The organism is Novosphingobium sp., from assembly GCF_031417815.1.
In the GTDB taxonomy this organism is placed as follows: domain Bacteria; phylum Pseudomonadota; class Alphaproteobacteria; order Sphingomonadales; family Sphingomonadaceae; genus Novosphingobium.
The window spans coordinates 1-85,073 of sequence record NZ_JANOWI010000022.1 but is presented as its reverse complement, the minus strand read 5'-3'; the positions used below and the strand labels follow the sequence as shown (position 1 = coordinate 85,073).

Annotated in this window: 81 protein-coding genes; 34 read left to right on the top strand and 47 right to left on the bottom strand. The window is 64.3% G+C overall.

Annotation, left to right across the window (positions count from 1 at the left end; genetic code table 11):
* From RMN99_RS05930 to RMN99_RS05870, 13 genes are all read right to left on the bottom strand, one after another.
* On the bottom strand, positions 1–711 hold a 711-nt coding region (locus RMN99_RS05930), incomplete at its 3' end, for an FtsW/RodA/SpoVE family cell cycle protein (protein WP_309622379.1).
* Positions 711–2,060, bottom strand: coding sequence for a UDP-N-acetylmuramoyl-L-alanine--D-glutamate ligase (gene murD, locus RMN99_RS05925; RefSeq protein WP_309622378.1), 1,350 nt, complete (start codon positions 2,058–2,060; stop codon positions 711–713). The genes murD and RMN99_RS05930, both read right to left, overlap by 1 nt.
* On the bottom strand, positions 2,057–3,127 hold the full coding sequence (gene mraY, locus RMN99_RS05920) for a phospho-N-acetylmuramoyl-pentapeptide-transferase (protein WP_309622377.1): 1,071 nt from the start codon (positions 3,125–3,127) through the stop codon (positions 2,057–2,059). The genes murD and mraY overlap by 4 nt, the downstream gene beginning before the upstream one ends.
* A gap of 9 nt (positions 3,128–3,136) precedes the next feature.
* Positions 3,137–4,606: a UDP-N-acetylmuramoyl-tripeptide--D-alanyl-D-alanine ligase gene (gene murF, locus RMN99_RS05915; protein ID WP_309622376.1), complete on the bottom strand. Its 1,470-nt coding sequence runs from the start codon at positions 4,604–4,606 to the stop codon at positions 3,137–3,139.
* Positions 4,603–6,060, bottom strand: a complete 1,458-nt coding sequence (locus tag RMN99_RS05910; protein WP_309622375.1) for a UDP-N-acetylmuramoyl-L-alanyl-D-glutamate--2,6-diaminopimelate ligase — start codon at positions 6,058–6,060, stop codon at positions 4,603–4,605. The genes murF and RMN99_RS05910 overlap by 4 nt, the downstream gene beginning before the upstream one ends.
* Positions 6,057–7,781: a penicillin-binding protein 2 gene (locus RMN99_RS05905; RefSeq protein ID WP_309622374.1), complete on the bottom strand. Its 1,725-nt coding sequence runs from the start codon at positions 7,779–7,781 to the stop codon at positions 6,057–6,059. The genes RMN99_RS05910 and RMN99_RS05905 overlap by 4 nt, the downstream gene beginning before the upstream one ends.
* A complete protein-coding gene (locus tag RMN99_RS05900) occupies positions 7,778–8,284 on the bottom strand; it encodes a hypothetical protein (RefSeq protein WP_309622373.1) in 507 nt (168 codons plus the stop codon). Before RMN99_RS05900 ends, RMN99_RS05905 begins: the two co-directional genes overlap by 4 nt.
* Positions 8,281–9,234: a 16S rRNA (cytosine(1402)-N(4))-methyltransferase RsmH gene (rsmH, locus tag RMN99_RS05895; protein WP_309622372.1), complete on the bottom strand. Its 954-nt coding sequence runs from the start codon at positions 9,232–9,234 to the stop codon at positions 8,281–8,283. Before rsmH ends, RMN99_RS05900 begins: the two co-directional genes overlap by 4 nt.
* The gene (locus RMN99_RS05890) at positions 9,231–9,686 is read right to left on the bottom strand and encodes a division/cell wall cluster transcriptional repressor MraZ (protein WP_309622371.1); all 456 of its coding nucleotides are present in this window, start codon (positions 9,684–9,686) and stop codon (positions 9,231–9,233) included. Before RMN99_RS05890 ends, rsmH begins: the two co-directional genes overlap by 4 nt.
* A 410-nt stretch (positions 9,687–10,096) precedes the next feature.
* The gene (locus tag RMN99_RS05885) at positions 10,097–10,765 is read right to left on the bottom strand and encodes an ABC transporter (protein WP_309622370.1); all 669 of its coding nucleotides are present in this window, start codon (positions 10,763–10,765) and stop codon (positions 10,097–10,099) included.
* A gap of 55 nt (positions 10,766–10,820) precedes the next feature.
* Positions 10,821–11,189 carry a hypothetical protein gene (locus tag RMN99_RS05880; RefSeq protein ID WP_309622369.1) on the bottom strand — a complete coding sequence of 123 codons (369 nt, stop codon included), beginning with the start codon at positions 11,187–11,189 and terminating at the stop codon, positions 10,821–10,823.
* Positions 11,190–11,208: 19 nt separating this feature from the next.
* Positions 11,209–12,216 (bottom strand): cysteine synthase A, encoded by a 1,008-nt coding sequence (locus RMN99_RS05875; RefSeq protein WP_309622368.1) that lies wholly within the window; start codon positions 12,214–12,216, stop codon positions 11,209–11,211.
* A 221-nt stretch (positions 12,217–12,437) separates the two neighbouring features.
* The gene (locus tag RMN99_RS05870; RefSeq protein ID WP_309622367.1) at positions 12,438–12,755 is read right to left on the bottom strand and encodes a 2Fe-2S iron-sulfur cluster-binding protein; all 318 of its coding nucleotides are present in this window, start codon (positions 12,753–12,755) and stop codon (positions 12,438–12,440) included.
* A gap of 85 nt (positions 12,756–12,840) precedes the next feature.
* Here RMN99_RS05870 and RMN99_RS05865 point away from each other — a divergent pair, with 85 nt between their 5' ends.
* On the top strand, positions 12,841–13,458 hold the full coding sequence (locus tag RMN99_RS05865; protein WP_309622366.1) for a DNA-3-methyladenine glycosylase 2 family protein: 618 nt from the start codon (positions 12,841–12,843) through the stop codon (positions 13,456–13,458).
* A gap of 114 nt (positions 13,459–13,572) precedes the next feature.
* Positions 13,573–14,379 carry an SDR family oxidoreductase gene (locus RMN99_RS05860; RefSeq protein ID WP_309622365.1) on the top strand — a complete coding sequence of 269 codons (807 nt, stop codon included), beginning with the start codon at positions 13,573–13,575 and terminating at the stop codon, positions 14,377–14,379.
* 35 nt (positions 14,380–14,414) lie between these two features.
* Here the strand turns inward: RMN99_RS05860 and RMN99_RS05855 are convergent, their stop codons facing one another.
* Positions 14,415–14,921, bottom strand: a complete 507-nt coding sequence (locus RMN99_RS05855; RefSeq protein ID WP_309622364.1) for a DUF1697 domain-containing protein — start codon at positions 14,919–14,921, stop codon at positions 14,415–14,417.
* The gene (locus tag RMN99_RS05850; protein WP_309622363.1) at positions 14,918–15,208 is read right to left on the bottom strand and encodes a 4a-hydroxytetrahydrobiopterin dehydratase; all 291 of its coding nucleotides are present in this window, start codon (positions 15,206–15,208) and stop codon (positions 14,918–14,920) included. Before RMN99_RS05850 ends, RMN99_RS05855 begins: the two co-directional genes overlap by 4 nt.
* Positions 15,209–15,255: 47 nt before the next feature.
* On the opposite strand from RMN99_RS05850, the gene ccmA reads away from it, so the two are divergent.
* Positions 15,256–15,921, top strand: a complete 666-nt coding sequence (gene ccmA / locus RMN99_RS05845; protein WP_309622362.1) for a heme ABC exporter ATP-binding protein CcmA — start codon at positions 15,256–15,258, stop codon at positions 15,919–15,921.
* Positions 15,918–16,574, top strand: a complete 657-nt coding sequence (locus tag RMN99_RS05840) for a heme exporter protein CcmB (RefSeq protein WP_309622361.1) — start codon at positions 15,918–15,920, stop codon at positions 16,572–16,574. The genes ccmA and RMN99_RS05840 overlap by 4 nt, the downstream gene beginning before the upstream one ends.
* Before the next feature lie 15 nt (positions 16,575–16,589).
* On the opposite strand, the gene RMN99_RS05835 is transcribed toward RMN99_RS05840, so the two are convergent.
* The 3 genes from RMN99_RS05835 to RMN99_RS05825 are packed head-to-tail and all read right to left on the bottom strand — an operon-like array spanning position 16,590 to position 18,479.
* Positions 16,590–16,775: a hypothetical protein gene (locus RMN99_RS05835; RefSeq protein WP_309622360.1), complete on the bottom strand. Its 186-nt coding sequence runs from the start codon at positions 16,773–16,775 to the stop codon at positions 16,590–16,592.
* An 11-nt stretch (positions 16,776–16,786) separates the two neighbouring features.
* The gene (gene map / locus RMN99_RS05830; RefSeq protein WP_309622359.1) at positions 16,787–17,611 is read right to left on the bottom strand and encodes a type I methionyl aminopeptidase; all 825 of its coding nucleotides are present in this window, start codon (positions 17,609–17,611) and stop codon (positions 16,787–16,789) included.
* Between the two features lie 40 nt (positions 17,612–17,651).
* Complete coding sequence (locus RMN99_RS05825) at positions 17,652–18,479, bottom strand: DUF4163 domain-containing protein (RefSeq protein WP_309622358.1); 828 nt, start codon at positions 18,477–18,479, stop codon at positions 17,652–17,654.
* Positions 18,480–18,532: 53 nt separating this feature from the next.
* Here RMN99_RS05825 and RMN99_RS05820 point away from each other — a divergent pair, with 53 nt between their 5' ends.
* From RMN99_RS05820 to RMN99_RS05795, 6 genes are all read left to right on the top strand, one after another.
* Complete coding sequence (locus tag RMN99_RS05820; RefSeq protein WP_309622357.1) at positions 18,533–19,915, top strand: leucyl aminopeptidase family protein; 1,383 nt, start codon at positions 18,533–18,535, stop codon at positions 19,913–19,915.
* A gap of 61 nt (positions 19,916–19,976) precedes the next feature.
* Positions 19,977–20,312: an SH3 domain-containing protein gene (locus RMN99_RS05815; RefSeq protein WP_309622356.1), complete on the top strand. Its 336-nt coding sequence runs from the start codon at positions 19,977–19,979 to the stop codon at positions 20,310–20,312.
* The gene (argC, locus tag RMN99_RS05810; RefSeq protein ID WP_309622355.1) at positions 20,309–21,232 is read left to right on the top strand and encodes an N-acetyl-gamma-glutamyl-phosphate reductase; all 924 of its coding nucleotides are present in this window, start codon (positions 20,309–20,311) and stop codon (positions 21,230–21,232) included. The genes RMN99_RS05815 and argC overlap by 4 nt, the downstream gene beginning before the upstream one ends.
* Before the next feature lie 339 nt (positions 21,233–21,571).
* On the top strand, positions 21,572–21,910 hold the full coding sequence (locus RMN99_RS05805; RefSeq protein WP_309622354.1) for a P-II family nitrogen regulator: 339 nt from the start codon (positions 21,572–21,574) through the stop codon (positions 21,908–21,910).
* A 129-nt stretch (positions 21,911–22,039) separates the two neighbouring features.
* Entirely contained in the window at positions 22,040–23,449 is a 1,410-nt protein-coding gene (gene glnA / locus RMN99_RS05800; protein WP_309622353.1) for a type I glutamate--ammonia ligase, read from the top strand.
* A 145-nt stretch (positions 23,450–23,594) separates the two neighbouring features.
* Positions 23,595–24,167, top strand: a complete 573-nt coding sequence (locus RMN99_RS05795) for a lysozyme (RefSeq protein ID WP_309622352.1) — start codon at positions 23,595–23,597, stop codon at positions 24,165–24,167.
* 43 nt (positions 24,168–24,210) lie between these two features.
* On the opposite strand, the gene RMN99_RS05790 is transcribed toward RMN99_RS05795, so the two are convergent.
* Positions 24,211–24,807: a LuxR C-terminal-related transcriptional regulator gene (locus RMN99_RS05790; RefSeq protein ID WP_309622351.1), complete on the bottom strand. Its 597-nt coding sequence runs from the start codon at positions 24,805–24,807 to the stop codon at positions 24,211–24,213.
* 201 nt (positions 24,808–25,008) lie between these two features.
* Between RMN99_RS05790 and RMN99_RS05785 the strand changes: the two genes are divergently transcribed.
* The 5 genes from RMN99_RS05785 to RMN99_RS05765 all read left to right on the top strand — a co-directional run bounded on the left by RMN99_RS05785 (position 25,009) and on the right by RMN99_RS05765 (position 30,263).
* On the top strand, positions 25,009–25,770 hold the full coding sequence (locus RMN99_RS05785; protein WP_309622350.1) for a bacteriorhodopsin-like: 762 nt from the start codon (positions 25,009–25,011) through the stop codon (positions 25,768–25,770).
* A gap of 42 nt (positions 25,771–25,812) precedes the next feature.
* Complete coding sequence (locus RMN99_RS05780) at positions 25,813–26,724, top strand: Brp/Blh family beta-carotene 15,15'-dioxygenase (protein WP_309622349.1); 912 nt, start codon at positions 25,813–25,815, stop codon at positions 26,722–26,724.
* 128 nt (positions 26,725–26,852) lie between these two features.
* On the top strand, positions 26,853–27,791 hold the full coding sequence (locus RMN99_RS05775) for a tetratricopeptide repeat protein (protein WP_309622348.1): 939 nt from the start codon (positions 26,853–26,855) through the stop codon (positions 27,789–27,791).
* Positions 27,788–28,741: a hypothetical protein gene (locus RMN99_RS05770; RefSeq protein ID WP_309622347.1), complete on the top strand. Its 954-nt coding sequence runs from the start codon at positions 27,788–27,790 to the stop codon at positions 28,739–28,741. Before RMN99_RS05775 ends, RMN99_RS05770 begins: the two co-directional genes overlap by 4 nt.
* Positions 28,742–28,838: 97 nt before the next feature.
* Complete coding sequence (locus RMN99_RS05765; protein WP_309622346.1) at positions 28,839–30,263, top strand: aldehyde dehydrogenase family protein; 1,425 nt, start codon at positions 28,839–28,841, stop codon at positions 30,261–30,263.
* A 130-nt stretch (positions 30,264–30,393) separates the two neighbouring features.
* On the opposite strand, the gene RMN99_RS05760 is transcribed toward RMN99_RS05765, so the two are convergent.
* Positions 30,394–31,245: an arginyltransferase gene (locus RMN99_RS05760; RefSeq protein ID WP_309622345.1), complete on the bottom strand. Its 852-nt coding sequence runs from the start codon at positions 31,243–31,245 to the stop codon at positions 30,394–30,396.
* Between the two features lie 296 nt (positions 31,246–31,541).
* On the opposite strand from RMN99_RS05760, the gene RMN99_RS05755 reads away from it, so the two are divergent.
* From RMN99_RS05755 to RMN99_RS05745, 3 genes are read left to right on the top strand one after another with little or no spacing between them, the layout of a single operon-like run.
* Positions 31,542–33,215, top strand: coding sequence for a TIR domain-containing protein (locus RMN99_RS05755; protein ID WP_309622344.1), 1,674 nt, complete (start codon positions 31,542–31,544; stop codon positions 33,213–33,215).
* Entirely contained in the window at positions 33,212–34,882 is a 1,671-nt protein-coding gene (locus RMN99_RS05750) for a TIR domain-containing protein (RefSeq protein ID WP_309622343.1), read from the top strand. The genes RMN99_RS05755 and RMN99_RS05750 overlap by 4 nt, the downstream gene beginning before the upstream one ends.
* Positions 34,879–36,567: a TIR domain-containing protein gene (locus RMN99_RS05745; RefSeq protein ID WP_309622342.1), complete on the top strand. Its 1,689-nt coding sequence runs from the start codon at positions 34,879–34,881 to the stop codon at positions 36,565–36,567. The genes RMN99_RS05750 and RMN99_RS05745 overlap by 4 nt, the downstream gene beginning before the upstream one ends.
* A gap of 3 nt (positions 36,568–36,570) precedes the next feature.
* Here RMN99_RS05745 and RMN99_RS05740 read toward each other — a convergent pair whose 3' ends face one another.
* The 4 genes from RMN99_RS05740 to RMN99_RS05725 form a co-directional block, all read right to left on the bottom strand.
* Positions 36,571–36,720, bottom strand: a complete 150-nt coding sequence (locus RMN99_RS05740) for a hypothetical protein (RefSeq protein WP_309622341.1) — start codon at positions 36,718–36,720, stop codon at positions 36,571–36,573.
* 11 nt (positions 36,721–36,731) lie between these two features.
* Complete coding sequence (locus tag RMN99_RS05735; protein WP_309622340.1) at positions 36,732–38,570, bottom strand: GMC family oxidoreductase N-terminal domain-containing protein; 1,839 nt, start codon at positions 38,568–38,570, stop codon at positions 36,732–36,734.
* Positions 38,571–38,747: 177 nt separating this feature from the next.
* Positions 38,748–39,986 (bottom strand): threonine ammonia-lyase, encoded by a 1,239-nt coding sequence (locus RMN99_RS05730; protein WP_309622339.1) that lies wholly within the window; start codon positions 39,984–39,986, stop codon positions 38,748–38,750.
* Between the two features lie 41 nt (positions 39,987–40,027).
* Positions 40,028–40,402: a hypothetical protein gene (locus RMN99_RS05725; RefSeq protein WP_309622338.1), complete on the bottom strand. Its 375-nt coding sequence runs from the start codon at positions 40,400–40,402 to the stop codon at positions 40,028–40,030.
* Positions 40,403–40,502: 100 nt separating this feature from the next.
* On the opposite strand from RMN99_RS05725, the gene RMN99_RS05720 reads away from it, so the two are divergent.
* Positions 40,503–41,399, top strand: a complete 897-nt coding sequence (locus RMN99_RS05720; protein WP_309622337.1) for an NAD(P)-dependent oxidoreductase — start codon at positions 40,503–40,505, stop codon at positions 41,397–41,399.
* The gene (locus tag RMN99_RS05715; protein WP_309622336.1) at positions 41,396–43,066 is read left to right on the top strand and encodes an amidohydrolase family protein; all 1,671 of its coding nucleotides are present in this window, start codon (positions 41,396–41,398) and stop codon (positions 43,064–43,066) included. Before RMN99_RS05720 ends, RMN99_RS05715 begins: the two co-directional genes overlap by 4 nt.
* Before the next feature lie 105 nt (positions 43,067–43,171).
* Here RMN99_RS05715 and tatC read toward each other — a convergent pair whose 3' ends face one another.
* From tatC to RMN99_RS05670, 9 genes are all read right to left on the bottom strand, one after another.
* Positions 43,172–43,981: a twin-arginine translocase subunit TatC gene (gene tatC / locus RMN99_RS05710; protein ID WP_309622335.1), complete on the bottom strand. Its 810-nt coding sequence runs from the start codon at positions 43,979–43,981 to the stop codon at positions 43,172–43,174.
* A complete protein-coding gene (gene tatB / locus RMN99_RS05705; RefSeq protein WP_309622334.1) occupies positions 43,981–44,370 on the bottom strand; it encodes a Sec-independent protein translocase protein TatB in 390 nt (129 codons plus the stop codon). The genes tatC and tatB overlap by 1 nt, the downstream gene beginning before the upstream one ends.
* Before the next feature lie 27 nt (positions 44,371–44,397).
* Positions 44,398–44,649 carry a twin-arginine translocase TatA/TatE family subunit gene (gene tatA, locus RMN99_RS05700; RefSeq protein WP_309622333.1) on the bottom strand — a complete coding sequence of 84 codons (252 nt, stop codon included), beginning with the start codon at positions 44,647–44,649 and terminating at the stop codon, positions 44,398–44,400.
* Between the two features lie 92 nt (positions 44,650–44,741).
* Positions 44,742–45,344, bottom strand: coding sequence for an SMC-Scp complex subunit ScpB (gene scpB / locus RMN99_RS05695; RefSeq protein ID WP_309622332.1), 603 nt, complete (start codon positions 45,342–45,344; stop codon positions 44,742–44,744).
* Positions 45,341–46,147 (bottom strand): ScpA family protein, encoded by an 807-nt coding sequence (locus tag RMN99_RS05690; RefSeq protein ID WP_309622331.1) that lies wholly within the window; start codon positions 46,145–46,147, stop codon positions 45,341–45,343. Before RMN99_RS05690 ends, scpB begins: the two co-directional genes overlap by 4 nt.
* Complete coding sequence (gene nagZ, locus RMN99_RS05685) at positions 46,144–47,157, bottom strand: beta-N-acetylhexosaminidase (protein WP_309622330.1); 1,014 nt, start codon at positions 47,155–47,157, stop codon at positions 46,144–46,146. The genes RMN99_RS05690 and nagZ overlap by 4 nt, the downstream gene beginning before the upstream one ends.
* A gap of 72 nt (positions 47,158–47,229) precedes the next feature.
* Positions 47,230–47,928 carry an SPOR domain-containing protein gene (locus tag RMN99_RS05680; protein ID WP_309622329.1) on the bottom strand — a complete coding sequence of 233 codons (699 nt, stop codon included), beginning with the start codon at positions 47,926–47,928 and terminating at the stop codon, positions 47,230–47,232.
* A gap of 2 nt (positions 47,929–47,930) precedes the next feature.
* Positions 47,931–49,673, bottom strand: a complete 1,743-nt coding sequence (argS, locus tag RMN99_RS05675) for an arginine--tRNA ligase (protein WP_309622328.1) — start codon at positions 49,671–49,673, stop codon at positions 47,931–47,933.
* Between the two features lie 205 nt (positions 49,674–49,878).
* Positions 49,879–50,529, bottom strand: coding sequence for a hypothetical protein (locus RMN99_RS05670; RefSeq protein ID WP_309622327.1), 651 nt, complete (start codon positions 50,527–50,529; stop codon positions 49,879–49,881).
* Between the two features lie 80 nt (positions 50,530–50,609).
* On the opposite strand from RMN99_RS05670, the gene ispH reads away from it, so the two are divergent.
* From ispH to rnhA, 3 genes are read left to right on the top strand one after another with little or no spacing between them, the layout of a single operon-like run.
* Positions 50,610–51,572, top strand: coding sequence for a 4-hydroxy-3-methylbut-2-enyl diphosphate reductase (ispH, locus tag RMN99_RS05665; protein ID WP_309622326.1), 963 nt, complete (start codon positions 50,610–50,612; stop codon positions 51,570–51,572).
* A 5-nt stretch (positions 51,573–51,577) separates the two neighbouring features.
* On the top strand, positions 51,578–52,585 hold the full coding sequence (gene thrB / locus RMN99_RS05660) for a homoserine kinase (RefSeq protein WP_309622325.1): 1,008 nt from the start codon (positions 51,578–51,580) through the stop codon (positions 52,583–52,585).
* Positions 52,582–53,022, top strand: a complete 441-nt coding sequence (gene rnhA / locus RMN99_RS05655) for a ribonuclease HI (protein ID WP_309622324.1) — start codon at positions 52,582–52,584, stop codon at positions 53,020–53,022. The genes thrB and rnhA overlap by 4 nt, the downstream gene beginning before the upstream one ends.
* Here rnhA and RMN99_RS05650 read toward each other — a convergent pair.
* Together RMN99_RS05650 and RMN99_RS05645 are read right to left on the bottom strand one after the other, a co-directional pair.
* Positions 53,019–54,104: an FAD-dependent oxidoreductase gene (locus RMN99_RS05650; RefSeq protein WP_309622323.1), complete on the bottom strand. Its 1,086-nt coding sequence runs from the start codon at positions 54,102–54,104 to the stop codon at positions 53,019–53,021. The genes rnhA and RMN99_RS05650 overlap by 4 nt on opposite strands.
* Positions 54,101–55,063 carry an alpha/beta hydrolase gene (locus tag RMN99_RS05645; RefSeq protein ID WP_309622322.1) on the bottom strand — a complete coding sequence of 321 codons (963 nt, stop codon included), beginning with the start codon at positions 55,061–55,063 and terminating at the stop codon, positions 54,101–54,103. Before RMN99_RS05645 ends, RMN99_RS05650 begins: the two co-directional genes overlap by 4 nt.
* A gap of 85 nt (positions 55,064–55,148) precedes the next feature.
* Between RMN99_RS05645 and RMN99_RS05640 the strand changes: the two genes are divergently transcribed.
* The 7 genes from RMN99_RS05640 to RMN99_RS05610 all read left to right on the top strand — a co-directional run bounded on the left by RMN99_RS05640 (position 55,149) and on the right by RMN99_RS05610 (position 62,480).
* On the top strand, positions 55,149–55,649 hold the full coding sequence (locus RMN99_RS05640; RefSeq protein WP_309622321.1) for a prepilin peptidase: 501 nt from the start codon (positions 55,149–55,151) through the stop codon (positions 55,647–55,649).
* Between the two features lie 72 nt (positions 55,650–55,721).
* A complete protein-coding gene (cpaB, locus tag RMN99_RS05635; RefSeq protein ID WP_309622320.1) occupies positions 55,722–56,765 on the top strand; it encodes a Flp pilus assembly protein CpaB in 1,044 nt (347 codons plus the stop codon).
* Between the two features lie 25 nt (positions 56,766–56,790).
* Positions 56,791–58,443: a type II and III secretion system protein family protein gene (locus tag RMN99_RS05630; protein WP_309622319.1), complete on the top strand. Its 1,653-nt coding sequence runs from the start codon at positions 56,791–56,793 to the stop codon at positions 58,441–58,443.
* Between the two features lie 14 nt (positions 58,444–58,457).
* Entirely contained in the window at positions 58,458–59,105 is a 648-nt protein-coding gene (locus RMN99_RS05625; protein ID WP_309622318.1) for a CpaD family pilus assembly protein, read from the top strand.
* A 5-nt stretch (positions 59,106–59,110) separates the two neighbouring features.
* The gene (locus tag RMN99_RS05620) at positions 59,111–60,406 is read left to right on the top strand and encodes a pilus assembly protein CpaE (protein WP_309622317.1); all 1,296 of its coding nucleotides are present in this window, start codon (positions 59,111–59,113) and stop codon (positions 60,404–60,406) included.
* 74 nt (positions 60,407–60,480) lie between these two features.
* The gene (locus RMN99_RS05615; protein ID WP_309622316.1) at positions 60,481–61,452 is read left to right on the top strand and encodes a type II secretion system F family protein; all 972 of its coding nucleotides are present in this window, start codon (positions 60,481–60,483) and stop codon (positions 61,450–61,452) included.
* A gap of 20 nt (positions 61,453–61,472) precedes the next feature.
* A complete protein-coding gene (locus RMN99_RS05610) occupies positions 61,473–62,480 on the top strand; it encodes a type II secretion system F family protein (protein WP_309622315.1) in 1,008 nt (335 codons plus the stop codon).
* 128 nt (positions 62,481–62,608) lie between these two features.
* Here RMN99_RS05610 and RMN99_RS05605 read toward each other — a convergent pair whose 3' ends face one another.
* The 8 genes from RMN99_RS05605 to RMN99_RS05570 all read right to left on the bottom strand — a co-directional run bounded on the left by RMN99_RS05605 (position 62,609) and on the right by RMN99_RS05570 (position 69,170).
* Positions 62,609–63,619: a fumarylacetoacetate hydrolase family protein gene (locus tag RMN99_RS05605; RefSeq protein WP_309622314.1), complete on the bottom strand. Its 1,011-nt coding sequence runs from the start codon at positions 63,617–63,619 to the stop codon at positions 62,609–62,611.
* 5 nt (positions 63,620–63,624) lie between these two features.
* Positions 63,625–64,071 carry a MarR family transcriptional regulator gene (locus RMN99_RS05600; RefSeq protein WP_309622313.1) on the bottom strand — a complete coding sequence of 149 codons (447 nt, stop codon included), beginning with the start codon at positions 64,069–64,071 and terminating at the stop codon, positions 63,625–63,627.
* Positions 64,072–64,139: 68 nt separating this feature from the next.
* Complete coding sequence (maiA, locus tag RMN99_RS05595) at positions 64,140–64,769, bottom strand: maleylacetoacetate isomerase (RefSeq protein WP_309622312.1); 630 nt, start codon at positions 64,767–64,769, stop codon at positions 64,140–64,142.
* Positions 64,766–65,647 (bottom strand): S-methyl-5'-thioadenosine phosphorylase, encoded by an 882-nt coding sequence (gene mtnP / locus RMN99_RS05590; protein WP_309622311.1) that lies wholly within the window; start codon positions 65,645–65,647, stop codon positions 64,766–64,768. Before mtnP ends, maiA begins: the two co-directional genes overlap by 4 nt.
* Positions 65,644–66,282, bottom strand: coding sequence for a TetR family transcriptional regulator (locus RMN99_RS05585; protein ID WP_309622310.1), 639 nt, complete (start codon positions 66,280–66,282; stop codon positions 65,644–65,646). The genes mtnP and RMN99_RS05585 overlap by 4 nt, the downstream gene beginning before the upstream one ends.
* Complete coding sequence (locus RMN99_RS05580; RefSeq protein WP_309622309.1) at positions 66,279–67,151, bottom strand: crotonase/enoyl-CoA hydratase family protein; 873 nt, start codon at positions 67,149–67,151, stop codon at positions 66,279–66,281. The genes RMN99_RS05585 and RMN99_RS05580 overlap by 4 nt, the downstream gene beginning before the upstream one ends.
* A gap of 44 nt (positions 67,152–67,195) precedes the next feature.
* Positions 67,196–67,978 (bottom strand): SDR family NAD(P)-dependent oxidoreductase, encoded by a 783-nt coding sequence (locus RMN99_RS05575; RefSeq protein WP_309622308.1) that lies wholly within the window; start codon positions 67,976–67,978, stop codon positions 67,196–67,198.
* A gap of 19 nt (positions 67,979–67,997) precedes the next feature.
* Positions 67,998–69,170: an acetyl-CoA C-acetyltransferase gene (locus tag RMN99_RS05570; RefSeq protein ID WP_309622307.1), complete on the bottom strand. Its 1,173-nt coding sequence runs from the start codon at positions 69,168–69,170 to the stop codon at positions 67,998–68,000.
* Between the two features lie 286 nt (positions 69,171–69,456).
* Between RMN99_RS05570 and RMN99_RS05565 the strand changes: the two genes are divergently transcribed.
* The gene (locus RMN99_RS05565) at positions 69,457–72,786 is read left to right on the top strand and encodes a TonB-dependent receptor domain-containing protein (RefSeq protein ID WP_309622306.1); all 3,330 of its coding nucleotides are present in this window, start codon (positions 69,457–69,459) and stop codon (positions 72,784–72,786) included.
* 84 nt (positions 72,787–72,870) lie between these two features.
* Here the strand turns inward: RMN99_RS05565 and clpB are convergent, their stop codons facing one another.
* Positions 72,871–75,450, bottom strand: a complete 2,580-nt coding sequence (gene clpB / locus RMN99_RS05560; protein WP_309622305.1) for an ATP-dependent chaperone ClpB — start codon at positions 75,448–75,450, stop codon at positions 72,871–72,873.
* 117 nt (positions 75,451–75,567) lie between these two features.
* Between clpB and RMN99_RS05555 the strand changes: the two genes are divergently transcribed.
* From RMN99_RS05555 to RMN99_RS05545, 3 genes are all read left to right on the top strand, one after another.
* Positions 75,568–77,832 (top strand): penicillin acylase family protein, encoded by a 2,265-nt coding sequence (locus RMN99_RS05555; protein ID WP_309622304.1) that lies wholly within the window; start codon positions 75,568–75,570, stop codon positions 77,830–77,832.
* Between the two features lie 240 nt (positions 77,833–78,072).
* A complete protein-coding gene (locus RMN99_RS05550; protein ID WP_309622303.1) occupies positions 78,073–80,952 on the top strand; it encodes a pitrilysin family protein in 2,880 nt (959 codons plus the stop codon).
* Positions 80,953–81,043: 91 nt separating this feature from the next.
* Complete coding sequence (locus RMN99_RS05545; RefSeq protein ID WP_309622302.1) at positions 81,044–81,343, top strand: hypothetical protein; 300 nt, start codon at positions 81,044–81,046, stop codon at positions 81,341–81,343.
* A 246-nt stretch (positions 81,344–81,589) separates the two neighbouring features.
* On the opposite strand, the gene gatB is transcribed toward RMN99_RS05545, so the two are convergent.
* Genes gatB through gatA form a run of 3 tightly spaced genes read right to left on the bottom strand, consistent with a single transcriptional unit; the run spans position 81,590 to position 84,916 of the window.
* Positions 81,590–83,080 carry an Asp-tRNA(Asn)/Glu-tRNA(Gln) amidotransferase subunit GatB gene (gene gatB / locus RMN99_RS05540; protein ID WP_309622301.1) on the bottom strand — a complete coding sequence of 497 codons (1,491 nt, stop codon included), beginning with the start codon at positions 83,078–83,080 and terminating at the stop codon, positions 81,590–81,592.
* Positions 83,077–83,430, bottom strand: coding sequence for a hypothetical protein (locus RMN99_RS05535; protein ID WP_309622300.1), 354 nt, complete (start codon positions 83,428–83,430; stop codon positions 83,077–83,079). The genes gatB and RMN99_RS05535 overlap by 4 nt, the downstream gene beginning before the upstream one ends.
* A gap of 1 nt (position 83,431) precedes the next feature.
* Positions 83,432–84,916, bottom strand: coding sequence for an Asp-tRNA(Asn)/Glu-tRNA(Gln) amidotransferase subunit GatA (gene gatA, locus RMN99_RS05530; RefSeq protein ID WP_309622299.1), 1,485 nt, complete (start codon positions 84,914–84,916; stop codon positions 83,432–83,434).
* Positions 84,917–85,073 lie beyond the last annotated feature (157 nt).

Here is an 85,073-nt window from a genome sequence, read left to right as displayed (position 1 = left end):
TTCATAGAAGACGTAGGTCAGCGTCACCAGCATGACCCCGGCCCCGATCACGCCACCGATCCGCTTGAGCGATATGCCCGACAGCAGCACCATCACGAACCACACCCCGCTGAACAGGATGGTCGATCCGAAATCGGGTTGAGTCATCAGCAGGATGGCAATTCCGCCCATCAGCCCGGTACACAGTTCGATCACCGGCAAGTGTGGATCGCGCACCCGCCATGAGAGGATCCACGCCATCATGATCGCGAAAGCTGGCTTCAGAAATTCGCTGGGCTGAAGCGAGATGCCAAGGTTGATCCAGCGCCGCGCGCCGTTGACCGAAAAGCCGATCGCCGGAACCAGCAGTAGCCCCGCCAGCATCGCAAAGCCCAGCACGATGCCGACCCGCCGCGCCATCTCGCGGCTCAGCATGCTGGCCCCGAACAGCGCGATCAGGCCCAGAAACTGCCAGCGCAAGTGGATGTAGAAAAAGTGCAGGTCATCCAGCTTGATCCGCGCGGTTGACAGGCGCCGCGCGCTGGCCGGGCTTGATGCAGCGACCGCGGCAGTGCCGATTGCCATCAGCACCAGCACCAGCACCAGCAGCGTCCGGTCGATCTCGCGCCACCAGATAGCAAATTCATTGCGGCGGTTGCGGCGCTGGCGCAGCGGCGTCACCTCGATCGCAGAGCGCGTGCCGCGCGGGGCAAGCGGCGGGTTCGAAGCCATCAGCGCGGCCCTCCCGCTGCGGCGGCAGCCAGTTCATCGGCGCCAAGCGCCAGCACGATCTGGCGGAAGGCATCGCCGCGCGCTTCATAGTCGCGGAACTGGTCAAAGCTGGCGCAGGCCGGGGATAGCAGCACGACATCGCCGGGCCTGGCCTCGTTCATCGCCTGGCGGATCGCCTCGCACATCATTTCGCTGCGCCGCACCGGCATGACCTCTTCAAGCAGCAGGGCAAACATCGGACCGGCCTCGCCAATGGTATAGGCGGCGGCGATATTGCCAAAAAACGGTGCGCATTCATCCAGGTTGTCGCCCTTGGGCAGGCCGCCGACGATCCAGTGCACGCGGCGCTCCGGGTTGGGCGGAAAAGCAGCCAGCGCCGGCGCGGTCGAGGCGGGATTGGTCGCCTTGCTGTCGTTGATGAACATCACCCCGCCCAGATCGGCGACCCGCTCCATCCGGTGCGGCAGCCCGCGGAAGCTGGCCAGTGCCGGGCCCCACTGCGCCGCCGTAAGCCCCAGTGCTTCGGCCACGGCCACGGCCACGCCAGCGTTCTGAAGATTGTGCGGACCCTGCAGCGAAGGCCAATCGGCCTGCATCGCCGCCAGGTCCCTGCCATCGACACTGCGGACCTTGCCGGGTGCACGCATCTGGCTTTCGCGCGCGGCGATGGCCTGGGTCTTGGCATCGGACATGCCGAAAACGGCCACCTGATCAGCCCGCTGCATCGCAAACAACCGCGCCTTGGCGGCGGCATAGCCGGTAAACCCGTCGTAGCGATCGAGGTGATCGGGGGTGATGTTGAGCAACACCGCGACATCGCATTCAAGGCGGTGGGTGAGATCGATCTGGTAGCTCGACAATTCGAGCACATAGACCCCGCCCGCATCGAGCGGGTTCTGCCCCAGGATCGGCAGGCCGATATTGCCGCCCATCTTGGCCGGCAGCGCCGCGCTTTGCACGATGTGGTGCAGCAGCGCGGTGGTGGTGGATTTGCCGTTGGTGCCGGTAATTCCGACCACGCGGTGCGCTGGAAGTTCGGGCCGACAAAGCGCGAACAGTTCGATATCACCGATCACCGGAACGCCAAAGCTGGCGGCATGGCCGGCAATCGGATGCCGGTTGAGCGGCACGCCGGGTGAAACAACCACGCCTTCAAACCCGGTCAGGTCGAGGCCGACAGGATCGGCCAGCGTGCAGCGCCCTTCGAGTGTGCGGCGCGGCTCCTCGCGGCTGTCCCACGCGGTCACTTCAGCGCCGCCAGCCAGCAGACTTTCCACCGCCGACATGCCCGAGCGGGCCAGCCCGAGCACCGCGTATTTCTTTCCGGAAAAGGCGGTTGCGGTGATCATCTGAGTTTGAGCGTCGAAAGTCCGATTAGCGCCAGCACGATCGAGACGATCCAGAAACGGATCACCACGGTCGATTCCTGCCAGCCCAATTGTTCGAAATGGTGGTGGATCGGGGCCATCTTGAACACCCGCTTGCCAGTGCGCTTGTACCAGAACACCTGAACGATCACCGACACAGCTTCCATCACGAATAGCCCGCCGACGATCGCCAGCACGATCTCATGCTGCGCCGCCACCGAAATCGCGCCCAGCGCGCCGCCCAGCGCGAGGCTGCCGGTATCGCCCATGAACACGGCCGCCGGCGGGGCGTTGAACCACAGAAAGGCCAGCCCCGCGCCCATGATCCCGGCGCACAGGATTGCCAGTTCGCCCGCGCGCGGCACGTGCGGGATCCCCAGATAGGCGGAAAAGTCAGCCCGGCCGGCCAGGTAGGCGATGATCGCAAAGGTGCCTGCGGCGATGATCACCGGCATCGTTGCCAGCCCGTCAAGCCCGTCGGTCAGGTTGACCGCATTGCCCGCGCCGACGATCACGAAGGCCGCAAACACATAGTAGAACGGCCCGAGCGGGATGAAACGATCGGAAAAGAACGGGACGTAGAGGTTGGTATCAACCTGGCTGACGAGGATCCACGAGGCCACCCCGGCGACGAGAAATTCCGCCGCCAGCCGCACCCGCCCCGGAACCCCGGCCACTGTGCTTTTCCTGACTTTGTCGTAATCGTCGAGGAACCCGATCAGGCCAAAGCCGATGGTCACCGCCAGGCAGGCCCAGACCAGCGGGCTGGAAAGATCCATCCACAGCAGCATCGAAGTGATCAGCGAAACCAGGATCATCAGCCCGCCCATGGTCGGCGTGCCGCGCTTGGCGAAGTGGCTTTGCGGTCCGTCTTCGCGGATCGGCTGGCCCTTGCCCTGGCGCATGCGCAGCATGACGATAAAGCGCGGGCCGATCAGCAGCCCGATCACCAGCGCCGTCATCAGCGCCGCGCCGGCGCGGAACGTCTGGTAGCGGATCAGGTTCGCAATCCCCTCAAACTCAAAATAGTGCGCGATCAGGTAGAGCATCGCCTGCTCTTAATCCTTTTGCTGTGCGAGCGCGGCGACCACGGCGCCAAGCCCGACCGAATTCGACCCCTTGACCAGGATCGCGTCGCCGCCTTCCAGGCCAAACTCCAACAGCGCCGCTTGCGCTTCGGTAGCCGTCCGGCAATGCGCGATGGAGGGCCGCTTGCCAAGCAGTGCCGCGCCAGCCTTCCCCAGTTCATCGGCCAAGGGCTGCATCTCGTCGCCCACCAGCACCACATGGTCGATCTGCGCCGCCAGGACCGGATCGGCCAGCGCCGCGTGAAACGCCGGGCCGTGCTGGCCCAGCTCCTTCATTGTGCCCAGCACCGCGATGCGGCGGCGCGCCGGGGTGATCCCGAGCTGCGCCAGCGTAGCCCGCATCGAGGCGGGATTGGCATTGTAGCTTTCATCGATCAGCAGCGCCCGGCCAGAACTATCGCCGCCGGGCACCGCGATGGTCGTACGCTGCCCGCGACCTTTCAGACCCTGCATCTCGGCCAGCGCCAGTCCCGCCGCGCCCAGATCGCCGCCGGCGGCGCGCACCGCAGCCATGACGGCCAGCGAATTGCTGATCCAGTGTTCACCCGGTTCCGCCACGGTATAGCAGACGCGGCGGTCCCCCAGATCGGCGGTGACCAGCGATCCGCCGCCGGACGCAGGTACGGCATCGAGCAGGCGGACATCGGAATGGGCTGCCCGGCCGAAGGAAACGACGGCGATCCGTTGTTGTTCTGCCGCCTCCTTCAACCGGGCAAATTGGGGACTGTCTGCCGGAATGATCGCGATCCCGCCGGGCTCCAGTCCCTCGAATATCTCGGCCTTGGCGTCCGCGATCGCTTCGATCGAGCCAAGGTTTTCAATGTGCGCCGGGGCGATCGTAGTGATCACCGCCACGTGCGGACGGACCTGCGCGGTCAGCGCGGAAATCTCGCCCTTGTGGTTCATCCCCATTTCGAACACGGCATAGCGGCAGCGCGCGTCCATCCGCGTCAGGCTGAGCGGCACACCGACATGATTGTTGTAGCTTTTGACCGAACGGTGCGCCTTGCCCCGGCTCGAGCGGTCAAGCGCGGCAAAAATCGCCTCTTTCACTCCGGTCTTGCCGACCGATCCGGTCACCCCGATAATCCGCGCAAAAGTTCGGCACCGTGCCGCTTTTGCGAGGAGTTCAAGTGCGCTTGAGGTATTACTGACGAGGATGTGTGGGCCATCGACCGGGCGATCGACCACCACCGCCGCCGCACCTCTGGCAAAGGCCGAGGCCACGAATTTGTGGCCATCCATGGCCTCGCCCTTGAGCGCGAAAAACAGGTCACCCGGCACCACGTCGCGGCTGTCGATCTCGACGCCGGACACCTGGAACTGGCCCATCGCCACACCGCCTACTGCGCGCGCGATCTCGACCGCGTCCCACAGCGCGAGACCGAGCTGGTCCTCGATGAGGTCTGGCCAGGCAATGATCGGGGCCAAAGCATTCATGCAGCGCACTCCCTGGCAACGGTTACATCGTCGAACGGCAAGACGCGGGTTGCCTCGCCGCTACCCACGATCTGGCCTTGTTCGTGGCCCTTGCCGGCCAACAGCACGACATCGCGGCTACCCGCTTCGGTAACGCCCAGGCAGATCGCCGCGCGCCGCTCGCCGCCATCGCGCAATTTCCCGGCTCCGCCAGCCAGCACCGCAGCGCGGATCGCGGCGGGATCTTCGCCGCGCGGATTGTCGTCGGTGACAATGCCCAGATCAGCGCCGCCTGCAACCGCCGCGCCCATCGGTCCGCGCTTGCCCGGATCGCGGTCGCCGCCCGCGCCAAAGACCACGATCAGGCGGCCGGCGGTGTGCGGGCGGAGCGCGGAAATTGCGGCTTCCAGCGCATCGGGGGTATGGGCATAGTCAACATAGACCGGCGCACCGGCGCGGGTGATCGCGGCGCGTTCCAGCCGCCCGCGGACCGGTTGCAGCCGCGCCAGCGCATCGAACACCTGCGCTGCCGAACCGCCGGTGGCCAGCACCAGTCCGGCCGCTACCAAGGCATTAGCAGCCTGATAAGCCCCGATCAGCGGCAGCTTGATCGTCCGCGTTTCGCCCGCCCATGCGATCTGCAGTTCCTGCCCCAGTTGCCCCGGCGTGCGGGCGAGGAGGCGGATGCCGCTTTCATCGGCCCCCGCACCCACGCCCAGCAATTTCAGCCTGCGCGCGCGGACGTGATCCACCGCGCGCGCCGACCACGGATCGTCCAACCACACCACGGCGCTGCCAGCGGGATCGACCACCTCGTCAAACAGCCGCATCTTGGCGGCGAAGTAATCGTCCATGTCCTTGTGGTAATCGAGGTGATCGCGCGACAGGTTGGTGAAAGCGGCCGCCAGCACCCGCGGCCCTTCGCTGCGGAACTGCGACAGGCCGTGGCTTGAGGCTTCGAAGGCGACGTGAGTCACCCCTTCGCGCGCCAACCCGCTCATGTTGGCCAGAAACGTGACGACATCGGGCGTGGTCAGCCCGGTCGAGATGCTTTCGTCAGCAGTTGTAACCCCCAGCGTGCCGATCGAGGCCGCGCGCTCACCCCCCATGCGCCAGATCTGGCGGGTCATTTCGGCGATCGAGGTCTTGCCGTTGGTCCCGGTGACCGCGACAACCGTTTCGGGCATCGGCGTGAAAAACTGCGCAGCCAGCCGGGCAAAGACGCGGCGCGGCTCCGCATCGGCGATGTGCACCGCGCCCGCAACCTGCGCTTGCGGGCTTGCGACGACCGCTACCGCGCCAGCTGCGACCGCCGCCGGGATAAAGTCCTCGCCATTGAATTGGGTGCCACGGAACGCGCCGAACACGGTGCCAGGCGCAACCTTGCGGTTGTCGATCGCAAAGCCGGTAACTGTGGCTTGGCCGCCAGCCGCCAGCGCGATCCCTGCGCTCTCAGCCAGCGTGCCCAGCTTCATTCGCCATCTCCGCTGCCGACCAACGGGGCCAGGTCGCTGATGTCCACATCGCGGGTCGCATCGGGCATCACCCCCAGCAACGGACCGATCCGCGGCACCAGCCGCCCCACCATCGGCGCGGCGTTCCACGCAGCGGTGCGTTGGCCCGATGTGGCAGCGGTGCCCTGCGGCGCATCAAGCATCGCGATGATCACGTAACGCGGGTGGTCCATTGGGAAAGCGGCGGCGAAAGTGGCGATGATATTGGTGCGCTGATAGCCGTGCGTGCCGGGCTTTTCGGCTGAACCGGTCTTGCCGCCGACCCGGTAGCCCAGCGCATTGGCCTTGCGCCCGGTGCCCAGGTCCACGATCAGACGCAGCAACTGGCGCATCCGCGCGCTGGTCGATGCCTTGAACACGCGCAGGCCCGGTACTTCGGTGCCCGGCGCGATCCGGATCAGGGTCGATGGCCGCCAGATGCCGCCGTTGACCATTGCGGCATAGGCCTGCGCCAGATGCAGCGGGGTCATCGCCAGGCCATGCCCGAACGAGACGGTCATGGTGGTGATCCGCGACCATTTGCCTTTGGGATAGATCGGAAAACCGCGCGCCGGCAGTTCGATCGCCGCGCGCTGGTCCATTCCCAGCGACCGCAGCGTGGCGTTGAGCCGTTCGCCGCCCAGTTCATCGCCAACTTGCGCAGTGACGATGTTGGACGAATGGATCAGCGCTTCGGGGATGTTAAGCGAACCGCCAAAGCCGTGGCTGTCACGGATCTGGAAGCCGCCGATCTGGATCGGACGGTTCGACTGGTAGCGCCGCGAAAGGTCGGTCACCGTCCCGGCATCGATCGCTGCGGCGACCGTCACCGGCTTTAGCACACTGCCCAGTTCGAACACCTGGTTAGTCACGCGGTTGAAGATGTTGGCTTCGCCCGCGCGGTCGATCAGGTTGGGATTGAACGAAGGCAGCGAAGCCAGTGCGACCACTTCGCCGGTATCGACATCAAGCACCACCCCGGCTGCGCCCTGCGCATTGCTGTCGGTCATCGCCTTGAACAGCTCATCCTCGAGCGCGCCCTGCACGCGGGCATCGATCGACAGCATGGCCGGCTGGCCGCCGGTCGCGGGATCGGTCAGGCGCTTGTTGAAAACCTGCTCCATCCCGACATGCCCGCCGCCATCAGCGCCGACAAAGCCCAGCACGTGCGCGGCCATCGAACCTTGCGGGTAAAACCGTTCGGTTTCGCGCGGGAATTCCAGCGCCGGTTCGCCCAGCAGGTGGATCTTGTTGGCATCTTCGGGCAGGATCCGGCGGCGCAGATAGCCCGGCTTGCCATCGGCCAGCCGCTTGGTCAGTTCGCCGGCGTTCATGTCGGGGAAAATCTGCACCAGCGCCTGCGCCACATCGTGCGGGCTGCGCACCAGCGGCGCACCGTCATCGCCCAGCGCTGCCGGATTGTACCACAGCGCATAGGCCGGGAAAGCGCGGGCCAGTGGCACCCCGTTGCGATCGACAATATCGCCGCGCGGCGCGCTGAGCATAAGCGCCCCGTCGTTTGCCGCACCGGCATCGAACAGGCCCAGGAAGGCAATCCGCAGCAGCGCCAGCGCAGCAACCAGCGCAAAGCCCAGCACCACCCACAGCACCCGCCACTTGGCCACCAGCAGACTGCGCGTGCGCACATCGACCAGCTCGCGCCGGCCCGTGGTGATCGCAGTGCTGATGGCCATGGTGTTCATTCGCTGCGCGGTTCCGGTTCGCTGACGCGGCTCAGCCGTTCGCCAAGGTTTGCGGCGGTCGTGGGCCTTTTCCTGGTGCCGTCGCGGTCAGGTTCTGCGGCCATCGCCTTGCCGGTCAGCGGGCTGACCATGCCCGGCAGGTTGCTGTCCTGGGTCAGCGATGCCGCACTGGCCACGCGGATCGGATCGGGGGCATCGGGGCCGCGCGCCTTGCCCAGCGAAGCCAGCTGACGCTCGTTTTCCAGGTACTGCCCGGCGGTCGGCGCCTGATAGCCGAATTCGACATCGTTGAGCGATTTCAACTGCTGCTGGTTGGCGCGCGCTTCGAATTCGGTTTCAAGGAACAGCGCCTGCTGCCGGGCCACGGCAATCTTGCGCTCGGTCAGCCGCACCTGGCTTTTGACCGCATTGACCCTGAAGGTCAGCGCCACGGTGAACGCCAGGCAGAACAGCAGGACCGCAGCCCAGCCCATCGAATGCAAACGATCACGGGTCAGGTTCATGCCGCTCTCCTGTGCTGGGGCGGGGCCGAAGTGCGCGTGGCGGCGCGCAGCGTGGCGCTGCGGGCGCGGGGATTGCGGTCAAGTTCCGCTGCGCCGGCGCGGATCGCGCGGCTGACATCGGCAAAAGTCGGGGCGGTCTGTGCAGCGATGACCGGGAGATGGCGCGAACCGCCGGCAACCGCGCCGCTGGCATCGCGCAGGAACTGCTTGACGATCCGGTCTTCAAGACTGTGGAAGCTGACCACCGCCAGCTTGCCGCCGGGCCGCAGCAGCGTTTCAGCTGCGGCAAGGCCAGCGTTCAGCTCATCCAGCTCTGCGTTCACGTGGATGCGGATCGCCTGAAAGCTGCGGGTGGCGGGATCCTTGGGTGCGCCGGGGCGATGGCCCAGCGCCTTGCGTACGATGTGCGCGAGTTGCCCGGTGGTTTCAAGCGGACGCGCAGCAACGATCGCGCGGGCGACGCGGCGCGATTGGCGCTCTTCGCCGTACTGGTACAGCACGTCGGCGATTGTGCTTTCGGCGGCGGTGTTGAGGAAATCGGCAGCGCTTTCCCCCGCCTGGCTCATCCGCATGTCGAGCGGGCCATCGGCGGAAAAAGCAAACCCGCGCACCGCCTGATCGAGCTGCATCGAGGAAACGCCGATATCCATCACCACGCCATCGACGTGGGCCACCCCGGCAAGCGCCAGGGCATCGACCATTTCGGAGAAACGACGCGGGTGAAGCACCAGGCGCGGCCGGTGTTCCGCAGCTTCGCTCCACCCGCTGGCGCTTTCGATCGCATCGGGATCGCGATCGAAAGCGTGGACCGATGCCCCCAGGTCGAGCAGGCGGCGGGTGTATCCGCCGGCCCCGAAGGTGGCATCGACAATCACCGCGCCGGTTTCGGGCGAAAGCGCGGTAATCACTTCATCAAGCAGGACGGGAACGTGTGGGGGCGGCGGCGTCATTTGCGCCCCTTGCCCGCCTCGGCCTGGGCCAGAAGATCGGCGCAGGCTTCGATCGCGTCTTCCCAGCCCGCGCCCATCTGGGCAAGCTCGGCCGGGTTCCAGATCGTGAACATCTTGCCGCCGCCCTGAAAGAACGCGGCGCCATCCAGCCCAACCTGCTTGGCATAACGTTCGGGCAGCACAAACCGCCCGCTATCGTCAAACGGCACGCGGCCAAAGCCATACATCTGCTGCGAACGGAAATCGCGATCAAAATCGGTGCCGCGTTCCAGCGCGATGCTTTCTTCGCGGTTGAGTTCGGCTTCGAATTCATCGACCCGGCCAAGCCCGAAGGCGGTCAGGCATTTCCAGCGCGGGTGCTTGGCCAGGCACAGCACGCGCTCGCCATTTCCCGAATCGCGCACCGCTTTCCTGAAATCGGGGGGCAGCACGAAGCGGCCCTTTTCGCCCAACAGCGAAAAGCCCTGACCGCTAAATACAATTGGCCTGCCAGCCTCCACGTGCCCCGCCCCACCTCATGCCGGAATTGCTCCCGGACGCGAAAAATAGTCCTCCCGCCCCGGACGCGCGCCCTCGCGTCCAGACCACCTTTTCAAGGTGCGGCGGCAGTAGTTGCTGTCGATGAAAAGGAGCATTAGCCCGCTATCAACGGGGATGGAAGGGAAAATTGCGGGAAATCACGGGATTAGACGGTAAATTATTGATTTACTTTAGATTCATTGTTGTGATTTGCGCCGCACAGTCTTCAAGTTTCTCATTTGTTCTCACGTGAAATCAAGCCCTTGCAGCGCGTTTTGCAGCCAAGGGGAGAGCCGTCCCGCGATTTCCCCGAATCTGTGGATCGATTGGCGCGCAGAGCCGGTCAGCGCACTGCGAAAGCGGCGTCAAGCAGGCCCGAAAGCCCCGTTTCGTGCGCCGCGTCGCCCGCACCGGGATCAAGCACGCTGGCATCTGCCAGGGCGTAGACGCGGCCTTTGCCGATAGCGCAGGTGGCCACCAGCCCCTCGTCCCACAGCCGGCAATCGGTGCCGCGCACAATCGCGAAACGGCCCGGCAAGTCTACCGGTACGGCCAGCCCCATCGCCGAGGCGCTGCGCAGTCCGGCCGGCTGGGCGTCATCGAAATCAAGCCGCAGCCCCCAGTGGTCCAGCACAGGCGAGAGCATCGCGATCACCTGCGGCCGCCGCGGATCGCCAAGCGCAAACGCGGTATCACCGGTATACATCGGATCGGCCAGCAGCAGCAGCCTGCCTCCGCGCCGCACCCAGGCATCGAGCGCGACGTTTTCCGCAGCGCTCAAGGCGCGTGGCTGGGCCAGCACAAGGCGGCTGATCCCGGCCAGCGGATCGCGCCCGCCCTCGCCCACCAGCGCATCGAGCGCAACTGGCTGGCCGTGTCGTTCGATCACCGCGCGCGGCCACGGCGGCGGGGCATCAAGCGTCAGCCCGGCGCTTTCGGCAAAGATCAGCGGGATCGATCCGAACAGGCCGATCGGTGCCTGGCTGCGCGGATGGTTGGCGCGTCCGAACATGACGGCACCCGCCAGCAATACCGCTGCCAGGCCTGCCCAGAGTATGATTTTGTGCTTAATTGTTCTGCCCGGCCGGAGCAGTCCGCGCGGGCTGCGCTGCGCCCGCGGGGGCCAGTTGCGCCGCCGGGACCTGATCCGGCGAACTTGACGGCACCACGCCCGCTTCGGCCAAAGGATCGGAATCAACCACCGCGGCGGGGCTGACGCTGCCCGATACCCGCGGCTGGGTGGCGGCATCGGCCTGGCGGGCGCGCTCGTTGATAATGCTGGCCAGGCCGACAATCAGGATAATCGCGGCGATCCCGAACAGACCGGCCTGCAACCGCTGCACCGCCTGGGCGCGCAATTCGCGCGCGCCGGGCGGCATGTAATGCTGCGGCGCAGTCAAAGGATCGAGGACCCGGCGTGGCGGTTGGCTTGCCATCGCGGCGCAGACTAGCCGATCAGGCCAGCCAAGGGAAGACCGGCAGACTTTTGCTGCGCAGCCACGCGGCATTGTAGAGGCTGGAGAGGTAGCGGAAGCCGGTGTCGCACAGGATCGTTGCCACACGCGCGCCGGGTTTTCCTTGCGCGACCAGCTGCTGGCCCAGCGCGATCGCGCCCGCCACGTTGATGCCCGAGGACAGACCCAGGCACAGCCCCTCTTCGGCCAGCAGGCGGCGCACCCATTCAAGGCCTTCCTCGTCCGAAATCCGGAACTGGGTATCGATCGGCGCGCCTTCGAGATTGGCGGTGATCCGCCCCTGCCCGATCCCTTCGGCGACCGAGCTGCCTTCGGCCTTGAGTTCGCCATTGGCGTAGTAATTGTAAAGCGCTGCGCCGTGCGGGTCGGTCAGCGCGATCGTCACCTTCTCGTCAAACGCCTTGAGGCCCAGCCCGACCCCGGCGATCGTTCCGCCGGTGCCAGCCGCGCAAGTGAATCCATCGATCCGCCCGTCCATCTGCTCCCAGATTTCGACCGCAGTGCTTTCGATGTGGGCCTTGCGGTTGGCGACATTGTCGAACTGGTTGGCCCAGACCGCGCCGGGGGTCTCTTCAGCCAGGCGGCGCGAGGTGTGGACGAAATGGCCGGGGTTGGAAAACGGCGCCGGCGGGACCAGCACCAGCTCGGCCCCAAGGGCGCGCAAGGTGTCCATTTTTTCCTTGGACTGGTTTTCGGGCATGACGATCACCGTCTTGTAACCCAGCGCATTGGCCACCAGCGCCAGGCCGATCCCGGTGTTGCCAGCGGTGCCTTCGACGATCGTGCCGCCGGGCTTCAGCAAGCCCTTCGCTTCGGCATCGCGGACGATCCACAACGCCGCGCGGTCTTTCACCGAAGCGCCGGGATTGGTATATTCGCACTTGCCCCAGATCTCGCAGCCCGCCGCTGCGCTGGGCCCCTTGAGGAGCACCAGCGGGGTGTTGCCGATCAGATCAAGGGTGGATTTTTGAGCGGTAGGACTGGTCATGCAGCGAAAGTTAGGTTGGCGGTGCGGCAAGCGCAACGCAATTGCTCTTTCACCCTATGAAGATCCTCTCCATTTTTGGCGAATGCCACAAATGGCGAGGTGGCATTTGCGCCAGCAAATGACGGAGGGGTTTCTACCCTTGCGCCATTACCCCTCCGTCAGCGCTGCGCGCTGCCACCGCCCCAGATGTGCTGCGCAAATCTGGGGAGGATCGAGATAGCTCAATCCTCCGGTGCGATCGTCACCTTCAGGCCGTCGACAGCATCACTCATATGCAGCTGGCACGACAGGCGCGAATTGTCCGCACGGTGGTCGGTCGAATCGAGCAGGTCGTTCTCATCCTCGCTCAGCGCGTCGACCTTGTCGGCAAAGGCTGCGTCGACATAGACGTGGCACGTAGCGCACGAGCAACAACCGCCGCATAGAGCGAGCAGCTCGTCAAAGCCCGCGTCGCGGATCGCTTCCATCACCGAAACGCCGTTCGCCGCTTCAACTTCCTGTTCAACACCGGCACGGTTGACCACCACAAGCTTGGGCATCTTTGCGTCCTTCTAGAATTGCGCCTGTTCGCGCGTTGGCCGGGCTGCTAATCGCTTGGCCATTCTTTGGCAAGTGGGACCGGACATGGGCTTAAGTGCAGGACAATTGAAGGCCGGCATCGACGCCGTGGCAGTGCTGGAGCCCGGCTTTGCCCGCGCAGTGAAAGCGGCGGGCTATCCCGAACCGCGGATCCGCCCGCGCGGCTATGGCACCTTGATGCGCACCATCGTTGGCCAGCAGGTCAGTGTCGCAGCCGCCGCGTCGATGTGGCGCAAGTTCGAGGCGCACGCCGGGGAGGAACTTGATCCGCAGCGCGTGCTCGATGCCGATTTCGACACCTTGCGCGCCTGCGGCCTTTCGCGGCAGAAACAAGGCTATATGCGCAGCTTGTGCGAACTGGTGGTAACCGGACAGCTCGATTTCGAAGCGCTCCCCGCCGATGACGAGGAGGCGATTGCCCAGCTGACCCTGATCAAGGGGATCGGCCGCTGGTCCGCCGAAATCTACCTGCTGTTCGCCGAAGGGCGGCAGGACGTGTGGCCGGCTGGCGATCTTGCGGTGCAAGCAGGCCTCCATAAGCTGCTCGATCTTGAAGCCCGCCCGTCGGAAAAGCTGACCCGCGAAATGGCCGAAAAATGGCGCCCGCACCGCGGCGCGGCGGCGATCTTCACCTGGCATTGCTATAACAACCCGGCGCTGTGATTTCCCCCCTCCCGCTTGCGGGAGGGGGACGGCAGCAAGTGATGCCACATTGCGCAGACTGCTGACAACGCTGTAAGCGGGATCGAAGTTAGAGATTCGCGGGAGGAGCCAGCCATGGCGCACAAGACCATTTTCATTACCGGCGGGGCCAGCGGGATTGGCCGCGCGGTGGCGGTGAAGTTCGGATCGCAGGGCTGGTTCGTCGGGCTGGCCGATGTCAACGAAGCCGGGATGCGCGAAACGGCGGCAATGATCCCGGCGGGCATGAGCTCCACCCACAAGCTCGACGTGCGGGACCGGGCGGCGTGGGATGTGGCACTGGCAGACTGCGCCAAGGTCAGCGGCGGGCGGATCGACGTGGTGTTCAACAACGCCGGAATCCCGCTCGGCGGCAACCTTACCGATAATAACACTGCCGAAATCGAGCGCTGCCTCGATATCAACCTCAAAGGCGTGCTGTTTGGCGCGCAGGCGGCGCATCCCTGGCTCAAAGCGAGCGCGCCGGGATCGTGCCTGCTGAGCACCGCCAGCGCGGCCGGGATCTATGGCTCGCCTGGGGCCTCGGTCTATTCCGCCACCAAGTTCGGGGTGCGCGCGCTGACCGAATGCCTCGATGGTGAATGGGCGGCTGATCAAATCAAGGTGGCTGATCTGATGCCGGCCTTCATCGACACACCGCTGATCGACATGACCCCCAACCAGCAAACCAACGAGCACATTCGTGGCCGAGTGCAGAATGCCGGGCTGGAGATTACCCCGGTTGCAGACGTGGCCGAAGCCGCGTGGAACGCAGTCCATGGCACCGCGCTCCACACCCGCGTCGGCAAAACCGCCCACCGCCTCGCCTTCGCCGCGCGCTGGATGCCGGGTCGGCTGCGCAAGATGGGCAAGGCCAGCGGAAAGCCGCTGGGCGGGCGGTGATCGGGTCTCCCCATCGCAAGCCGATGGGGAGGATCCTAGGCCAGCGCCCCCGCCAGTTCCGCCAGTTTCCGTACCGAATTCATATTCCGCGCCGTGCCAATCTTGGCTGCCGGGACCACCAGCCTGGAATCAGCCATACCCCCACCATAGTCGATGAAGATCTCGCGTCGCCCCAGCGCCAGCACTTCGTCCGCCTGATGCCGCACGCCATCAAGGCTTAACGCCGCATCGCTGAACACCGCCACCACCCGGTTGCCGGGCCGATCCGGCCAGGGGCAACGTGCGGTGACATCGGCCAGTTCCTCCGCGCTACGCACCAGCACGCCAATCGGCTTGCCCCACTCGGCCGCGATCGCTTGTTCCAGCACAGCACGCAGCACGTTCTCGCCAAGCTCGCTGGCGAAAATCAGGTTGCCACTGGCGATATAGGTCCGCGCCTGTTCCAGCCCCAGTCGCGTCGCCAACGCCGTCAGATCGGCCATCGGAATCTTGTTGTTGCCGCCCACGTTGACAGCGCGCAGCAGGGCGACCCAGCCGGTCAAAGATAGCCCGCAATCGCCCGCACCATCGCCGCATCGCGCGCGCTGAGCCCATCGGCATCGTGCGTGGTCAGCGTCATGTCAACGCGGCTGTAGACGTTGAACCATTCGGGGTGGTGATCGTGCTTGTCGGCATAAAGCGCGACGCGCGCCATGAAGCCGAAGGCCGCGTTGAAATCCTTGAACTTGAAGCTGCGGGTGAGCGCCTTGCCATCTTCGCGCAGCGTCCAGGCGGGCACCTCGGCGATCAGGGCGGCAGTTTCGGCTTCGGTCAGGCGGGGGATCGGCATCGGGCTCTCCTTGGCAGGTGCGCAGCTTTCCCCTATCGCGCAGCCCCATGCAAGAGTGCCGCCTCGCTGCGAACGAATTGGCCTGCCGCCGCGGCGACCGCTTGCTGTTTGCCGGGCTCTCGTTCGCACTGGAAAGCGGCGCTGCGCTGCAACTGGCGGGATCGAACGGGATCGGTAAAAGCAGCCTGATCCGTATTCTTGCGGGGCTACTGCCGGCATGGTCGGGCATGGTCGAGTGTATCGGCACGCTGGCTTTGGTCGACGAACGCCCCGCGCTCGATCCGCACCTGTCGCTGAGCGAGGCGCTGGCTTTCTGGCAACGGATCGATGGCCCGCACGACAACCAGGCCGCGCGGCTGGGGCTGGCGGAACTGGAGGAGGTGCCGGTGCGCTATCTTTCAACCGGCCAGAAAAAGCGCGCCGCGCTGGCCCGGCTGATGGCCCAGGCCGCGCCGATCTGGCTGCTGGACGAGCCGCTCAACGGGCTCGACGCCAAAGGTGCGGCGCTGGTCGAAGCGATCGTTGCCGATCATTGCGCCGAAGGCGGGATTGCGGTGATTGCATCGCATCAGCCGTTCAGACTGGAACGGCTCCAAAGGCTCGAGCTGGCAGACTTCCTCCCTTCCCCGTCGGGGAAGGGTCGGGGATGGGGGCTCGACGGTGGCGCAGAACCCCCACTCCAAGCCCTCCCCGCTGGGGAGGGGCTTTCATGAGCGTACTCCTCACTTTGCTGCGGCGTGACCTATCGCAATTGCTGCGCGGCGGGCGGCGCGGCGGGGCTTCGTTGCCGGTGCTGTTTTTCCTCGCGGTGGCGATGCTCTATCCCTTTGCGGTCGGGCCCGATGCGCCCTTGCTGTCCAAGACCGGCGGCGGGATGCTGTGGGTCGCGGCGCTGCTGGCTGCGGTGTTGCCGCTTGACCGGTTGATCGAGCCTGATCTTGAGCTTGGCATGTTCGACCAGTGGGCAATGCGCGGGATTTCCGAGGAACTGGTGGTGGCGGTGCGAATGCTGGCCCATTGGCTCAGCTTTGGCCCGCCCTTGATGCTAGCCGCCCTGCCCGCCTCGGCGCTGGTCGGGATCGACGGAAAGACGCTGCGGCTGGTTGAGCTTGGCTTGCTCGCCGGAACTCCCGGCCTTGCCGCGCTGGGTGTGCTGATCGCCAGCATCACCGCCACCCTGCGCGGCGGTGCGGCCTTGGGGGGCATGCTGCTGATCCCGCTGGCGGTGCCGCTGCTGGTGTTCGGCGCAGGCAGTCTGGCGACCGGCGGCGAAGCGGGGCTGGCGCTGTGCGGCGCGGTTAGTCTGGTTTACCTCGCGCTGACGCCCTTTGCCGCAGGCGCTGCGATCCGGGCTGGGCGGGGTTAGGCCAGCAAAGTATCGCTACAGTCGATAAAGTACGAACAGGCTGCGCAGACCCAATAGGGCCATCGGAACGCTCATCAGTATGATCGACAGGTTGAGATAGCTGCCGTGCCAGAGCATCTGCCAGATACTGAATCCCAGCGCAGCCACGAGCCAGACAATCATGACCAACCAATTGGTCCTATCGAGTAAGAATTCTTTCATCATCGAATTCCTTAATAAGGCGGCTTATCCAAACCCTTCGGACTGGCCGTAAAGATCTCACACCCGTCCTCGGTGATCCCGATCGAGTGTTCGAACTGCGCCGACAAGGACCGGTCCCGCGTTACCGCCGTCCAGCCATCCTCAAGCAACTTCACGCCTGGCTTGCCGAGGTTGATCATCGGTTCGATCGTGAAGAACATCCCCGGCTTCAGCTCCGGCCCGGTCCCGGCGCGTGCGGCGTGGACCACTTCGGGGGCATCGTGGAATATCCGGCCGAGGCCATGCCCGCAAAATTCGCGGACCACGCCATAACGCTGGCGTTCGGCATGGGCCTGGATCGCTGCGCCGATATCACCCAGCCGCGCGCCGGGCCGGGCCTGTTCGATCCCCAGCATCAGGCATTCATAGGTCACCTCGACCAGCCGTTTGGCTTTCAATGGCACATCGCCGACCAGATACATCCGGCTGCTGTCGCCGTGCCAGCCATCAAGCAGCGGGGTGACGTCGATATTGACGATATCGCCGTCTTTCAGGGTCTTGTCCGAAGGAATCCCATGGCAGACCACGTGATTGATCGAGATGCAGCAACTGTGCGCATAGCCGCGGTAGCCCAGCGTCGCCGGCACCGCGCCATTATCAAGGTTGAACTGGCGCACGAAATCATCGAGCGCGCCGGTGGTCACGCCCGGCTGCACCAGCGGTGCCAGCGCATCGAGCGTTTCGGCCGCCAGCCGCCCGGCCGCGCGCATGCCCGCAAAGCCGGCCGGCCCGTGCAGCTTGATCGTGCCATCGCGCAGCTGCGTGTCGGCGTCGGTAACTGTCTGGTATTGCGTCATGGCTGCTAGATAGCGCGAAACACGTCAAATTGCGAGGGGGTCAGCGGCCCGGTGCAAAGAGGCTGCGGTATTCGGGCTTGACCGCCCTGATCAGCGCCGGGGTCACCGGCAGTGTCACCTCATAGCTGCCCTCGGCATAGGAACCCGCCATATAGGGATCGCCGATCAGCCCGATGCGGGTGAAATGCGCCCTGTCGCCCGATCCGAGCAGCACGGTGACCTCGCTGGGGGCAAGGCATTTGTCGAACTCAGCGCCGCTGGCCGGATCGACCTTTCGTTCGCGGCGCTTGCTGCGTTCGGCATTGAGCGCGGCGCAATAGGGCTGGCCGAACGCCGCATCGAACGCGGCTTTGGAGACAAACAGCGAAAGGGGTTCGCGGCGGCGGCCCGCCACCTTGTCCCAGACCAGCGCATAGCTGCCCGAATTGCCGTGCGCTCCGCCGGTGAACGCATAGCTTTCAGCCTTGAGGCTGAGCCAGCCGGGCAGGTCGGTAACCACCGACCATTCGATGCTGCGGTCGTAAGGATTGAAATCATAGCCACCGCCTTGCGCGTCGGTACGGCCCTGCTTGGCCGCGTCGACCAGCGCGCTGCGGGCCTTGTCCTTTTCGCCATCGAGTTCGGCCTTCAGCGCCGGGATGCCTGCTGCTGCGGCCGGGTAGGCAAAGGCGAAATGGAACAGCTTGCCGTCCTCGTCGATCTTCACCGCACCCGGTGCGGCGGCGGCGGTGGCGGCAGCGGAATCAGGCGCAGCGGTCACCGCGGCCACAGCGCCGCTGCTGGCCTGCGCGGCGGGCTCTGCCTGATCGGGCGCTTTGGAGCATGCCGCCAGCAGCAGCAGCGGGATCACGGCAGCCTTGCGGGTCATCGGCACATTTCCTCTCGCGCTTGCCGCGCATGTGCGGCTATCAGGCGCGCATTATGACCGACAAGAACGCCTTGATCCAGCCCGATAAGGGTCAGCCCGCCTTAGCAATCCACCTGATCGACAAGACCGGGCTGGATGATTTTGTCCGCTCGCTCTCCGCCCCGCAGCGCGCCGCGCTGGCGGCGCAGAAGTTTGTCGCCGATGGCTATGGCTATGCCATCGTGCCCGATGGTGACGGCTGGTTCGTGGTTTCGGGCGTGGCCAATGTGGCCAGCCTGTCCAGCTGGTGCCTGTCAAAACTGGCCGAAGTGCTGCCCGCTGGCACCTATCGCCTCGTAGCAGCGGAGCCTGGCCCTGCCCTGTTCGGCTGGGTCACCGGGCAATACCGCTTCGAACGCTACCTCTCCGCGCCCAGCGAGGAAGGCGCGCGCGTGCTGCTGACCAAGGATGTCGCGGGAATCGCCCCGGCGCTGGCCGAAGCCGCCGCCACCGCGCTGGTCCGCGATATGGTCAACACCCCGGCGGAGGACATGGGCCCGGCCGAGCTCGAAGGCCTCGCATCACAGGTCGCAAAGGCGCACGGCGCAGAGCTCAAGGTGACCAAGGGCGACGCCCTCGAACAGGGTTTCCCGATGGTCCACATGGTCGGCCGCGCCGCCGCGCGCGAGGCTGCTCCGCGGCTGATCGAACTGACTTGGGGCAATCCCGCGCATCCCAAGGTGGCGCTGGTCGGCAAGGGGGTTTGCTTCGATTCGGGCGGGCTCGATATCAAGCCCTCGTCCGGCATGCTGCTGATGAAGAAGGACATGGGCGGCGCGGCGCATGCCCTGGCGCTGGCCCAGCTGGTGATGCAGGCCAAGCTCAAGGTGCGGCTGCATTTGCTGATCCCGGCGGTCGAAAACGCGATTTCGGGCAACGCCTTTCGCCCCGGTGACGTGCTGAGAAGCCGCGCCGGGCTGTCGGTCGAGATCGGCAACACCGATGCCGAAGGGCGGCTGGTGCTGGGTGATGCCTTGACCCGTGCGGGCGAGGAAACGCCCGAGCTGGTGATCGATTTCGCCACGCTGACCGGCGCGGCGCGGGTCGCGCTGGGGCCGGATCTCCCCGCGATGTTCGCGCGCCGCGATGAAACCGCCGATGAATTGCTCAAGGCAGGCGAGGCGGCTGACGATCGCTGCTGGCGCCTGCCGCTGTTCGATGGCTACCGCGAATACCTCAAAAGCGACATCGCCGATCTCAACAACGCCGGCGGCAATGGCTTTGCCGGGGCCTCGGTGGCGGCACTGTTCCTCGACAAGTTCGTGCCCGAGGGCGTGGACTGGGCCCACTTCGACACCTTCGCCTGGCGCCCCGCCGCCAAGCCCGGCCGCCCCAAAGGCGGTGACGCGCTGGGTCTGAGGGCGGCCTGGGGGCTGTTAAAGGGGCGGTATGGATAGCTTGCTAGAAGGGCCAACCGGCGCTAATCGCCCGCTCTTCCAGTTTGGGAAACCTGAGACCTTGACCGCCACCACCATCCCGACCGGGCAATTAACCCTTTCCGGCCCGGCTGAAAAGCTGGATGCGGCGCATTGGCCAGTGCGCGGGGATCTGGCGCACATCCGCCTGGCGGGCAAATGCTTCGTGCCGCACTATGCCGTGCCGATGGAATTCAAGGTGGTGCCAAGCGGTGCCAAGCTGTTCGCGCTGAACAGCAAGGACAGCGAAGTTCGCGCCACGCTGGGCGGCAACAGCGCGTTCAACGTGCTCGACATGTCCGGTGACTGGGCCTGGGGCCAGGTCGGAGATGACGGGTTTGTCGGGTATCTGCCGCTGGTCGCGCTCGCTGCGGTATGACCCACACCCTGTTCATTGACGGTGCCGCCGGCACCACTGGGCTCGAAATCGCCCAGCGGATGGCCGCGCGGCCTGAATTCGAATTGCTGATCCTTGACGATACTCAGCGCAAAAGCGCTGCGGCGCGCCGCGATGCCTATCACGCCGCCGATTTCGCCGTGCTGTGCCTGCCTGATGAGGCGGCGGTTGAGGCGGTTGCCTTGGCCGAAGGCAGCAAGGTGCGGATCATCGATGCTTCCAGCGCGCACCGCACTGCGCCAGGCTGGACCTATGGCTTTCCCGAACTGATCGGGCGCGACCGGGTAGCCGCAGCGGCCCGCGTTTCGAACCCCGGCTGTTATCCCACTGGCTTCCTCGCGCTGCTTGCGCCGCTGATCCGGCAGGGCCTGCTGCCGGGCGACTGGCCCTACACCTGCCACGCCGTTTCGGGTTTCTCGGGCGGCGGCAAGGCACTGATCGAACGGTTCGAGGCCGATGGCGACATCGCTTACCGCGATTACGGCCTGGCGATGGGGCACAAGCACGTACCGGAAATGCAGGAGTATGCAGGCCTCGCCCATGCCCCGCTGTTCGCCCCCGCCGTGGTCCCGGCGCACCGCGGCATGGTCGTCGAAGTGCCGCTGCACCTTGGCATGATGAAGCGCGCCGCGCCAACCGACGGACTGCGCGATCATCTGCGCCATTTCTACGCCGATAGCCTGGTGGTCCGCCTCAACGAGGAAACCCCCGACGAGTTGCTGCTGCGCGGCTCTGCCCGCCCGAATGACCGGCTTGAACTCTATGTCTTTGGCAGCAAGGACGGCAACCAGGCGCGGCTCGTCGCGATGCTCGACAATCTTGGCAAAGGCGCCAGCGGTGCTGCGGTGCAAAGCCTCAACCTGATGGCCGGGCTGGAGGAGACCGCAGGATTGATGCTGTAACGTCGTCCCGGACTTGATCCGGGACCGCTGGCATCACCACTCCAGCTCAGCTTCGTGACGCCAGCGGTCCCGGATCAAGTCCGGGGCGACGGATGCCTTCTTTTTGTGCACCACCTGCTGAATATTCAGGCAAAACTTCACGCCCCGCCACGTTTCAATAATTGCGCAAGCTACGCATCAGCGATTCAAATCTTGCGAATACGCCCTTTTCGGCTGCCTTCACTTGGCTTAGGGCTTCGCGCAGGCTGCTGGCACGATTCTTGATAGGTGGGTGCCCGCAGCAACGTAAAATCCCGGGCCGCAATTGCGGCACCGGCTTGCTGCGCAGGGGAATGCAACGTGAAAAAGATCGAAGCGATCATCAAGCCGTTCAAGCTGGACGAGGTCAAGGAAGCGCTCCACGAAGTGGGCGTTTCGGGCATCACGGTCACCGAGGCCAAGGGCTTTGGCCGTCAGAAAGGTCACACCGAACTCTACCGCGGCGCCGAATACGTGGTCGATTTTCTGCCCAAGGTGAAGCTTGAAGTGGTGGTCCCCGATGCCTTGGCCGAACGCGTGGTCGAAGCGATCGCTGCGGCGGCGCAGACCGGCCGGATCGGCGACGGCAAGATCTTCGTGATCCCGGTGGAAAGCGCGCTGCGCATCCGCACCGGCGAGCGCGATAACGACGCGATTTGATTTCCCCCCTCCCGCCTGCGGGAGGGGATGGGGGTGGGCCGGTCATCCGGCCGGCACCAGCCCTCGAACCTGACACACCCACCCCTAGCCCCTCCCGCAAGCGGGAGGGGGACTAAAAAGGAAAAAGTAATGGCCAACGCGAAGGACATCATCAAGCGGATCAAGGACGAAGAGATCGAATGGGTCGATCTGCGTTTCACCGATCCCAAGGGCAAGTGGCAGCACCTGACCATGGTTGCCGCAATCCTCGGCGAGGACGAGCTCGAAGACGGACTGATGTTCGACGGCTCCTCGATCGAGGGCTGGAAGGCGATCAACGAAAGCGACATGATCCTCAAGCCCGATCTTGATGCGGTCTATATCGATCCGTTCAGCGCGACACCGATGATGATCATTTGCTGCGATATCGTCGAGCCTTCGACCGGCGACCTTTACAGCCGTGATCCGCGCTCCACCGCCAAGCGCGCCGAAGCCTATGTCAAGGCCACCGGCGTGGGCGACACCGTCTATGTCGGGCCGGAGGCCGAATTCTTCCTGTTCGACGATGTGCGTTACTACGATGGCTATGACGGCAGCGGCTTCAAGATCGACGATATCGAACTGCCGACCAACACCGACACCAAGTACGAAGCCGGCAACCTGGCGCACCGTCCGGGCGTCAAGGGCGGCTATTTCCCGGTCGCGCCAATCGACAGCTGCGTCGATATCCGCGGCGAAATGGTTTCGACCATGCTCGAAATGGGCCTGCCGTGCGACAAGCACCACCACGAAGTGGCCGCCGCGCAGCACGAACTGGGGCTGACTTTCGGCACGCTGGTGCAGACCGCTGACCGGATGCAGGTGTACAAGTACGTCGTCCATCAGGTCGCCCATGCCTATGGCAAGACCGCAACCTTCATGCCCAAGCCGATCAAAGGCGATAACGGCAGCGGGATGCACACCCACATTTCGATCTGGGATGGCGGCAAGCCACTGTTTGCCGGCAACGGCTATGCGGGCCTCTCGGACATGTGCCTGTACTTCATCGGCGGTGTGATCAAGCACGCCAAGGCGCTGAACGCCTTCACCAACCCTACCACCAACAGCTACAAGCGGCTGGTGCCGGGTTACGAAGCACCGGTGTTGCTGGCCTATTCGGCCCGCAACCGTTCTGCCTCGTGCCGCATTCCCTATGGCAGCGGCGACAAGGCCAAGCGCGTCGAATTCCGCTTCCCCGATGCGATGGCCAACCCGTACCTGTGCTATTCGGCGCTGCTGATGGCCGGGCTCGACGGGATCAAGAACAAGATCCATCCGGGCGAAGCGATGGACAAGAACCTCTATGATCTGCCCCCGGCCGAACTCGAGCTGGTGCCGACCGTTTGCGGATCCTTGCGCGAAGCACTCGAATGCCTCGAAGCCGATCAGGACTTCCTGGTTCAGGGCGGGGTCTTCACCAAGGACCAGATCGAAGCCTACATCGAACTCAAGTGGCCCGAAGTGCTGCGCTGGGAAACCACGCCCTCGGCGGTCGAATTCGACATGTATTACAGCGCCTGATCGCGCTGCGGCAAGTCACCGAGAGAAGGGCGTTGCGGGCAACTGCAGCGTCCTTTTTCGTTGGCGAGCCAAAAATCCGTTTTCCTACTCGGACCGATCCTGCCTAATTACCGGGCCTCCGGCGAATCTTGAGGCTCACCCCAGCATGACCTTCCCACTCGATTTCTTCGATGCCCTGCGCCGGATGAAAGCGCGCGTGCAGCCCGCGCCAGCTCCGCTAACGCCAGAGCCCCAACCGGCTGCAACCAGCAGCGGCCGTGGTGCGGTTGGCCCGTCTGGCCTCGCCCTGATCCAGCGCTTCGAAGGTTGCGCCAAAAAGCGCAAGGACGGGCGCTTCGAAGCCTATCCCGACCCGGGCACCGGCGGTGATCCGTGGACCATCGGCTGGGGCGCGACCGGCCCGGGGATCACCCCCGGCGCGGTCTGGACCGAGGCCGAATGCGACGCCCGGCTGGAACGCGATCTGGCCCGTTTTGCCCGCGATGTGTCCCGCGCGATTGGCGATGCCCCCACCAGCGCGGCGCAGTTCGATGCGCTGGTCAGCTTTCATTACAACACCGGCGCTATTGCCAAGGCAACGTTGACCAAACTGCACAAGGCCGGGCGGTTTGACGAAGCCGCGCAGGAATTTGGCAAATGGGTCAATGCCGGGGGAAAGCCGCTGACCGGGCTGATCCGTCGGCGCGCGGCTGAGGCTGCATTGTACCGGTCGGAATAACGGCGGCCATGGGCTTGATCGGGCGTTTGCGCGATATCAGAGGCTAAAGCCCGGCTTCGACGGCGATCCGGATGGCATCGGCGGTGGTGGCAGCGCCCAGCCGTGCCATCAGCGCGGCGCGGTGCATCTTGACGGTCTGTTCGCTGAGGCCCAGCCGATGGGCGATCTGCTTGTTGAGATAGCCAGCCGCCATTTCGGTCAGCACTTCGTGTTGCCGCGGCGAAAGCGCTTTGACGGCCACAGATGCCGCCATCCGGCGATTGGCATTTGTGGTGGGGGCATCGGGTTCCAGTTCAACCTGGGATCCCAGGAAGAATTCAAGCGCGCCGTCATCATCGAAAATCGGCGCCACCAGAACAGCATTGCGGAACGGGGTTCCGTCACGCTTGTAATTGAGGATTTCGACCAGCACCGGGGCGTGGCGGCGCACACCGCTGCGGATCGTCTCGGTCAGCCACGGTTCAGTGGCCGGCCCCGCCAGGAACCGGCAATTGCGGCCGATGATCTCCGCCTCGCTGTATCCGGTCAGGGCGACAAATGCGGCATTGCAGCACACGATCGGATTGTCCTTTACCCGGGGGTTGCTGATCACCGACGCGATCGGACTACCCGCAATCAGCGATTCCAGGCGCTGTTCCACAAGGTGCGTATCCGCCAATTGTGCTCCCCTTCACCGCAAGGTGGCGACTGGGCCGGATGAGCCGCTCTGCGGTGTCAGAGCATCAACCGGGATGCCGCGCTGTTCTGCCCGACATGGTATTTCGTATAGGTTGAAGCCCGTCAACCGCGGCGTATCACCCCGCTGCTGCGCAGTCTGCGCATGTTAAAGGGGACAGACGCAATGGAATCCTTATCCTTCGGCCAATACTCGCTGGTTTATAACGCTTTTTCGTTCACCTTCGCGACCATGGCCGCCGCTACCGTGTTTCTTTGGCTGGGTCGTTCGCAGGTTGGCCCCGCTTACAAGACGGCGCTGACCATTTCGGGGTTGGTCTGCGCGATCGCGGCCTATCACTATCTGCGTATCTTCGAGAGCTGGGAAGGTGCCTACGCCGTCAAGGACGGAGTCGTGGCGGGTACGGGCTATGCCTTCAACGATGCCTACCGCTATGTCGACTGGCTCCTGACCGTGCCGCTGCTGCTGATCGAGCTGATCCTGGTGATGCGCCTTTCAGCCGATGAAACGATATCGAAGTCGACCAAGCTTGGTGCAGCGGCCGCGCTGATGATTGCGCTTGGCTATCCCGGCGAAATCGCAACCGACATCCCGACCCGCGCGCTGTGGGGCACGCTGTCGGCCATTCCGTTCGTGTACATCATGTATCAGCTGTTCGTCGGTCTTGGTGCCTCGGTCTCGAACCAGCCGGACAGCGTGCGCGAACTGGTCAAGAAGGCTCGCCTGCTGACCTTTGCATCGTGGGGATTTTACCCGATCGTCAACATGATCCCCTACACCAACCTGAGCGGAACCAACGTCATCGTGGGCGTCCAGGTTGGCTATACGATCGCCGATCTGATCGCCAAGGCCGGCGTTGGTGTGCTCATCTACCTGATCGCCACGCGCAAGTCGCAGGCGGAATACGGTCAAGCTGCTGTTGCCTAGACCATTCGAAGCGGTGACGCTGAAGAGCGATCGCTGAAATCAATGATGGCGGCAACGCCTTTCTTGCCCACAGGCGCATTCGGCTCAGGCCGTTTGCGTCTGTGGGCGCTTCCATTTCTGACCGTCAGCCTGATCATCGTCAATTTGCAATTCGGCCAGCTTGACAGTCCGGCGTGGGTATCGGTTGCTGCGCTTTGCATTGCCGTTTTCGGGATTCCGCACGGGACTCTGGATGTCGAAATTGCTGCAGCAAGGCTGGGTCGGTCCAGTCCGTCGATCAAACTGAAAATCGTCGGCGCATACCTGTTGTGTGCCGGATTGATGACAAGCCTGTGGTTTCAGGTTCCTGAGCTGGCCCTAAGTCTCTTCCTGATCGTGTCGATCGTGCACTTCAGCCAGGACTGGCAAGGCAAAGCCGATCCGTTTCTGGCGCTGATGGTGGCCTGGGCATTGGTTGCCCTGCCCGCATTGACCAAACCGGTCGAGGTCGCCGAGATCTTTGATATGCTGGTTGGCAACCGGAATGGCGCTGTCATTGCTGCATTGCTCGCCTGCGCCTCAGCCCCGGCGTTGTTGGGTTGTTTCGTTTACGCCAAGGGTTCCTATCACAGTGCTGATCCGCAAGTTACCGTTGAGGTGATTAGTTGTTTGATTGCGGCAATATTTCTGCCGCCTCTGATTGCTTTTTCCATTTTCTTCTGCGGGCTGCATTCTCCGCGCCACATGCGCGATGCGATGCGGGAAACTGGCGCAATCTCTGCCCGTCAAAAGGGCGGCATTATTGCAGCTGTCTTTATGCTTTCTGCCGGGTTCGGGATTGTATTGCTGATCGGCCAGGATCAGGCCAAAATCGACGTTGGGATTATCCGCTCGGTATTCATGCTCATCTCAATACTGACGATGCCGCATTTCATCCTCGAACATGTCCGCCCCGTAAGCCCGCGAGCCGGTTGAAGCAGTTGCACAGCGCAGATTGCGCGGCGTCCATTGCCGCGCGAGGCCAGGCTCTGCTGACAGGGCAAGCCGGTTGCCCGGTCCCCCGGCAAGTGGTAATTGTACGACACTGAAAATGGAGTTCAGCCATGGCTTACGCATTCCGGATCGCTGCCCTGCTTGGCACTGCTGCACTGGCAATTGCTGCTCCAAACCCGCCGCTGTGGGCCGCCGGCGGCGGCGGCGGTGGCGGCGGGGGATCGATGCCCAGCGACAGCGCCCCGCAATATGATCCGGCGGTGGAATACCGCAGCGGCATCGCGGCGCTGCAGGAACAACGCTGGAAAGACGCCGAACGCGCATTCGGCCGGGTGCTTGAAGCAGCGCCAAAGGATGCCAGCACCAACCTGCTGATGGCGCTGGCCAAGCTGGGCCGCGGTGATGCCAAGGGCGCGCGTGGCTTTCTGGAAAAAGCCGTCAAATACGATCCCGATCTGATCGCCGCGCATATCAAGCTGGGCGTCACTTATGCCAAGTTGGGCGATCCGGCCAAGGCGCAGTTGCAGCTCGATTGGCTGCAAGCCCGCACCGCCGCCTGCGCCGGAACCTGCGCCGATGCAGCCGCGATCGAACAAGGCCTGACCGAAGTTCAGGCGGCGATGGCAGCAGGCAAACAAGCCCGGATCGAGCGCCCTGACCTGACCACCTTTGCCTCCAGCGCGGATGGCGACCAGGCCTATATCGCCGCGGTATCGCTGATCAACGAGCACCGCTACGAACCCGCGATCACCGCGCTCAAAGCCGCGCAACTGGCGTTCGGGCCGCACCCTGATGTGCTGACTTACCTGGGCTTCGCCAACCGCAAGCTGGGCCGCTTCGATCTGGCCGAAGGCTATTACCGGGCGGCGCTGGCGATTGCTCCGAACCACCTCGGCGCGCTGGAATACTATGGCGAGATGATGCTGGAACGCGGTGATCTGGCCGGGGCCAGGCGAATGCTGACCCGGCTTGATGCGATCTGCACTTTCGGCTGCGCACAGGCTGACGAACTGCGCGGCTGGATTGTGCGCGGCCCCGCCCAGGGATGATCCGCCCGGCCCGGCTGGCACTTGTCGCCGCGGTTGCCGCAGCTGGCCTGGCCGCCGCTGCCGGAACCCCGCGAACCGGCCCGCGCGCCTTGCAGTGGACCACCCCGGATGCGCAGCTTGCCGTGCTGAGCGCAGAGCCGGGTTCCTGCCTTGCCCCGGCTGCCGATCCGCAGCGGGCGCGCTCAATCGCAATCGGCGCGGTGGCATTCCGCGCACCGTTGCTGCTGGGCGGGCAGGCCGCGCGCGCGGGCCTGTCTTGCAGTGCCTGCCACCGCGGCGGGCATGACAATCCGGGCTTTGCCTATCCCGGGCTCAGCGGCGCGCCGGGCACCGCCGATGTCACCTCGTCGTTGTTCAGTTCGCACCGCGGTGATGGTGCGTTCAACCCCCGCCCGATCCCCAACCTGAGCGGCGACAAGGCCTTGCTCACGGTCGATCAAAGCCCGGCCAGCAGCGCGCTTGAAAGCTTTATCAACGGCTTGATCCGCGAGGAGTTCGACGGGCCGCCTGTTGCTGCTGCGGTGCTCACCGGGCTGGCCGACTATGTCCGCGCGCTTTCGCCCGGCGCATGCACCGCCCAGCGCGTCATCGACCTTGCCGGAGCGCTGGCCGACGTCGACGCCGCGCTGGACAATGCCGAATGGCTGGCCCGTATGGGCGATGGTCCTGCCGCGCGGCTGCTGGTTTCGGCAGCGCGATCGGAATTGGGGCTGATCGACGAACGCTTTGCCTTGCCGGGTCTGGCGCGCGCGGCTGCCCCCTTGCGGCGCGCCGGGGCCGCGCTGGGCGCGATCGAGCGGCAGATGGCCACCGATCCGGCGCGCGCCTTGCCCGCACTGCAGCGCTGGCGCGCCGGTGCGGGCGGCTGGCAGCGCCCGTTGCGCAGCGCCGAACCGCGTTCGCTTTTCAATCCCGCCGTGCTGGCGCGCTGGCTTGGCCCGGGTTCATAGCGCGGCCCAGCCCCGCACTACCGATTGCATCTTGCAATCTGTTCCGCACGCTCCGACATAGGGCAAAATTAATCGTCCAGTTAAAGGAGATTCGAGGATGCGCGAGCGGCTGCAACAATACATCGACGGCAAGTGGGTGGACAGCGAAGGCGGCGCACGCCGCGAAGTGATCAACCCGGCCACGGAAGAGGCCTGTGCGGTGATCAGCATCGGCTCTGTCGCCGATGTCAACAAGGCCGTGGCGGCGGCCCGCCGCGCCTTTGCCAGCTACAGCCAGACCACCCGCGAAGAGCGCGTGGCGCTGCTTGAACGGATCGTCGAGGAATACAAGAAGCGGGCACAGGACCTGGCCCAGTCGATGGCCGAGGAAATGGGCGCGCCGCTGTCGTTCGCGATCACCGCGCAAGTCGGTGCCGGGATCGGCGCCTTCATGAGCACAATCGCCGCGCTGAAGGACTTCTCCTTCATGGAAGACGGCCCGGGCTTCAAGGTGGCTTACGAGCCGATCGGCGTGGTCGGCATGATTACGCCGTGGAACTGGCCGCTCAACCAGATCGCGCTCAAGGTTGCCCCGGCGCTGGCCGCGGGCGACACCATGGTGCTCAAGCCTTCGGAAGAATGCCCCACCAACGCGGCGATCTTCGCCGAAATCCTGGATGCAGCAGGCGTGCCCGCAGGCGTGTTCAACCTGGTTCAGGGTGATGGGCCGACCACCGGCAACGCGATCTCTTCGCATCCCGACGTGGAAATGGTCAGCTTCACCGGCTCGACCCGCGCGGGCATTCAGGTGGCGATCGCCGCCGCTCCAACGGTCAAGCGCGTGCATCAGGAACTGGGCGGCAAGAGCCCCAACCTGGTCCTGCCCGATGCTGACCTTGCGGCGCACCTCACCGCCGTGGCGATGGGTCCGCTGATCAACACCGGGCAAAGCTGCATCAGCCCGACCAAGGTGCTGGTTGCCAAGGACCGCGAGGCCGAAGTGGTTGGCTTCTACAAGGCGATGTATTCGGCCACCCCGGTCGGCGATCCGATGGCCGAGGGCAATCACCTGGGTCCGCTCGTCAACAAGGCGCAGTATGACAAGGTCAAGGACCTGATCCAGTCGGCGATCGACCAGGGTGCCACGCTGGAAACCGGCGGGCCCGATCTGCCTGCCAACGTCAACCGCGGCTACTATATCCAGCCGACGGTGTTTTCGGGCGTAACCGCTGACATGCGGATCGCGCAGGAGGAAATCTTTGGTCCGGTCGCCACGATCCTGACCTATGACAGCCTTGAAGACGGGATCGAAATGGCCAACGCCACCGAATACGGCCTGTCCGCCGCGATCACCGGCGATCCGGCCAAGGCTGCCGGCGTAGCTGGCAAGCTGCGCGCCGGCATGGTCGCGATCAACAACTGGGGCCCCACCCCGGGCGCCCCGTTCGGCGGCTACAAGCAGTCCGGAAACGGCCGCGAAGGCGGCCTTGCGGGGCTGAAAGACTTCATGGAAACGAAAGCGATCTCGGGCCTGCCGGCCTGATCGCTTTCAGCCAAAGCTAATCCAGCCCCCTTCCCGCAGTCGCGGGGAGGGGGTTTGCTTTTGGACTCTAGAATGGCATTGCTGACCGACGGTTTGGAACAGGCCGCAACCCTGATGATCGTATCGATCCTTACCCGGTCACCTTGTACTGATCTTTTGCGCCGTGCGCGCCGTCCTTGGTGCTGCCATCAAGCGGCTGGGCGCTGCGGCGCATCTGCGCGGCTTTGGTGATCAGGGTATCCTGTTCCATATCGCCGATCCGGGTCCAGCCGCTGCGGCTCAGCCGTTCCATCGGGCGATAGCGGATCTTGTATTGCATCCGCGGCGAACCATCGACCCAATAGCCCAGATAGACAAACGGCAGCCCCAGCGAGCGCGCGCGCTGAATGTGATCGAGGATGATGTAGTTGCCCAGCCCTTCGCGGGCCGCGTGATCGGGATCGTAGAACGAATAGATCATCGACAGGCCATCGCCCTGCCGGTCGGTCAGGCAGGCGCCCACCAGCTTGCCCGCGCTGCCATCGACGGTCGGTTCGCGGTATTCGACGATCCAGCTATCGACGGGGGTATGTTCGACCATGTCGGCGAAATCGATTTCGTCCATGTTGGTCATGCCGCCGCCGGGGTGCCGGTCGCCCAGGTAGTGTTGCAGCAATTCGAACTGTTCGGCCGTCGACCACGGGCGGCAGACCGTGGCGATCAGATCGCCGTTGCGCTTCAGATTGCGCTTCTGGCTGGTCGAGGGGCGGAATTCACTCGCCACCACCCGCACCGAGACGCAGGCCTGGCAATCGATGCAGCTGGGGCGGTAGGCCACTGTCTGGCTGCGGCGAAAACCGATCCGGCCCAGCGCATCGTTGAGTTCGTCGGCATGCGGGCCTTTGAGCTCGGTAAACACCTTGCGCTCGCTTTTGCCGGGCAGATAGGGGCACGGTGCCGGACTGGTCACGAAGAACCGGGGAAAGCGAACGGGTGCCGTCACGACGCGCCAGAATCCTTGAACAGCGAAAATGCTGCCACTTTATGCATGGCGCGGCGCGGGGTTGAAAGAACTTTAACCACGAATCAGGGTAAACGCTTCGTTAATTTGCACAGCAATGCCGCGCGGCCGCGCTGGAGCAGCGAAAACGGGACAGTGCGGAGTCCAAGCGTTAACCCGGCCCCGCACCCAGAAACGGCTTGCCCGCCGCGCGGCTTCGCCCATAGTGCCAACGCGATAGGTCGTAACAACATGGCGGCGCAGGTGGCATTCTGGCCGCCGCGCGGGGAGAAATCTGGTTGACGGCAAACCCCGACATCTTCCTGTCCTACAACCGCGAGGATCAGGCGGTGGCGCGGCTTTACGCCGATGCGTTTGCGGCGGAGGGCCTGAACGTCTGGTGGGACACGGCGCTGCGTTCGGGCGAGGCTTATGACGAGGTGACTGAGGCGGCCTTGCGCGCCGCCAAAGCGGTGGTGGTGCTGTGGAGCCCCCGCTCGGTCGTGAGCCGCTGGGTCCGCGCCGAGGCGACGATTGCGGATCGCTGCAAGACTCTGGTCCCAGTGATGATCGAGCCCTGCGAACGCCCGATCATGTTCGAACTGACTCAGACGGCGGATTTGTGCCACTGGTCGGGGGATGCGGGGGACCGGGCTTGGCTGGCGTTCGTCAGCGATGTCCGGCGGTTTGTTGGGCGCGAGGCTGAGCCTGACGCCGTTGCCGTGACGCCGACAGTGGATGTTCCCGCTCCAGTCAGCGAACGCGGTTCGGCTCCTTCGCTTGCGGTACTGCCCTTCACCAACCGCTCCGGGCTATCGGAAGACGACGTGTTCGCCTTCGGTATGGTCGAAGATCTGATCGACGCTCTATCACTAGGGGTGCACGCCCGGGTGCTTTCCAGCTCTTCAACCGCCCGCTTTCGCAACGGTTCCTCGCCTGATGTCGGTGCCATGGGCCGCGAACTCGGGGTACGTTACCTGCTGGAAGGCAATGTCAGGCGTTCGGGCAACGACTTGCGGGTGACGGCGCAACTGATCGAGGCTGCAGGCGGGGCGATTTTGTGGACCCAGAAGTTCGATCGCCCATTGACCGAACTGGCGGCATTACAGGAGCAGTTGATCGAAGAGGTCGCTGCGCACCTTGGCACCCAGTTATTGCGCCGCGAAATGGAGCAGGCACTCAAAAAGCCAAGTGACGTAACGGCTTGGGAATGTGTCATGCGCGCCTTGTCGGCGCTTCGCACAACCAACGACAAAGCGATTCTCCGCGCGGTCGAGGAGAGCGCACGTGCCGTTTCAATTGCGCCCGACTATGGCCTGGCCCATGCGATGCTCGCGGATGCCTTGGGATTGGCCTATATGTTTCGCAGTCCCGACGATGCCGACGAGGTGCGCCGGATCAGGCATCACATCGATCGCGCTTTGTCATGCGATGGTGAGAATGCGGCCGTCCTCGGTTATGTGGCGAGTGCATTGCACTGCATCGGCCAGTCTCCGGAAGGACTTCGCCGCGCCAAGCGTGCAATCGAGATCAACCCCGGTTATGGATATGTGCACCTTACAGCTGGCACGACCAGTGTGATGCTCGGCTTGCCCGAAGCCGCGCTTGCGCACTTCGCCGACTTCCACAGACTTGAACCCAACTCGCCGCATCAACACTATGCGTGGGCATTTGCGAGCTACTCCCACTTGCTGATGGGTGACCTGGCAGCGGCAGAAGCCGCTGTGGATCGCAGCATCGCGTTCGTTCCTGAGAATGGCGTCTTTTACGTTCACAAGGCTCTTATCGTCAGCCAACTTGGCCGAACCAGCGAGGCGCAGGAATTGATGCGCGAGGCCCGACACCGCCAACCGACCGATACAAGAGAACTATGGGAGCTCCGCTTTCCGCGATGGCTTCCCGTTGGCCCGGCGCTCGATGCAATGCTTGCCGCCCTCCGCAAGTTGTGGCCGGCGACGGAAGGCAGCGCATGACCCAGCCCGACATCTTCCTCTCCTACAACCGCGAGGATGCGGCCACGGCGAAGCGCTATGCCGATGCGTTTGCGGCGGAGGGGCTAAACGTCTGGTGGGACACCGCGCTGCGTTCGGGCGAGACTTATGACGAGGTGACCGAGGCGGCGTTGCGCGGGGCCAAGGCGGTGGTGGTGCTGTGGTCGCCGCGCTCGGTGGTCTCACGCTGGGTGCGGGCCGAGGCGACAATTGCGGATCGGTGCAAGACGCTGGTTCCGGTGACGATCGAGGGTTGCGAGCGCCCGATCATGTTCGAGCTGACCCAGACAGCGGACCTCTCGCACTGGACGGGGGATGCGGGGGACAAGGCTTGGCTGGCGTTTCTAAGCGACGTGCGACGGTTTGTGGAAAAAGAGGCTGCAATCGAAGCTCTGACTTCGGTTCCGGACACCCCTTCCGTTGAAGAAACGCTGAAGCCGGGTCAAGCCGGATCGGCTCCGTCGATGGCAGTGCTGCCATTCACCAACCGCTCGCAACTGCCCGAAGACGAGGTGTTCGCCGAGGGCATGGTCGAGGATGTGATCTCCGCCCTTACCCAGGGGGTCAATGTCCGCGTGCTGGGTTCGATGTCGACGGTGCATTTGCGCAAGAGCGCCACCGCCGATCTCTCTACCGTCGGCCGTCAGTTGGGTGTGCGTTATCTGCTTGAGGGCAATGTGCGGCGTGTGGGCGCCAATCTACGAGTCACCACCCAGCTTCTTGAAGCAGAGACTGGCACCGCCGTGTGGTCTGGCAAGTTCGATCGCCCCCTGGTGGAGCTTGCCGAGCTTCAGGAAGAGCTGGTCACGGAGATCGCCGGCGTTCTTGAAACACAAGTCTACAGCATTGAAATCGAGCGTGCACTCAAGAAACCCGGCGACATAACCGCTTGGGAGGCAATGGCGCGAGCCTGGTCAGCCTATCGCAAGTGGGACGTCACCGCGCGGGTGGAGTACATAGAGGAGGCCCGGAGAGCTGTCGCGATTGCACCCGACTACGCGCCGGGACATGCTTTGCTCGCCAACGGTCTCGCTAACGATTATTTGGTCAGACCTGACGATCCGGCTGAGGTCCAGCGCATTCGCGCCATCGCGGAGCGAGCGCTTTTCCTTGCGCCAGACGATGCCACAGTCCTTGGCTCAGTGGGCGTTGCTTTCTCTTTTATCGGCATTCCTGATGAAGGAGCGCGCTATTCCGTTCGCGCTGCGCGCAAGGCACCCGGTAGCGGCATATTGCGCTGGCAGCATGGCATCACTTGCGTGATGGTCAACCGCCATGAGGACGCGCTCTCGCACCTAAAGACGGCGGAGCGCCTGATGCCGGGCTCGCAACTTATCTGGTTGGTGAAGCATTGGCAGTCACGGGCGCTCGCGGAACTGGGGCGCTGGGCGGAGGCGGACGCAACCAACAATGAATGCGTTAGCCACAATCCGACAGACGGTTTGAGCTACGTCTTCAAAGCTCTCATTGCTATGCAGCTTGGACAAGACGCCGACGCGCGCAGGTGTATCCGGACTGCGCAACGCTTTGGATGCGATCTGGTGCAGGCAAAACGTTTCTGGCACCGCACCGGCCTAAGCAGTCCGACACTGGCAGCTGACATCGCCACTATTCACGAGCTCTATGCGGCAACGGAGCCGGAAGCATGACCGCCGCGCCTGACATCTTCCTGTCCTACAACCGAGAGGATCAGGCGATAGCCAAGCGCTACGCCGATGCTTTCGCGGCGGAGGGGCTAAACGTCTGGTGGGACACCGCGCTGCGTTCGGGCGAGGCTTATGACGAGGTGACCGAGGCGGCGTTGCGCGGGGCCAAGGCGGTGGTGGTGCTGTGGTCGCCGCGCTCGGTGGTCTCACGCTGGGTGCGGGCCGAGGCGACGCTGGCAGACCGCGCCAAGACGCTGGTGCCGGTGATGATCGAGCGGTGCGAACGCCCGATCATGTTCGAGCTGACCCAGACGGCGGACTTGGCGCACTGGACCGGGGACGGTGCCGACCGGGTCTGGCGCGTCCTGGTTTCAGACCTGCGGCTGATGATCGGCCGCGAGCCCGAGGTCAACGAACCTGCACCCGCTTTGTCCGATGATCCCGCCGCCGCAGCCCCAACCAGCAAGCGGGGCGAACGCGGCGCTGCACCTTCGCTGGCGGTGCTACCGTTCACCAATCGATCGGGATTACCCGAAGACGATGTGTTCGCTTTTGGCATGGTCGAAGACCTGACCGAGGCGTTGTCGCACGGGGTCAACCTGCGGGTGTTGTCGAGCATGTCGACCGCGCGGTTTCGCACCGGGCCGCTGCCCGATCTGGAAGCGATGGGGCGCGAGCTGGGGGTGCGCTATTTGCTGGAAGGCAATGTCCGCCGGGCCGGTGATCAACTGCGCGTCACCGCCCAGCTGGTCGAGGCGAAAAGCGGTGAGATCCTGTGGACCCAGCGGTTTGACCGGCCCCTGGCCGATCTCGCCGCATTGCAGGAAGCGCTGATCGAAGAGGTGGCAGCGCAGCTTGGCACGCAGGTCTACCGGATCGCGATGGAACAGGCGCTCAAGAAGCCGGGCGATCTGACCGCCTGGGAAAGCTGCATGCGCGGGATCGCTGCGATGCGGCGGCTCAGCGGGGAAAACCTCGCCCAGGCGATCGGCGATGCTGCGCGGGCGGTTGAAATTGCGCCGGATTATGGCCTGGCCCACGCCCTGATCGCGCATTGGTCAGCACTGGCTTATCAATTCATGTGCACCAACGATGCCGACGAAGCACGGCGGATCAGGTTCCACATCGACCGGGCGCTGGCCTGCGACGGCGATAGCGCCGTGGTGCTGGGGCACGTCGCCTTTGCGCTGATGTATACGGATCAGCCCGCCGACGCGGTGCGCTGTGCCGAGCGGGCGATCGAAACCAACCCTGGGTTCGGTTTTGCCCAACTGGCCGCGGGGATCGCTTGTCCGATGCTGGGCAAGCCGGAAAAGGGGTTGAGCCACATGGCCCAATTCCGCCGGATCGAGCCGCAATCGCCTTACCTGCATTATGCGCTTAACTGGGAAGCGGTATCGCTGCTGGCGCTGGGCGAGTGGGAAACCGCCGCAGCGAAATTCGATGCCAGCCTGATCCTAAACCCGCAGGCCAGTTACAGCCATTGGTACAAGGCGGTGCTGGCCGAACAGCTTGGGAATAACGCGGCCGCGATGCAGGCGATGATCGAAGCCCGCCGGCTGGAACCGGACGCCACGGCAGAATTGTGGGAATTGCGGATCGCGCGGTGGGGGGCAAACAATCCCTCAACCCCGCAGATTGTTGAACATCACCGCGCGCTGTGGGCCGCAACCGAGGGCCGGGTCTGATCCCTAACCCAGTTCCACCAGTTCCACCGAATAGCCGCTTTCGCGCAGCGCACCGGGGCGGTCCTGCAAGGTCAGCCGCAATCGCGCCAGGCTTTTGACGAGGTGACCAAGACAGGCGTGTCCTATCGCATTGAAACGTGATGCTGTGGCCAAAACCTGGCGCGTCAGTTGCCTTGGCAAGCCAGTTTGATGCCGTGATCGACTGCGATCAGATCAGCCGCCCGTTCGCCAATCATGATCGAAGGCGCGTTGATATTGCCGCTGGGGATCTCCGGCATGATGCTGGCATCGGCCACGCGCAGGTTCTTCACGCCGAACACGCGCAAGTTCGGATCGACAACACTGCCGATCCGGCAGGTGCAGGACAGATGGTAGATTGTCTGGGCGAAATGCAGTGCAAAATTCTCCAGCAGTGCGTCGCTGGGTTCCTGACCTTCGACATAGCCGTGCATCTCGGCAAGCATCGGCGGGACGAGCCAGTTTCCAAGCTTCTTTTCACCCGGCCAGGCTGCGGCAATTTCAAGCACGCGGCGCATGATCGCAACGATCACCTTCAGATCATGGGGATCGCTTAAGTAGTTGAATTTGATGTCCGGCGGCACGGACGGATCGGCGCTGGTAACGACCAGTTCGCCTTCACTGTGCGGCACGCAATTGCTGGCCAGAAACAGAACGTGCTCTGAATCGGGCGCAAGGGTCGTGGATGCGTCGGCCATCAACATGTCGAGATCGATGTTGATCCGGGTGCCGATGACATCCTCGTTATAGGCGTGAGGGATGAAGCCAATCTGGGCGTCGTGGGTGAAGTCGTCACCAAGTCCGGTCGAAAAGAAGCAGACCCCATCGTAGAGCGAGGACGACACGAGGCTGCTGCCGGTTTCATGCCATTCGATGAGCCTGCGTTCCGCTTCGGCCTTCAATTCGGCGAGTTCCCCGGTAAGATGGACGTCATCCGCCGGATCGGCTGGCAGCGGGCCGGCTGGTGCGCGCAGTGCATCGGGGCCCATCGACACACCAACCTCCATTCCGGTGAGCGCGATGCCGGAAGCAGGAAAATGCATGGGCGCCAGCAGATGGTCTTTAAGGTGTTTGCCAACGTCGGGAAGATCGAGCCGGCAGGCAATCCCCGCAGCCTCCAGTTCGCGGCGGGGGCCAATGCCAGAGAGCATCAGGATATGCGGCGAGCCGACAGCGCCCGCGCTGAGAATGACCTCCCTGTTTGCGTGGACCGACTGGATCGTTCCGCCGCCATCGCGGTATTCGACACCCGTCGCAGTCAGGCCATCGCCTTCGCCCTCAAGGATCAGCCTTTGCACCAGGGCCTGGGTGATGATTGTCAGGTTCGGCCGACGTTCGGCCTGGTCCTCAAGATAGGCATGAAAAGTGCTCGAGCGTTTGCCGCGCCGGGTGTTGGTCTGCACCAGTGAGGCAACACCGCCAGGGTTTTGACGACCGGAACCGTTATAATCGCCTTCGGGAATACCAGCCGCCCCGGCTGCCTTGACGAAGTCCCGCGAGGCCGGAATGACCGGCGAGCGAATGCCCACACCGACCGGCCCGGCATCGCCCCGCACCTCACGGCTGATGACTGCCTCATTGGTTTCGGACACTTCTTCCATCCGCTTGAAGCAGGGCAGGACGTCATCGTAGCTCCAGCCATCGGCGCCCAGCCGTTCCCAATTGTCGAAATCGCCGGGATGGCCGCGCACGAAGACCATGTAATTGATGCCCGAAGACCCGCCGAGCATCTTGCCGCGGGGCACCGGCATACGCCGGTTCTTGAAGCCAAGCCCGCCCTTGCCAGGATCGCCAGTGAACATCCAATCGGTTTCGGGATCCAGCTGCAGGCTGGCGCAGGCAACAGGCATTTGCTCGCGTTCAGGCGGGCGATCCCCGGCTTCGACCAGCGCGATACTGACGGCAGGATCTTCGGACAACCGCGCTGCGAGGGCTGCACCGGCTGATCCTCCACCGACAATCACGAAATCGAACGCGTTTTGCATGACGGTGCCTCCCACAAAGCTTCACCGCTCGGTGTTTCACGTTCTTGGCTAAGAGTCACGGGGAAGCGCATCAGATCAAGGACCGGAAGCTGATCCGATGGCGCGGGCAGCCTGCTTTTAAAGTCCGCACCGAATGCGAGACGGACCGCGATTTTCAATTCGCGACCTCGTGCTGAGTTAACCCAGCTCGACCAGTTCCACCGAATAGCCGTTTTCACGCAAAGCTCCGACCAGACCATCGAGCTGCTCGCGGTCGCGGGCTTCGCATTCGATGTCGGTGATCAGGCCTTTGGCGGGCAGGTGGGTGAAGATCCGTTGGTGGTAGATCTCGATGATGTTGACGTTGTGCCGGTCAAATTCACCCATCACCTTATAGAGCGCGCCGGGGCGATCCTGCAGGGTCAGCCGTAGCCGCGCGAGGCGGCCTGAACGCGCCAGATCGCGCAGCAGCACGTTGGCCAGCAGCCGGGTATCGATATTGCCGCCGCAGATCGGGATGCCGATCTTGCGGCCCTTGAACCGTGCCGGATGCGCCAGCACGGCGGCGAGGCCGGCGGCACCAGCGCCTTCGGCCACGGTCTTTTCGATCTGCAGCAGCAGCGATACAGCGCGTTCCAGCGCGGCTTCGCTGACCAGCACGATATCGTCGAGCAACCGGCGCAGCACTTGCGAGGTAAATGCGCCGGGCTCCTTCACGGCGATGCCCTCGGCCAGGGTATCCCCGCCGCACGGCAGATCGTTGTGCTTGAGCCGGTTGTACATCGAGGGGAACAGTTCAGCCTCGACCCCGATCAGCGCGATATCGGGTTTGATCGCGCGCGCCGCCACGCTCATCCCGCTGGCCAGGCCGCCCCCGCCGATCGGGATCACCAGCATATCCAGATCGGGCACTTGCTCGAGCATTTCGAGCGCCACGGTGCCCTGCCCGGCCGCAACATGCGGATCATCGAACGGGTGGACAAAGGTCAAGCCCAGCTCACTCTCCAGTTCGCGCGCATGGGCATAAGCTTCGTCGAACGTCTCACCATGCAGCACCACCGTGCCGCCGACCGCTTCGGTCTGCTGGATCTTCACCATTGGCGTGCTGCGCGGCATCACGATGGTGACCGGGATGCCTAGCCGCTTGCCATGGTACGACAGCCCTTGCGCATGATTGCCTGCCGATGCCGCAATCACGCCGCGGCTGGACTTTTCCGGATCCAGCAGCAGCATCGCGTTGAGTGCGCCGCGTTCCTTGTAGGCCGCAGTGAATTGCAGGTTTTCAAACTTGAGCCAGATTTCCGCCCCGGTAATCGCCGAAAGCGTACGCGAATGGTCCATCGCGGTGTTGATTACCGCGCCCTCAATCCGGGCGGCAGCCGCGCGAACGTCGTCGATAGTCAAAAGCGGAGCGGAAGTATCTGCGGGCATATTCATGGCCGCGCCGCCCTAGGGCAAAGCCAATGGCCCCGCAAATGTTAAGTCGTATCGCGATTGGCGCGAAAGTAGATCAAAAGTTGCGCGATCAGGGCGCCCAGCGCAATGGCCACGCTATCAGCCAGCCAATCGCGCAGATCGGCGTCGCGGTGCAGCGCCGGGATCGTCTGCAGCAGCTCGATCAGCGCGCCATAAAGCGAGAGCAGCAGCACCGGAATCCAGATCCGCGTTCCGGGCCAGGCCAGCCGCGCCACCAAAGTAAGCACCGAAAACGCCAGCATGTGCTCAAACTTGTCGCCCAGATTGTAGGTCGTCAGGCTGGGCGGCGCGGGCAGCAGCGCCATGACCAGCGAGAACGCGGCGAACAGCCAGAACAGCGGGCGCAGCAGACGGGGGGCGAGCAAGGCTTCGAACATCACCGCACCGATAGGGCCCGCGCGGTTCAAGGCAAATGGATTTGCGGTGCGCAAAATATGCATCTGGCACCGCGCGGCAAAGCGGTTACAAGCCCAAAGCATGAGCCAACCTTTGAACGTATCCTTCCTGGGCCTGGGCGTGATGGGCGGCGCGATTGCGCGGCATATCGGCCAGGCCGGGCACACGCTGTCGATCTACAACCGCACCCCGGCCCGCGCGGCGCGCTGGCAGGAGGCCAACCCTGGCCTGGCCGTGCGGGTGGCGCACAGCCCGGCCGAAGCCGCCGAGGGCGCCGATGTGGTGCTGACCTGTGTGGGCAACGACGATGATCTGGCCGATGTGGTGCTGGGCCCGACCGGGGCTTTCTCCAGCATCCGCAAAGGCGCAACCTTTATCGATCACACCACCGTATCGGCGCGGATCGCCCGGCAGATCGCAGTCGAAGCGCGCGATCTGATGGTCCACTGCGTCGATGCCCCCGTTACCGGCGGACAGGCGGGCGCGGAAAACGGCACGCTGACGGTGATGTGCGGCGGCCGCGCCGAAGCGATCGAGGCGGGACGCAGCGTGATGAGCGCCTATACCAAGCGCATCGTCCACGTTGGCAAGGCCGGCGCCGGGCAGACCACCAAGATGGTCAACCAGATCGCCTTTTCGGGTATCCTGGCGACATTATCCGAAGCGATGCGCTTTGCCGAAGCGGCGCATCTCGATCTCGACAAGGTGTTCGAAGCGATCTCGGGCGGTGCGGCGCAAAGCTGGCAGATGGACAACCGCTGGAAGACCATGTGCGAAGACAGCTTCGATTTCGGCTTCGCGATCGACTGGATGCGCAAGGACATGGGCCTCGCCATGGACGAAGGCCGTTCGTTGGGCGTCTCGCTGCCCGTGGCGGCCTTGATCGACCAATTCTATGCCGAAGTGCAGGCGATGGGTGGCGGCCGTCAGGATACATCGGCACTGGTGCGGCGCCTGCCGCGAAAGGGAACAACATGATCCGCAAATTCGCCGCCTTCAGCATCTCGCTTTCGCTGGTTGCCACCCCGGCGATGGCCGATACACTGGTCGACAATGTCATCGGCGTTACGGTGGACGGGACCGGCGGGATCGACACTTTCACCGGACTGGTGATCGCCGACGATGGCCGGATCAAGACCGTGCTGCACCGCGGTGACAAGAAACCCAAAACCAGTTTCCGGATCGACGGCAAGGGCCGCTTCGTGATGCCCGGGCTGATCGACAGCCACAGCCACGTGATGAGCGTGGGGATGGCAGCGATGACGCTCGATCTGTCAAACACCCGCTCACTGGCCGAAGCACTGGCCGCGATCGGTGCCTATGCCAGGGCCCACCCGGATCGGCCGTGGATCCTGGGGCGCGGCTGGAACCAGGAACTGTGGAGCGAAAAACGCTTTCCCACCGCGACCGAGCTCGATGGTGTGGTCGGCGATCGGCCGGTCTGGCTGGAACGGGTCGATGGCCATGCCGGCTGGGCCAACAGCCGCGCGCTGGCGCTGTCCGGGGTGACCGCGGTTACCAGGGACCCGGCGGGCGGCAAGATCGAACGGATCGCAGGCGGCAAGCCCAGCGGCGTGTTCATCGATACCGCGCAAGATCTGGTTGCAAAGGTCATCCCCGCACCGCGCCCCGAAGATCTGGACTATGCCTTCGATCTCGCGCAGCGGATTTTCCTGTCCTACGGGGTGACGGCAACCGCCGATATGGGCACTTCGATCGAGGACTGGCAGGCGTTCCGCCGCGCCGGAGACGCCGGCACACTGAAGATCCGTATCATGTCGTACGGCGCGGGGATTGAGAACATGGCGCTGATCGGCGGCCCCGGCCCGTCGCGCTGGCTCTATGATGACAAGCTGCGGCTCAACGGCGTGAAGCTCTACATGGACGGCGCGCTGGGATCGCGCGGGGCCAGCCTCAAGCTGCCCTATTCCGACGCGCCGGGCGTCAAGGGCCTGCGCATCACCAGCGACACGCAGCTGCGCAACCTGATGAGCCGCGCCGCGCTCGACCACTTCCAGATTGCAGTCCACGCAATTGGCGATGAAGCCAACGCCGCGCTGCTCTCCGCGATCGAGGAAATGGCGCCGACCTATAACGGCGACCGGCGCTGGCGGATCGAACACGCGCAGATTGTCGATCCGGCGGATATTACCCGCTTCAGCAAATACGGCATCATCGCTTCGATGCAGCCGGTCCACCAGACCAGTGACCGGCTGATGGCGGAGGCGCGGCTCGGCCCGAACCGGCTGGGCGGCGCCTATGCCTGGCATTCGATCCTGGCGGCGGGCGGCAAGCTGGCGTTCGGTTCGGATGCGCCGGTCGAACTGCCCGATCCCTTTGCCGGCCTCGCCGCCGCGATCAGCCGGGTCGGCCCGGATGGTGAGCCGGCCGGCGGCTGGATGCCCCAGGAACGCGTCACCCGCGAACAAGCGCTGGCCGGTTATACCGCCTGGGGTGCCTATGCCGGGTTTGCCGATGGCCGCTTTGGCCGGCTGGTGGTGGGCGAGCGCGCAGACTTCCTGTTCGTTGACCGCGATGTGATGCTGGCCAGCCCATCGCAGCTGGCCAAAACGGTGGTGCTGCAAGTCTACGTTGGCGGACAACTGGTGTGGGATACGGCCAAGGACAAGCGGCCGACGCCGTAGCCTCGGCGCTATTTCCCCCTTCCTCTTCAGTGGAGGGGTTGGGGGTGGTGCAGCAACGGTGCGGAAGTAAGAGAAGGCCAGCGCTGCTGCGCATCGCCGCTACCCCTACCGCTCCTCTGACGCGGAGGGGGAGATAACCTCAGGAACGCCCGCCACTTTCGCGGCTTTGCGTTCACCAAACCACATGATCACCAGCGAACCTTCGAACAGCATCCACAGCGGCACCAGCAGCATCAGCTGTGAAACGACATCGGGCGGGGTGATCACCGCTGCAATTGCCGTGATTGCCACGATCACATAACGCCGCATCCCGATCAGCTGCGTGCGCGAAACAAGTCCGGCGCGGTTGAGCAGCAAGAGCAGCACCGGCAGCAGGAAGCTGAACCCGAAAGCCAGGATGAACTGCATCACCAGCCCAAGGTAATCGCCCGCTGACGGCAGCGCTTCCACCTCTAGCCCGCCCTTCTGGCCCTGAAAGCCCAGCATCCAGGTGAAAGCGGTGGGCATCACTACGTAATAGGCCAGCGCCCCGCCCGCGATGAACAGCACCGGGGTCATGATCAGAAAGGGCAGGAAAGCGCGCTTTTCCTTGGCATAAAGCCCCGGCGCGATGAACGCCCACAGCTGGTTGGCGATCACCGGAAACGAGACGAAAAAGCCCGCAAACAGCGCCACTTTGATTTCCACGAAAAAGGCTTCGTAGAGCTTGGTATAAATTAGCCTGCCCTGTCCCGGCGGAAACGCCGCGGTCAGCGGGCGGATCAGGAAGCCCAGAATATCGCTGGCAAAATAGAGACAAATGCCGAACGCCAGCAGCAGCGCCAGGATCGCACGGATCAGGCGGGTGCGCAGTTCGATCAGGTGATCCATCAACGGCGCCTGGCTCTCGTCGATATCGTTGACCTCGAAAGCCATCAGGCATCCGCCGCTGGTTTAGGTGATTGGGGCTTGCGCGCGCGGGGCTTGCGCACGGGCTTGGCCAGCGGTTGCATCACCGGGGCTTCGCTGACCGGCGGGATCGGTTCGGCCCCGGCGTGGGCCCCGTCCAGCGCCATTTCAGCCGATGCGATCGGATGCTCGCGCATGATCGCCGCGTTCTGCTCGCGCCACTTCGTTTCCATTTCCTCGATCTCGGCCTCGCGGATCATGTTTTCCACGCCAGCGCGGAAATGGCCCGAGACGCGGCGGACCTTGCCAATCCACTGCCCGGCCAGGCGCAGCGCGCGCGGCAGATCCTTGGGCCCGATCACCACGATCGCAATGATCGCGGTGAACAGCATTTCATCCCAGCCGATATCAAACATGGCAGCGCCTTGCCCTGGCCCGGCGGCCTATTGCGGCTTGTTCGGCGAGGAATCGATCACCGCATCGCCGTTCAGCACGGCCTTGCCCGGTTCGGCTGGCGGCGGGATCTGGCTGGCGGGGGGCTGCGGCTTGACTTCGTCCCCTTCGGCCAGACCTTTCTTGAAGCTGTTAACGCCCTTGCCGAAATCACCCATCATTTCGGAAATGCGGCCACGGCCAAACAGGACCAGGACCACGATGGCCAGAATGAGCAGATGAGCCACTGACAGACCGAACATTGCATGTCTCCTGATTTCACGGGCGGTGGATCGGTCAACTGACCGGCACCCGCGTCTCGCCCTAGTTAGGGGATGTCAGACCAAGTTGCCAGTCAGTCCGCCGATTCTTCGTCACGTTCTTCTGATTCTGCCGCTCCAGCGGTCTCCATTGCCGCTTCGAAGGCATCTTCGACCGGATCGAGCAGGCCTGCCGCGCGCAATTCGTCGATCCCGGGCAGATCCTTGCGGCTTTCCAGCCCGAAATGGGTCAGGAAATCGGGTGTGGTGGCAAAGATCACCGGACGCCCCGGAACCTCGCGGCGGCCCACGATCCGCACCCAGCCAGCTTCCATCAGCACGTCCAGCGTACCCTTGGCGGTCTGCACCCCGCGGATCGCCTCGATCTCGGCCCGGCTGACCGGCTCGTGATAGGCAACGATGGCCAGCACTTCGGTGGCAGCGCGCGACAGGCGCCGCACTTCCTCACGCTCGCGCCGCAGCAGGTGCGCCAGATCGGGCGCGGTCTGGAAATGCCAGCGCTTGCCGCGTTCAACCAGCTCAACCCCGCGCGCCGCATAGGTCTCGGCCAGTTCGGCCAGCGCCGCCTTCACATCCGCCCCGCCAAGGTGAACCGAGATTGCCTCAGCGCTCATCGGCGCTTCGGCGGCGAACAGCGTGGCTTCAACCGCGCGGACCAATTCATCGGGCCGAGTCACGTCTTGATCCCGCGCAAGTGGAGCGGGCCAAACACCGCGTCCTGGCGCAGTTCCGCCTTGCCCAGCCGCGCCAGTTCGAGCGCGGCAACAAAGCTGGAGGCCAAGGCCGATTTGCGCAGCCGCGGTTCGGCATGGGGTGGCAGAAAGTCCCGCAGTTCCATCCAGTCGATATTGACGCCGAGCATCGCCGAAACGCGGCCAAGCGCGGAATCGAGCGTCATCACCATCCGGTCGCGGACCATATGGACCACCGGCTGGGTGCGCGCCTTGACCTGGCCGTAAGCCTGAACCAGCGCGAACCAATCGCATTGCCACAGGTTCTTGCGATCGATCCGCAGGCCTTCGGGCGCGCCGCGCCGGAAGGTGTCGCGGCCGATCCGGTCGCGGGCAAACAGCCGCGCCGAAGCATCGCGCATCGCCGCCAGCCGCTGCAGCCGCAGTTGCAGCCGCAGCGCCAGTTCTTCGGGGCTGGGATCGACCTGTTCTTCGCGCGGCAACAGCAGCGCCGATTTGAGATAGGCCAGCCACGCCGCCATCACGAGATAGTCAGCCGCCAGTTCCAGCCGCAGCGCTTCGGCCTGATCGATATAGGTCAGGTATTGATCGACCAGTTCGAGGATCGAAATCCGGCGCAGATCCACCTTCTGACGCCGCGCCAGATCGAGCAGCAGATCAAGCGGCCCTTCCCAGCCATCCAGCGCGAGGTACAGCGCGGTATCATCGCCGCTCGCCGTGTCCACGCCTTGCCACTCGTCTTCGGCAAAGCTGACCGCCGGGCTGTCGATCAGGCCGTCCTCGTTCATGCTGTCACCAAGGCCAGTAAAGCGTCGCGCTTGGCGATCAGCGCGGCTTGCTCGGCAACATCACCCTTCGGCCCGATCCCGGCCAGCGCACGGTCCAGCCGCGCCGTGGCCTTTTCGCCCATCACCGGCAGACGCTGGCAGATGCCCACCATGTCGTCCATTTTCGCCCAGCAGTTGAGCGCCAGATCGCACCCCGCCGCAACCGCGCGTTCGGCGCGCTGCGGCACGGTGCCGCTAAGCGCTGCCATATCGAGGTCGTCGGTGAACAGCAGGCCATCGAACCCGATCCGTTTGCGGATGATCTGTTCGATGATGAACGGCGATTGCGTGGCCGGGTTGTGCTTGTCCCAGGCGGTGAACAGCAAGTGGCCGGTCATCCCCGTCAGCGCGTGATTAAGTGCCTTGAACGGCGCAAGATCGCGTTCGAGCTCGTCCTCGCTCTCGGTCACGGTTGGCATTGCCTTGTGGGTATCGCAGTGGGTCCGGCCGTGGCCCGGCATGTGCTTGATCGTGCCGACAACCCCGGCGCGCGCCAGCCCATCCAGCACCGCACGGCCGAGCGCCGCCACGCGCAGCGGTTCATGGCCATAGGCGCGGTCGCCGATCACGTCGTGCGCGCCTTGCTGCCGCACATCGAGCACCGGAGCGTGCGTGCAGGTGATCCCCGCTTCGGCCAGATCGAGCCCCAGCGCATGGGCATTGGCGCGCGCCGCCGCGATCGCGCTGACCGGGGCAACGTCATAAAGCGCATCGAAGGCGCCGCCCGATGGATAGGCCGGCCAGACCGGCGGCTTCATCCGCTGGACCCGCCCGCCTTCCTGGTCGATCGTGATCAGCAAGCGTTCGCGTCCGTGAACGGCGCGCAGCTGATCGGTCAGCCTGCGCAGCTGGTCGCGGCTTTCGACATTGCGCCCGAACACGATGTAGCCCGCCGGATCGGCATCGGCGAAGAACGCGCGTTCGTCCGCGCTCAGTTCAAGTCCGGAAATGCCAAAGATTGCGGGCGTCATGATGGCTGCAAAGTCGCAGCAAGCCGCGCGCCATGCAAGCGCGCAGTCTGCCAAATCGTGTGGATTACCGGCCTATTTGACCTGGCAGGAAATCCCCGCGGCTTTCAGCTTGCCGCACAGCGCCTGGGCGGCATCGGCATTGGGCGCAACCGCCTGCAGGCGGAACACCGTGCCGTTATCGGCCTTGCCTTCGATCACCCGGTGCGAAACACCCGAAAGCGCGCTGCCCGCGCTGCCGGTCAGCTTGGCCCAGCCTGCTTCGGCCGCGGCTTTCGACGAGAACGCACCGACTTGTACGCCAACCCCGCCAGCCGCCGCGGCAGCCGCAGTGCTGGGCCTGGCTTCGGGGGCCGGCGCTGCGGTCTGGCCAGCAGCCATCTGCGCGGGCTTGCTCTGCCCTTCGGAGACGGCAAAGCTGGTATCGCCGGTGCCGTCAAAGGTCTTGCCGCCCGGATCCTTGGGCGCTTCCTTGTAAGGCTGCGGTTCCGCCGCCACCAGGCTGCCGTCGGGGGTCAGCGCGGGATCGGGGTTGCGGTGCGTAATCCAGTAGATGCCGAGCACGATCGCAGCGAGCGCCGCCAGCGCGAGCAGGCCAAGGCGCAGCGTGTGGCCGGTTTCCGATCCTTCGTCACCGTCATCCGCGTCATCGCCGCTTTCGAGCCAGGGCAGGCGTTCGTCGGCGTCATCCAGCGCGAGGCGCTCGGTTTCGATGGGCTCAACCTCTGCATCTTCCCAGGTTTCGTCGTCGCGCTCGCCGCCCATTCCCGTCATGACTACATTTCCTCAACCGCTTCCACGCCCAGAATGGCGAGACCGTTCTTCACAAGCTGCCCGATTTGGGTCGCAAGATAAAGCCTTGCTGCGCTGAGCTCGGCATTCTGTGCCACGATGAACCGCTTTTCGGGCTGATCGTTGCCAAGGTTGTAATAGGAATGAAAAGCCGAAGCGAGATCATAGAGATAAAACGCCACCCGGTGCGGTTCGCGCGCGGCCGCCGCCGCCTCGACCAGCCGGGGAAACTGTGCCGCCACCTTGATCAGGTCGCACTCTTCAGCGCCAAGCATGGCAATGTGCTGCGGCGATGGCGTCAAGCCTTCGTCAGCGGCCTTGCGCAGGTTGCGGCGGATCCGGGCATGGGCATATTGCACATAGAACACCGGATTTTCCTTTGAGGCTTCGACCACCTTGTCGAAATCAAAGTCCATCTGCGCTTCGGGCTTGCGGGTCAGCATGGTGAAGCGGACCACATCCTTGCCGACCATTTCGACGACGTCGGCCAGCGTGACGAAATTGCCCGAGCGCTTCGACATCTTGAATGGCGCGCCGCCCTTCATCAGCTGGACCATCTGCACCAGCTTGACTTCGAACGGCTTTTCGCGGCCCGCACCCAGCGTCATCGCCGCCACCGCGGCCTTGATCCGCTTGACCGTGCCAGCGTGATCCGCGCCCCAGATATCGACCAGCGCATCGGCGGTTTCGGCTTTCTGGAAGTGATAGGCGAGGTCGGCGCCGAAATAGGTCCAGCTGCCGTCGCTCTTTTTGATCGGGCGGTCCTGATCGTCGCCGAACCGGGTCGAACGGAACAGCGGCAGTTCAACCGGCTCCCAATCGTCGAGCGTCTTGCCCTTGGGCGCTTCGAGCTGGCCGTCGTAAACCAGATCGTGCGCGCGCAGCCACGCTTCGGCCTCTTCGGGCTTGCCCGCGGCCTGCAGTGCGGCTTCGGAGGAGAACAAGTCGTGGTGGACGCCGAGCAGCGCCAGATCGGCCTTGATCATGTCCATCATCGCCGCCACCGCGCGGGTCCGGAACGGCACCAGCCACTCCGCTTCAGGGGCGGAAACATAGGTGTTGCCGAATTCGGCCGCCAGCATCTGTCCGACCGGGATCAGGTATTCGCCGGGGTAGAGCCCGTCGGGAATCTCGAGCACCTCGCCCAGCGCCTCGCGGTAACGCAAGTGGACCGAGCGGGCGAGGACATCGACCTGACCGCCGGCATCGTTGATGTAGTATTCGCGGATCACCGTGTGCCCGGCCCATTGGAGCAGGCTCGCCAGCGCATCGCCGACCACCGCGCCGCGGCAGTGGCCCATGTGCATCGGCCCGGTGGGATTGGTCGAAACGTATTCGACGTTGACCGTAGTGCCCCGCCCGGAGTCCGAACGGCCGTAATCGCCGCCCATGGTGCCGATTGCCAACAGTTCGTTCAGCCACGCTTCGGGCGCGAGGCGCAGGTTGATGAAACCCGGTCCGGCAATGTCTGCTGAGGTGACATGCGGTGCCTTGACCAGTTCGGTTACCAAGGCCTCGGCCAGCCCGCGCGGATTTGTGCCCGCGCCTTTGGCCAGCACCATTGCCGCATTGGTCGCCAGATCGCCATGGCTGGCATCGCGCGGCGGCTCAACCGTCACATTGCCGCGCGCGAGACCCGCCGGGAGCGTTCCCGCTGCCTCCAGCGCATCGAGCGCGGTGTTCAGGTGCCCGGCATAGGCGGCATAAAGAGTCGGGGTCTGGGTCATGGCGGGCGGTTAGCCTGTTTGTAGGACAATGGAAATCCCGCGAGCAATCACGCAGCGGGTCAAGGGTGTGGTGAGAATTGTCGCCGGGTGGAGCGAGAATGGCGGATTTCGAGAACCGGCGCGCAGCGACCATTAAGGTCGTGAGCACCGGAAGCGCAGAAAGCTGCCGTTCGCAGCCCGCCCGGCGGCAATTATCGCCGCACCCTTAGCGCGTGGCGTTGTAGACCAGTTGATCCTGGCTCATCTGGAAGCCGACCAGCACGTCGAACGTGGCGCGGGCAATGGCGGCTTTCACTTCGGGCAGGGTCATCGGATCGACCGCGGCGTCTTGCTGGCCGGCGCGGCGGCGGCGGGTCAGCTGGTCGCGAATTTCGGATGGCAGGGTGGCTTCGGCCTTGTCGACCCAGGCCGATCCGGTGCCGCTCGCCTGGGCGCGTTCCTGGCCATCGGCGAAAGTCAGGGTCACCTGCCCGACACGCTTGGTGACAACGGCAGTGCCGCCGCGCACCACGACCACGAAATAGGGCACGGTAAAGGTGCGGCTCCCGCGCACATCGGTGCGGCGGGCCAGCACATCAAAGCTGACCTGGGTGTGGACCTTGTCCCCTGAATCGCTGCACTGGCTGCGCACGTTGGTCATCGCGGCGACGACATCGATGTTGCCCGCGGTGGCATCGCCGGGCACCCGGAACAGCGTGATATCGCCGGTGTTGTTGGGAATGCCGACCCCCGGGCAGACCCCGCGCACCGCCGTAATCCCGACGCCCTGATCCAGCACAATATCGCCCGAACCGGCGCAGCCGGCCAGCGCTGCGCTGAGCGCGAGGGCAGAAAACAGGCGAAAACGAGCGGTCATCAGAGCATCCTTGGGGTGAGGCAGTGTTCTTGGTGTGCACGCCCTAGCGGGGCGCGCGGCAAAGCGCTAGAGGCGGCTTGATGAACGCACCCTTTCCAACCGGGCAAAAGCCGCCGCTGAAGCTTTTACTGGCCGCACCGCGCGGTTTCTGCGCCGGAGTCGACCGCGCGATCGACATCGTCGAGCTGGCGCTGAAGCGCTACGGCGCACCGGTTTATGTCCGCCACGAGATCGTCCATAACCGCTTCGTGGTTGACAGCCTGAAGGCTAAGGGCGCGGTCTTCGTCGAGGAGCTGGACGAGGTGCCCGACGGCGCGGCGGTGATCTTCAGCGCGCATGGCGTTCCCAAATCGGTCCCGGCCGAAGCAAGCACCCGCGGGCTCGATTGGCTCGATGCCACCTGCCCGCTGGTCAGCAAGGTTCACCGCCAGGCCGAACGCCAGATCGAGGCCGGGCGGCATATCGTGTTTATCGGCCACCAAGGCCACCCCGAAGTGATCGGCACGATGGGCCAGGTGCCCGCCGGCGCGATCACCTTGGTCGAAACGGTGGCGGATGTTGCCGCGCTGCCATTCACGCGCGAAACCCCGCTGGCTTTCCTCACCCAGACCACGCTGTCGGTTGACGATACCGCCGAAGTGGTGGCCGCGCTGCGCGCGCGCTTTCCCCAGATGGTTGGGCCCAAGGCCGAAGACATCTGCTATGCCACCTCCAACCGGCAGGCTGCGGTCAAGGACATTGCGCCGCAGTGCCAGCTGGTGCTGGTGATCGGCGCGCCGAACAGCTCCAATTCGCTGCGGCTGGTCGAAGTGGCCGAACGCTGCGGGGCCCAGGCAAGGCTGGTGCAGCGCGGCGCAGAGATCGAGGCGGCGTGGCTTGATGGGGTGGAGGTTCTGGGCCTCACCGCCGGAGCATCCGCGCCCGAAGAGCTGATCCAGGAAGTGATCGCGCGAATTTCTGCCTTGCGCGATGTGACGATGGAACAGGTCGTTACTGCCGAGGAAAAGATGGTCTTCAAGCTGCCCCGCCAACTGGTGGAATAGGGCGCATGGCGGTCTATACCCAGCTTGGCAGCGAGCAGCTGGCGGCGCTGATCGCCGCGTTCGATGTCGGCGAACTGGTCTCGGCCAAGGGCATTGCCGAAGGCGTCAGCAATTCGAACTGGCTGATCGAGACCACCGGCAAGGACGGCAGCGGTGCGCGTTTCATCCTGACGATGTACGAATACCGGATCGCGCTGGAGGACCTGCCGTTCTTCCTTTCGCTGCTCGATCATCTTGCTGCCAAAAGCTGCCCGGTGCCGCGCACGATCCACGATGCGTCCGGCGCGCTCTACCGGATGATCGGCGACCCCGGCTCTCCGACCGGGGCACGCAAGGCCGTGGCCCTGATCGAATTCCTGCCCGGCGTTTCGCTGAGCGAGCCCACCCCCGGCCAGGCCGCCGCGGTGGGCCGGGCGCTGGCCCAGCTGCACCTTGCAGCGGGCGGTTTCGGACAGGCCCGCGCCAACGGCATGGGCCCGGACGAATGGCAGCGCTTGGCCGATGAATGCCGCCCCGCCGGCCTCGACGGAATCGATTTTGGCCTTGCTGCAATGGTCGAAAACGAACTGGCTTATCTTGCCGCGCACTGGCCCACAGATCTGCCGCGCGGGGTGATCCACGCCGATCTGTTCCCCGATAACGTGCTGATGCTGGGCGAACGGGTCACCGGGCTGATCGATTTCTATTTCGCCTGCACCGATCTGATCGCCTATGATATCGCGGTGACCCACGCGGCCTGGTGCTTTGACAATGCCGGGCGCGTGTTCGATCCGGCGATTTCGGCAGCGCTGCTGGTTGGCTATGAAAGCGTGCGGCCCTTGAGCAGCGAGGAACGCGCGGCGTTGCCGGTGCTGGCGCGCGGCGCGGCGCTGCGCTTTGCGCTGAGCCGGGCGTTCGACTGGATCAACACCCCGGCTGATGCGCTGGTGGTGAAAAAGGACCCGCTGGCTTTCGTGCGGCGGCTGCAATTCTATGCCGATCCGGCCAATGCCGGGCTCTTCGCGCGGCCATGAAAAAGATCGAAATTTTCACCGACGGGGCCTGCAAGGGCAATCCCGGACCGGGCGGCTGGGGCGCGGTGCTGCGATCGGGCGCGCATGAAAAAGATATTTCCGGCGGCGAAAGCGCCACGACCAACAACCGCATGGAAATGACTGCGGTGATCATGGCGCTGAACACCCTCAAAGCCCCCAGCGATGTCCAGCTTTACACCGACAGCCGCTATGTGATCGACGGGATCACCAAGTGGATCTTCGGCTGGCAGAAAAACGGCTGGAAGAATTCGCAGAAAAAGCCGGTGCTCAACGCCGATTTGTGGCAGGCGCTGCTCGATGCCAAGCGGCCTCACAAGGTCACCTGGCACTGGGTCAAAGGCCACGATGGTCACCCCGAAAACGAGCGTGCCGATGTGCTCGCCAGCAATGCCGCGCTGGCGATGAAGGCCGGCTAGATCAGCCGGCCCGGGCTGTATGGCGCTGGATCAACCGCGCCTTCCGGCTGGCCAAGCAACAACCGCACGCCAAGATCGGCCGCAGCCGGCGCGGTCTGGATGCCGAAGCCGCCCTGCCCGGCAAACCAGAAAAAGCCGTCGGCGCGCGGATCGAAGCCGTAGACCGGCAGGCGATCGGGGGCGAAACTGCGCAAGCCCGCCCATTTGTGCTCAAGCGCCTCGACCGGCCAATCGACCACGCGTTCGAACCGGTCGATCGCCATCGCCACATCGATCTCCTCGGGCGCGGCATCGCACGGCGCGCTGGGGATCTCGTCGTGCGGGCTCAGCCACAGCCGTTCACCTTCGGGGCGGAAATAGTACGACCCATCAAAGCCCAGCGTCAGCGGCAGGTCTTCGGGCACCGCATGGCAAACGCGCAGCTGGCACATCGTGCGGCGATAGGGCTGGATCCCCAGTGGCCCAAGCCCGCTCAGCGCGGCCACCTCATCGGCCCAGGCCCCTGCGGCATTGACCAGCACCGCGGCGCTGAAGCTGCGGCCGTCGTCCAGCGTCAGGTGCCAGGCCCCGCCCTGGCGCACCGCCGCAGCAAGCCGCGCGCGGCAGACCAGTTCAGCGCCGCCCGCCGCTGCCTGCCCCAGCCACAGCTGGTGCAGCGCGGCAACGTCAATGTCGCAGCAATCAGGCTCATAGGCACCCAGCACCCATTCGTCCTTCAGGCCCTCGATCCGCGCGTCCAGCTCGGCCCGGGTGAGCGGCTGGACCGCGACGCCAAGCGCGGTGAATTCGGCGATGAATGCGGCCAGCCCCGCTGCCTCCTCGGCCCGCGCCAGCGTCAGCGCGCCGCGCGGGGCAAGGAAGCCCTTGTCGTTGAGGAAATCGAACGAGGCGTCGGTCAGCGGATAGACCAGCGGCCCGCCATAGCTTTCGGTCCAGAACGCGGCCGAGCGCCCGGTGGCGTGATAGCCGGGGCGATCTTCGGCTTCGAGCAGCACCACGCTGCCGTGCCCGGCGAGGCCTGCGGCCAGCGAGGCCCCCGCAATTCCGGCTCCGACAATGGCGAAATCGAAATGCTGGCTCATGGCGCTCCGGCGATCCGCGCCAGCATCGCATCGCAGGCGGACAGCGCACGGCTGCGCACGGCGTCCACCTCGCGCAGCACTTCGTGCGCGGACTCCTTGCCGAAATGGACCAGTTCGCAATCGGGCAGCAAGGTCGCGGCGCGCGCGGTGGCGTTCCAGCCGACCAGCTTGTCGTTGTCGGTTGCCGCGATCAGCACCGGTACCCTGATCCGGGCGAGGAGTTCGGGCCGGGACAGCAGCCGCATCGAGGCATAGGCGCGTTCGACCCAGCCCCAGCTACCCGGCCCCATCACCAGATCGGGGCGATGTTCGCGCCACCACAATTCATCGGCATAGCGCTGCGCATCGTGGGTCAGCAGTAGCACGCGGTGTTCGGGCACTTCGCCGGGGGCCTCGCTCCATTTCCACGCCGGGCGGCGCGGATCGCCCAGCGCCTTCATCAATTTCGCGGCCTGATGCATGAATGCTTGGGGCAGCAGGCTGGCGGTAAAGCCCAGCATCGGCGTGGACAGGATCAGCGCGGCGGGATCGACCTGGCCCGCAGCGGCGGCGCGCAGCACCAAGTGCCCGCCCATCGAATGGCCGGCCAGCACGTGCGGCCCCGGCGTCGCTGCCGTCCACGCCCGCCACAGCTGCGCCAGATCATCCGTCCAGGTGGCAAAATCATCGATATGCCCGGTCACCTTGTCGGTACTGAGCCGCCCCGAATCCCCCTGCCCGCGCCAGTCGCTGGCGGTCACCTGCCAGCCTAGCGCAGCCCAATGATCCAGCGTTTCGAGGTACTTTTCGTAAAAATCGCCGCGTCCCGGCAAGAACAGGATCGAGCCCTTGGGTGTGCCGGCCGGCGCGGGCCAGTCGATCCGCCGGATCGACCAGCCATCGCCTGCCTGCCAGCGGCTTTCGGTGGCGCCAGCCGGTATCGCACGGCGATTGAAGGGAAACGGGGTTGCTGAAGCCATGTGGATAATATCAGCCTCTTGGCTCTGGTTACTTTTTGGTAAGTCCTGACCCCTAGACATGCCCTCCGGAACCAGGGGGCTGTCAATGCCGGACTTCGATTTTCGTTACCTGCTGCTGTCAGGCTTGGCAATTGGGCTGCTGATCGCGGCCTTTACCGATATTCGCCGCCGCCAGATCGATAACTGGCTGAACGCCGCCATCGCCGTCACCGCACCGCTGTACTGGTGGGCCATCGGCCTGTCGCTATGGCCGGGCGTTGCCTGGCAGATCGGCATGGCTGCGGCCACGCTGGTTGTCCTGGCGATCCTGTTCGCACTACGCGCCATGGGCGGCGGTGACGTCAAACTGCTGACCGCGCTGGCGCTGTGGATCGAGCCGACCTGGTTCATCCGCCTGCTTATCATCATGGCGTTGATCGGCGGCGTGCTGACGGTGGCCCTGGCTGCCTGGCATGTCACCCGCCGCCGCAAAGACAAGCTGGCGATTCCTTATGGCGTGGCGATTTCTGCCGCGGGCCTGCTGGTGCTGGCTGCACAATTTCTACCCGCTTTCGCTTCAACCGCATCTGCCGGTGTGGCCGGTTGACCGGATTTTAACCAGTTCCTCCCAAAAGGTGTTCAACCACATTCGGGATTTTTCTAGGGGGCTTGCCTAGCCATGGATAAAAGAAAGCTGATGCTGCTCATTGGCGCGCTGGTCATTGCGATCGGCACCGCACTTGCGGCTCGTAGCATGTTTGCCGGAGCCGGTGCGCCGGCCGCCGATGCCGCTCCGCAGGTCCCCCAGGGGCCCAAGGTGCTGGTCGCCAATCGCGCACTGCCGGTGGGTACGATCATCACCGCCGATTCGGTTGGCTATCAGCTGTGGCCCAAGGAAATGGTCCAGGACGCCTATTACATCGATGGCGAAGCCGAGATGAACAAGCTGCTTGGCACCGTGGTCCGCTATCCGGTCACCGCCGGCCAGCCGCTGACCAAAGGCGCGCTGGTTGCGCCGGGTGACCGCGGCTTCCTGGCTGCGGCGCTTGGCCCGGGCATGCGCGCCGTGACGATCAACGTTTCGGCCAACACCGGCGTGGCAGGCTTTGTCTTCCCGGGCGACCATGTCGATCTGCTGCTGACCCAGACCGTCCAGGTCCCGGGTGACAACCAGACGCTCAAGACCACCGAAACGATCCTGCGCAACGTCCGCGTACTGGCGACTGACCAGACGACCGACACCAAGGTGGAAGACGGCAAGACCGTGGTCGTCTCGTTCCGCACCGTTACGCTTGAAGTGACCCCGCGGATCGCCGAGAAGATCCAGGTTGCCCAGACCATCGGCACGCTCAGCCTGGCGCTGCGCAGCCTGGCCGACAACCAGAGCGAGCTTGACCAGGCGATTGCCAGCGGCACCGTCAAGGTTCCGGTCGGCGCGACCAAGGCCCAGGAAGAAAAGTTCCTGGCCGATGCAATGAACCGCCCGATCGACAACGGCACCACCTTTGTAACCGGCGGCGATGTTTCGCGCTTCCAGCGCCGCACCGCGCCGATCGCACCGCGCCAGCAGCCCCAATACAGCGGCATACCGGCGCAGGTGACAGTCAACGTGGCTTCGGGCCAGCAGGCACCCCGCCCCCGCGGTCCGGTTGTCCGCGTGACCCGCGGCAAGACCACCACTGAAGAACAATTCGGAGGGAATTTAGATGCCCAGTCGCACTGAAACCTCCGCCACGAAAGGCCGTACGATGAAACGCCTTGCTTTCACTATGCTTACTGCGGCCTGTGTTGTGGCTCCGCTGGCCTTGACCGCCACCGGCACCGCCAGGGCCCAGGGCGTCAGCCGCCCGGCCAACGACATCGTCCTGTCGATCGGACGCGGCCAGCTGGTCAATGTCGGTGGGCAGATGGCCGATGTGTTCGTCGCCAACGAAGCCATTGCCGATGTCCAGGTCAAAAGCCCCCGCCAGCTCTACGTGTTCGGCAAGCAGGGCGGCGAAACCACGATCTACGCCAGCGATGCCGCCGGCAACGTGATCTGGTCGGCCAATGTCCGCGTCGGTTCGAACATCGAAAGCGTCGATCAGATGCTAGGCATGGCGATGCCCGATGCCAAGGTCACCGTTTCAACCATGGGCACCAACACCTTCCTGCTGACCGGCACCGTTGCCGCGCCGGAAGATGCCGCCGAAGCACAGCGGCTGGTCCAGGCCTATGTCGGCAAGGACGCCAACGTGATCACGCGCCTGAAAATGGCCACGCCGCTGCAGGTCAATCTGCAGGTCAAGTTCGCCGAAGTCAGCCGTTCGCTGGTCAAGGAAATGGGTTCGAACCTGTTTTCCCGCGACAATTCGGGCGGGTTCCTGTTCGGCGCGACGCGCGGCCGTGCGGCCGGCACCGTCAGCAATATCGCCGGCACGATCAGCGGTGTTCCCACCGCCGGGCTGCCGCTGGCCGATGCTTCCAGCATCATGGGCCTGCCCGCCGGTTCGATCAGCCTGCCGTTCGATCCGACCAGCGGCAAGTTCGTGGTTGGCGGGGCCAACTACGCCTTCAACAGCAATGCCTCGGGGCAGACCGCGATCAACCTTGCGGGCCGCCTGTTCGGCCTCGATGTTGGCGCGGCGCTGGATATCGGCGAAAAGCTGGGCCTGGTCACCACCATCTCGGCCCCCAACCTGACCGCGCTGTCGGGTGAAACCGCAGACTTCCTGGCGGGCGGCGAATACCCGATCCCGATCAGCCAGGGTCTGGGCACCACCTCGATCGAATACAAGCGTTACGGCGTCAGCCTGAGCTACACCCCCACGGTGCTGGCCAATGGCCGGATTTCGATGCGCGTGCGCCCCGAAGTGTCCGAACTGTCAAGCCAGGGCGCGATTACCATCAACGGCTTTACCGTCCCGGCGCTGACCGTGCGCCGCGCCGAAACCACCGTTGAACTGGGTTCGGGCCAATCGATCATGATTGCCGGCCTGATGAGTAACAGCTCGCAGAACACCGTCGAAAAACTTCCCGGTGCAGGCGATCTGCCGATTATCGGCGCGCTGTTCAAATCGACCCAGTTCCGCCGCGGCGAGACCGAAATGGTGATCATCATCACCCCGTTCCTGGTCCAGCCGGTCAATGCCGGCGAAATCAAGCTGCCGACCGACGGGTATGAAAGCCCCAACGATGCCCAGCGCATCTTCGGCAACATGGATTCGAACGGCCAGAGCGGCAAGGGCCGGCCCATGCCGACCCAGGCGCCGCAGGGCCCCGGTACGCCGCAAGTTGGCGAGCTGATGGCCCCGGCCGGCGCACCCGTCCCGCAGACTGCGGCCGGGAGCGACAAGGACAAAAAGAAGAAGCGCAAAAAGGGTGAGCAGAACGACGCCGCCCCCGGCTTCAGCCTGAACTGAGAGGGACCAGAACCATGCGCTCCTACACTTATCGCAAGACGCTGGCTTCGGCCCTGACGCTTGGCATCGCGCTCGCCCTTTCGGGCTGCGGCGGGATGGCCAGCAACCCCAGCCTGGAAAGCGTCCACCAGCCGGTGGTCACCCAGACCAACTACACGCTTGACGTGGCCACCGGTCCGGGCGGGATTTCGATCCCCGAACAGCGCCGCCTGTCGGGCTGGTTCGAGGCGATGGACCTGCATTACGGTGACCGGATCTCGATCGACGATCCGTCGCGCAATCCCGCCAACCGCTCTGCGGTCGAAGCGGTGGCCGGGCGGTATTCGATGCTGGTCAACGATGAAGCTCCGGTCACCCCGGGCTATGTCAACGCCGGCTCGGTTCGTGTCGTCGTGACCCGCACCACCGCTTCGGTTCCGGGCTGCCCGGATTGGTCGGCCAAGTCCGAAACCAACCTGCGTAACGCAACCTCGACCAACTATGGCTGCGCGACCAATTCGAACATCGCCGCCATGGTCGCCGATCCCTCGCATCTCATCCAGGGTGCCAGCGGCAGCGGCCGCACCACCGTGATGAGCGGCACAAAGGCGATCGACAGCTACCGCAACCGGCCGCCAACGGGCGATCAGGGTCTCAAAGAACAAAGCTCGAAGGGGAATTAAGCGCCATGAATGCTCCTTGGAAACCTGGCGTGCAGGGCAACCGCGACCCGTTCAACGCTTTCGTCTGCGACGATGCGGCGCTCGATGTGCTGCGTCCCGTCGTGATCGAACTGGGCTGGCAGCCCGAGAAGTGCAACAAGGGCGGTCTGCGCAACGCAGTCCAGTCCCTGTCGATCTCGGCCAGCCCCAACATCCTGATGGTCGATCTGTCGGAAAGCGGCGATCCGCTGAGCGATATCAACGCCCTGGCCGAGGTTTGCGAACCCGGCACGGTGGTGATCGCGATCGGCCAGGTCAACGATGTGCGCCTTTATCGCGACCTTGTTGCCAGCGGGATCCACGATTACCTGCTGAAGCCGCTTTCGCCGGCCCAGGTGCGTGATGCGCTGGTCAATGCCCAGGCGGTGTTTGCCAATCCCAAGCAGCACGATCCCTCGGTTGCGAAGAAGCACATCTCGACCGCCGTCATCGGCACCCGCGGTGGGTGCGGCGCTTCGACCTTGGCCACGTCGCTGGCCTGGTTGTTCAGCGCCGACGAAAAGCGCCCGACCGCGCTGCTCGATCTTGACGTGCATTTCGGCACCGGCGCGCTCGCGCTCGATCTCGAACCGGGCCGCGGCCTGACCGACGCGATTGAAAACCCGGGCCGGATCGACGGACTGTTCATCGAACGGGCGATGATCCGCGCCAACGATCACCTGGCAATCCTTTCAGCCGAAGCGCCGATGAATTCGCCGCTGATGACCGATGGCGCCGCCTTCGTGCAGCTTGAGGAAGAGTTCCGCGTCGCGTTCGAAATGACCGTGATCGATATGCCGCGCAACATGCTGATCAATTTCCCCAACCTGCTGACCGACGTGAACGTCGCGCTGGTGGTGGTGGAAATGACGCTGGCTTCGGCCCGCGACACGATCCGCATCCTCTCGTGGCTCAAGCAGAACGCCGCCCATGTCCAGCCGCTGATCGTGGCCAACAAGGTGCAGGCGGGCATGGCCGAAATCAGCAAAGCCGATTTCGAAGCCTCGATCGAACGCAAGATCAACTTCACGATCCCCTATGACGTGAAGGCCGCGACCAATGCCGCCAAGCTTGGCCAGACCTTTGCCGACGCCAACCGCGGGAGCAAAGCCGGTGCTGCGATCCGCGAAATTGCCAAGTCGGTGCTCGGCGTGGGCGACGGCGAAGAGATCGAAATCAACCTCAAGCCCAAGACATCGTTGCTCGGCAAGCTCGACCTCAAGTCGATGCTGTCCAGCAGCAGGGGCAAGAAGGACACCGCCAAGGCTCCGGCCACGGCTTGATGCGCAAGACATCGCCCGCTTCGCCCGGCCCAGGCCCGGCGCGGCGGCGATGATGAGGAAGGCGTGAAACGCAGATGGGCATTATGCAGCTCCTGCTGATTGCCGTGGGCCTGATGAGCTTCATGGTACTTGGCTATCTGGCCATCAACGGCCCGTCACCGGCCAAGGAAGGCGCGCGCCGCCTCGAGGCCGTGCGCTTCCGCCATTCGGACAGCACCGACGCGCGCGTCGAAGCGCAGCTGAAAAAGGCTGTCGCGGCGCGCAAGCCCAAGATGCACCACATCGCGGGTTCGGAATCGCGCCTCGCTGCCCTTTCGCTGCGGCTCCACCGCACCGGCAAGGAATGGACCCTGGCGCAGTATTTCTATGCCTCGGGCGGGCTTGCCACGGTGATCGCAGTGATCGTTTTCCTCAAGACCGGTGCGCCTGCGCTGGCGCTGGGTGCGGGTCTGCTGATCGGCGCGGGGCTGCCGCACATGGCGGTCAACTTCTTTATCAAGCGCCGCACCGGTGCTTTCACGAGCAAGTTTCCCGATGCGATCGAACTGCTGGTCCGCGGTCTGCGCTCAGGCCTGCCGGTGACCGAAACGCTGACCATCGTATCAAGCGAAGTACCCGGCCCGGTGGGCGAGGAATTCAAGATGGTGACCGACCGGATTCGGATCGGCAAGACCATGGAAGACGCCCTCCAGGACACCGCCGACCGGCTTAACACCGCTGAATTCAGCTTCTTCGTGATCACGCTGGCGATCCAGCGCGAAACCGGGGGCAACCTGGCCGAAACGCTGTCGAACCTGGCCGATGTGCTGCGCAAGCGCGCGCAGATGAAGCTCAAGATCCGGGCGATGAGCTCGGAATCGAAGGCTTCGGCTTATATCGTCGGGTCGCTGCCGTTCATCGTCTTCGGGATGATCTACTCGATCAATCCCGAATACCTCGGCGGCTTCTTCAAGGACCAGCGTCTGATCGTGACCGGTCTTGGCGGCCTGACCTGGATGTCGATGGGCGCTTTCATCATGGCCAAAATGGTCAGCTTCGAGATCTGAGCGAGGGATACAATAAAATCATGTTTAACACCCCGCCTGGACCCACCCTGCTTGGTATCGACGTTATCTGGGTCGGCTCGCTGCTGGCCGGGTTCGCCGCGATGGCCGTGATGTATGCGATCTATACCGCCATCACCATTCGCGATCCGATGCAAAAGCGGGTCAAAGCGCTCAACGAGCGCCGCGACCAGCTCAAGAGCGGGCTGATCGTCCAAAGCTCGAAGAAGCGCACCAGCCTGGTGCGCAAGACCGAAAGCACCGAGAAGATGCGGGACACGCTGTCCTCATTGAAGGTGCTGCAGGACAGCCAACTGGAAGGTATCCAGCAGATGCTGGCCCAGGCCGGGATCCGCAACAAGGAACTGGCCTACTACGTATTGTTTGCCCGCATGATCTTGCCAGTCGCGCTGGGTGCGCTGGCCGCGACCGTGATCTGGGGGTTCAACTATTTCCCCGATCTCACGCCGTTCAAACGCGTGCTCGCCTTTGCCGCGGCCGTCGGCGCGGGCTACAAGGGTCCGGAAATCTACATTGGCAACATCAGGAGCAAGCGCACCGACGCGATCCGCAAGGGACTGCCGGATGCGCTCGATCTGCTGGTGATCTGCGCCGAAGCCGGTCTGACCGTCGACGCCGCGTTCAACCGCGTGGCGCGCGAACTGGGCCGGGCCTATCCCGAACTGGGCGACGAATTCGCACTGACCGCAATCGAACTCGCGTTCCTCAGCGAACGGCGCATGGCCTTTGAAAACCTGGCCTACCGCGTCAATCTCGATGCAGTGAAGGGCGTGACCACCACCATGGTCCAGACCGAACGCTATGGTACGCCGCTGGCCTCCGCGCTGCGGGTGCTGTCAGCCGAGTTCCGCAACGAACGCATGATGCGCGCCGAAGAAAAGGCCGCGCGCCTGCCTGCGATCATGACCATTCCGCTGATCCTGTTCATCCTGCCGGTGCTGTTCATCGTGATCCTTGGCCCGGCGGCCTGCTCGATCTCGGACGCTTTCGCGGCCAAGCCGGGCAGCTAGACAACAACCCATGCGAGGGGGCACGAAGCCGGTCCGGAGCAATCCGGGCCGGTTTTGTGCTGGGGGCGAAGGTTTTTGTCTGGTGCGTCTTTCGCCGCCGCGAAAGGCTTGCAACACCATCAGGCGGACTAAGGCGCCTGCTCCACCGCGCTCTCGATCGCACCGAAGATGGTGTGGCCCTTGTCGTCCTTCATCTCGATCCGCACCACATCGCCGTAGTGCAGGAACGGAGTCGTGGCTTTACCTTTCGCGATCACTTCGATCATGCGCTGTTCGGCGATGCACGAATAGCCGCGTCCGCCCTCGCTGCAGGGGCGGCCGGGCGAGCCATCGCCGTCGCGGTTGGAAACCGTGCCCGAACCGATGATCGCGCCGGCCCCGATCCGCCGGGTTCTGGCGAGATGCGCAATCAGGGTGCCGAAATCGAACGTGCACTCCTCGCCCGCCTCGGCGCGGCCAAAGGCCTGCCCGTTGAGATCGACCGCAAGCACGTGGTGCAGCTTGCCGCCGTTCCACGCAGCGCCCAGTTCATCGGGCGTCACGAACACCGGCGAAAAGTGGCTGGCTGGTTTCGACTGGACGAAGCCGAAACCCTTGGTCAGCTCCGCCGGGATCAGACCCCGCAAGCTGACATCGTTGACCAGACCGATCAGGCGGATTGAGCCCAGCGCATCTTCGGCCGAAGCGCCTTGCGGCACATCGCCGGTAACCACGCAGATTTCAGCTTCCAGATCGCAGCCCCAGGCTTCATCCGCCAAAGTGATCGGTGCGCGCGCGCCGCGCAGATCGTCGCTGCCGCCCTGGTACATCAGCGGATCGTGCCAGAAACTTTCGGGCAGTTCCGCCCCGCGCGCCTTGCGCACCAGTTCGACGTGATTGACGTAAGCCGAGCCATCGGCCCACTGATAGGCGCGCGGCAGCGGCGCGGCCACTTCGCGTTCGTGGAACCGGTCGCGCGGGATGGCGCCGTGTTCCAGCTGTTCGGCCAGGGCCCCAAGCTCAGGCGCGTACCGGTCCCAATTGTCGAGCGCGGCCTGCAGCGTGGGCACGATCATGCTGGCATCGCTGCACCAGGCGAGATCGCGCGAGACCACGGCGAGGCGGCCATCGCGGCCGTGCGGGAAAGAGGCAAGTTTCATAAAGGTCAGTCCTTTCCCTGGGCTTGCGCGCGGACCTGCGCGAGCAATGCCTTGAATTTGTCGCGGTCGCTGCCCTTCAACGGCGCGAACAACCGGTCTTCCATCGCCAGCGCGATCGGCATGATTTCATCGAACACCGAGCGGCCCGCGTCGGTCAGTTCAAGGTGGTGCGAGCGGCCATCGCGGTCGTTCGGGCTGCGCGCGATCAGCTTGCGCTGTTCCAACACCTTGCAGGCGCGGTTGACCGCGACCTTGTCCATCCGCGTGGCGCCAACCAGTTCGCGCTGAGTCTGTCCGCCCAGATCGCCGAGCACCGCCATCACCCGCCACTCGGCGATCTTCAGCCCGAACCGGGCGTGGTATTCCTCGGCGATCCGGTCGCTCACCGCGTTCGACGTGATCGACAGCAGATAGGGCAGGAAATCGGACAGGCGGGTCTGCGGCTCGGACATCAGGCTGATTTGGTTCCAGTTGCAACCACTTGGCTAAGAGCGTGGGCGGCAAAAGGCAACGCCATTCGTCAGGGTTTCACTGCATCGGGCGCGGCTGCGGCGAAGGCCGGCAGCGCGGTCAATTCCGCGTCGATCCGGACAAGCCTTGGAAAGGCCGCCAGCGGCGTATCGAAACGGCGGGCATTGGCCATTTGCGGCACCAGGCAGACATCGGCAAGATCGGGCAAATCGCCGCCAAACAAGCCCCGATCGGGTGCGCCAGTTTCCAGCGCGGCAAAGCCTTCATGAATCCAATGCCGATACCAATCGGCAACCGCTGCGTCATCCTGGCCAAGCGCGCTGCGCAGATAATTCAGCACCCGCAGGTTGTTGATCGGATGGATATCAGCGGCAATCACCAGCGCGCGGGCCAGCACCGCCGAACGCGCGGCGGGATCGGCCGGGACCATCGGCGGCGCCTTGTGCCGGGCATCGAGGTAATCGATGATCGCGAGGCTTTGGGTGAGGAACAGCCCATCGATTTCCAGTGCGGGCACCAGCCCTTGCGGATTGCGCGCCAGAAAGTCCGGATTGCGCTGCTCGCCTTCGACCAGATCGAGCTGCACGCTGCGGTACGTCACGCCCTTGAGGTTTAGCGCAATGCGGACGCGGTAAGCCGCGCTTGATCGCCAATATTCGTAAAAGACAACTTCGCTCATTTCAAAACTCTTCCCGCCACGGCCTGCAATTTCGCGACCAGAATTGCATCGCGTGCGGCCGGCGCGGTCATCACCGCGTGGTCAAGCGCACGATCGATCGGACTGGCTGAGCGGGTGCCGGGCAAGGACGCGGCCAGCCGCTGCATCACCTTGCGTGCTAGATCGACATTGCGCCGCATTACGCTGAGAATTTCGCCGACATCGGCTTCCTCGCCATCGCGCCAGCTGTCATAATCGGTGACCATGCCAAACAGCGCGTATGGCAGCTCGGCCTCACGCGCCAGGCGGGCTTCGGGCATGCCGGTCATCCCGATCACATCGCCGCCCCACTTGCGATACATCCGGCTTTCGGCGCGGGTGGAAAATTGCGGCCCTTCGATCGCGACGTAGCAGCCGCTGTCATGCACGGTTGCCTCTTCGGCTTTGGCCGCATCGACCAGTCCGGCGCGCAGCCGCGGGCAGATCGGATCAGCCAGGCTGACATGCGCGACCAGGCCTGGCCCAAAGAACGAATTGTCGCGGCCCTGGGTCCGGTCGATGAACTGATCCACCGCCACGAAATGCCCGGGCGCCATCGCCGGGGTGAGCGAACCGATCGCCGACAGGGCAATCACATCGGTCACCCCGCAGCGCTTCAGCACATCGATATTGGCGCGGTAATTGACCGCCGATGGCGGGACCGTGTGCCCCGCCCCGTGGCGCGGCAGGAAGGTGAAGCGCACCCCGGCCAGCGTTCCGGTGGTGACAGCCGCCGAGGGCAGGCCGAACGGGCTGGCCACCTCGATCTGCTGCGCATTCTCAAGCCCGACGCCTTCGGCCAGCCCGGAACCGCCGATTACCCCGATATGCCAGGCTACTGGGGTTTCATCGTCGCTCATCGCGACACGAGGATACCCGCCATGATGAAGTCGATGCAATGCTCACGGTACCGATCGCGCAATTCTTCGGTCAGCGTCTCGGTATCGTAGCAGTGCTTGAGCACAAGCCGCGAGGCAAAGAACCGGTCGCACGCCCCGGTGGTGGTGAAATAAAACAGCTGCGGATCGACATCGCGAAACACCCCCAGCTTGATCCCGTCCTGGATCAGCCGGTCATAGGCGCGGCTCAGCGGGGTCAGGTAGCTGTCGGCAATCCGGTGCGCTTCATCGGGATCGCTTTCGCGCACCAGCCGCATCAGCAAGCGATTGAGATAGGGGGTCTTGTAATAGGTATTGACCACCGCGCCGATGTGGCGGCGCAGCCGCGCTTCGGGCGGCATGTCCTTGGCCATCAGCGCGTCGACTTCGTGGACAATCCCTTCCATGTCCCGATCGAGCAAAGCCTTCATCAGCCCGGCCTTGTTGCCGAAGTAGTATTTGACCAGGGCCGAATTGAGCCCGGAGCGCAGCGATAGTTCGCTGAGCGAGATATCGACGATATCGCCGTCGCGCATGATGTCCGATGCGGTCTGCAACAGCAGGTCGCGCGCGCCAGGCGGCGCTTCGGCGGCATCAAGCTGAGGTGCGGTGCTCATGCGTAAGGTGGCTCCCCTCCCCACCACGGGTAAAAATCAGGCATATCGCGTGAAACCCGTAGCGGAAAGGCAGGCGGGCGTTTCTCGAGGAAGCTTTGCACACCTTCTTTCGCATCGGCCCCTTTGGACAGGCGGTAGATCGCCCGGCTATCGACCTTGTGCGCCGCCATCGGGTGATCGCCCGAGGGCACCCGCCACAGCATCGCGCGGGTCATCGCCACCGATACGGCCGAGGTATTCTCGGCAATCTCACGCGCCAGGCCGCGCGCCGCGTCGAGCAGCTCGCCCTGCGGATGGACCGAACGCACCAGTCCGCCGCGCAGCGCTTCCTGGGCATCGAAGATCCGCCCGGTCATGCACCATTCGAGCGCCTGACCCACCCCGACGATCTTGGGCAGGAACCAGCTGGAGCAGGCTTCGGGCACGATCCCGCGCCGCGCGAAGACGAAGCCATAGCGGGCGTTGTCGCTGGCGAGGCGGATGTCCATCGGCAGCTGCATGGTGATGCCCACGCCCACCGCCGCACCGTTACAGGCCGATATCAGCGGTTTTCTCGATTGGTAGAGCCGCAGCGTCAGCAGTCCGCCACCATCGCGCACCCGCTCGTCCGACAGGTCGGTCACCGCCTCACCGCTGGAAAAGACCGCGCGGCCATCGTCCGGGGTCAGATCGGCCCCGGCGCAGAACGCGCGCTCGCCCGCCCCGGTAAAGATCACCGCGCGCACCGCATCATCCGCGTCGGTGCGGTCCATCGCATCGATGATTTCGTTCATCATCGTGCCGGTGAAGGCGTTCATTTTCTCCGGCCGGTTGAGCGTCAGCGTGGCGATGCCTTCGCTGATGTCGAGGTCGATCTGCGAATAACCCATGCTGCTGCTCTCCCAGTCGAATGTTCAGTCAAATTTATGGCGACTCAACGCGGCGCCATGCGGATGCCGCCATCGAGCCGCACGTCTTCACCGTTGAAATAGCCGTTCTCGATCATGCACATCGCCAGCGCTGCGTATTCCGGCGGATTGCCCAGCCGCTTGGGGTTGAGCACCGTCGCGGCCAGCGCATCGCGCACGTTCTGCGGCGCGCCGGCCAGCAGCGGGGTATCGAAAATCCCCGGCAGGATGGTGTTGACGCGGATTTTCTCGCTGGCGAGATCGCGCGCGATCGGCAGGGTCATGCCCACTACACCGCCCTTCGAAGCCGCATAGGCGGCCTGGCCCATTTGCCCGTCCTCGGCCGCGACGCTCGCGGTGTTGACGATAGCGCCGCGATCGCCGTCTTCCTGCGGCTCGAGCGTCAGCATGCCGGCCGCCGACTTGGCGATGCAGCGGAAGGTGCCGACCAGGTTGATCTGGATGATCCAGTTGAAGGCATCCAGCGGGAAGTGCTTGATGCTGCCGTCTTCCTTGCTGCGGCTGGCGGTCTTGATCGCGTTGCCGGTGCCGGCGCAGTTGACCAACACGCGTTCCTGCCCGTGGGCTTCACGGGCCTTGGCAAAGGCGGCATCGACGCTAGCATCGTCGGTAACGTTGCATTCGCAGAAAATCCCGCCGATTTCGGCCGCAACCGCCTTGCCCTTTTCTTCCTGCAGATCGAACAGCGCCACTTTGACGCCCTTGGCGGCGAGCGCGCGCGCAGTGGCCGCGCCAAGGCCCGAGGCCCCGCCGGTAACGACTGCAGAAACCGTGTTGTCGAGTATCATCTTCGTGTTCTCCTAAATCTCAAACCATCTCAACAATCGTGACGTTGGCAACGCCGCCGCCTTCGCACATCGTCTGCAAGCCATACTTGCCGCCGCGCGCCTTCAGAGCATGGAGCAAGGTCGCCATCAGCTTGGTCCCCGAAGCGCCCAGCGGGTGGCCCAGCGCGATCGCGCCGCCATTGACGTTGAGCCTGGCCGGGTCCGCGCCGGTGTGCTTGAGCCAGGCCAGCGGGACCGAAGCGAACGCCTCGTTCACTTCATAGAGATCGATGTCGTTGATGCTCAGCCCGGCACGCTGCAGCGCCCGGTCGGTTGCGAACAGCGGCTCTTCCAGCATGATCACCGGATCACCCGCGGTTACCGCCAGCGTGTGGATCCGGGCCAGCGGGGTCAGGTTGTAGCGCTTGAGCATTTCTTCCGAAACGATCAGCGCAGCCGATGCACCATCGCAGATCTGGCTGGAACTGGCGGCGGTGATCGTGCCGCCTTCGCTCAGCAGCTTGACCCCGGCGATGCTTTCCAGCGTCGCGTCCATGCGTATCCCTTCATCCACGGTGTGCTGCGCCGGGCCATCGGGCGTCTCGATCTCGATCGGCACCACTTCGCCCGAAAACGCGCCGGCTTCGGTGGCAGCCCTGGCGTTCTGGTGGCTGAGCAGCGCAAACCGGTCGAGGTCATCCTTGGTCAAGCCATGCTTCTGGACAATCATCTCGGCGCCGGCAAACTGGGTCCAGCCCGGCCCCGGATACTTTTCCGCGAGCCCCGGCGAGCGCGAGGCGCCCAGACCTTCCTTCATGAACAGCATCGTGGTGCTGCCCATCGGCACGCGGGTCATGCTTTCCACACCGGCCGCGATCACCATGTCCTGGGTGCCGCTCATCACCGCCTGCGCAGCGAACTGGATCGCCTGCTGGCTGGACCCGCACTGCCGGTCGATGGTGACGGCCGGCACCGATTGCGGCAGCAACTTGGCCGCCAACACCGCATTGCGGCCCACCTGGTTGGCCTGCTGGCCGCCCTGGCTGACGCAGCCCATGATCACGTCCTCGATTCCCGCCGGATCGATCCCGGTGCGCGCGACCAGCGCATCAAGCGTGGCCGCCGCAAGATCGACCGGATGGACCCCGGCCAGCTTGCCACCGCGCCGCCCCCCGGCGGTGCGCACGGCATCGACAATGTAGGCAGTGGCCATGACGCAATGATTCCTTCTGCTAGACGTTTAATCGATCGATTAAGGCCAGCGCGGGGCAGCGTCAAGCCGTGCCCGGGCAGGCGGCCCCCTGTGGCAGATTCACAACAATGGTGAGCGAAAAGTTGCGCGGCGCTTTTCGGTAATTGCCACGATTGTGACCATCGCACAGGGTAGCTCGGTCTTCCCCCTGAATGGGGGCCGCAAGGCTAATCGCGGGTCGCGGTGGCCACCCATAAATCTTGTTGAGTCTCCGTATTCCCGGGGATGAAAACCGAGGGGCAAGTAAATGAAGTATCTGCGTAAGTCTGCCTTTACCAGCACCACCTGCCTGCACGGTGCAGCCTTTGCGGCCGCCATGCTCGGCCTGGTTGGCGCCTCGGCCGCTCAGGCCCAGGACGCTGCACCGGCTGATTCGGCTGAAGAGTGTGTTGACGCCAACAGCAACGGCACCTGCGACAGCGACGAAAAGGGCGATCTGGTCGTCACCGGTTCGCGCATCGCCCGGCCCACACTCGAATCAGCAGTCCCGCTGACCTCGGTCACGGTCGATGAAGTCATGGGAACCGGCAAGGTCTCGCTGGGCGACGCGCTCAACGACCTGCCTTCGCTGCGCTCGACTTTCAGCTCGGGCTCGACAGCGCGCAACATTTTTTCCAGCTCTGGCCTGAGCTTGCTCGATTTGCGCGGGCTGGGCACTGACCGTACGCTGGTTCTGATTAACGGTCGCCGCCACGTCACCTCCTCGCCGGGCGACAATGCATTCGATGTGAACACGGTTCCGGTTGATCTGGTCGAACGGATTGACGTCGTCACCGGCGGCAATTCGGCGATTTACGGTTCGGACGCGGTGGCCGGGGTGGTCAACTTCGTCATGAAGCGCGATTTTGACGGTTTCGGTCTGCGCGGTCAGTCTGGTGTTTCCTCGCGCCACGATCGTGGCACGGGCTTCCTTTCGGCTGTCTATGGCAAGAACTTCGCTGACGGCCGCGGCAACATCGCCGTCGCCGGCGAATACACCTACCAAGGCGCACTCTATGCCAATCAGCGCGACAGCCTGACCGGGGCATTCAGCGGTCGCTGCCAGTTCCAGCTGACCGACAACACCGCTGGCGAACCCGCTGCGGGCGACGGCATTCCGGACACGACCTTCCTGTGCGGGATCAACAACTCCACAATCTCGGACGGCGGCACCGTTGCTGCGATCGATCCCGCCAGCGCGTTGCAGCGCCGCTTTCTGCGCTTCGACAGCGCCGGAAACCTTTTCACCGACACGCCGACCATCGGGTTCTCCAGCATACCTTCGGGTAACCAGCAGGGCGGAAAGGGATCAACCCTGTTCGGAACCGGCCAGTTGCTGGCGCAGGTTCAGCGCTATTCGGTCAACGTGTTGGCGCATTATGACATTTCCGACGCTTTGTCCCCGTTCATCGAAGCCAAGTATGTTCGCACGGATTCGTTCGGCGAAGGCCAGCCCAGCTTCTTTACCAGCATCCCCGGTACGCTGGGCGGCGATTCGCTCAAGTGTGACAACGGTTTCCTCTCGGCTGCGACGCTGACCACGCTTCGCGCAAACAGCCGCTGCACCACAGGCGTTGCCGGAACAACGATCCCGGGCAGCACCACGCTGCGCGGCTCGCCGACTACGACCCTGCCGCTGGCCCGCTTCAACACCGATTTCGGTGGCCGCATCGGTGAGACCCGCCGTGAAACCTACCGCATCGTTGGCGGCATTCGCGGTGAGTTCAACCAGGACTGGAACTACGAAATCGCGCTGAACTATGGCAAGTTCAAGGGCCATACCGACAGCCGGAACAATCTGTACCTTTACGACGAGAACGATAACTTCGACGGCTTCCTGATCGCTTCGGATGCCGTCATCGCCCCCGCTGGCTTCACCGGTACGAACTTTGTGCTGAATTCGGCTGGCGAGAAGGTGATCTGCCGCGTCAACGCAGTGTCCAACACCCGTACCGACTGCTTGCCAGTCAATCTGTTCGGCCAGAACCAGAACAGCCGCGCCGTGCTCGACTTCATCCATCGCGATGGCACGATTGACGAAGACGCGTCGCAATTTGTTGCCTCGGTCAACGTCGGCGGCGATCTTTCGCAGCTGTTCGAACTGCCGGGCGGCCCGATTTCGTTCGCTCTCGGCGCGGAATACCGCGAAGAAAAGGGTTCGGTCCGGATTGACAAGGTTTCGGCGGCCGGTCGGACATTCCTTAACGCGCTGAGCGATTTCTGCCTGCCCGAGGACAAGACCGACGCCTGCCCTGACAAGCTGACGGTCAAGGAAGCCTACGGCGAAGTCTATCTTCCGCTGCTCAAGGATGTGCCGTTCTTCCAGGAACTGAGCGTCAACGGTGCCGGACGCGTCTCGCGCTACAACAACTCGACCGGAACAGTCTGGGCGTGGAACGTCCAGGGCATCTGGGCGCCGGTGTCGGACGTCCGCTTCCGCGGTGCCTATGCAACATCGGTCCGTGCTCCGACCCAGTCCGACCTGTTCACCGCGCCGTTCCAGAACTTCGCCAGCATCGCCGACCCATGCGATACCGGCAACTACACGGCGGGTACCACCCGGGCCAACAACTGCCTGGCCGATGGGGTTCCCACCACGGCCAATGCTGCAACCGTTGCCGCTTGCTCGGCGTCGGCAACCCCGCTGGCCTTGGGCGATCCGTGGCGCAACTGCCTCGCCCGCACGCAAACGCTGCCATACAGCCAGGGCGGAAACCCCACCCTGCTGGCGGAACGCGGCAAGAGCGTTACCTTCGGCGTGGTGATTGAACCGCACTGGATTCCGGGTCTTAACCTGACGGTCGATTTCTATGACATCAAGGTCACGAACCTGATCGCCTCGGTGAGCCCGCAGACGATCCTCAACCTGTGCTATGACAGCACAACGGGTCTCAGCAGCCCGTACTGCACCACGGTCAACCGCGATCCTTCAACCGGCCTGTTCAACGATCCGCTGGTGATCAGCGGCGGTGTGAACTTCGCCAAGCAGCACACGCAGGGTATCGACGTCGATATCTCGTATCGGCACACCTTTGCCAACGGTGACAAACTGGTTGTCCGCGGCATCGCAACGCGCGTTTCGGCACTCGACAACTTCGTGAACCCGCTGCTGCCGAACGAGCCGAATCGTCAGCTGAGCGAACTGGGGGATCCGCAGCTTGCTGCCAACCTGCAGTTCTCGTATGATTTCGGGCCGGTCTCGATCCTCTATAACCTGCGCTACCTCGGCAAGCAGACCATCGGTACGTACGAAACGCAGAACCCGTACTTCACCACTTGCCCCTCGACCGGGACGAACGCCGGGATCACGCCGAACACCGGCGCTCCTCTCAATGGCGCGGCAGTACCCTGCACCAAGGGGTCACTGGTCAAGGTTGCCCCGAACAACGCAGACGCCTTCCCGGTCGTGTTCTATCCGCAGATCATCTATCAAGACATCCGGATCGAATTCCAGGTTGAGAAGAAGTACAACTTCTACCTGGGCGTCAACAACTTCATGGACACGCTGCCGCCGCTCGGCGACCTGGGCAACGTTGCCGGGAGCCCCTTCGACAGCTTCGGCCGCTACTTCTTTGCTGGCTTCGAAGTCAACTTCTAAGGCGCTTTGCCAACTGCAAACGAGAAGGGCGGCGTGGGCAACCACGCCGCCCTTTCTTTTTGATTCTGCCCGTGCGGGGGAGGATCACCCAACCTTGATTGTCAGCGCGCCATCGCCCTCGTCGATCTTCACCGCAGAGCCATCGGGCACTTCGCCCGCCAGCAGTTTTTCGGCCAGCGGATCCTGCAGATAGCGCTGCACCGCGCGCTTCAAGGGCCGCGCACCGTAGACCGGATCATAGCCGACCCGGCCCAGCCAGCGCTTGGCGGCATCGGTCAGATCGAGCGTGATCTTGCGGTCCTTCAGCAGCCCGGCCACGCGGCCAACCTGGATTTCGACGATCGGCGCCATATGTTCCACGCCCAGCCGGTGGAACAGGATGATCTCGTCCAGCCGGTTGAGGAATTCGGGGCGGAAATGCGCGCGGACCTGCTCCATCACTTGCGGCTCGACCACTTCCACGTCCTGCCCTTCCTCAAGATTGGCGAGGTACTGGCTGCCCAGGTTGCTGGTCAGGATGATCAACGTGTTGGTAAAATCGACTGCACGGCCCTGGCCATCGGTCAGCCGCCCATCGTCGAGTACCTGCAGCAGCACGTTGAACACGTCGGGGTGCGCTTTCTCGACTTCGTCGAACAGCACCACCTGATAGGGCCGGCGCCGCACCGCTTCGGTCAGCACCCCGCCCTCGTCATAGCCGACATAGCCCGGCGGCGCGCCGATCAGGCGGCTGACCGAATGCTTTTCCATGAATTCGGACATGTCGATCCGCACCATCGCGGTGTCATCATCGAACAGGAACCCGGCCAGCGCCTTGGTCAGCTCGGTCTTGCCCACGCCCGTGGGGCCAAGGAACAGGAAGCTGCCGAGCGGCCGGTTGGGATCCTGCAAACCGGCCCGCGCGCGGCGCACCGCCTTGGACACGGCAATCACTGCGTCCTGCTGGCCGATCACCCGCTGGCCGATCACCTGCTCCATCTTGAGCAGCTTCTCGCGCTCGCCTTCCATCATCCGTTCCACCGGAACGCCGGTCCACTTGGCGACCACCGAAGCGATATCCTCAGCCGTCACTTCCTCGCGCAGCAACGCATTTTCAGAACCGCCCGCGGCTTCGGCCAGCTGCTTTTCCAGTTCGGGAATCTTGCCATAGGAAAGCTCGCCGGCCTTGGCCAGATCGCCGCCCCGCTGCGCCTGTTCCAGCTCGATCCGCGCATGGTCGAGCGCTTCCTTGATCTTGCCCTCGGCCGCGATCTTGTCACGCTCGCCCTGCCAGCGCACGGTCAGCGCGCTCGATTGTTCCTCCAGCCCGGCCAGCTCTTGCCGCAGCGCTGCCAGCCGGTCCTTGCTGGCCTGGTCGGTCTCCTTGGCGAGCGCCATTTCCTCGATCTTGAGCTGGATGATCCGCCGGTCGAGCACCTCGATTTCCTCGGGCTTGCTCTCCACTTCCATGCGGATCCGGCTGGCGGCCTCGTCCATCAGGTCGATCGCCTTGTCGGGCAGGAATCGATCGGAAATGTAGCGGTGGCTGAGCGTTGCAGCGGCGACGATCGCATTATCGGCAATCCGCACGCCGTGGTGCAGCTCGTACTTTTCCTTGATCCCGCGCAGGATCGAGATCGTGTCCTCGACCGTCGGTTCGCCCACGAACACCGGCTGGAACCGCCGCTGCAGTGCCGGGTCTTTCTCGACGTATTTCTGATATTCATCGAGCGTGGTCGCGCCGATGCAGTGCAGCTCGCCGCGCGCCAGCGCCGGCTTCAAGAGGTTCGAGGCATCCATCGAGCCTTCCGATGCGCCCGCGCCAATCAGCGTGTGCATTTCATCGATGAACAGGATGATCTCGCCCTCAGCGCCCTTGACCTCGTCGAGCACGGCCTTGAGCCGCTCCTCGAACTCGCCGCGATACTTGGCACCCGCAATCAGACTGCCCATGTCGAGGCTCATCAGGCGGCGGTCCTTGAGGCTGTCGGGCACGTCGCCATTGGCGATGCGCAGCGCCAGGCCCTCGGCGATTGCGGTCTTGCCCACACCAGGCTCGCCGATCAGCGCCGGGTTGTTCTTGGTCCGCCGGGCGAGGATCTGGATCGTGCGGCGGATTTCCTCGTCGCGGCCGATCACCGGATCAAGCTTGCCGTCGCGCGCGGCTTGCGTCAGGTCGCGAGCATATTTCTTCATCGCCTCGTAGGCGTTTTCGGCGCTGGCATTGTCCGCCGTGCGCCCGCCGGTCAATTCCTGGATCGCGGTTTCGAGCGCCTTGACGTCGACCCCGGCGGCTTTCAACGCCTGCCCAGCGGGGTTGGTCGCAACCATCGCCAGCGCCTGCAACATCCGCTGCACCGAGACATAAGAGTCGCCGGCCTTGGCCGAAAGCTGCTCGGCCTGATCCAGTACCCGCACGGCATCGTTTTCCAGCCCCGGCGCGGCCTGCGCGCCCGAACCCGAAACCGCGGGAATCTTGGCCAGCGCCGCGTCAACCTTGGCCTGCGCGATCTGCACATTGCCGCCCGCGCGGGCAATCAGCCCGGCGGCCATGCCTTCATTGTCCTCGAGCAGCGCCTTCAGGATGTGCTCTGGCGTGATCCGCTGGTGGCTCATCCGCACCGCAACGGTCTGCGCGCTTTGCAGGAATCCCTTGGCACGGTCGGTAAATTTCTCGAGGTTCATGGGTGTGTCAGCCTCCTGTTACACCCGAAGGTAGTGTTGCCAATTCGCAACACAAGGGGTGCTTGGCATTTTTCATCGCTGCAGGCTACCACAGGGTCTCAGGGAGAACGATTGATCATGCGCAAATGGGTTTCGCGTACGGGCTGGACCGTGCTTGGTCTGGGCTTGACTGCCGCTGTCGGCCTGGCCAGTTGGGAGCCGTTTCTGGCCGAGCAGCCCGGCCCGCCCCCGCCGCCGCGGCACTATGCCGCCGGGATTATCCGCGATGAATTTGGCGTGCCGCACATTCACGGGCACACCGATGCCGATACCGCTTTCGGGGTGGCGTTCGCCCATGCCGAGGATGACTTTTCGACCTTGCAGGACGTGTTGGCGATGACCCGTGGCCGCTATGGCGCGATCGCTGGCAAGGACGGCGCCGGGGTCGACTATGCCTACCACTGGCTTGATGCCCGCGAGACGGCACGTTCGCAAATGGCAAGCCTTTCGCCGGAGGTCCACATGGTGCTCGATGCCTATGCATCGGGGCTCAACCAGTTTGCGCAGCAGCACCCGCGCGAAGTGAAACTGGCGCGGCTGTTCCCGGTCAATGCCGAGGATGTTGCCGCCGGCTTTGCGCTGCGCCTACCGTTCTTCTTCGGGATGGACCGGGTGCTGGGCCCGCTGTCTGAAGGAGGGCCGCTGCTGCCCGAACACGGTCCCCCGCTTGGGCCAGCCGCACCGCAGGCGAACGGGGACCTGCTCCCCCTCCCGCTTGCGGGAGGGGGCCGGGGGGTGGGCCAATCGGCGTTCACTGACCCACCCCCAGCCCCTCCCGCAAGCGGGAGGGGAGCCTCTTTGCCGCTGCCGATGGGGCAGGACGCGGCGCAAGCAGGATCGAACGCTTTTGCGATTTCCCCGGCGCGATCGGGCGACGGGGTGACCCGGCTGTTTTCAAACAGCCATCAGCCTTACCGCGGCGGGGTTGCGTGGTACGAGCTTGAGATCAGCAGCGACGAAGGCTGGCATTTTGCCGGGGCAACCTTTCCCGGATCGCCGTTTCCGTTTTTGGGCCACAATGACAACCTTGGCTGGACCAACACGGTCAACCGGCCCGATCTGATCGACGTCTACAAGCTGGAGCTGGACGCGGATGGTCTGAATTACCGGCTCGACGGGATCTGGCGGCCGCTTGAACAGCACCGGGTGTGGCTGCCGGTGCGGATCGGGCCGTTTACTCTGCCCGTGCCGCGTGACGTGTGGCGCAGTGTGCATGGCCCGGCAATCGTCAATGCGCAGGGCGGCTTTGCGGCGCGCTATGCCGGGATGGGCAACCTCAAAAGCATGGAGCAATATTACCGCATCACCAAGGCCAAAGACTTTGGTGAATGGCAGGCAGCGATGGCGCTGCAGGGCGTGCCGGCGACCAATTTCGTCTATGCCGACAAGGCTGGCAACGTGGCTTACATCTACAACGCCGCCATGCCCGACCGGAAAGCCGGGCCCGATTGGCGCGGGCTGGTGCCGGGCACTGATTCCAGCCTGATCTGGAAGGGTTCAATCCCTTATTCTTCCTATCCCAAGGTGATCAATCCGGCCTCGGGCTATGTGTTCAATTCAAACAACACCCCGCTGCTGGCGGCAGGCCCGGGAAGCGAGCTTGATCCGGCAAACATCCCCGCGCTGTGGGGGGTCGAGCTGGACATGACCAACCGTGCCCGGCGCGCGGCGCGGCTGCTGGCCCAGGCCGGGCCGATCACCCGCGCGCGGCTGTTGACGATCAAGTTCGATACCGGATACGAGCGCGCAGGCTATGTCTCCGCGATGCTCGATGCGATTGCCGCGCTTGACCTGAAAGACGCGCCCGAACTGCTACGCGCGCAGGCGCTGCTGGCCACCTGGGACCTGACCGCCGATGGCGCGGGCGGTGCCGATGCGCTGGCGGTGATGGTGCTGGAAGAGGCGATGAGCCGGTCTTACAACCTCAAGCCCATGCCCGATGCCCGCGCCGAACTGGCCAAGGCGGTAACCCACCTGACCACCCATTTCGGGCGGATCGATCCGCCGCTGGGTGATCTCATCCGGATCCGTCAGGGCAGCGTGGACCTGCCGATGGACGGCGGCGGCGATACGTTGCGCGCGGCAACCAGCTGGAATGTCGATCCCGATGGCCGCCTTTCGGTCAAGCATGGTGACAGCTTCATCATGCTGATCGAATGGGGCCGCGATGGCCGGGTCCGCTCGGAATCGATCCAGCCCTATGGTGCGGCCACCACCCGGCCCGGCAGTCCGCACTATGCCGATCAGGCCGCGCTGTTCGTGGCCCGGCGCTTCAAACCGGTGTGGTTCACCCGCGCCGATGTTGCTGCCCATGCGAAAAGCCGGACGATGGTTTCCAACTAGCAAGGGGCGGCCCGCGCTGAGCGGACCGCCCCTTTCGTGTTCACAGGTTACGCCGGATCAGCGCACGCCGATCTTGTCCGGGGTTGAGCGGATTTGCTAGCTCGGTCTGTGCCCGCCGCGCGCCCGCGCCCTGTCATTGGTGTTACCGGCGACGCCGTTCGTCGATGGCCGGGCTATCGTAGGTCAGACTTCGCGCTAAGCTGCGGCTTGAGAATTCGAATCCGTGAGGGAATGGATCCTATGCGCCGCTTGATACCCGCCTCGTTGCTTGCCTTGGGACTTGGTGCTTGCGCCGCCGCCAGCCAAGCGCCGGCCAATTGGCAGAACGGCGATCATCCGCTGCTTTCCGCCAAACGAATTTCAGTGGACCCCGCGCCACTGGCTGACCTCGTCAAGGCGGTCGATATCCCGTTCGAACAGTTCACCCTCCCCAACGGCCTGACCACCGTGGTCCATACCGACCGCAAGAGCCCGATCGTAGGGGTGACGATCTATTACCGCGTCGGCTCCAAAAGTGAGCCCAGGGGCCGCACCGGCTTTGCCCACCTGTTCGAACACCTGATGTTCGGCGGCAGCGAAAACGTCCCCAATTTCGACATTCCGCTGGAAGGTGCCGGATCGACCCCGACCAACGGATCGACCTCGTACGACCGGACCAACTACGTCGAAACCGTGCCGACCGGCGCGCTCGATCTGGCGCTGATGATGGAAAGCGACCGGATGGGGCACCTGCTCGGCGCGGTGACGCAGGACAAGCTCGATAAGCAGCGCGGCGTGGTCCAGAACGAAAAGCGCCAGAGCGACAACGAACCCTATGGCCTGGCGGACTACGCGATCGGCGAAGGACTGTTCCCGGTCGGCCATCCCTATCGCCATTCGGCGATCGGCTCGATGGCCGATCTCGACGCGGCAAGCATAGCCGACGTGCGCCAATGGTTCACCGGCAATTACGGCCCCAACAACGTGGTGGTGGTGCTGTCGGGCGATGTCGATGCCGCCACGGCGCGCGCCAAGGTGGAACGCTGGTTCGGCGCGATCCCGCGCGGCGGCGCAGTGGCCAAGGTTACGGCAGAGCCGGTCACCCTGCCCGCGCTGGTGCGCCGCACGATGAGCGATGCTGTGCCGCAAGTGCGGATCTACCGTACCTGGTCCGGCCCCGGGCTCAATCACCCCGATGCCCCGGCGCTCGCCATCGGCATGAATGTGCTGGGCGGCCTCGCCTCGTCGCGGCTCGACAATGCGCTGGTCCGCGGCAAGGAACTTGCCACCCGCGTTTCGGCCAATGTGCAGCAGTACGAACAGGTCAGCGTCATCCAGGTCGAAATGGACGTGAAGGACGGGGTCGATCAAGGCTTGGCCGAAGCGGCGCTTGACGCAGAGATCGCCAGATTGATCGCCGAGGGCCCCAATGCCGACGAATTGCTGCGTTCGGCCACGGGCGCGGTTGCGGGCCAGATCGCCGCGCTGGAACAGGTTGGCGGGTTCGGCGGCAAGGGCGCGACCCTGGCCGAAGGGCTGCTCTATTCGGGCGATCCGGCGCAATACAGAAAAGACCTTGCAGCGATCGCCGCGCTGACCCCCGATCAGGTGCGCGGCGCGTTGCAGCATTGGATCACCCGGCCGGTCTTCGCGCTGGCGGTGGTGCCCGGAACCCGCAGCGAACGCGGTGAGAGCCTGGGCGGCTGGGGCGATGAAGCCAGCAGCCCCGCCCCCAAGCCCGATCCCAAACGGCCCGCACCCAGGCTGGCCACCGGGCCGAAGCGCGCGCTGCCGCCGGTCGATCCGGTCGGCGCGCTGACCTTTCCGGTCGTGGAGCGCGCATCACTGGCAAACGGCGTGCCGATAGTTCTCGCACGCCGCACCGCCGTTCCTGGGGCCGTGATCAGCCTCACCTTCGACGCCGGGATCGCCGCCGACGCGCAGGATACGCCCGGCACCCAGTCGCTGATGATGGCGGTGCTGGACGAAGGCACCGAACAGCTCAGCGCGGTCCAGATTGCCGAGAAGCAGGAACGCCTTGGCGCATCGATTTCGGCCGGAACCGGGCTTGATACTTCGTCGGTGACGCTATTCTCGCTGACCCCCAACCTGGCCCCGGCGCTTGATCTGCTGGCCGAAGTGGTGCGCAGCCCGGCCTTTCGCGCCGAGGACGTGGCCCGCGCCAAAGCGCAGCAGCTGGCCGATATCGACCAGTCACTTTCGAGCCCCAGTGGCCTTGCCGCACGCAGCATCTGGCCGCTGCTGTTCGGACCGCAGCATCCCTATGGCCAACCCGGCGATGGGCTTGGCACCCGCGCTGCAGTATCGGAATTGGGTCCGGACCAATTGCGTGCCGCCCATGCCAAGTGGCTGCGGCCCGATGCCATGACCATCACCGTGGTCGGCGATGTCACCATGGCGCAGGCAAAGCTGCTGCTGGACCGCGCGTTCGGCAGCTGGGCCGCGCCGGCCAGCGCACGGCCGGTCAAGCCGGTCGATCAGCCCGCCCCGGCCCCGCGCGAACGGATCGTGCTGATCGACCGGCCGGGTTCGCCGCAATCGGTGATCGTCGCCGGGCGGGTTCTGCCGGTCAGCGGGCGCGATCCCAACCTTGAAGCGCTCGATCTGGCCAACGAGATACTGGGCAATGGCTTCCTGAGCCGCCTCAACCTCGATCTGCGCGAGGACAAGAGCTGGTCCTACGGCGTGCGCAGCCGCGTGCGCGCGCCGCTGGGTGCGCGCAGCTTCACCATCACTGCGCCGGTGCAGAGCGACCGGACCGGCGATTCGATCGCCCTGATCCTCGCGCAGATGCGGGCCTTTCCGGCCACCCGCGGGGTTGAGCCGGGCGAATTGCTGCGCGTGACCGATGGTAATATTCGCGGGCTTCCCAACGATTTCGAGACCAATTTCCAGATCCTGGGGGCGATTTCGTCAAACCTGATCCTGGGCCGCCCGCTCGATTATCAGGCCACGCTGCCGGCCCGCTATCGCGCGATCGATGCCGCCGCGATCAATGCCATGGCCCGGCTGTATCTGCAGCCGCAGGGGCTGGTGTTCGTGGTGGTGGGTGACCGTACGCTGGTCGAACCGCAGCTCAAAAAGCTGGGCCTGCCGATCGAGATCGCGGCGGTCCAATGATTGAGGCCGGTTGATTTTGGCCGGTTGACAGCGGCGGGCTTAGGCGCAAGTGAATGCGTTACTTACCCCCCTGTAAGTGAGGAGAAGATCGATGTCTGTAGCCGGCACCTATGAATGCGTAACCAAGACCCCGATGGGCGACCAGAAGAGCGATATGACCATCACGGTCGATGGTGACACCTTCACCGGCACCAATGCCGGCGCGATGGGTTCGCTCAGCCTCGACAACGGCAAGGTCGATGGCAACACGATCACCTGGTCGATGAACATGACCGTGCCGATGCCGATGACGCTGGAAGGCGAAGCCACGATCGATGGCGACAGCCTGACCGGCGGCGTCAAGGCCGGCGCCTTCGGCACTTTCCCGATCAGCGGCACCCGCAAGGCCTGAGCCTTTCGCGAGAGCTGAAATGCAAAGGGCGCCGGGGGTGATCCTGGCGCCCTTTTTTGTGTGCAGTGCAGCTGGCTGCTGCGTCCTTTCATACGGCACCCGGTCCCCCTCCCCGGCGGGGAGGGGTTAGGGGTGGGGGAGCGAGGCCGACAGGCCTCGCGTCCACGCTGGCGTCGAACCCCCACCCCCGGCCCCTCCCCATGGGGAGGGGGAAGATAGGGTGGCTCGATGTGAGGCGGAAATACTCTACCCCAGCCGCTGCTTCAGCACCTGATTGACCAGCCCGGGATTGCCCTTGCCCTGCATGGCTTTCATCGTCTGGCCGACGAAGAAGCCGAACAGGTTTTCCTTGCCGCCCTTGTATTCGGCCACCTTGTCGGCGTTGGCGGCGAGCACGGCATCGACGGCGGCTTCGATCGCGCCGGTGTCGCTGGTCTGCTGGTTGGCGGCAATTTCGGTGGCAAGGTCGGTTTCGCCGATCAGGTACGCCTCGAAAATCTCCTTGGCCTTGCTGCCCGAGATCTGTCCGCTGTCGGTCGCGACCACGATCGCGGTGTTTGCTGCCAGCGTGTTCTTCGGGTGATCGGCCGAGAGCACGTGGGCATTCAGGATGCCGGGCCGTTCGGACAGCAGCCAGTTGGCAACGCGCTTGGCCATATCAGCCTCGCTCTTGCCTGCGCCTTTGGCGACCGAGGTCAGCAGCGCCTCGAACTGGCGCGCCACTTCAACGTCGGCGGTCAGGACGGCGGCGTTGTAGGGCGAGAGGCCCATCGCGCCTTCATAGCGGTGGCGCTTGGCGTCGGGCAGTTCGGGCAGGCTGGCCTTGCACTCGGCGAGGAAGGCCGCGTCCAGTTCCAGCGGGAGCAGATCGGGATCGGGGAAATAGCGGTAATCGTGCGCGTCTTCCTTGCTGCGCATGCTCCGCGTTTCGTTGCGATCGGGATCGTAGAGCCGGGTTTCCTGCACCACCCGGCCGCCGTCCTCGATCAGATCGACCTGGCGGCGGGCCTCGCTCTCCACCACCGCCATCACGAACCGGACCGAATTCACGTTCTTGGTTTCGGTGCGGGTGCCCAGCGGCTCGCCCAGCTTGCGGACAGAGACGTTGACATCGGCGCGCATCGATCCCTGATCCATATTGCCGTCGCAGCTGCCGACATAGCGCAGGATCTGGCGCAGCTTGGCGACGTATGCCCCGGCTTCGGCGGGCGAGCGCATATCGGGGCGGCTGACGATTTCCATCAAGGCCACGCCCGAGCGGTTCAAATCGACATAGGACATCGTCGGGTGCTGATCGTGCATCAGCTTGCCGGCGTCCTGCTCCACATGGATGCGTTCGATCCCGATGGTCTTGGTGCTGCCCTCAGGGTCTTTCTCGTCCAGCACCACCTCGATCTCACCCTCACCCACGATCGGGTGATACAGCTGGCTGATCTGGTAGCCCTGCGGCAGATCGGCGTAGAAGTAATTCTTGCGATCAAACCGCGACCACGGATTGATCTTGGCGTTGAGCGCCATGCCCGTGCGCACCGCCTGGCGGATGCATTCGCGGTTGGGCACCGGCAGCATCCCGGGCATCGCTGCATCGACGAGGCTGACCTGGCTGTTGGGCTCTGCGCCAAACGCGGTGGCGGCGCCGGAGAAAAGCTTGGACTGCGAAGTCACCTGCGCGTGGACTTCAAGGCCAATTACGACCTCCCATTCGCCGGTGGTGCCTTGAATGCGATAGAAGCTCATACAAGACCTCGGCCAAGTTTCTCCAGAGACGGCATTTCTACCGTGCTCTTGAAATTAGTCGGCACGGAAAACCTGATGCGGCTGATTGTCGCGTTCTCGCTACCCAAGTCAGCTTTCGTATTTGCACCAATCCCAAATACCGCGACTTTCAGCCCCCCGCCGACGGCGTCTGTCTTCTTGGCAGAGACGGCGACATCAAACTCGACCTCTTTCGGCGCCGTAAACCCAGAAACGCCAGTACCGTGCGCAGATTCAATCTGACTGCCTTGTGCATTCCTAATGCCTTCCGCGATCGCGCTAAGCGTGCTGGTGATGAAGGTCGACAATTCGTCTGAGTTTGCTTGTGTCATCTTACCACCACCGTTCCGGCTTGGCCGAAAACAGCGCGCGTTGTTCAATCGCCAGCCCGGCATTCAGCACGCCCTGTTCATCAAACGCCCGGCCGATGATCTGCAGGCCGAGCGGCAAGCCTTCGCGGTTGAGGCCCGCCGGAACCGACATTGCGGGCAGGCCAGCCAGCGAGGCGGGCACCGCGAACACGTCGTTCAGATACATCGCCAGCGGATCGTCGCTCTTTTCGCCCAGCCCAAACGCGGCGGTCGGCGCGGTCGGGGCGAGGATCACGTCGCACATGGTGAAGGCATTCTTGAAGTCCTGCGCGATCAGCGTGCGGACCTTCTGGGCCTGGGTGTAATAGGCATCGTAGAAGCCCGCGCTGAGCACATAGGTGCCGATCAGGATCCGGCGCTTGACCTCGGCCCCGAACCCGGCGGCGCGGGTGGCGGCGTACATATCCTGCAGCCCCGCCCCATCGGGCAGATCGCGCAGGCCATAACGGACCCCGTCATAGCGCGCGAGGTTGCTGGAGGCTTCGGCGGGGGCGATGATGTAGTATGCGGGCAGCGCATACTTGGTGTGCGGCAGGCTGATCTCGACAATTTCCGCGCCCGCGTCCTTCAGCCAGGCGATCCCCTGATCCCAGCTGGCGGCAACATCGGCGTCCATCCCGTCCATCCGGTATTCGCGCGGAACGCCAACCTTCTTGCCTTTGAGATCGCCCGAAAGCCCGGCTTCCCAGGCGGGCACTGGCAGTTCAAGGCTGGTTGCATCCTTGGGATCGAACCCGGCCATGGCTTCAAGCATGATCGCGCAATCGCGCACGTCGCGCGCCATCGGCCCGGCCTGATCGAGGCTGGAGGCGAAGGCGACGATGCCCCAGCGGCTGCAGCGGCCATAGGTGGGCTTGATTCCGGAAATGCCGGTGAACGCGGCGGGCTGCCTGATCGAGCCGCCGGTATCGGTGCCGGTGGCGGCAGGGGCCAGTCGGGCTGCAACGGCGGTGGAGCTTCCGCCCGAACTTCCGCCCGGCGCCAAGGCCGCGTTGCCGCCATCGCTGCGCCGCCACGGCGAAATGACATTGCCAAAATAGCTCGTCTCGTTCGACGAACCCATCGCGAACTGATCGAGGTTGAGCTTGCCCAGCATCCCCGCCCCGGCGTCCCACAGGTTTTGCGAAACGGTCGATTCGTATTCGGGCACGAAGCCTTCGAGGATGTGGCTGGCGGCGGTGGTCTGCACGCCTTTGGTGGCGAACAGATCCTTCATCCCGATCGGCACGCCGCCCAGCTTGCCCAGCGGCTGACCCGCCGCGCGGCGCGCGTCGGTAGCCTTCGCGGCTCCAATCGCCAATTCGGGCGTGGTGACGATGAAGGCGTTGAGCGCGCTGGCGGCAGCGACATTGACATTGAACGCCGCGGCCACTTCGACGGCGGTGAAGGTGCCCTTGGCCACCCCGTCGCGGATCGCGGCGACGCCGAGATCGGTCAGGCCAGTCATTTCTTCCCCCCTCCCGCTTGCGGGAGGGGTCGGGGGTGGGCCTTTCGGCCCAGCGAGACTTGCAGTCTCGCGCCCACCCCAAGCCCCACCCCCAAACGGGGGGGGGGTCTATATAAGCCAAGCAATTTAATTAGATAACCGTGGGCCAGCCGAAAAA

Coding starts and splice junctions, on each gene's coding strand:
- murD (WP_309622378.1), bottom strand. CDS start 2,060: ATGATCACCGCAACCGCCTTTTCCGGAAAGAAATACGCGGTGCTCGGG.
- mraY (WP_309622377.1), bottom strand. CDS start 3,127: ATGCTCTACCTGATCGCGCACTATTTTGAGTTTGAGGGGATTGCGAAC.
- murF (WP_309622376.1), bottom strand. CDS start 4,606: ATGAATGCTTTGGCCCCGATCATTGCCTGGCCAGACCTCATCGAGGAC.
- RMN99_RS05910 (WP_309622375.1), bottom strand. CDS start 6,060: ATGAAGCTGGGCACGCTGGCTGAGAGCGCAGGGATCGCGCTGGCGGCT.
- RMN99_RS05905 (WP_309622374.1), bottom strand. CDS start 7,781: ATGAACACCATGGCCATCAGCACTGCGATCACCACGGGCCGGCGCGAG.
- RMN99_RS05900 (WP_309622373.1), bottom strand. CDS start 8,284: ATGAACCTGACCCGTGATCGTTTGCATTCGATGGGCTGGGCTGCGGTC.
- rsmH (WP_309622372.1), bottom strand. CDS start 9,234: ATGACGCCGCCGCCCCCACACGTTCCCGTCCTGCTTGATGAAGTGATT.
- RMN99_RS05885 (WP_309622370.1), bottom strand. CDS start 10,765: ATGTTCGGACGCGCCAACCATCCGCGCAGCCAGGCACCGATCGGCCTG.
- RMN99_RS05880 (WP_309622369.1), bottom strand. CDS start 11,189: ATGGCAAGCCAACCGCCACGCCGGGTCCTCGATCCTTTGACTGCGCCG.
- RMN99_RS05875 (WP_309622368.1), bottom strand. CDS start 12,216: ATGACCAGTCCTACCGCTCAAAAATCCACCCTTGATCTGATCGGCAAC.
- RMN99_RS05870 (WP_309622367.1), bottom strand. CDS start 12,755: ATGCCCAAGCTTGTGGTGGTCAACCGTGCCGGTGTTGAACAGGAAGTT.
- RMN99_RS05865 (WP_309622366.1), top strand. CDS start 12,841: ATGGGCTTAAGTGCAGGACAATTGAAGGCCGGCATCGACGCCGTGGCA.
- RMN99_RS05860 (WP_309622365.1), top strand. CDS start 13,573: ATGGCGCACAAGACCATTTTCATTACCGGCGGGGCCAGCGGGATTGGC.
- RMN99_RS05850 (WP_309622363.1), bottom strand. CDS start 15,208: ATGCCGATCCCCCGCCTGACCGAAGCCGAAACTGCCGCCCTGATCGCC.
- ccmA (WP_309622362.1), top strand. CDS start 15,256: ATGCAAGAGTGCCGCCTCGCTGCGAACGAATTGGCCTGCCGCCGCGGC.
- RMN99_RS05840 (WP_309622361.1), top strand. CDS start 15,918: ATGAGCGTACTCCTCACTTTGCTGCGGCGTGACCTATCGCAATTGCTG.
- RMN99_RS05835 (WP_309622360.1), bottom strand. CDS start 16,775: ATGAAAGAATTCTTACTCGATAGGACCAATTGGTTGGTCATGATTGTC.
- map (WP_309622359.1), bottom strand. CDS start 17,611: ATGACGCAATACCAGACAGTTACCGACGCCGACACGCAGCTGCGCGAT.
- RMN99_RS05825 (WP_309622358.1), bottom strand. CDS start 18,479: ATGACCCGCAAGGCTGCCGTGATCCCGCTGCTGCTGCTGGCGGCATGC.
- RMN99_RS05820 (WP_309622357.1), top strand. CDS start 18,533: ATGACCGACAAGAACGCCTTGATCCAGCCCGATAAGGGTCAGCCCGCC.
- argC (WP_309622355.1), top strand. CDS start 20,309: ATGACCCACACCCTGTTCATTGACGGTGCCGCCGGCACCACTGGGCTC.
- glnA (WP_309622353.1), top strand. CDS start 22,040: ATGGCCAACGCGAAGGACATCATCAAGCGGATCAAGGACGAAGAGATC.
- RMN99_RS05795 (WP_309622352.1), top strand. CDS start 23,595: ATGACCTTCCCACTCGATTTCTTCGATGCCCTGCGCCGGATGAAAGCG.
- RMN99_RS05785 (WP_309622350.1), top strand. CDS start 25,009: ATGGAATCCTTATCCTTCGGCCAATACTCGCTGGTTTATAACGCTTTT.
- RMN99_RS05780 (WP_309622349.1), top strand. CDS start 25,813: ATGATGGCGGCAACGCCTTTCTTGCCCACAGGCGCATTCGGCTCAGGC.
- RMN99_RS05775 (WP_309622348.1), top strand. CDS start 26,853: ATGGCTTACGCATTCCGGATCGCTGCCCTGCTTGGCACTGCTGCACTG.
- RMN99_RS05770 (WP_309622347.1), top strand. CDS start 27,788: ATGATCCGCCCGGCCCGGCTGGCACTTGTCGCCGCGGTTGCCGCAGCT.
- RMN99_RS05765 (WP_309622346.1), top strand. CDS start 28,839: ATGCGCGAGCGGCTGCAACAATACATCGACGGCAAGTGGGTGGACAGC.
- RMN99_RS05750 (WP_309622343.1), top strand. CDS start 33,212: ATGACCCAGCCCGACATCTTCCTCTCCTACAACCGCGAGGATGCGGCC.
- RMN99_RS05745 (WP_309622342.1), top strand. CDS start 34,879: ATGACCGCCGCGCCTGACATCTTCCTGTCCTACAACCGAGAGGATCAG.
- RMN99_RS05735 (WP_309622340.1), bottom strand. CDS start 38,570: ATGCAAAACGCGTTCGATTTCGTGATTGTCGGTGGAGGATCAGCCGGT.
- RMN99_RS05730 (WP_309622339.1), bottom strand. CDS start 39,986: ATGAATATGCCCGCAGATACTTCCGCTCCGCTTTTGACTATCGACGAC.
- RMN99_RS05725 (WP_309622338.1), bottom strand. CDS start 40,402: ATGTTCGAAGCCTTGCTCGCCCCCCGTCTGCTGCGCCCGCTGTTCTGG.
- RMN99_RS05720 (WP_309622337.1), top strand. CDS start 40,503: ATGAGCCAACCTTTGAACGTATCCTTCCTGGGCCTGGGCGTGATGGGC.
- RMN99_RS05715 (WP_309622336.1), top strand. CDS start 41,396: ATGATCCGCAAATTCGCCGCCTTCAGCATCTCGCTTTCGCTGGTTGCC.
- tatC (WP_309622335.1), bottom strand. CDS start 43,981: ATGGCTTTCGAGGTCAACGATATCGACGAGAGCCAGGCGCCGTTGATG.
- tatB (WP_309622334.1), bottom strand. CDS start 44,370: ATGTTTGATATCGGCTGGGATGAAATGCTGTTCACCGCGATCATTGCG.
- tatA (WP_309622333.1), bottom strand. CDS start 44,649: ATGTTCGGTCTGTCAGTGGCTCATCTGCTCATTCTGGCCATCGTGGTC.
- RMN99_RS05690 (WP_309622331.1), bottom strand. CDS start 46,147: ATGAACGAGGACGGCCTGATCGACAGCCCGGCGGTCAGCTTTGCCGAA.
- nagZ (WP_309622330.1), bottom strand. CDS start 47,157: ATGACGCCCGCAATCTTTGGCATTTCCGGACTTGAACTGAGCGCGGAC.
- RMN99_RS05680 (WP_309622329.1), bottom strand. CDS start 47,928: ATGACGGGAATGGGCGGCGAGCGCGACGACGAAACCTGGGAAGATGCA.
- argS (WP_309622328.1), bottom strand. CDS start 49,673: ATGACCCAGACCCCGACTCTTTATGCCGCCTATGCCGGGCACCTGAAC.
- RMN99_RS05670 (WP_309622327.1), bottom strand. CDS start 50,529: ATGACCGCTCGTTTTCGCCTGTTTTCTGCCCTCGCGCTCAGCGCAGCG.
- ispH (WP_309622326.1), top strand. CDS start 50,610: ATGAACGCACCCTTTCCAACCGGGCAAAAGCCGCCGCTGAAGCTTTTA.
- thrB (WP_309622325.1), top strand. CDS start 51,578: ATGGCGGTCTATACCCAGCTTGGCAGCGAGCAGCTGGCGGCGCTGATC.
- rnhA (WP_309622324.1), top strand. CDS start 52,582: ATGAAAAAGATCGAAATTTTCACCGACGGGGCCTGCAAGGGCAATCCC.
- RMN99_RS05650 (WP_309622323.1), bottom strand. CDS start 54,104: ATGAGCCAGCATTTCGATTTCGCCATTGTCGGAGCCGGAATTGCGGGG.
- RMN99_RS05645 (WP_309622322.1), bottom strand. CDS start 55,063: ATGGCTTCAGCAACCCCGTTTCCCTTCAATCGCCGTGCGATACCGGCT.
- RMN99_RS05640 (WP_309622321.1), top strand. CDS start 55,149: ATGCCGGACTTCGATTTTCGTTACCTGCTGCTGTCAGGCTTGGCAATT.
- cpaB (WP_309622320.1), top strand. CDS start 55,722: ATGGATAAAAGAAAGCTGATGCTGCTCATTGGCGCGCTGGTCATTGCG.
- RMN99_RS05630 (WP_309622319.1), top strand. CDS start 56,791: ATGAAACGCCTTGCTTTCACTATGCTTACTGCGGCCTGTGTTGTGGCT.
- RMN99_RS05625 (WP_309622318.1), top strand. CDS start 58,458: ATGCGCTCCTACACTTATCGCAAGACGCTGGCTTCGGCCCTGACGCTT.
- RMN99_RS05620 (WP_309622317.1), top strand. CDS start 59,111: ATGAATGCTCCTTGGAAACCTGGCGTGCAGGGCAACCGCGACCCGTTC.
- RMN99_RS05615 (WP_309622316.1), top strand. CDS start 60,481: ATGGGCATTATGCAGCTCCTGCTGATTGCCGTGGGCCTGATGAGCTTC.
- RMN99_RS05610 (WP_309622315.1), top strand. CDS start 61,473: ATGTTTAACACCCCGCCTGGACCCACCCTGCTTGGTATCGACGTTATC.
- RMN99_RS05605 (WP_309622314.1), bottom strand. CDS start 63,619: ATGAAACTTGCCTCTTTCCCGCACGGCCGCGATGGCCGCCTCGCCGTG.
- RMN99_RS05600 (WP_309622313.1), bottom strand. CDS start 64,071: ATGTCCGAGCCGCAGACCCGCCTGTCCGATTTCCTGCCCTATCTGCTG.
- maiA (WP_309622312.1), bottom strand. CDS start 64,769: ATGAGCGAAGTTGTCTTTTACGAATATTGGCGATCAAGCGCGGCTTAC.
- mtnP (WP_309622311.1), bottom strand. CDS start 65,647: ATGAGCGACGATGAAACCCCAGTAGCCTGGCATATCGGGGTAATCGGC.
- RMN99_RS05585 (WP_309622310.1), bottom strand. CDS start 66,282: ATGAGCACCGCACCTCAGCTTGATGCCGCCGAAGCGCCGCCTGGCGCG.
- RMN99_RS05580 (WP_309622309.1), bottom strand. CDS start 67,151: ATGGGTTATTCGCAGATCGACCTCGACATCAGCGAAGGCATCGCCACG.
- RMN99_RS05575 (WP_309622308.1), bottom strand. CDS start 67,978: ATGATACTCGACAACACGGTTTCTGCAGTCGTTACCGGCGGGGCCTCG.
- RMN99_RS05570 (WP_309622307.1), bottom strand. CDS start 69,170: ATGGCCACTGCCTACATTGTCGATGCCGTGCGCACCGCCGGGGGGCGG.
- RMN99_RS05565 (WP_309622306.1), top strand. CDS start 69,457: ATGAAGTATCTGCGTAAGTCTGCCTTTACCAGCACCACCTGCCTGCAC.
- clpB (WP_309622305.1), bottom strand. CDS start 75,450: ATGAACCTCGAGAAATTTACCGACCGTGCCAAGGGATTCCTGCAAAGC.
- RMN99_RS05555 (WP_309622304.1), top strand. CDS start 75,568: ATGCGCAAATGGGTTTCGCGTACGGGCTGGACCGTGCTTGGTCTGGGC.
- RMN99_RS05550 (WP_309622303.1), top strand. CDS start 78,073: ATGCGCCGCTTGATACCCGCCTCGTTGCTTGCCTTGGGACTTGGTGCT.
- RMN99_RS05545 (WP_309622302.1), top strand. CDS start 81,044: ATGTCTGTAGCCGGCACCTATGAATGCGTAACCAAGACCCCGATGGGC.
- gatB (WP_309622301.1), bottom strand. CDS start 83,080: ATGAGCTTCTATCGCATTCAAGGCACCACCGGCGAATGGGAGGTCGTA.
- RMN99_RS05535 (WP_309622300.1), bottom strand. CDS start 83,430: ATGACACAAGCAAACTCAGACGAATTGTCGACCTTCATCACCAGCACG.
- gatA (WP_309622299.1), bottom strand. CDS start 84,916: ATGACTGGCCTGACCGATCTCGGCGTCGCCGCGATCCGCGACGGGGTG.